The sequence below is a fragment of the Hymenobacter polaris genome (assembly GCF_012927305.1).
Lineage (GTDB): Bacteria > Bacteroidota > Bacteroidia > Cytophagales > Hymenobacteraceae > Hymenobacter > Hymenobacter polaris.
The window spans coordinates 1,932,543-2,047,885 of sequence record NZ_JABBGH010000001.1 but is presented as its reverse complement, the minus strand read 5'-3'; the positions used below and the strand labels follow the sequence as shown (position 1 = coordinate 2,047,885).

At 63.5% G+C, this 115,343-nt stretch carries 85 protein-coding genes, 1 tRNA gene and 1 riboswitch (1 of these 87 only partly in view); of the genes, 38 read left to right on the top strand and 48 right to left on the bottom strand.

The window, feature by feature from the left end:
* A protein-coding gene (locus tag HHL22_RS08765; protein ID WP_169530539.1) for a DUF3575 domain-containing protein crosses the window boundary here: on the bottom strand, nt 1–406 show its 5' portion. It extends 161 nt beyond the left edge of the window; only the first 406 of its 567 coding nucleotides appear in the window; it begins with the start codon at nt 404–406; its stop codon lies off the left edge, out of view.
* 78 nt (nt 407–484) lie between these two features.
* Between HHL22_RS08765 and HHL22_RS08760 the strand changes: the two genes are divergently transcribed.
* Together HHL22_RS08760 and HHL22_RS08755 are read left to right on the top strand one after the other, a co-directional pair.
* Complete coding sequence (locus tag HHL22_RS08760) at nt 485–1,306, top strand: purine-nucleoside phosphorylase (RefSeq protein WP_169530538.1); 822 nt, start codon at nt 485–487, stop codon at nt 1,304–1,306.
* Nucleotides 1,307–1,458: 152 nt separating this feature from the next.
* Nucleotides 1,459–1,941: a hypothetical protein gene (locus HHL22_RS08755; protein WP_169530537.1), complete on the top strand. Its 483-nt coding sequence runs from the start codon at nt 1,459–1,461 to the stop codon at nt 1,939–1,941.
* A gap of 76 nt (nt 1,942–2,017) precedes the next feature.
* On the opposite strand, the gene HHL22_RS08750 is transcribed toward HHL22_RS08755, so the two are convergent.
* From HHL22_RS08750 to trxA, 8 genes are all read right to left on the bottom strand, one after another.
* Entirely contained in the window at nt 2,018–2,896 is an 879-nt protein-coding gene (locus HHL22_RS08750) for a DUF4249 domain-containing protein (RefSeq protein ID WP_169530536.1), read from the bottom strand.
* A gap of 134 nt (nt 2,897–3,030) precedes the next feature.
* Nucleotides 3,031–5,400, bottom strand: a complete 2,370-nt coding sequence (locus HHL22_RS08745; RefSeq protein ID WP_241737995.1) for a TonB-dependent receptor — start codon at nt 5,398–5,400, stop codon at nt 3,031–3,033.
* 204 nt (nt 5,401–5,604) lie between these two features.
* Nucleotides 5,605–6,381, bottom strand: coding sequence for an ethanolamine ammonia-lyase subunit EutC (gene eutC, locus HHL22_RS08740; RefSeq protein WP_169530535.1), 777 nt, complete (start codon nt 6,379–6,381; stop codon nt 5,605–5,607).
* Nucleotides 6,382–6,574: 193 nt separating this feature from the next.
* Nucleotides 6,575–8,911 carry a glucuronyl esterase domain-containing protein gene (locus tag HHL22_RS24370; RefSeq protein ID WP_195809234.1) on the bottom strand — a complete coding sequence of 779 codons (2,337 nt, stop codon included), beginning with the start codon at nt 8,909–8,911 and terminating at the stop codon, nt 6,575–6,577.
* Nucleotides 8,912–9,662: 751 nt separating this feature from the next.
* The gene (locus HHL22_RS08730; RefSeq protein WP_169531024.1) at nt 9,663–11,051 is read right to left on the bottom strand and encodes an ethanolamine ammonia-lyase subunit EutB; all 1,389 of its coding nucleotides are present in this window, start codon (nt 11,049–11,051) and stop codon (nt 9,663–9,665) included.
* A 110-nt stretch (nt 11,052–11,161) separates the two neighbouring features.
* Entirely contained in the window at nt 11,162–11,551 is a 390-nt protein-coding gene (locus HHL22_RS08725; RefSeq protein WP_169530533.1) for a hypothetical protein, read from the bottom strand.
* Between the two features lie 52 nt (nt 11,552–11,603).
* Nucleotides 11,604–12,905: an ethanolamine permease gene (gene eat, locus HHL22_RS08720; RefSeq protein ID WP_169530532.1), complete on the bottom strand. Its 1,302-nt coding sequence runs from the start codon at nt 12,903–12,905 to the stop codon at nt 11,604–11,606.
* Nucleotides 12,906–13,033: 128 nt separating this feature from the next.
* A complete protein-coding gene (gene trxA / locus HHL22_RS08715) occupies nt 13,034–13,342 on the bottom strand; it encodes a thioredoxin (RefSeq protein ID WP_169530531.1) in 309 nt (102 codons plus the stop codon).
* A 118-nt stretch (nt 13,343–13,460) separates the two neighbouring features.
* Between trxA and HHL22_RS08710 the strand changes: the two genes are divergently transcribed.
* The 6 genes from HHL22_RS08710 to HHL22_RS08685 all read left to right on the top strand — a co-directional run bounded on the left by HHL22_RS08710 (nt 13,461) and on the right by HHL22_RS08685 (nt 17,878).
* Nucleotides 13,461–14,150, top strand: coding sequence for a polysaccharide deacetylase family protein (locus tag HHL22_RS08710; protein ID WP_241737994.1), 690 nt, complete (start codon nt 13,461–13,463; stop codon nt 14,148–14,150).
* A 1-nt stretch (nt 14,151) separates the two neighbouring features.
* Complete coding sequence (locus HHL22_RS08705; protein ID WP_169530529.1) at nt 14,152–15,270, top strand: glycosyltransferase; 1,119 nt, start codon at nt 14,152–14,154, stop codon at nt 15,268–15,270.
* Complete coding sequence (locus tag HHL22_RS08700) at nt 15,263–15,703, top strand: GNAT family N-acetyltransferase (RefSeq protein ID WP_169530528.1); 441 nt, start codon at nt 15,263–15,265, stop codon at nt 15,701–15,703. Before HHL22_RS08705 ends, HHL22_RS08700 begins: the two co-directional genes overlap by 8 nt.
* 61 nt (nt 15,704–15,764) lie before the next feature.
* On the top strand, nt 15,765–16,532 hold the full coding sequence (locus HHL22_RS08695) for a TatD family hydrolase (RefSeq protein ID WP_169530527.1): 768 nt from the start codon (nt 15,765–15,767) through the stop codon (nt 16,530–16,532).
* Nucleotides 16,533–16,658: 126 nt separating this feature from the next.
* Nucleotides 16,659–17,738 carry an asparaginase gene (locus HHL22_RS08690; RefSeq protein ID WP_169530526.1) on the top strand — a complete coding sequence of 360 codons (1,080 nt, stop codon included), beginning with the start codon at nt 16,659–16,661 and terminating at the stop codon, nt 17,736–17,738.
* Nucleotides 17,739–17,790: 52 nt separating this feature from the next.
* A tRNA-Ser gene (locus HHL22_RS08685) sits at nt 17,791–17,878 on the top strand.
* A gap of 1,397 nt (nt 17,879–19,275) precedes the next feature.
* On the opposite strand, the gene HHL22_RS08680 is transcribed toward HHL22_RS08685, so the two are convergent.
* Together HHL22_RS08680 and HHL22_RS08675 are read right to left on the bottom strand one after the other, a co-directional pair.
* Nucleotides 19,276–21,243 carry a KUP/HAK/KT family potassium transporter gene (locus HHL22_RS08680; protein ID WP_169530525.1) on the bottom strand — a complete coding sequence of 656 codons (1,968 nt, stop codon included), beginning with the start codon at nt 21,241–21,243 and terminating at the stop codon, nt 19,276–19,278.
* Nucleotides 21,244–21,493: 250 nt separating this feature from the next.
* Nucleotides 21,494–24,520, bottom strand: coding sequence for a glycosyltransferase family 117 protein (locus HHL22_RS08675; RefSeq protein WP_169530524.1), 3,027 nt, complete (start codon nt 24,518–24,520; stop codon nt 21,494–21,496).
* Nucleotides 24,521–25,350: 830 nt separating this feature from the next.
* Between HHL22_RS08675 and HHL22_RS08670 the strand changes: the two genes are divergently transcribed.
* Entirely contained in the window at nt 25,351–25,725 is a 375-nt protein-coding gene (locus HHL22_RS08670) for a hypothetical protein (protein ID WP_169530523.1), read from the top strand.
* A gap of 89 nt (nt 25,726–25,814) precedes the next feature.
* On the opposite strand, the gene HHL22_RS08665 is transcribed toward HHL22_RS08670, so the two are convergent.
* The 4 genes from HHL22_RS08665 to HHL22_RS08650 all read right to left on the bottom strand — a co-directional run bounded on the left by HHL22_RS08665 (nt 25,815) and on the right by HHL22_RS08650 (nt 32,800).
* The gene (locus HHL22_RS08665; protein WP_169530522.1) at nt 25,815–26,333 is read right to left on the bottom strand and encodes a Pr6Pr family membrane protein; all 519 of its coding nucleotides are present in this window, start codon (nt 26,331–26,333) and stop codon (nt 25,815–25,817) included.
* Between the two features lie 666 nt (nt 26,334–26,999).
* A complete protein-coding gene (locus HHL22_RS08660; RefSeq protein ID WP_169530521.1) occupies nt 27,000–27,500 on the bottom strand; it encodes a hypothetical protein in 501 nt (166 codons plus the stop codon).
* Nucleotides 27,501–27,623: 123 nt separating this feature from the next.
* Nucleotides 27,624–28,724 (bottom strand): PA14 domain-containing protein, encoded by a 1,101-nt coding sequence (locus HHL22_RS08655; protein WP_169530520.1) that lies wholly within the window; start codon nt 28,722–28,724, stop codon nt 27,624–27,626.
* Between the two features lie 371 nt (nt 28,725–29,095).
* Entirely contained in the window at nt 29,096–32,800 is a 3,705-nt protein-coding gene (locus HHL22_RS08650; RefSeq protein ID WP_169530519.1) for a T9SS type A sorting domain-containing protein, read from the bottom strand.
* A gap of 613 nt (nt 32,801–33,413) precedes the next feature.
* On the opposite strand from HHL22_RS08650, the gene HHL22_RS08645 reads away from it, so the two are divergent.
* From HHL22_RS08645 to HHL22_RS08625, 5 genes are all read left to right on the top strand, one after another.
* Nucleotides 33,414–34,283 (top strand): class I SAM-dependent methyltransferase, encoded by an 870-nt coding sequence (locus HHL22_RS08645; protein WP_169530518.1) that lies wholly within the window; start codon nt 33,414–33,416, stop codon nt 34,281–34,283.
* Between the two features lie 116 nt (nt 34,284–34,399).
* Nucleotides 34,400–35,026 carry a WcaF family extracellular polysaccharide biosynthesis acetyltransferase gene (locus HHL22_RS08640; protein WP_317172641.1) on the top strand — a complete coding sequence of 209 codons (627 nt, stop codon included), beginning with the start codon at nt 34,400–34,402 and terminating at the stop codon, nt 35,024–35,026.
* A gap of 222 nt (nt 35,027–35,248) precedes the next feature.
* Complete coding sequence (locus HHL22_RS08635; protein ID WP_169530517.1) at nt 35,249–37,714, top strand: M1 family metallopeptidase; 2,466 nt, start codon at nt 35,249–35,251, stop codon at nt 37,712–37,714.
* Nucleotides 37,715–37,867: 153 nt separating this feature from the next.
* Complete coding sequence (locus HHL22_RS08630; protein ID WP_169530516.1) at nt 37,868–38,164, top strand: hypothetical protein; 297 nt, start codon at nt 37,868–37,870, stop codon at nt 38,162–38,164.
* A gap of 50 nt (nt 38,165–38,214) precedes the next feature.
* On the top strand, nt 38,215–38,880 hold the full coding sequence (locus HHL22_RS08625) for a response regulator (protein WP_169530515.1): 666 nt from the start codon (nt 38,215–38,217) through the stop codon (nt 38,878–38,880).
* On the opposite strand, the gene HHL22_RS08620 is transcribed toward HHL22_RS08625, so the two are convergent.
* Complete coding sequence (locus tag HHL22_RS08620; protein ID WP_169530514.1) at nt 38,877–39,914, bottom strand: chemotaxis protein CheB; 1,038 nt, start codon at nt 39,912–39,914, stop codon at nt 38,877–38,879. The two genes, HHL22_RS08625 and HHL22_RS08620, sit on opposite strands and share 4 nt — an antisense overlap.
* A 217-nt stretch (nt 39,915–40,131) precedes the next feature.
* On the opposite strand from HHL22_RS08620, the gene HHL22_RS08615 reads away from it, so the two are divergent.
* A complete protein-coding gene (locus tag HHL22_RS08615) occupies nt 40,132–43,197 on the top strand; it encodes a CheR family methyltransferase (protein WP_169530513.1) in 3,066 nt (1,021 codons plus the stop codon).
* Nucleotides 43,198–43,300: 103 nt separating this feature from the next.
* Complete coding sequence (locus HHL22_RS08610; RefSeq protein ID WP_169530512.1) at nt 43,301–45,622, top strand: sensor histidine kinase; 2,322 nt, start codon at nt 43,301–43,303, stop codon at nt 45,620–45,622.
* Nucleotides 45,623–45,638: 16 nt separating this feature from the next.
* Here HHL22_RS08610 and HHL22_RS08605 read toward each other — a convergent pair whose 3' ends face one another.
* A complete protein-coding gene (locus tag HHL22_RS08605) occupies nt 45,639–45,878 on the bottom strand; it encodes a hypothetical protein (protein ID WP_169530511.1) in 240 nt (79 codons plus the stop codon).
* A 353-nt stretch (nt 45,879–46,231) separates the two neighbouring features.
* Between HHL22_RS08605 and HHL22_RS08600 the strand changes: the two genes are divergently transcribed.
* From HHL22_RS08600 to HHL22_RS08585, 4 genes are read left to right on the top strand one after another with little or no spacing between them, the layout of a single operon-like run.
* Complete coding sequence (locus tag HHL22_RS08600; protein ID WP_169530510.1) at nt 46,232–46,981, top strand: hypothetical protein; 750 nt, start codon at nt 46,232–46,234, stop codon at nt 46,979–46,981.
* Between the two features lie 59 nt (nt 46,982–47,040).
* Nucleotides 47,041–47,697 carry a hypothetical protein gene (locus tag HHL22_RS08595; protein ID WP_169530509.1) on the top strand — a complete coding sequence of 219 codons (657 nt, stop codon included), beginning with the start codon at nt 47,041–47,043 and terminating at the stop codon, nt 47,695–47,697.
* Complete coding sequence (locus HHL22_RS08590; RefSeq protein ID WP_169530508.1) at nt 47,676–48,506, top strand: sensor histidine kinase; 831 nt, start codon at nt 47,676–47,678, stop codon at nt 48,504–48,506. Before HHL22_RS08595 ends, HHL22_RS08590 begins: the two co-directional genes overlap by 22 nt.
* 59 nt (nt 48,507–48,565) lie before the next feature.
* Nucleotides 48,566–49,252 carry a response regulator transcription factor gene (locus HHL22_RS08585; RefSeq protein WP_169530507.1) on the top strand — a complete coding sequence of 229 codons (687 nt, stop codon included), beginning with the start codon at nt 48,566–48,568 and terminating at the stop codon, nt 49,250–49,252.
* A gap of 310 nt (nt 49,253–49,562) precedes the next feature.
* Here the strand turns inward: HHL22_RS08585 and HHL22_RS08580 are convergent, their stop codons facing one another.
* From HHL22_RS08580 to HHL22_RS08555, 6 genes are all read right to left on the bottom strand, one after another.
* Nucleotides 49,563–50,159: a TetR/AcrR family transcriptional regulator gene (locus tag HHL22_RS08580; protein WP_169530506.1), complete on the bottom strand. Its 597-nt coding sequence runs from the start codon at nt 50,157–50,159 to the stop codon at nt 49,563–49,565.
* A 77-nt stretch (nt 50,160–50,236) separates the two neighbouring features.
* Nucleotides 50,237–50,911 (bottom strand): cytochrome b/b6 domain-containing protein, encoded by a 675-nt coding sequence (locus HHL22_RS08575; RefSeq protein WP_169530505.1) that lies wholly within the window; start codon nt 50,909–50,911, stop codon nt 50,237–50,239.
* A 141-nt stretch (nt 50,912–51,052) separates the two neighbouring features.
* A complete protein-coding gene (locus HHL22_RS08570; protein WP_169530504.1) occupies nt 51,053–52,294 on the bottom strand; it encodes a pyridoxal phosphate-dependent aminotransferase in 1,242 nt (413 codons plus the stop codon).
* Between the two features lie 227 nt (nt 52,295–52,521).
* Nucleotides 52,522–53,154, bottom strand: a complete 633-nt coding sequence (locus HHL22_RS08565; protein WP_169530503.1) for a bifunctional nuclease family protein — start codon at nt 53,152–53,154, stop codon at nt 52,522–52,524.
* A gap of 265 nt (nt 53,155–53,419) precedes the next feature.
* Entirely contained in the window at nt 53,420–54,397 is a 978-nt protein-coding gene (locus HHL22_RS08560) for an electron transfer flavoprotein subunit alpha/FixB family protein (protein ID WP_169530502.1), read from the bottom strand.
* Nucleotides 54,398–54,537: 140 nt separating this feature from the next.
* Nucleotides 54,538–55,278: an electron transfer flavoprotein subunit beta/FixA family protein gene (locus tag HHL22_RS08555; RefSeq protein ID WP_169530501.1), complete on the bottom strand. Its 741-nt coding sequence runs from the start codon at nt 55,276–55,278 to the stop codon at nt 54,538–54,540.
* 143 nt (nt 55,279–55,421) lie between these two features.
* On the opposite strand from HHL22_RS08555, the gene HHL22_RS08550 reads away from it, so the two are divergent.
* Nucleotides 55,422–55,757 (top strand): tetratricopeptide repeat protein, encoded by a 336-nt coding sequence (locus HHL22_RS08550; RefSeq protein WP_169530500.1) that lies wholly within the window; start codon nt 55,422–55,424, stop codon nt 55,755–55,757.
* A 163-nt stretch (nt 55,758–55,920) separates the two neighbouring features.
* On the opposite strand, the gene HHL22_RS08545 is transcribed toward HHL22_RS08550, so the two are convergent.
* Entirely contained in the window at nt 55,921–57,045 is a 1,125-nt protein-coding gene (locus HHL22_RS08545) for a TlpA disulfide reductase family protein (RefSeq protein WP_169530499.1), read from the bottom strand.
* Nucleotides 57,046–57,179: 134 nt separating this feature from the next.
* Between HHL22_RS08545 and HHL22_RS08540 the strand changes: the two genes are divergently transcribed.
* Complete coding sequence (locus HHL22_RS08540; RefSeq protein WP_169530498.1) at nt 57,180–57,626, top strand: endo-arabinase; 447 nt, start codon at nt 57,180–57,182, stop codon at nt 57,624–57,626.
* Between the two features lie 64 nt (nt 57,627–57,690).
* On the opposite strand, the gene HHL22_RS08535 is transcribed toward HHL22_RS08540, so the two are convergent.
* Together HHL22_RS08535 and HHL22_RS24365 are read right to left on the bottom strand one after the other, a co-directional pair.
* Nucleotides 57,691–58,671 carry a PorP/SprF family type IX secretion system membrane protein gene (locus tag HHL22_RS08535; RefSeq protein WP_169530497.1) on the bottom strand — a complete coding sequence of 327 codons (981 nt, stop codon included), beginning with the start codon at nt 58,669–58,671 and terminating at the stop codon, nt 57,691–57,693.
* 75 nt (nt 58,672–58,746) lie between these two features.
* Nucleotides 58,747–63,654, bottom strand: coding sequence for a T9SS type B sorting domain-containing protein (locus HHL22_RS24365; RefSeq protein ID WP_169530496.1), 4,908 nt, complete (start codon nt 63,652–63,654; stop codon nt 58,747–58,749).
* 257 nt (nt 63,655–63,911) lie between these two features.
* Between HHL22_RS24365 and HHL22_RS08525 the strand changes: the two genes are divergently transcribed.
* Entirely contained in the window at nt 63,912–66,038 is a 2,127-nt protein-coding gene (locus tag HHL22_RS08525) for a TonB-dependent receptor family protein (RefSeq protein ID WP_169530495.1), read from the top strand.
* Nucleotides 66,039–66,241: 203 nt separating this feature from the next.
* Complete coding sequence (locus tag HHL22_RS08520) at nt 66,242–66,547, top strand: hypothetical protein (RefSeq protein WP_169530494.1); 306 nt, start codon at nt 66,242–66,244, stop codon at nt 66,545–66,547.
* A gap of 355 nt (nt 66,548–66,902) precedes the next feature.
* On the opposite strand, the gene HHL22_RS08515 is transcribed toward HHL22_RS08520, so the two are convergent.
* From HHL22_RS08515 to HHL22_RS08480, 8 genes are all read right to left on the bottom strand, one after another.
* The gene (locus HHL22_RS08515; RefSeq protein WP_169530493.1) at nt 66,903–68,135 is read right to left on the bottom strand and encodes a hypothetical protein; all 1,233 of its coding nucleotides are present in this window, start codon (nt 68,133–68,135) and stop codon (nt 66,903–66,905) included.
* A gap of 74 nt (nt 68,136–68,209) precedes the next feature.
* Nucleotides 68,210–71,362, bottom strand: a complete 3,153-nt coding sequence (locus HHL22_RS08510; RefSeq protein WP_169530492.1) for an efflux RND transporter permease subunit — start codon at nt 71,360–71,362, stop codon at nt 68,210–68,212.
* 132 nt (nt 71,363–71,494) lie between these two features.
* Nucleotides 71,495–72,592 (bottom strand): efflux RND transporter periplasmic adaptor subunit, encoded by a 1,098-nt coding sequence (locus HHL22_RS08505; protein ID WP_169530491.1) that lies wholly within the window; start codon nt 72,590–72,592, stop codon nt 71,495–71,497.
* Nucleotides 72,593–72,688: 96 nt separating this feature from the next.
* On the bottom strand, nt 72,689–74,041 hold the full coding sequence (locus tag HHL22_RS08500) for a TolC family protein (RefSeq protein ID WP_169530490.1): 1,353 nt from the start codon (nt 74,039–74,041) through the stop codon (nt 72,689–72,691).
* A gap of 357 nt (nt 74,042–74,398) precedes the next feature.
* Entirely contained in the window at nt 74,399–77,506 is a 3,108-nt protein-coding gene (locus tag HHL22_RS08495) for an efflux RND transporter permease subunit (protein WP_169530489.1), read from the bottom strand.
* Nucleotides 77,507–77,669: 163 nt separating this feature from the next.
* A complete protein-coding gene (locus HHL22_RS08490) occupies nt 77,670–78,779 on the bottom strand; it encodes an efflux RND transporter periplasmic adaptor subunit (RefSeq protein ID WP_169530488.1) in 1,110 nt (369 codons plus the stop codon).
* Between the two features lie 64 nt (nt 78,780–78,843).
* Nucleotides 78,844–80,517, bottom strand: a complete 1,674-nt coding sequence (locus HHL22_RS08485; RefSeq protein WP_169530487.1) for a TolC family protein — start codon at nt 80,515–80,517, stop codon at nt 78,844–78,846.
* A 180-nt stretch (nt 80,518–80,697) separates the two neighbouring features.
* A complete protein-coding gene (locus HHL22_RS08480; protein WP_169530486.1) occupies nt 80,698–82,074 on the bottom strand; it encodes a sensor histidine kinase in 1,377 nt (458 codons plus the stop codon).
* A gap of 321 nt (nt 82,075–82,395) precedes the next feature.
* On the opposite strand from HHL22_RS08480, the gene HHL22_RS08475 reads away from it, so the two are divergent.
* Together HHL22_RS08475 and HHL22_RS08470 are read left to right on the top strand one after the other, a co-directional pair.
* Nucleotides 82,396–85,581 carry a SusC/RagA family TonB-linked outer membrane protein gene (locus HHL22_RS08475; protein WP_317172640.1) on the top strand — a complete coding sequence of 1,062 codons (3,186 nt, stop codon included), beginning with the start codon at nt 82,396–82,398 and terminating at the stop codon, nt 85,579–85,581.
* 14 nt (nt 85,582–85,595) lie between these two features.
* Complete coding sequence (locus HHL22_RS08470) at nt 85,596–87,077, top strand: RagB/SusD family nutrient uptake outer membrane protein (RefSeq protein ID WP_169530484.1); 1,482 nt, start codon at nt 85,596–85,598, stop codon at nt 87,075–87,077.
* 79 nt (nt 87,078–87,156) lie between these two features.
* Here HHL22_RS08470 and HHL22_RS08465 read toward each other — a convergent pair whose 3' ends face one another.
* A complete protein-coding gene (locus HHL22_RS08465; protein WP_241737993.1) occupies nt 87,157–87,840 on the bottom strand; it encodes a response regulator transcription factor in 684 nt (227 codons plus the stop codon).
* Between the two features lie 360 nt (nt 87,841–88,200).
* Here HHL22_RS08465 and HHL22_RS08460 point away from each other — a divergent pair, with 360 nt between their 5' ends.
* Both HHL22_RS08460 and HHL22_RS08455 read left to right on the top strand, forming a co-directional pair.
* Nucleotides 88,201–88,635: a nucleoside deaminase gene (locus HHL22_RS08460; protein ID WP_169530482.1), complete on the top strand. Its 435-nt coding sequence runs from the start codon at nt 88,201–88,203 to the stop codon at nt 88,633–88,635.
* 299 nt (nt 88,636–88,934) lie between these two features.
* On the top strand, nt 88,935–89,261 hold the full coding sequence (locus HHL22_RS08455) for a hypothetical protein (RefSeq protein WP_169530481.1): 327 nt from the start codon (nt 88,935–88,937) through the stop codon (nt 89,259–89,261).
* A 9-nt stretch (nt 89,262–89,270) separates the two neighbouring features.
* Here HHL22_RS08455 and HHL22_RS08450 read toward each other — a convergent pair whose 3' ends face one another.
* The 3 genes from HHL22_RS08450 to HHL22_RS08440 all read right to left on the bottom strand — a co-directional run bounded on the left by HHL22_RS08450 (nt 89,271) and on the right by HHL22_RS08440 (nt 92,141).
* Nucleotides 89,271–90,554: a chloride channel protein gene (locus HHL22_RS08450; protein ID WP_169530480.1), complete on the bottom strand. Its 1,284-nt coding sequence runs from the start codon at nt 90,552–90,554 to the stop codon at nt 89,271–89,273.
* Nucleotides 90,555–90,663: 109 nt separating this feature from the next.
* Nucleotides 90,664–90,978, bottom strand: coding sequence for a hypothetical protein (locus tag HHL22_RS08445; protein ID WP_169530479.1), 315 nt, complete (start codon nt 90,976–90,978; stop codon nt 90,664–90,666).
* A 38-nt stretch (nt 90,979–91,016) separates the two neighbouring features.
* On the bottom strand, nt 91,017–92,141 hold the full coding sequence (locus tag HHL22_RS08440; RefSeq protein ID WP_169530478.1) for an XdhC family protein: 1,125 nt from the start codon (nt 92,139–92,141) through the stop codon (nt 91,017–91,019).
* Between the two features lie 168 nt (nt 92,142–92,309).
* On the opposite strand from HHL22_RS08440, the gene HHL22_RS08435 reads away from it, so the two are divergent.
* The 3 genes from HHL22_RS08435 (at nt 92,310) to HHL22_RS08425 (ending at nt 94,617) form a co-directional block, all read left to right on the top strand.
* Nucleotides 92,310–93,179: an AraC family transcriptional regulator gene (locus tag HHL22_RS08435; RefSeq protein ID WP_169530477.1), complete on the top strand. Its 870-nt coding sequence runs from the start codon at nt 92,310–92,312 to the stop codon at nt 93,177–93,179.
* 219 nt (nt 93,180–93,398) lie between these two features.
* Complete coding sequence (locus tag HHL22_RS08430) at nt 93,399–94,280, top strand: NAD(P)H-binding protein (protein ID WP_169530476.1); 882 nt, start codon at nt 93,399–93,401, stop codon at nt 94,278–94,280.
* Between the two features lie 169 nt (nt 94,281–94,449).
* Complete coding sequence (locus tag HHL22_RS08425; protein WP_169530475.1) at nt 94,450–94,617, top strand: hypothetical protein; 168 nt, start codon at nt 94,450–94,452, stop codon at nt 94,615–94,617.
* Between the two features lie 421 nt (nt 94,618–95,038).
* On the opposite strand, the gene HHL22_RS08420 is transcribed toward HHL22_RS08425, so the two are convergent.
* From HHL22_RS08420 to HHL22_RS08395, 6 genes are all read right to left on the bottom strand, one after another.
* Nucleotides 95,039–95,605 carry a hypothetical protein gene (locus tag HHL22_RS08420; protein ID WP_169530474.1) on the bottom strand — a complete coding sequence of 189 codons (567 nt, stop codon included), beginning with the start codon at nt 95,603–95,605 and terminating at the stop codon, nt 95,039–95,041.
* Between the two features lie 212 nt (nt 95,606–95,817).
* Nucleotides 95,818–98,091: a xanthine dehydrogenase family protein molybdopterin-binding subunit gene (locus HHL22_RS08415; RefSeq protein WP_169530473.1), complete on the bottom strand. Its 2,274-nt coding sequence runs from the start codon at nt 98,089–98,091 to the stop codon at nt 95,818–95,820.
* A 37-nt stretch (nt 98,092–98,128) separates the two neighbouring features.
* Nucleotides 98,129–99,166, bottom strand: a complete 1,038-nt coding sequence (locus tag HHL22_RS08410) for an FAD binding domain-containing protein (protein ID WP_169530472.1) — start codon at nt 99,164–99,166, stop codon at nt 98,129–98,131.
* 99 nt (nt 99,167–99,265) lie between these two features.
* Nucleotides 99,266–99,853 (bottom strand): (2Fe-2S)-binding protein, encoded by a 588-nt coding sequence (locus HHL22_RS08405; RefSeq protein ID WP_169530471.1) that lies wholly within the window; start codon nt 99,851–99,853, stop codon nt 99,266–99,268.
* Nucleotides 99,854–100,412: 559 nt separating this feature from the next.
* Complete coding sequence (locus tag HHL22_RS08400; protein WP_169530470.1) at nt 100,413–101,423, bottom strand: EthD domain-containing protein; 1,011 nt, start codon at nt 101,421–101,423, stop codon at nt 100,413–100,415.
* Nucleotides 101,424–101,601: 178 nt separating this feature from the next.
* Entirely contained in the window at nt 101,602–102,669 is a 1,068-nt protein-coding gene (locus tag HHL22_RS08395; protein WP_169530469.1) for an SDR family oxidoreductase, read from the bottom strand.
* A 289-nt stretch (nt 102,670–102,958) separates the two neighbouring features.
* A riboswitch (SAM riboswitch) is annotated at nt 102,959–103,080 on the top strand.
* A 146-nt stretch (nt 103,081–103,226) separates the two neighbouring features.
* Between HHL22_RS08395 and HHL22_RS08390 the strand changes: the two genes are divergently transcribed.
* From HHL22_RS08390 to HHL22_RS08370, 5 genes are all read left to right on the top strand, one after another.
* Nucleotides 103,227–104,420 carry a trans-sulfuration enzyme family protein gene (locus tag HHL22_RS08390; protein WP_169530468.1) on the top strand — a complete coding sequence of 398 codons (1,194 nt, stop codon included), beginning with the start codon at nt 103,227–103,229 and terminating at the stop codon, nt 104,418–104,420.
* A gap of 98 nt (nt 104,421–104,518) precedes the next feature.
* Nucleotides 104,519–105,772, top strand: coding sequence for a homoserine dehydrogenase (locus tag HHL22_RS08385; RefSeq protein ID WP_169530467.1), 1,254 nt, complete (start codon nt 104,519–104,521; stop codon nt 105,770–105,772).
* Nucleotides 105,773–105,967: 195 nt separating this feature from the next.
* Entirely contained in the window at nt 105,968–106,552 is a 585-nt protein-coding gene (locus HHL22_RS08380) for a cupin domain-containing protein (RefSeq protein WP_169530466.1), read from the top strand.
* Between the two features lie 57 nt (nt 106,553–106,609).
* Entirely contained in the window at nt 106,610–107,644 is a 1,035-nt protein-coding gene (locus HHL22_RS08375; RefSeq protein ID WP_169530465.1) for a Gfo/Idh/MocA family oxidoreductase, read from the top strand.
* Between the two features lie 261 nt (nt 107,645–107,905).
* The gene (locus HHL22_RS08370; RefSeq protein ID WP_169530464.1) at nt 107,906–109,033 is read left to right on the top strand and encodes an MBL fold metallo-hydrolase; all 1,128 of its coding nucleotides are present in this window, start codon (nt 107,906–107,908) and stop codon (nt 109,031–109,033) included.
* 141 nt (nt 109,034–109,174) lie between these two features.
* Here HHL22_RS08370 and HHL22_RS08365 read toward each other — a convergent pair whose 3' ends face one another.
* Nucleotides 109,175–109,732, bottom strand: coding sequence for an isochorismatase family protein (locus HHL22_RS08365; protein ID WP_169530463.1), 558 nt, complete (start codon nt 109,730–109,732; stop codon nt 109,175–109,177).
* 164 nt (nt 109,733–109,896) lie between these two features.
* On the opposite strand from HHL22_RS08365, the gene HHL22_RS08360 reads away from it, so the two are divergent.
* Nucleotides 109,897–111,570 (top strand): Na+/H+ antiporter, encoded by a 1,674-nt coding sequence (locus tag HHL22_RS08360; protein WP_169530462.1) that lies wholly within the window; start codon nt 109,897–109,899, stop codon nt 111,568–111,570.
* A gap of 62 nt (nt 111,571–111,632) precedes the next feature.
* Here the strand turns inward: HHL22_RS08360 and HHL22_RS08355 are convergent, their stop codons facing one another.
* The 3 genes from HHL22_RS08355 to HHL22_RS08345 form a co-directional block, all read right to left on the bottom strand.
* Complete coding sequence (locus tag HHL22_RS08355; RefSeq protein ID WP_169530461.1) at nt 111,633–111,926, bottom strand: hypothetical protein; 294 nt, start codon at nt 111,924–111,926, stop codon at nt 111,633–111,635.
* A 373-nt stretch (nt 111,927–112,299) separates the two neighbouring features.
* Nucleotides 112,300–113,844, bottom strand: a complete 1,545-nt coding sequence (locus tag HHL22_RS08350; protein ID WP_169530460.1) for an aldehyde dehydrogenase family protein — start codon at nt 113,842–113,844, stop codon at nt 112,300–112,302.
* Nucleotides 113,845–113,927: 83 nt separating this feature from the next.
* Complete coding sequence (locus HHL22_RS08345) at nt 113,928–114,095, bottom strand: hypothetical protein (RefSeq protein WP_169530459.1); 168 nt, start codon at nt 114,093–114,095, stop codon at nt 113,928–113,930.
* Between the two features lie 324 nt (nt 114,096–114,419).
* Between HHL22_RS08345 and HHL22_RS08340 the strand changes: the two genes are divergently transcribed.
* Nucleotides 114,420–115,250, top strand: a complete 831-nt coding sequence (locus HHL22_RS08340; RefSeq protein WP_169530458.1) for a phosphatase PAP2 family protein — start codon at nt 114,420–114,422, stop codon at nt 115,248–115,250.
* Nucleotides 115,251–115,343: the final 93 nt, after the last annotated feature.

Genomic DNA, 115,343 nt, shown 5'->3' with positions numbered 1-115,343 from the left:
GCCACTGGTAGCCCAGGCCCAGGCCGCCACCCTTGCCGTTGTAGGAGGTAGGCTGCGGCTCGTGCGTGACACCCGGATAGTCGCCGACAACCTGCGCGGTGTGGCTGTAGGCGCCCGCCTGCGCCTGCAGATACAGGCCGGTAGGAGCAGTGGGCCGAAAGTAGAAACGCGCCGCTAACACGCCCTGATAGCCCGGATAATCGCTGCTGAAAAACCGGGACCCCGACAGGCTCAACGAGAAGTGCTGCCCTAGGCGCTGCTCAACCTGCACCCCAATGCTGGGGGCCAGGGTGAATATGCCTAGTGAAACGACGTGCCCGCGCACCGGAGGACGCACAGCCGGGGCTTGCGCAAATAAGCTAGGTGCAAGCAGTAGTAAGCCAATAGAAAGTACTAAGTGTTTCATGCGAGAAAAGCAGAGTGCAACGGCCGAAAGTAACTTGCCGCCGCCATTATAAGCATGACCCTTTAATCCCGCCACCCATTGCACCAGTTCCTGACCGAAGCCGCCGCCTACATCCAGGCCCACTCCGACAACTTCCAGCCCACCACGGGCATCATCCTGGGCACGGGCCTGGGGGCGCTGGCCCAGGAGGTGGAAGTGGCCTACAGCCTCAGCTACGCCGACATTCCGCACTTCCCCATCAGCACCGTCGAGAGCCACGCCGGCCGGCTGCTGCTGGGCACCCTAGGGGGCCATTCGGTGGCCGTGCTGCAGGGGCGCTTCCACTACTACGAGGGCTACACCATGCAGCAGGTGGCCATGCCGGTGCGCGTGCTCAAGCTGCTGGGCATCAGCCAGCTTTTCATCAGCAACGCGGCTGGTGGGCTCAACCCCGAGTTTGGCATCTCGGATTTGATGCTCATCGACGACCACCTGAACCTGCTGCCCGGCAACCCCCTCATCGGCCCCAACGACCCTGACCTGGGCCCGCGCTTCCCCGACATGTACGCGCCCTACGACGCCACCCTGCTGGCCCGCGCCCGCGCCGCCGCCGAGGCCCTAGGGCAAGGCGCCACCACCCAGCGCGGCGTGTACGCGGCCTGCCCCGGCCCCATGCTCGAAACGCCCGCCGAGTACCGCTACCTGCGCACCATCGGGGCCGACGCCGTGGGCATGAGCACCGTGCCCGAGGTCATTGCCGCGCGCCACCTGGGCCTGCCCGTGCTGGCCGTGTCCGTCATCACCGACCTCTGCTACCCCGGCCAGCTCAAGCCAGTGGTGCTGAGTGAAATACTAGCCGCCGCTGCCGTGGCCGAACCCCGCCTCACCGCGCTGATTAAGGCGCTGCTGACCGAAAGTTAGGTAGGCCGTCCTACTGCGGTAGGAGTGGCCTAGGGTGCACCGGCTAAAAAAGAATAATCTTGCTTAGTGTATTCACAGTGAGTTCATTAGATGGGGCGCTACTTGGGGGTAGTAAAGGGCCCGTTGCCCCTTGCTTAGCTGTCTTGCGTGCCATGAAACAGTACCTTTTATGCTGGCTGCTCCTCCTGCTTTTTCATTCGGGCTACGCGCAGTCTCAGGCACCGGCCGCAGCGGTTGCAAGCGACAGCACAATTAAGGTGACGGTCATGCAAAGCGGCCGGTATTCTCGCTCGCTATATACCATTAATAACGAGCCGATTACTAACACCACCTTGCTTGCCCTGCTGAAAAAGTACCCCGAATCGGCCGCCATACTCCGCAAAGACCGGGCCCACCGCCGCTGGGCGCTGCTACTGACGCCAGTGTTTCTGGCGGGCATAATAGTAGGTGGTGTTCAAGTAGATAATGCGGTAAAAAATAACCCCTACGAACCTGGCTCTAACTTTAGCAAGGCACCAGTGCCCTTCTCCATTGGACTGGCTGCCTTTGCAGGTAGCATCGCCTTTATAGCGACAGGTAGCCATTTGGGCCAGGCAATAGAGGTGTATAACAAGCACAGGCACACGGCTAATTGAAGCCGCCCTTACGCCATCTTGAGTGCTACTGGCGTTCGCCAGCGACTGTTATAAGCATCGCCCAATAGCCCTAGGGCTACTTCAGCACCACGCGCTTCTGGTCGTGCACCAGCACCGTGAACACGCCCACGCCGCCCTGCACCGTGCTGCGGATGGTGCTGGGCTGGGCAAAGGGGTTGCCGTTGGCGTTGCGGGCCTCGCGGGTGCTGCGGCGGAAGGAGTAATACAGCGAATCGACGTGGTAGAGCGTAGCTGTCACGGTGTCGTTGGGCCGGAAGCGGTAGGTAGTGACTTGCGCGTAGGGCTTGCCGTTGAATTGCAGGTCGTTGATGTCGTTGTCGGTTTCGGAGTTGTTGCTGGGCTTGCCCTTGTGCAGCATCAGGCGGTAGTAGTCGGTGGTGGCGCCGGGGTCGGTCCACTTCGTTTGGAAATATGCCTTCTTATTGTCGCCGGTGAGGTTGTTGAACTGGTACTTTACCGAGTCGATGGGAATAAAGGTGGGCACCGTGGCCGTGCCCGTCACGTGGCGGCTGCGGGTGTCCTGCACGTCGAGGGCGAAGGTTTGCCCGGCCTGCGCCGCCAGGGGCTGCGTACCGATGTGAGTGAAATACTTGCCGGTGGTGGGGTCAAGGCCGGGCAAAAACTGGAGCGGCACTACCCGGCCGCTGGGCAGCGTCAGCTTCACGGCCACGTCGGTGGGTAGTTGCACCACTTGCCCGTTGGACAGCGTGAGGGCCTGCGACTTAGCCGCTACGGCCTGCCCGTTGTCCAGGTACGGCACCGATTCCGTCACTGTGAGGCGCGGCACCACGCCCGGCTCCAGGTAGCACTCCACCACCAGCTGGTTGTCGTACTGCGGCAGGGGCACGTTCACATCCTTGCGCAGGCTGCCGCACCCCGCCGCGCCCAGCACCCCTAGCCCCCCCAGCGTCCCAATAATCACTAGCTTCCTCATAAAACCACTCACTAAACTTACCTGTAAAAAATAGTAAAAATCAGAGCCACTCAGTACGCGCCGCCCCCGACCCCAGCGTAGCCAGCTGCGCAGCAGCGTATCCCCGAAATCCGTTAAATCCGTTAAATCTGCGGTCAGAATTTAAAATTGTACGTTACCGAGGGAATGAGCGGGAACAGCGATACCTGCTGCGCCCGGTAGCCCGTCACCCGGTCGGTGGCCTTGTCGCGCGTCTGCTCGAAGTAAATGAAGTAAGCGTTGCGCCGGTTGTAGGCGTTGTAGATGCTGAAGGTGAGGTCGCGCTCAGTGCCGAAGCGCACGGGCTTCAGCTTCCACACCAAGCCTAGGTCGAGGCGGTGGTAGGGGATGAGGCGGTACTGGTTGCGGTCGGGGTAGAGGGGCACCGGCTGGATAGCGCCCTGGTAAATATCCTGCAGCGCGAAGCGCCCTTGCGGTAGCGTGGTGGGCGCCCCGCTGGTATACACAAAGCTGGCCGTGAGGTTGATGCGCTCGTTGAGCTGGTGAATCACCACCACGTTCAGGTTGTGGCGCCGGTCGTAGGTGGGGTGGAAGTCGCGGCCCCCGTTGATGCCGGGGTTGCCATTTTGGGGCGGGAAATTGCGCCAGGCCCAGGCCAGCGTATAGCCAATCCAGCCGGTGGTTTTGCCCTCTTTCTTTTCCAAATACAGCTCGTTGCCGTAGGCCCAGCCCCTGCCAAACAAGAACTCCTGGCTCAGGTTGGGGTTGGCAAAAATCTGGGCGCCGTCGCGGAAGTCAATCTGGTTAGCGGCCCATTTATAATATACCTCATCGGTGAGCAGAAACTTGCCGCCGCCCAGCAAAAAATTAACGCCCGTGCTCACCTGCTGCGAGCGCTGGGGATGCACGTTCTGGCGCGAGGGGTACCAGATGTCGGTGGGCAGCGAGGCGCCCGAGTTGCTCACCAGGTGCACGTACTGGTACATGAGGGCGTAGCTGCCCTTCAGGCTCACTTTAGGCCCTAGGGAGTAGCGCAGCGAGGCCCGCGGCTCCAGGCCGCCAAAGTGGTCGCTCTCACTGCGGAAGCCGGTGGCGCGCAGCCCCAGCTCGGCCTGCAGGTCGTCGCTCACCTTGATATTGTCGGAGCCATAAATACCCGCTTCCTGGCCCGGATAGGCCACGTCGGCGCCGAAGTTCACCGAGTTGTCCTGCGAGCTGCGCTGCAGGCGGCCCACCCCAAACTGGTGCTGCGTGAAGCTGGCCCCGAATCGGATGACGTGGCGCCCGCCCTCGGGCAGGTAGTCGAAATCGGTGCGGGCGTTGTAGTCCCGAATGGTGGAACCCAGCGAAAAGCTAAACTGGTCGATGGAGTTGCCCAGCTGGTACTTGTAGTCGGTGACGCCCACCTGGGTATTGGCCGTGAGGCGCGGCGAAAACACGTGCTGCCAGCGCAGGGCCCCTAGGGTATTGCCCCAAGTAAAAGCCGCCTGGAAGCCGTTGGGCGAAGTAAAGCCGAAGTTGTCGCGCCCCAGGTAGCCGGTCAAAAACAGCTGGTCGCGCTCGGTCAGCGTGTAGTTGGCCTTGAGGTTGAGGTCGTAGAAATAGTAGTCCGGAATGGGCGAGTAGTCCTCGACGTTCGCGTTGGCCCGGTTGAGGGCGCGGGTGAAAATGTCGAAGTAGGTGCGCCGCCCGCTCACGATAAACGAGCCCTTAGCCGGCTGGCCGTCCGAGTGGCGGCCCAGCGGCCCCTCGAAGCTGAGGCGCGAGGAAATGAGGCCAATGCCGGCCGTCGTCACGTATTTCTGGCGGTTGCCCTCGCGCAGCTTCACGTCAATCACCGACGAGAGCCGGCCCCCAAACTGCGCTGGAAACCCCGCCTTGTACAAGTCCACGCTCTGCACGGCGTCGGAGTTGAAGACCGAAAACAGCCCGAACAAGTGGTTGGGGTTATACACCACCGAGTTGTCGAGCAGCACCAGGTTTTGGTCGGCCGAGCCGCCGCGCACGAACAGGCCGCTGCTGCCCTCGCCGCCGCTTTGCACGCCGGGCTTGAGCTGCAGGGTCTTCAAAATATCAACTTCGCCAAAGAGCGCCGGCAGCAATTTGGCCTCGCGGATGCTGAGGTGCTCGACGCCCATTTGGGTCGATTCGAGCTTTTGCTGCAGCGTTTGCTGGCCCTGCACCACCACTTCGCCCAGCTCGCTGGCGTTGGGAGCTAGCAGTACGTTGTGCGTTTGGTTGCGGCGCAGGCTAAGGGTGAACGACTGGCTGGTGTAGCCCACGAACGACACCGTTATTTTCTGCGCCCCCTCGGGCAGGCTAAGCGCGTAGTGGCCATCGGCCTCGGTGGCCGTGCCCAGCCCGAGGGCCGGCACCGCCACGGTAGCGCCCGGCAGGGCCGTGCCATCGGTGCCGCGCACCAGGCCGCTGAGCACGTGCTGCGTTTGGGCCCAGCTCCAGCGCGGGGCAAGCAGTAGCCCCAGCCCTATCAATAAAAACCCAACCAGACGTAGCAAGCGCATCATACCTACAAAAATAACTCTCGCCAAGCGGCGCCCCGCCAACGCCGAAGCGGCGCAGTTAGTTTAATTGGCTTCACTGCTATTTTCATCAAATGTACATGTAGGGCGCAAGGACGCTGCTCGTCTCGGCTCGTTAGCCGCGCCAGGCGCCGCTGCTTACTTCCAGGCGGCACCAGCCTCGCGCCTACCCATTCCCAGGAAACCGCGCTAGGAGCCCAGCAAGTCGGTTTCGTCCTTGAGGGCCACGCCCGTGAGGCCGCGCCGCAGGGCTTCGGTTAGCAGCCAGGTGAGCTTGTCGGCCGCGGCCGGGTAGGGCAGCCCGGCCGGCCGAATGTTGGAAACGCAGTTACGCGCTTCGTCGGTGAGGCCCGGCCGGGGCCCTAGGGTGAGGTAGGCGCCCAGGCTGTCGGGGGCGCTCAGGCCGGGGCGCTCGCCCAGCAGCACCAGCACCAGGCGCGCGTCCAGCAAGTCGCCCACCGCGTCGCCCAGCGCCACGCGGGCCTGCTCGGCCAGCACCAGGGGCCCCAGGCGCAGGCCCGCGGCGCGCAGTTGGGGCAGCAGCAGGCGCAGCAGCGGCCCGCCGTGCTGGTTGGCCGCCGTGGCCGAGAGGCCGTCGGCCAGCACCACTACCACGTCGCAGGCAGAGCCAGCGGCCTCGGCCAGCGCTGCGCGCGAGGCGTCGCTGAGGCGGCGGCCCAGGTCGGGGCGGCGCAGGTAAGTGGGGCGGTCGGGCGCCTGGCTTTGCACCTGGCACAGGGGTAGGTCCAGCCCAGCTAGCTCCGGTAGCAGGTGGTCGAGGTCGAGGACCGAATACACCGCATCGCGGGCGTGGGCGTGGGCCAGGCGGAAGGCCAGCGCCTCGGCCAGGGGCACGCTGGTGCCGGTGCGCCCCAGCGCGATGCGCGCCGCCGTGAAGGCCCGCAGGCCCGCCCAGGGGTCGGGCTCGGGTGCGGGGGGCGGCAGGGCAGGCAGTTGGTCGGGCATAGCAGCCGGGAAGTTACTAAGCCGGCCGCACGGCTGGCTCCTGAAAAAAACCAGGCATGAAATAAACCGCGCAAAATAGGCGGTCATGCTGAGCCTGCCGAAGCATCTCTACCGCACGTTATCTGGACGATGCGGTAGAGATGCTTCGGCAGGCTCAGCATGACCGCCTATTTTGCGCGGTTTACCTGCTGCCTTACAGAATGGTTACGCGCTGGGTTTGCGTAGTATCGCCCTTGAAGCGCACCAAGTACACGCCGGGCGTTAGCTTATCGCTCGGGATGCTCAGCGTGGCTTGCTTGCCCACATTTACCCGCGACAGTACCCGGCCCATTACGTCTACTACTTCAATGCTTTTCACGTTCAGCTGGTTGGCGCCTAGCTCGACGCTAATATTATCGGTGGCTGGATTGGGGTAAACGGTTGGCCCGGCCACCGACGAGGCGCTGGTGGTAGCCGTCACCACGTTGCAATTGTTGGCCGTGCCCCCTAGGCCGCTAATGGAGGCCAGCGAGGTAGCCAGCACCAGCTTATCTAGCTTCGCGTTGCCGCCCGCGTTGTAGGCAATAGTCAGCGTGTGCGGCCCCACCGGCAGCACGGCATCCTTCAGCTTCAGCCAGCGCCAGCCATCCACGCCGACTTCCTTCACGCTCACGTCGTCGATGTAGTACGTATTAGCCACTTGGCCCATGTCGAACAGGAAGGTAGTGGAAGCCAGCGAAGCCGTAATGGTCCACGATACCTGCTGCCAGCTGGTGCCAATGGCCTGGTCGGCCTGGTACTGCGCGCTCGACGGCCCGGTAGAAAGCCGGATGGAGCCGCCGGCCGCCGCCGCACGTACCCAATATGAAATCACGTACTGGTTGCCAATGGTGGTCGGGAAAGCCGTGCTCGACACCTGCACTTTCCACTGGTTGCCGGTTTGGGCGGTGGGGTTCACCACCTTCATCGAGCCGGTGCCGGAGTGAGCATCAGTCGCCACGGTATTGGCCGAAATGGTGGCGCCGTTCGTGTTCAGGGTCGTCCAGCCCGTCAGCCCATTTTCGAAGCTCGGGTTGGTAGCCAACTGGGAGGTTACCGCCTGAAAGTCGGCGTTGTCAATTTTCAGCCAGTACCCGTAGTCCTCGGCGGCGGGTATGCTCATCCGGGCCACCAAGTTGTAGGTAGCGGCGCTGTCAATGGTAACCGGCATGGTCAGGTAGGCCGAGGTCGCGGAGGGCGCGGTGGTGGGACTGCTCAAGCCGCTTTTTGCCTGCACGTACTTCCCGCCAGAGGCGTTGGCGTCGGTGGCAACCATCCAGCCCGCGCCTACCGTGGCGCACTCGGCTTCCAGCCAGGTGCGCTTGCCCAGCGGCTCGGCGGGCAGCACGGGGTTGCCGCTGCCCCACCACTTATACCAGCGCTGGTAGTTCACGGCCGGGTAGGGGTTGACCGTGATATCCGTGCTAACGGTGGTGTTGCCCAGCAAAAACTTGTCTACGAAGGCCTGCATGGCCGGTATCTGGGTGGTGGGCACGGCGCAGTGGTTGTGGCCCGAGTCGATGTAGAAGCCAAACCGGTCGCCTAGCCCCAGCGTCTTGTATATCTCGTGCGCGGCGCGGGCCGATACGTAGGCCGAGGGGTTGGCCAGCCACTCAAAATCGGTGTTGCCCGTCACCAGTAGGGCCCGGGGCGCTATCATGGCCATCAGCTCGTGGTGGTCGTGCGGCAGCTTCGGCACGTTGGCGTCGGCAAACTGCTTCATGTCGTCCTTAAACCAGTTATAGTCGGTGGCCCCCAGCTTCTCCACGGCCCCTAGGGTTTCGGACACGCGCCAGGCCGGCGCCCCGCCGCCGCCCGACTCCTGGGCGATGGTCAGGGCAATGCGCTCGTCCAGCGCCCCCGCAAACAGGGCCATCTTGCCAGCGTAGGAGCAGCCCGTAACTCCCAGGTGCTTCAAGTCAATGGGCAAGCTGCTCTGCACCAACTCCAGCCCGTCGATGAGGCGGCTCACGCCCCACGACCAGGCCGCGTACTGCCCCGCGTTCGACAAGTTTTGGTCGGGGTAGAGCTGGTAGAAAGGGTCCGTCAGCTGCGGGTTGCCGTAGGTCGTGACGTTGTTGTGGTTGTACTGGATGGTAGCCACGCTACGGCCGGCAAACACCGCGGCCGGCACGCTGCCGGTGGGGCTGTTCATGCCAATAATGGCCGGAAATGGACCGGTGCCCGTGGGCACCGTTACCTGCGAGGTAAGCGTGGCCGTTTTGCCGTTCACCGTCACGTTCACGGTGAGCGTGCCGGTACCCGCGGTGGTGCCCGCGGCGTAGCTGGCCGTAATGGTTTGGGGGCGAGTAGGTTTCGTGCCTATCTCGTAGTTCTCAATCTGGGCCTTGATTTCGTTGCGTCGGCACTCCCAGTCGCTGAAGCTGGTGGTGCGCCCGTGGCCGTCGGCCCACAAGAAGGGGTCGGGCAGCGGCTGGATGACGGGCAGCTGGCTGAGCGTAGGCAGGGGCGGGGCCGCGCAGCTCGCCCCCGTATTCTCAACGGTATACACCAGGGGTGGCGTCTGGGCCAGTGCGCGTAGGCAAGTGCAGCTAAGTAGGAAGGCTAGTAAGGCAACCGGAGTTTTTCGCGTAAAAGTTTTACCAAACGCAGGGAAAAGGATTGAAGTCATGTTGGTAAGTACTGGGTGGGTAAAGTGAGTTAAGCAACGTGGGTATTTCTCATTGGCAAGGCGAGTATGGGGAAAAGTCAAGAAAAAGATTTGGTGGTAAAGTGATAAAGAGCTTGTTAATGATTTAAGGCAGTGAGTCGTTAGTGTTTGCCTGCTTAATATAAAAATCAGATTTCACTTATATGACTGATAAACAAAATGCTCATAGTGCATGACGCATGCCTGATGTGGCTGCGATTTTACTTAAGACGCAGTAATGATAAAAAGAAAACGCACGTAGTTTCTTAGATGAATACAAATGAAAATACCGCAATCGTTTTCGGAAACGATTGCGGTATTCATGCTGTCATAGCGCATGCATACTTGCACGCTGGCTGATGCAGCATACTCACGTATACTTGAGCTGCGGCAACCCAACAGTGGTAGCGTAACACGCTTACCAGAAGGCTGCCCGCTACGGTTACTGCATTACTACCAGTAAGCTATCTACTACTGGGCACCCGAAAGTATATGGTGTTGTGATAAAATAATTGCTTGATAATCTGATATTTGTATTTTATAAAAGTATAAATAATTCATTTATAAGTTTAAAACAAGTACACCGGATGCGAACGCTAGTATAAAATAAGGCTTACTGCCGCAGCGGTGGGGGCAGCTGGCGCCACAGCGCGGCGTCGCCGGCTGGGCGCAGCTGGCCCTGGGCCGAGAAAATGCCCTGTTGCTGCAGCCAGGCTTCAAACTCCGGCGCCGGGCGCAGGCCTAGGGTCTGGCGCAGGTACAAGGCATCGTGGAAGCTGGTGGACTGGTAGCCCAGCATAATATCATCGGCGCCAGGCACGCCCATAATATAGGTGCAGCCCGCTACGCCCAGCAGCGTGAGCAGGGTATCCATGTCGTCCTGGTCGGCCTCGGCGTGGTTGGTGTAGCACACGTCCATGCCCATGGGCAGGCCCAGTAGCTTGCCGCAGAAGTGGTCTTCGAGGGCCGCCCGAATGATTTGCTTGCCATCGTAGAGGTACTCGGGGCCGATGAAGCCGACCACCGAGTTGACCAGCAGCGGCCGAAAGCGGCGGGCCACGGCGTAGGCGCGGGCCTCGGCCGTTTGCTGGTCGAGGCCGTGGTGGGCGCCCGCCGAGAGGGCGCTGCCCTGCCCGGTTTCGAAGTACATGACGTGGCTGCCCAACGTGCCGCGCCCTAGGGCCAGGGTGGCCTCGTGGGCTTCTTGCAGCAGCGCCAGCGAGATGCCGAAGCTGCGGTTGGTGCCCTCGGTGCCGCCAATAGACTGGAAGGTAAGGTCAACCGGCGCGCCAGCCGCGATGAGCTGCAACGTGGTAGTGACGTGGCAGAGCACGCAGGTTTGGGTGGGGATGTCGTAGCGCTGGCGCACGCCGTCGAGCAGCTCCAGCAGCTGGCGCACCTGGCGGGGGCTGTCGGTGGCGGGGTTGAGGCCCAGCACCGCGTCGCCGCTGCCGTAGAGCAGGCCATCCACGAGGCTGGCGGCCACGCCGCGCGGGTCGTCGGTGGGGTGGTTGGGCTGCAGGCGGGTGGCCAGGTGCCCGCGCAGCCCTAGGGTATTGCGAAACTGCGTGACGACTTCCACCCGCCGGGCCACGGCTATCAGCTCCTGGTTGCGCAGCAGCTTGCTCACGGCCGCCACCATCTCGGGCGTAAGGCCGGGCGCCAGGGCCGCCAGGGCGGGCGCGTCGGCGGCCTCGCTCAGCAGCCAGTCGCGCAGCTGGCCCACCGTGTAGTGCGCCACCGGCGCGAAGGCCGCTGCGTCGTGCGTGTCGAGGATGAGGCGCGTCACCTCGTCGGCTTCGTAGGGCACCAGCGCCTCGTGCAGAAACTGGCGCAGTGGCACGTCGGCCAGGGCCAGCTGGGCGGCCACGCGCTCCTCGTAGGTGGCGGCCGCCACGCCCGCCAGCTCGTCGCCCGAGCGCCGGGGCGTGGCCCGCGCCAGCAGCGTCCGTAGGTCGTCGAACACGTAGGCGCGCTGCTGAATGACGTGGCGGTAGGGCATGGCGGCGAGCGGCAGGTAGCGGCCAGAATGCACGTAAGGTAGGAAGGGCGCGCTGAGCAGGCAAGGCTGGTTTCACCGCAGAAGCTGCCACCGGCCCAGGTAGAAGAAGCCTAGCGCGGTTTCGCCACGCGCTTTACTTCCATCAGGTCGGGCGTTTCGCGCACGATGCGCAGGGCCGTGCCGCGCAAGGCTACGCGCAGGGCCTGCCGCCGCGTCAGCCGGCCGCGCACCGGCTGCACGGGCACGTTCACCAGCGACTTATCGGTGTAGCGGATGAAGCAGCCCGTGGCGTGCGCGATGGCTATGGCGGTTTCGTCGAAGCGCTGGGCGGGCAGGTTGTAAATTACTTGCTGGTCGCAGCGGCCCAGCTTAATGCGGGCCGTAGCCGGCCGCGGCTGGGCCGGGTGCTGAGTAGTGGCGCGGCAGGCCGCCCCCGAAAGAGGGCCGGCAAGCACGTGGGCGAAGACTAGCAGGCAGGAAGCAACTCGGGTAGAAAGCATGCGTGAAAGTAATAAAGTGGCGCTACCCGTGGGTGGCGGCCAGGCTGGGGCGCTACCGAGCGCCGGGGCGGCCCCTGGCTACCCAGCGCCCCCCTAGGGCGCCCCCCAGCCCCAAGCCAAATACCACGCTTAGCCCCTGGTTGAACCATACCACCGCCCCCAGGCACCCCAGCGCCAGCCCCAGGGCCAGGGCCGGCACCCACGGGTAGCCCGGCGCCCGGAAGGGCCGCGCCAGCGCCGGCTCGCGGCGGCGCAGGGCAAACAGGCTGGCCATACTCACCACGTAGAGCACCAGCGCCCCCAGCACCGACAGCGTAATAACCTGCGCGGTAGTGCCCGTTAGCAAGGCCAGTGCCCCCACGGCCCCGCCCGCCAGCAGGGCCCCTAGGGGTGCCCCGCGCCCGTTGAGGCGGGCCAGCGGCGCGGGCAAATAGCCGGCCCGCGCCAGCGCAAACACCTGCCGCGAGTAGCCGATAATAATGCCGTGGAACGAGGCCACCAGCCCAAACAGCCCCAGGCTGGCCAGCACCCGCGCCCAGGCGCTGCCCGGCCCCAGCGCCAGGCGCAGCGCCTCGGGCAGCGGGTAGTCGAGGTGGGCCAGCCGGCGCCAGTCGGCGGCGCCGTTGGTGAGCACCAGTATCCCTAGGGCCAGCCCCACCAGCGTGGCGATGCCCAGCCCGTAGCCCAGCGGAATGGCCCGCCGCGGCGCCCGCACCTCCTCGGCCACCATGGCCACGCCCTCAATGGCCAGGTAGAGCCACAGCGCGAACGGCAGCGCCGCCAACACGCCCGCCGCCCGCAGCGGCACCGGGTGCGCCGCCAGCGTGGCCACCCGAAAATGCGGCGCCAGCAGCCCCATAAACAGCAGCAGCTCGGCCACCGCCAGCGCGGTGACAAGCAGCGAAAAATTGGCCGACTCGCGCACGCCCCGCAGGTTGAGGGCCGTGAACACCGCGTAGCACCCCAGCGCCGCGGGTAGCACCGGCACCCTAGGCCACAAAAAGTGCCCGTAGCTGCCCAGCGCCAGCGCAATGGCCGGGGCCGCCAGCACAAACTCAATGACCGTGGCGTAGCCCGCCACCACGCCGCCCACCCAGCCAAACGCCCGCAGCGCGTAGGCAAACGGCCCGCCCGCCTGGGGCAGCGCGTTAGTCAGCTCCGTGAAGCTGAAAATGAACGCCACGTAGAGCACCGTGACGAGGCCCGTGGCGACCAGCATGGCCGCCGGGCCGCCCGCCGCCCAGCCGTAGTTCCAGCCAAAGTACTCGCCCGAAATAACCAGCCCCACCGCCAGCGCCCACAAGTGGCGCGCCGTCAGGGCCTTGTGTAGGGTAGGGGCAAGGGCGTCGGGCACGGCAGCGGGGGCTAAGGTTGGCGACTAAGCGAGCCCTAAAGAACGTTATGCCGGAGCGTTGCTTAGCTGCTAAAAGTCAAAAAAGGCGGTCAGCATGACCGCCTTTTTTCAGCATAAGCTATCCTGGGCTACTTCAAATGCGCGCCCACGGCCTGGCCGATTTGGGCGGCGGGCACCACGCCGGCCTGGCGCCACACCGGCTGGCCCTGGCTGAAGAGGATGAGCGTGGGAATGCTTTGCACCCGGAACTGCTGGGCCACCGCCTGGTTTTTATCCACGTCGATTTTGATGACGCGCAGCTTGCCCTGGTGCTGGGCTGCCACCTGCTCCAGGATGGGCGCCATCGTTTTGCAGGGCCCGCACCAGTCGGCGTAGAAATCGACTAGTACCGGCATGCCGGGGCTGTTGATGAGTTCGGAAAAAGACTTGCGAGGCATGGCGGGAAGTAATTTTGTGAGGAAAGTGCCAATCGGTTGCTCCCTAGCCAGGAAAAACCAGTACCGGCTACTACCCCTAGGTACGCCCCGGCCTCGGTTTCGTTTTGCTGCTCGCCCCTTGACTAATCCGCTCACCCGTCCGCCCGCCTGGCTGCGGCCCCTGTTTCCGGGCAGCGAGTGGCGGGGCGCGCCCCTGGGGCCCACCGGCCGCCCGCGCCTCTACCTCACCTTCGACGACGGCCCCATTCCCGACGAGACGCCTTGGGTGCTGGAGCAGCTGGCGGCCCACCAAGCGCAGGCTACCTTCTTTTGCGTGGGCGACAACCTGGCGCGCTACCCCGACGTGGCCCGCGCCGCCCTGGCCGCCGGCCACCGCCTCGGCAACCACACCCAGCACCACCAAAGCGCCTGGGTTACCCCTAGGGCCCAGTACCTGGCCGGGGTAGCCGAAACCTCCCTGGCTATTCGCGCTCAGCTGCTGGCTGTTAGCTCACCGCCTGGCGATAAGAGACTGCAGCTAACAGCCAGCGAACAGCTTTTCCGCCCGCCCTACGGCCGCCTGACGTGGCCGGTGCTGCGGGCGCTGCGCCAGCAGCACTACCGCATCATCATGTGGACGCTGCTCACCCGCGACTACGACGCCAGCCTGGCGCCCGAGCGCGCCTTGCGCCTGACGCTGGCCGCCACCTGCCCCGGCGATATTATGGTGCTGCACGACTCGCGCAAGGCCAGCCGCTCGCTGCGTTACCTGCTGCCGCGCCTGCTCGAGCACTACGCCGCCCTCGACTACGAATTTGCTGCCCTCTGATATGCTGCTACTGAGTGGGTGCCTGGCATACTGCGCGCTGTGGCTGGCTTTTCTGGGCCGCATCACCTGGCGGCTGGCCCGGCGCACGGGCGCGGCCGTGCCCGGTGCGCTGCCCCAGCCGCTGCCCCGCGTCAGCATCCTGCTGGCCGCCCGCAACGAGGCCGCCGCCTTGCCGCGCTGCCTGGCCAGCCTGCGGGCCCTCGACTACCCGCCGCACCTGCTGGAAGTGCTGCTGGGCGACGATGCCAGCACCGACGGCACCGCCGCCGTAGCCGCGGCCGCTATGCAAGGCTTCGCGGGGCAGTTTGCGGTGGTGCCCATCGCCGATACCCTAGGGCTGGCGCGCGGCAAAGCCAACGTGCTGGCCCACTTGGCCCGCCGCGCCCAGGGCGAGGTGTTCTTCATCACCGACGCCGACATCGAGCTGCCGCCCACCTGGCTGCGCGCCATGCTCACCTACGCGGCGCCCGGCGTGGGCACCGTCACGGGCCTGACGGTGGTGCAGGGCCCTGGCCCCCTGGCGCGCCTGCAGGGCCTCGACTGGCTGGTGGCCCTCGCCCTAATGCAGGTAGCCAGCGACAGCGGCCAGCCCATGTCGGCGATGGGCAACAATATGCTCGTGACCCGCGCCGCCTACCAGGCCACCGGCGGCTACGAGGCGCTGCCCTTTTCCGTCACCGAAGATTTTGCCTTGTTCGAGGCCGTGAATGCGCGCGGCTACGGCTACCGCCAGGTGTTTGGACCGCTGGTGCGGGCGGCCAGCCTGCCGGCGGCGGGCTGGGGCGCCCTGCTGCGCCAGCGCCTGCGCTGGATGCGCGGCGTGGCCGCCTTGCCCGGCCGGGTGCAGGCGGCGCTGGTGTTCTTCAATTGCTACTGGCTGGCGGCGGCGGGCTTGCTGCTGGCCGGGCACTGGCCCTGGGCCCTAGGGGCGGCGGCGGCCAAAATAGCCGGGCAGGCTGGCACCGCGCTGGTGGCCGCCCGCCGCGCCGGCCTGCCCCGCCCGCCCGCCTGGGCGCTGGTGGGCTTCGAGCTGTACGCCCTGGCCCTCATCACCCACGTCACCCTGCTGCGTTTGCTGGGCCCTAGGCAGATAATTTGGAAAGACCGTGTATATGAGTGAGAGCTTCCCAGCCGCGCCACCGGCCGTTACCATCCGGCCCATAGCGGCGGCCGCTACCTACGCCTTGCGCCACGCCGTGCTGTGGCCCGACAAGCCCGCCGCCTACGTGCAGCTGCCCGACGACGCCACCGGCCAGCACTTCGGCGCCTTCGTGGGCGGCGCGCTGGTAAGCGTCATCTCGCTGTTTATAAACGAGCAAGAAGCCCGCTTCCGCAAATTTGCTACCGCGCCCGCCTGGCAGGGGCGCGGCATTGGCGGGCAGCTGCTGGCCCACACGCTGGCCGCCGCTGCAGCCGCCGGCGCCACCAGCATCTGGTGCGATGCCCGCGCCAGTGCCCTGCCTTTTTACCAGCGCTACGGCCTAGGGCCCGACGGCAAGCCGTTCGCCAAAGGCGATATTTCGTATCAGCGCCTGCGCCGCCCGCTACCGTAAGCGCTCTGCGCCCTCTGCGAAAACACTGCGCCCTCTGCGGGAAACCTGCCCGAACAATTCTATGCAGCTCATCGAAACCCACGCCCACCTCTACCACGAGCAGTTCAGTGAAGACCGCGCCGCTGCCCTGCACCGCGCCGTGGCCGCCGGCGTCGAAACCATCCTCATGCCCAACGTGGACCACGCCAGCATCGACGCCATGCTGGAGCTAGAGGCCGCCTACCCCGCCACCTGCCACGCTATGATGGGCCTGCACCCCTGCTCGGTAGGCCCCACCTTCGAAAAGGACTTGCAGGAAGTGGAAGCCTGGCTGGCGCGCCGCCCCTTCGCCGCCGTGGGCGAGTGCGGCCTCGACCTGTATTGGGATGCCACCTACTTCGAGCAGCAAAAAGAGGCGCTGAAAATCCAGCTCGCCTTGGCCAAGCAGTACCAGCTACCCATCGTGCTGCACACCCGCCAGGCCTTCGAGCCCGCCGCCGCCCTGGTAGCCGAGGCCCAGGACGGCACCCTGCGCGGCGTGTTCCACTGCTTTTCCGACGGGCTGGCCGAGGCCGAGCGCGCCATTGCCCTAGGGTTCAAGCTGGGCATTGGGGGCGTGGCCACCTTCAAAAACGGCGGCCTGGATAAAGTGCTGCCCCACGTGGCGCTGGAGCATCTGGTGCTCGAAACCGACTGCCCCTACCTGGCGCCTGTGCCCTACCGCGGCAAGCGCAACGAGCCCGCCTACCTGCCCCTGGTGCTGCACCGCGTGGCTGCCCTCACCGGCCACGCGCCCGAGGAAGTCGCCGCCGCCACCACCCGCAACGCCCAGGCGCTATTCGGGGTGTAACCCGTTGTGCAACGACCAAGGAACATCATGCTAAACGTAGTGAAGCATCTCTGCCGCGCCAACAGTGTTCGGTAGCGGTGCTTCGCGGGGTTCAGTATGACGTTCTTTAGGCCCTTGAACTTGCTTATGACGCTACCCGACCTGCCCCTGCTCACCTTGCCCACGGCCGCCCCGCCGGCCGCCCCGCGCGTGCTCATGCTCTACACCGGCGGCACCATCGGCATGGCCATCAACCGGCGGCAGGAGCTGGTGCCGCTGCGCTTCGAGAAGCTGGTCCGCAAAATGCCCGACCTGCGCCGCGTGCCCTACCGCCTCGAGCTGCTGGCCCTGCCCGAGCCCATCGACAGCAGCAACGTAACGCCCGCCGACTGGCGGCTGCTGGCCGGCCTCATCGGGCAGCACTACGCCGCGTTCGATGGCTTCGTGGTGCTGCACGGCACCGATACCATGGCGTATTCGGCGGCGGCGCTCAGCTATTTGCTTGAGCACCTGGCCAAGCCGGTGGTTTTTACCGGGGCGCAGGTGCCGGTGGGCCGGCCCCGCTCCGACGCGGCCCGCAACCTGCTCACGGCCTTCGATGCGGCCGCTGCCCGCCACCCGAGCGCCCTCACCATGCGGGTGCCCGAGGTTAGCATTTTCTTCAACGACATCCTCATCCGGGGCACCCGCGCCCGCAAGGTCGAGAGCCAGCAGTTTGCCGCCTTCAAAAGCGAAAATTACCCGCCCCTGGCCCGCGCCGGCATCAACCTGGAATTCGACGACAAGAATATTCGGCCGCTGCCCGCCGCGCCCCTGCGCGTGCACCAGCACCTGGAGGAGCGCGTGGCCGTGCTGCGCCTGTTTCCGGGCATCACCGAGGCCGTGGTGCGCGCCGTGCTGAGCCTGCCCGGCTTGCGCGGCTGCGTGCTCGAAACCTACGGCTCGGGCAACGCCCCCACCGCGCCCTGGTTTTTGCGCTGCCTCGAACAAGCTAGCCAGCAAGGCGTTGTGCTGCTCAACGTGAGCCAGTGCGAGGAGGGCCGCGTGGTGCAGGGCCACTACGAAACCAGCGCCCGCCTGGCCGAGCTGGGCGTGGTGGGCGGCGACGACATCACGCCCGAGGCGGCCATCACCAAGCTCATGTACGTGCTGGGCCTGGGGCTGCCCGAGGCCCCCACCCGCCGCCTGCTGGCCCAGGACCTGCGCGGCGAAATATCACCCCCCTAGGCCCCAAAGCTCGGCAAAGCCGCCCGCCGCGCGTATCTTTGCCCACCCATTCAGAGAGGTGTCCGAGTGGTCGAAGGAGCACGCCTGGAAAGTGTGTATGGGCCAAAAGCTCATCGTGGGTTCGAATCCCATCCTCTCTGCTGATAATAAAGAATACCCGATGTAAACACTTGATTTACAGCGGGTATTTTGGCTTTCGTCAGACAAGCGTCAAGTAATCCCCTTGCCGATGGCCACTGGTATGCGAAAGCCGCCTGCCGCCTCGATGATGGTTACTAGGATTACTACTACGAACATGAACTGCGTAGTGCGGGGCGGTGGAACTCGGAACAAGTATAAGTTGCCCGCGTGAAGCGTTCGCATAGATTACCACTTGTACTGGCTCTTATGGGCACAGTAGTCCTTTTCGGACTGTGGGGTGAAACCCTAACCCGCGACTATCCATACGCCTTGCCATCGGCTGTAGTCTTGCTCTTGGGTAATGAGCTGTTGGAGAAGTGGCTAGGTAGGAAAGCAGGTAATTAAAAAGCCCCGGCCTAGCCAGGTCTGGACCTTTTCGTCGAGTAGGCCACACTACGCTCGGCACTAAAAAGCCCTGCCCGACTCGGGCAGGGTTTTTCTTATTTAGGATGAAGAGAACCTCAGGAGGTTCTGAAGCAGGTTACTGGCCAACCATAGTAAACGTTACCAAACCCGACAGCTAGCCTACAGTTCGGGTAGCCGCACGTAGTGGCTATTGGGGTGGTCCAGCGGCTCGGCACTCACGAAGCTGCACGCCACCACGGGCTTCCCGTCCTCAGTACTTATCTCTATAAAGAAGCCGCGTCCCCTCCTTTTGACTTTTCCAACGCTGGGCTAGAAAGGTACCTACAGGCCAGCCCTAGGGCCAGCACCCAGACCGGAAAGCCGAGTACGGGGTAACGGGCGAGGACAAGCAGGGGCTGCAGCATGGGGAAAATAAAAACCCCGGCCGGTTGGTCGGGGCTTTGTGATAAGGGAGCGAGCGAAAGTTTGTTAACGGAGCGCAGAAAGTCTATAGCCAGGAAACATACGTAGCTACTATGCTCGAGGTAAAGCTAAATGGCCACTTCCTGGATAAGTGCCAGCCTGCGCGTGATGAAATGGACAAAACAGGCGACGAACCTTCCTGGCAACGTCTAAAAAAGCCCGCTGGAAACCAGCGGACCTTTCTGAGCTATGAAAACAAACTTAACTACTTATAATAAAATACAGTAGCACGTCAACTTACGGTAAGATTTTCGTAGCGTATTGCTTCAGATTACTTAAATCTGCGAATTGGCATTATTAGTAGCTAAAACTATATTTTATCTGGGTAGTTACTGCGCATAAGGGCTAGCCCTAAGGTAGCAGGCTAGTTAGCAAACCTACCCCCACCGCCCCTAGGGTCAGCCCCACGCGCAGCAGCCAGCCCACCAGGCGCACTATACTATATAGATAAAGCCTTTGCTGTTTGCGTGCCGCCGACCGAATGGTTTCTCGCTCTTTGCAGCACGCTTTAACTCAGGCCCGGTGTATACTACTCCCGCGCCAGCTGCAATTCTGGTCTTTCCGGAGTGAGTAGTGGGATGTTCTCAACCAAGAGGGAGGAGTTGTCGAGGCCGAAGCTCTGCTGCTGGCTCGCCCCCAGCCAGCGTAAAGCACCCGACACCCGCGCCACTAGCCGCTGCCAGCCGCTTAGGCTTTGGGCGTAGGGCAGGGTGCGATTAAGGATGACAAATTCGAAGTCGCCCACCTCACCGCGCAGCGAGGCGTAGCGCGAGCTGATGTCAAGCTGCCCAGCCGCCACCATGTCCGTGACTACTTGCCGGAACATGTAGTTAATGGCGTGGTCCACCCGGAAGCCCAGCCGGAAATCAATGCGCACTAAGTCGTCAGGTAAAATGACTTCGGCGTGGTAGGCGCGGGTGTAGGGCTCGTCCGTAGTCGTTACGTGCAGCAGGTAATACACGTCAGCGCGCTTAGGGCTTTTGCGGAAGATGCTGTGCATGATGGCGTTTTCCACCAGTTTAGGGTTCGTGGAGTCGGTGAAATACACCAGGTTAGTTGCCAGCTTGGGCACGGTCTCGTCCTGGCTCAAGGCTTGCAAGCGGGGCAGGTAATCGGCCAGCGGCACGTACTTATAGAAATCCTGAAACAGCTGCCGGCCCTGAATCCAGCTCACCATCACCAGCAGCAGCAGTACGCCCAACAGCACGCTCAGCCAGCCGCCCTGCGGAAACTTGCGCAGGTTAGCCACCAGAAAGCTGCCTTCCACTGTGAAATACGCGGCCAGCAGCAGGCCTATCCACACCCAGTTGGCCCGGCGCAGACGTAGGTAATACGCTAGCAGAATGGTCGTCATCAGCATCGTAATTGTGACGGCCAGCCCGAAGGCAGCCTCCATGCGGCTGCTCTCGCGGAAGTAGAGCACTACCCCCACACAGCCCGCCCCCAGCAGCCAGGTTAGGGAGGGCACGTAGGCCTGCCCGCGCAGCTCTGTGGGGTAGGAAATCTTGACTTTAGGCCAGAAGTTGAGCTGCAGGGCCTCAATGATGAGCGTGTAAGAGCCCGAGATAAGCGCCTGGGAAGCGATAATGGTAGCCAGCGTACAAAGGATAATGGCCGGCAGCAGTCCCCGGCGCGGTATCATCTCGAAAAACAAATTCTGCTCGCCCAGCGGCCGGCCCAGGTGCCGCAGCAGCCACGCCCCCTGGCCCAGGTAGTTGCATAGCAAACACCCTTTCACGAAGGCCCACGACACGTAGATGTTGCGCCGCCCCACGTGGCCCATGTCGGCGTAGAGTGCTTCCGCGCCCGTGCTACACAGAAAAATGCTGCCCAGCAGCCAGAACGCACCCGGTACTTGCGTAACCAGGTGGAAGGCATAGTAGGGGTTAAGCGCCCGCAGGATGCCCGGCTCGCGCAGCACGTAAGGCAGCCCTAGGGCGGCTATCATGCTGAAAAACAACAGCATTACCGGCCCAAATAGCTTGCCAATAATCGCCGTGCCAAACTGCTGAAACGCAAACAACCCCACAATGATAGCCAGCACGATGGGCACCGTGTTCAAGTCAGGCTTGAGCACCTGCAAGCCCTCAATGGCTGATGACACGGAGATGGGCGGCGTGATAATGCCGTCCGCTAGCAGCGCCGCCGCCCCTACGATGGCCGGGATGTAGAGGTACTTGAGGTGCAGCCGCCGCAGCAGGGCGTAGAGCGACAGGATGCCGCCCTCGCCGTGGTTATCAGCCCGCATGGCAATGAGCACGTACTTGACGGTGGTGAGCAGCGTCAGCGTCCAGATGATGGCCGAAATGGTGCCCAGCACGACCTCCTCCGTCACGGGCCGGTGCACGAACACGCCGCGCACGGTGTAGAGCGGCGAGGTGCCGATGTCGCCGTAAACGATGCCCAAGGCAATGAGCGTGCCCGCCGCCGTGATGCGTTGGTGTAGGCTGGCCGCCGAGTGGGCCGGCACGGTAGGCGTAGTAGTAGGGGGAGTCATGACTGCAAGTTGCTACCGAGCAAAGTAGCTTTTGCTGAAGAAAGCAAGAGGCTACCGAACTGCTAATAGTAGGGAAGCAGGGGCCGCTGCCCAGCCCTAGCCTTGCTGACTGCCGAAGATTAGCTGGCAGGCCCCTATAAGCAAGACCTATGCGGGGCCGACCAACTAGAGCGGTTTCGCAGCCAGTGGGCAGTAACGCAGACTGTTATTCCGCGCTACTGCCTACTGGCTGCGAAACCGCTTTAAGAGGCTACTCCTCCGCTGGCCGGGGGCCGCGTAGGTAGGGCTGCAAGACGGCCAAGGCCCGCTGAGCCCGGGTGGTATCGCCTAGCTGCGCGGCCGACCGGTATACATTCTGCACCTGCAGCAAGTTGAGATTACGGGGGTAGTCAAACAGGGCGCCATCCGGGCGAGCGGCGTAGTAGTTGATGGCCTGCGTAGCCTCGCGTAGCGTCGTGTCGAGCAGCACATTGGCCCGGGCGCGCTCGCCGCCCGCCGCCAGCGCCGGTGCCAGCAGGGGCGAGAACGAGTCGTAGGGTATTGTATCGGGCGGCATCACCTGCAGGCAGTAGTCAGCCACTTCGTGGGCCTTGGCGCGGTTGCCCTGGGCTAGGTACGTATTAGCCAGCCGGGCAAATTTGTCGCGGTAGTACGACGGGAAGCGCAGACTATTCTCGTCGTAGTAAATGGCGTGGTCGCGCAGCCCGCGGTAAGCAAACGTGCGCAGTAAGCGCTGGTAATTGAGGTTGGGCTCGACGTAGCCCTCTTCGCCGGTGCTGGCATAGCCGGGGTCTTGCAGGGGCAGCAAGCGGTAGGCCAAGCCTTCTAGTTGGAAGTAAGGCTGCAAATTCATGTAATCGGCCGGGTTGACGGTGGAGCTGAAATAGATGGGCCGGCGCCAGTTGTTCGTGGCGATGATGTCGAGGATGGCCAGATTCTTCTTCTCGATGGCGCGCTTGCCCATGCTCCAGCGCAGCTCGCTTACTAGCTGGTTTTGGCGGTCGGCCGGCACCAGGCCGAGGCGCTTGACGGCCGTCGTATCCACTTTGAGGTAGAAGTTGGGCGTGGGGAACGTGCTCGTCGAATACGTGCCATCCGTGTAGCGTAGCAGCGGGCTATTCTGCCCCACCAAGCCAATGAACTGCTTGAGGTCGAGGCTATCCACGGCCGCGTTCGGCATAAAGGGCAAGAGGTCGTTGTTGCCTTGGGCGTAGGCCTGCTCGCCCATGGAGAAGGGCAAGGGGGCCGACGCATACGAGGGCCGCTTCATCTGCTGGATATACCAATCAGTATTTAAATACGTGAGCACGATGACGCGCACGTCGGTGCGTCGGCCCTCCACTTCCTGCGCGTACCAGAGCGGGAACGTGTCATTGTCGCCGTTGGTGAACAGGATGGCGTTCGGAGCGCACGAGTTGAGCAAATTACGGGCGGCATCCACCGAAGCGTAGCGGCCCGAGCGGTCGTGGTCGTCCCAACCTTGCGCTACCAGAATGGCGGGCGACACCAGGCCTAGCAGGATGGCGGCGGCCGTGCGCAGCTGGTTGTTGCGCAGCACTTGCTGCAAAGCCTGCGCCAGCCCAATAACCCCTAGGCCAATCCAGATGGCAAAAGCAAACGTAGCCCCGGTGAAGGTATAGTCACGCTCACGGGGTTCCGAAGGGGGTTGGTTCAGGTAAATAATAATGGCCATCCCCGTCAGTAAAAACAGCAGCCCGACGGTCAGCGCATCGTGCCCGCGGCGGCGCAGCTGCCCAAACAAGCCAATGAGGCCTAGGATGAGCGGAATGGCGAAGAAGTTATTATGGGCAAAGCTGCCCCCAATGCGGGACGGGAGGCTACTGGCGCCGGGCCCGAAGGGCGTGAGCACCCCGGCTTGCTGAATGTCGGACTCGCGCCCGATGTAGTTCCAGCCGAAGTAGCGCCAGAACATGTGCCCTAGTTGGTAGCGCAAGAGGAAGCCCAGGTTTTGGGCCATGGTGGGCCTAGGGCTACTGCTCGGGTGGCGGCTGTCAACCTGCAGGTCGGGCACCCATTTAGCATACTCCTGAAGTTGAATAGGCTCCGAGCTGTAGATACGGGGCAGCAGCATCTTGTCGGCGTCGGCATAGCCGGGCTCCTGGGCGCGGGGCAGAATCTCGACGTACTTGCCGCCTTCGCGCCGGTAGCGCGGGGTGCCGTCCTCGTAGTGGTCGGGCTGGGCGTTGTACTGCGGGCCGTAGAGCAGGGGCCTAGAGCCGTACTGCTCGCGCTTGAGGTAGCTCACGAACGACAATACATTGGAAGGGTCATTCTGATTGATGGTAGGCTTGAATGCGGCCCGGATGGGTACAATCAGGTAGGTGGAGTAGCCAATCAGAATGAACACGAAGCACAGCATGCTGGTGTTTAGTAGCTGGCTGCGACGCTGAAACGACTGCCGGAAGCCCAGCCAAATCAAGCCCACGAACAGCCCCAGGAAAATAATCAAGCCCGCATCGAAGGGCAGGCCGAGGCTGTTGACGAAGAACACCTCGAAGCTGCCGGCCAGCGTGGGCAGGCCCGGAATGATGCCCACCAGCACCGAGCCTACAATCACCAGGCTTACCGCCAGCGTGATGACCCCGCCCAGGACGGTGGGCTGGGGATGGCGGCGGTAGTAGTAGATGAGAGCCAGGGCGGGCACGGCCAGCAAATTGAGCAAGTGCACCCCGATGCTCAAGCCAATGACGTAGGCAATCAGAATCAGCCACTTTTCGGCGTCGGGCTCGTCGGCGCGCTCCTCCCACTTGAGCATTATCCACACCACGGCCGCCGTGCACAAGCTCGACATGGCGTAGACCTCGCCCTCGACGGCGTTGAACCAGAACGAGTCGGAGAAGGCGAACGAGAGCGCGCCCACCGCCCCGGCCCCGAGGATGAGCCAGGTTTGCAGGCTAGTGGGCTCGGGCGTCTCGGTCTCGAACTCGGCGCGGGCCAGCAGCAGCTTGCGGGCCATGCGCGTGATTATCCAGAACAGAAACAGCACGGTAAACGCGCTGCTCAGCCCCGAGAGGGCGTTGATGAGCGGGGCCACGTGCGCGCGGTTGCCGAAGCTGAGCAGCGAGAGGAGGCGGCCCAGGATAAGGAAGGTGGGGGCGCCGGGGGGGTGGGGCACCAGCAGCTTGTAGGAGCAGGCGATGAACTCGCCGCAGTCCCAGAACGAGGCCGTGGGCTCGAGCGTGAGCAGGTACGTAGCCAGGGCCAGGGCAAAGACTACCCAGCCAGCCAAGGTATTGCGTGCAGTAAAGGTGGACATGGAAACGGGGAATAAGCAGAAGCAAGCGACGGAGTACTACTACTGCGGCTGAGCCCGTTTTGTCCGAAGGAGGTGGCAGTACCGTGCCCAGCTAGCAAGTGCGTTAACGACACCGTGAGGATAAGCGAGGTTGCGCCTGCTACCTGCGCGGCAGCTATTTTAGGCGTTACCCGCCGAGCAGCTAGTTGCCAGCCGAATGGACGGTTGGCACCACAGCTAGGGCTTCACAAAGCAATTCAAGCGGGTTCCCTACGGCATCCGACACATCGAGTTCTAAGCGAAAATTCCCCGCACAAAAACTAGTTGGAAGCCAGCCATCCTCTGGCACACCAAAGCGTATTACAGCGTATTACTACGGGTGAAGAAACCGCTGAAAGTTCAAGCATTCGTGCAAAGCTGTAAGCGCCTCTTTATAGCCCTAGGCCCCGACGGCAACGGTGGGGCTTTCTTGTGGTTTGAGGGCACACCAATTGCATGACAAAGCCCTCTTGAGCTGGGTGCAACCAATAAGGGTTGAGCTGCCATCTTATAGGTCATTCCTCCATCCCTGCTCCATCTTCCACATGCGTTCTATCGCGTTACTTACTCTCGGTTGCTTTGGCCTACCTCTTGCCGCGCTCGCCCAAACGGCACCTCACTTCTACCTAGGTGCTGGGGCATCCCTGCATACGGACCGCGTATTCCTGCCTTTTTCCACCAACAGCATAGGGCCAGCTATTACGCTAGGCTGGCAACTTAGCCCCCGCTGGGCTATTCAGACGGGCGCTAGCTTCGGCCGGGGCTCCGCCAGCGGTAGCTTCACTCGTGACTCGGCTAGCGTTACACTCGGCGTGTATAAATCTGCGCTGCGCCGGGACGTGCTGGTGGTGCCCTTACTGGCTCGCTTTACCATTACCGCCCCCACCTCGCGCCTGCACGTGGACGTATTAGCCGGCGCTAGTTGGGCGCATACGATAGATAAGCGCAGTGGGGAGTATACCGACGCCGTGCAGCCCACCCGCAACCAAGCCGGCGCCTATACCGCCGTAGAAAACACCGCAAACGTAGTGCTGGGGCCAGCACTACGCTACTCGGCTGGCACCCGATTGGACCTTACCGCCAACAGCCTACTTAATGTGGATTTCTTTAACCACTACAATTATAATTTCGGCAACCGTAGCTTCCTTAACACCCAGTTAGGGGTGCAGTATAGCTTTGGCCGGTAAGGTTAAGCACAAGCCACCCAGAAGCCCCCGCCTTGCCCAGGGCCGGGGACTTCTGGGTAGGGCGGGGGCATAAAAACTTTGCTGCTGGTCTATAGCTGCTTATTGAAGTAGCGAAGCGGTAAGGCGCGGTTAAGCGCTATCAAGCCGCTGCCAACAAGCAGAAAACAAGCGAGTACCACACCGCTATTGCGTAGCACCTGCGCGTAGCCTAGGGTTGACACGTTCAGGAACGGGTACGGATACCACTGCGCTACTGGGCCGCGCAGCAGGGAGTACCCCAAGTAAGCGGCTGGAAAGACTAGCCACGCCCCTAGCTGGGCCCAGCGCAGGGTTCGGCGCGGAGTAAACCATAGCCAGTAGCCAACATACAACACGGGCACCACTACGTGCAGCAGCGTATCGGCCAGCCAGGACCAGCCCGCTAGCAGCAGCAGGCCGCGCAGGACGGTGTTGTACACGAGCGCGACTACGACAATGTACAGCGCCACCGCGGTTTGGCTGGCTGGGCTGGCCGCGTAGCGCCCCAGCTTGGTGCTGGGCCAGCCCAGGGCCAGCGTTAGACTCAGCGCAACCGCTAGGTTGGAAATAATGGTGAAGTAGCTGAGCAAATTGAGCAGACTACCCGTCGTTAATACGGCCTGCAGTAGCAGGGCAAACCAAGCAGTAGCGGCAGTAAGGCTTCCTAACAGTTGGCCAGGCACCTTCCTGGGAAGCATAGTCATTGCCATAAGCGAACGATTAGTTAGGGCAACTAAAATCGCAGCTAGCGGCTAGCTGTTTTAATAGCGCATGACCCTAGGTATCAGTTAATTGTTTGCTAGGTAAAAATAAAAGTTTTGTGAGATTAGGTGATAAAAAGGAGTGCGCGCAAAGCATCAAGAAAGGGCAGGGCGCTGAATAGGGGAGCCTGGGGTGAGGAGCTTTTAAAAAAGCAGGGGCGGGCCCACGGGACGGGGCGCAATCGGGTGGGTGCGGGGGTTGGGGACCAGCTACTACTCCGCCCAACGCCTTGCTACCTGGTGCTGCTTACGTCGCCACCAGCGTTGAAACTAGGTAAGCGGGGGTGTAGGCTCGCCTACTTCTTGCGTCACTATACCCTAGGTGGCCGCAGTAGGTTATGTGAGATATATCATTAATTATGAGCTAATAACCTGCGCAGCTCACATAAGGATAAGCGTATGAGCGTGCTGATAAGCAACTGTTAAAAATTCCCGCCGCGGCGGATAGGATTCTTTGGGTTAGAGGGAAAAGACGCTGAGGATTTCGTTGGTATATTACTTGGCAGTCGCTTTTTGCTCGGCAGCCAGTTCGTTGCTCTTGAGCGTGACTATACAAATTTCATAGTCCCCGCTCCCGACCCTGGTAACGTACATCGTGACCTTGTTGCCCTCCCAAGTTTGGGCTGCCCCGTTGGCCGAGGTGCTTGGGCCGTACTGCTGCGTAAGGCTAGCTACCAACGCTTCGCTGTTGTCGGCGCCCCGCGTGCCGAAGACAATAGAAGCCAATCGCCCTTGGTAAGTAGTAAAGTACAAATTGGTAAGCTGGGTATTGCCTAGCAACAGGGGCTCTTTGCGGCTTTCGTAAATAACCCCTTCTTTGCGCTTCAACTGGGGATACTCCTTGATTGGCGCTCCTAGCACGTAAGTCCGAAACCCGTTTTGGGCGTCCAAGGCGCTTATGGGACCAGCTTGTACGGGTGGGGTTGGGGCAGTTTGGGCCTGCGCTGGCCCTAGGGCCAAGCAGAGTAGAGAGGCGGTGAGTAAGAAGTGTTTCATGCAGGGTAAGATATGGAAAAATTGCTATTTGGTAAGGGTGGGGTGTAGTGAGTGGCGGGTAGTCTTAATTACGTGTTACATGCTGCGTACCCGTGCCCAGGTAGTCGCTAAGAAGCTGCTAACCTAGGGCAGGGGCCGCAGTACCACCCGGCGATTGCGCGGCCGCTCGGCCGGAATCGTGTTGTCGGCTACCGGTTGGGTGCCGCCCAGGCCCAGCGCCTGCAGGCGGTAGGGGGCTATGCCGTGCGCCTGCAGGTAGCGGCAAACGGCTTCGGCGCGCCGCTGCGAGAGCTGCTGGTTGATGGCCGGGTCACCCTGATTATCGGTGTGGCCCTGCACTTGCAGGTGCAGGGTAGGCTGGCCGACCAAGGCCTGCGCCAGTGTGTCAAGGCTAGCCCGTGCGGCCGGTAGTAAGCCCGCTTGGCCCTGCTCGAAGTACAATGTGCGTAGCGTCACAGCCTGGCCCGCCGCCAAGCGAGCCGCCACCGTTGTAACTCTATTCGAACTCGTTGCGGCGGGCGGACTCGGGGTTAGGGGCTGGTTGGCCCCTAGGGCTAAATAGCTGCGTGGTCGAGGTTTGCTGGCGGCCTCAGTGCTCGGGTGCAGCACCAGCACACTCGTGGGGGCTGCGGGCGGCCTAGCCGGCGGGGGCAAAGGGATGGCCGGCGCTGCTTCCACTACTGCTGCTACAGGTGCTGGGGGCAGGGTGGGGGCGTCACTGAATAAGTAGCGCGTTGGCACGACAACTACTTCTGAAGAAGCCATGGCAAAGCTTCCCCGAGTGTGACGAGGGCGGGAAGTGGCTGGCGCAGCGGGCAGTTCCCAGGCGAGCCGGACCCGGGTGGCAGCCGTCGCCTGGCAATAGTCAAGGCGCAGGGCGTAGGCCTGGCCAGCGCGCAAGTCAACCGCCACCTGGTGATAGCTCAGGCCCTGGCCGCGCCAATCGTCGAGCAGCGGGCGCTCGTCTAGCCACAGGCGCAGGCCGTCATCAGCGCTCAGGTGTAGCACGTAGCGGCCCGTGGTGGGCGGCACCAGCCAGCCCGTCCAGCGCACCGAGAACTGCTCGGCCCCGACCCCGGCCACCGGGCGCCGCGCGTGCCAGTCGAAGTTGATAACGGCATCGCGGCGCGTGGTGACGAACTGGTCGAAATTGGCGCCTTGGTAATAAGCGCCCTGCAGGCCATTACCCACTGGCACCTGCGCCCCTACGCCGGTAGGTAACATCCCGGCCAACCATCCAAAAAGCCACCGATAGCGAAGCATGCTGGAAAGAGCGTAGTTGGTAGCAATTGGTTGCTAGCGCAAAGGCAGCGGTTATGGCCGTACGCCCTGGCGCCAGCTATTGCTAGTCCTTTTTGGGACACCAAATGCAACAGCGCAGGTGCGCAAAGCTGCCGCTAGCCACTAAGCAGGCTCCCGCGTCGGGTGCCAGTAAGGCGTCCTAATCGAGCTAGCGGCTCGCCCTAGGGTCCCCTAAGCAAGGTAGCGAGGCCAAGCTTGTCGATGGCAATGGCAATGAGCCACGGCCACGAAAAAGCCCCAGCTGGTTGGCTGGGGCTTTACTACTGTAACCGAAAAAGAAATGATGGCTTTCGCTATTGCACAACTACCCGCTTGGTCAGGGTGCTGCTGCCGGCTTGCAGGCGCAGCACGTACACCCCCGCGGCCAGGCCAGCGGTTTCGAGCGTAAGCGTAGTGCCCGTTGCCGACTGCGCGGCGCTCTGGCGACCTACGGTCTGGCCCAGCGAGTTGAGTAGCTCGGCTTGCACGCTGGAAGCGGCCGCTACGGCCGGCACCTGCACCGTAAAGCGCTCGTGCGCCGGGTTAGGATACACGCCCACCTCGGTGGCGCTCAGGCTGGCCACGGCGGCAAGCGGGCTGAAGCGCAGCGTGAAGCGGTCCGCGAGGGGAGCTGCCACCTGGCTAGCTGCTACGCTAAAGGTGTAGCGCGTGCCTGCCGCCAGCGGCACGGTTTGGCCCGTCTGGCCGTCGTGCAGATACGCGGTGAGGCCCGCGGGCAAGTTGCGGAGGGCCGCTGCGCTGAGCGAATAGGTGCCGGCCTTGGGCACGCTCACGGCCAGCGGAATGGTGGTGGCCGCCGTAAAGGCCGCGCGCCCGTCAATTGCCAGGCGCTGGCTGCCAGCCAGGCTGGCCAGGTTCAGGCCCTTAGGGTTGGGCAGCTTGGCGGCGTCGAAGGCGTCGTCGAAGGCCGGGGTAGCACCGGCTTCGGCATAGGCGTAGAACGTATCGGCCGCGCCGGCCGGGGTGCCAAGCTCGAGCTGCACCAAAGCGCGCGCGTCGGCCGCTGAGCGCTGGAAGGAAGTCGCATCGGGGCTGGTCAGGCGCTGGCTGTTCCGAAAAACAAAGGTGCTGCTCGTACCAGGCGTGGCCACGCGGGCAAAGAAGCCTTGCCCCACGGGAATAATGGGGTTGCCCCCCACGCCGTTGATGTAGGCGCGGTACTGGCCATCGTACTGGCTGGTGCTGCTGTACACGTAAATGGCCTCTTCCAGCCCGGCCCGGTCGGCCGGGGCTACGCGCGAGTAGTCGAGCGGGGCCGGGTAGGGGTTGCCCATGAGCTGCCAGCCAGCGTCGTCCGAGTTGGGCGTGTCGGCGGCGTTGCGGTCAAGCTTTACGCTGAGGTCGCCGTTGGTGAGGGTGCCCGTAAAATCCACCAGCTCGCTGGCGCTGATATTCACGTCGTAACCCCGGCCCGGCACCAGGGGAGCGCTGGTAGTAGCGGGCGAGAAAAAGCCTTTATCAAAGTTGTACAGCGAGTTGGAGAGTACCACCCGGGCCTGGTCGTAGCCAAACACCGTGGGGAAGGGCATTACCTGGTCCGGGGTGGGGCTGCTGTTGTAGGCGGCGTTGACTACCGGCTGGAAGCCCTTGGTGGCCAGGTCGGCCACGGTCGAGTTGCGTACCGGCGAGCTGTAGTGGCGGTAGCCCAGGCCGGGGTTCAGGCTCGGGTCGATGTAGCGCTGCACGGTGGCTGCGCCTACTACCTCGCCGCCGCTGTTTACCACTAGCGCGTCGCCCTGGCTGCTCGACTCCAGCGTGAAGGTGTTGCCCTGCGTGGCGAGCGAGCCCGTCAGCGTCAGCACGCGCCGCACCGAGGCGCCGGCGCTGGTGCCCAGCCGCACGCCCGCGGTGTTCACCGTGAGGTCCCAGAAGCGGGTAGTGCTGCTGCCAAAGATGTTCGGGCCGTCAGACGCGGCCGCGGTGCCTAGGGCCACCGCGCCGCCCGTAGGCGCGAAGGTGCCGTTGTTGGTCAGGTTGCCGCGCACGTCGAGCGTGCCGCCGCTTTGCGTCAGCGACGCCCCCGAATTAATAGTTAGGGCGCGGGTAGTGGGCATGCCCGCCGTCAGCACGGGGTAGCGGGGCGCCCCGCTCGGGATAGTGGCATCCAGCGAGGCGTTGGGTACTCCCGCGGTCCAGTTTTGGGCCGTAAACCAGTCGGTGCTAACGGCGCCCGTCCAAGTAGTCTGCGGGCTACCCGCCACCAGCACCGCCTTGTCGGCCTGCACGAAGCCGTAGCCGGTGCGGAAGTCAAACCCCGTATCAAATTCTGGGGTGAAGGGGTCGTCCATATCCTGCGCGGTGGCTGTCAATAGGTTCGTTACATCAACGGGAGTCAACCTATTGCGGGCCGCTTCTTGCATCAGCGCGGCTACGGCCGCTACGTGCGGCGCGGCGGCCGAGGTGCCAAAGAAGTTAGGATAAGCATCGGGGTCGAGCGACGTATCGGAGCCGAAGAAGGTATTGTTGCCCCCGTCGGGGCCCGTCACCACCGGCTTGCGGCGAATCTTGCTGTCATCGTAGCCCGTATTCACGCCTGCGGTGGTGATGAATACCGGCGTGCCCCCTTGTGACGAGAAGGACTCCACTACGGGCCGGGTGATATTGGTATTAAATACGGGGGTGTTGTACCAGGGGGAGGCGGCTACGGCCACCGCACTCGTGGCATTGGCATGGCCAAATACCGTGGAGCTGTTGGTAACGTACTCGGTCGGCACGGCGGTGGAGCTGCCGAAGTTAACGTACTTCATCAGCCCAGGGTCGGGGCCTGCATACTTGACAATGGCCAGCTCGACGGTAGTAGCCGTGCTGAAGCTTATGCTAATAAACTCGAACGGGTCGCCGCCAATGTTATCGCGCAGCGACGATAACGACGTGCGCACCACGCCATTAACTAATACCAGCAGGTCGAGGTCAGTTTGGGCGCCCGTGCCGCCGCTCACCGTGTAGAAGGGCTGTGCCCACTGAAAGGAGAGCCGCAGTGTGCCACCTGCCGGAATCCGAACGCTCTGCGTAATGTCGCCGCCCCCGAAGTCGTGCGCTACACCGTAGCTGGAGCCGTCGGCGGCGAGAATTTCTTTGCCCGAGTTCTTGAAGGTAGCCTGGTACGACTGCCGAGCTTGGTTGCCCGCAGCGCTGAAGTAGGGCACGTTGCGCGCCACCACCTGGTCCACGGCCTGGGCAATGATGCCGTCCTGGAACATCGGCTCGGCGAAGTAAATCACGTCGTCCACCACGATGTTGCAGCCCGCGTCGGCCAGCTTGCCGATGCCGCTGGCAAAGCCCGCCTGACCTAGGTTAGCCGTGTGGAAGGCAATTTGAGCCCCCGGCGCCACGTCGTGCACAATTTCGGCCATGGCTCGGCCTTCGTCAGTGCCGCCCGTAATGTCGGCCAGCACCTGCACGTCGGCGGGAAGGTCGCCGGAGGCAACCCCGGCCGCCGGGCCGCCGGCTATCGAGCCGTAGCTGTCCGAAATCACCCCCACCTTGGAGCCCGCGCCCGACACTCCGTAGGTTGCCCGCGCCTTATCGGCCATCAGCGAGGCGTCGCCCTGCGAGGTAACGAGGCCCACGTTGTGCATGGGCTGGTAGGCGGGCGTGGCAAAGCGTAGCGTTTCCACCCGCTCAAGCTGGCCGACCTTATCGATGGGAAACAAGCCCGAAACTACCCGGCCATACACCGAGCCTTGCTTCAACCCTAGCTGCTGGAGCTGCTGCAGTAGCTGGTGCCCGTCGGCGCTGGTAGCGGCCGCGTCGATAACGACGTAGCCATCCTGAATTTGCAGCAGGTCGATTTTCTCCGGCTCCGCCGACTTAGTGGTGCGGGTAGTCGTTTTGGGGCGGTTAGCGGCTTTGCTATCGGCTAGCTCGCGCAGCTCCGTAGCGGCCTTAAACTTGGCGCCGCTATACTTCGCATCTTGCGCAAAGCTGACAGTACTGGTACCAGCCACCAGGCCAGCCCAGGCCAGTAGGGTACCCACGCATAGTAGGGGTTTTCTCATAAAAAGTAGCGTGAAAGGGGGATGAACTTGAGGGGCGCAATATAGGATGCCGCCTATTGATTGGCACCAGAATAGTATCTTTTTGGTGATTTTTTGTGCATATAATTGCGAAAGACCACCGGATACTGTTGCTGACCAGCTTATACAAGGGCCTACGTCTTTTCCGCCGCTCCGCAATCCGGGTTAGCTGATGCGCGGGGCTACCACCCGCCGCTGCAAGCAGCCTGAGCAATTTCACAGGCTATTCATTGTGAAGGGGATAAGTTGAGCGATGTTTAGCTTTCCTCTCTTTATAGCCGCGCCCCGCGCCTTAGTACCGTGCTGACACTACTAGAGGTAACCAGGGGCGTAGCATTGACGGAGGGTATGCGCGCTGGGCGGGAGGGCAAGACCTACCCTAGGGCACCTTCGCGACAATTAAGCTACCGGGGTTTTCTATGGCCTCGCCGCCCATGAGCCCTTAATTCACCGCTAGGCTACTAAGGCAGTCTAGTTAGGCAATTAACAGTTAACCAGTACAATTAATCTAGTAATTGGTAGAGTTTAAAGCTTCGTCATTAAATTTAGCCCCTAGGTTGGCTAGTAGCATCACACCTCCCTTATAGTTCAGCTTATGCTTGCAACCCTTACCCCTTTTTTAGCGCCCAATACCGATGTGCTGGAACAAGAGCACTATTTGGAGATACCGCTGCAGTCGGTTTCGCCTGGGTTGAACGCCAATATCTATTACTTCAACCACCCCGAGTGGGCGGAAGAGTATTTGACTTATTGCCACCGTAGCGAATCCTTCCGCAGCCGCTGGCAGGCCGCGCTGGGCGACGTGACAAATAAAGTAGTAGTGGACATTGGCTGCGGACCGGGCAATATCTTCGCTACCCTGCCGCATAAACCCAAAGTGCTTATCGGCGTCGATGTGGCCCCCAAGTCGTTGGAGCTGGCTAAGCAGGCCGGCTATACGACGGTGCTGGCCGACGCTACCTCGCTGCCTTTCCAAACCGGCTTTGCGGATATTGTCGTGCTCAATGCCACGCTGCACCACTGCGAGGATATGGCCGCCATTCTGGCCGAAGCCGCGCGGCTGGTGAAGCCGGGGGGCCTGCTCGTGACCGACCACGACCCGCAGCTCAGCGCCTGGGACTACAAGGGCGTTGCCAAGCTGCTGTGGAACGCGCGTTTGGTTATTTATAAGCTCATGCGCCAGGGCATGCACAAAACCGATAGCCAGCAGCAGTGGGGCCTGGCTTGCGAAATTCATCATAAGCCGGGCCACGGCGTGACAAACGCTTTTTTCAAGCAAATCCTGCAGCCGCTAGGCTTTGAGGTAGCCGTTTACCCCCACAACCATGACTTGGGCGCGGAGGTGCTAAAAGGCGAGAAAGGCACGGCCGAGCGAAAGTATCGGCTAGGCAACCTGCTTTCGGGCCGTAATCCTGATGCCGACACAAGCGCCTTAACGCTCATGTGCGTGGCCCGCCGGCAGTGAGCTACTAGGTTGTCTAGCAAGCAAGTAGCCTGGCTAATAATAGCTGCTCCTTACCTTATCAGGCGGTATGCATGACCGGCTTTTTCACGGCCATGTCCGCCCCCTAGCCTTACTGCATGGTAGCACTCCCCAACGAAATGCCCCGCCAACCGACGCTGAGCGTGGCGAGCAACAGAAACCAAGGTGCGGACCACCCAGCGACGGACCTCTCCCGCTTCCGCGTGGGGGGCTACCGCGCTGGCCCCCTGTGGAAGGTAGTGTTGTGGTATCCCATTAATTATTACCTCTTTGACACGCCTATTCCTTGGCCGTCACGGCTAAAAGTCGGCATCCTGCGGCTGTTTGGGGCCGATATAGGGAAGGGAGTGGTGATTAAGCCCAACGTGCGCATCAAGAATCCCTGGCGGCTGCGCATGGGCAACCACAGCTGGATTGGCGAGTCCGTCTGGATTGACAACATGGAAGACGTGGTGATTGGCTGCCACGTCAACCTTTCCCAGGGGGTCATCTTGCTGACGGGCAACCACGATTATACGCAAAGCAACTTTGCATTTCGCCTGGCAAAGATTACGCTGGAGGATGGGGTCTGGATTGGGGCGCGCTCCGTTGTCTGCCCCGGCGTCACGTGCCGTTCCCACGCGGTCTTATCGGTCAACTCGGTAGCTAGCAAGCCGTTGGAACCTTGGACAGTATACGCGGGCAACCCCGCCGTGCCCGTCCGCCCACGGGTGATGAGTGCGTAGCGCCGGCGGGACTACCTAGGCCGCCTAGTTTCACCCAGCCAGTCTTGATTCCAGCTTACAGCTAAACCCCTTCCTGGCCATGTCAGCTAGGAAGGGGTTTTAGCGTCTAGGCCATTGCTTGGGAAGTTGATGCCGCAGCCCCCCTAGGGCCGGGTGGCCGGCCGGGCCCGTAGCGGCGGCGCGTGCGAACTTGCCGGCTCGCTCTTTTGCCCACGTTACTTTATGCGCTACTACCTAGGGCTGCTCGCGGCGCTGGCGGCGAGTGGGCCAGCGGCGGCCCAGTCGGCGCCCCCCGTGGCTACTGCCTACCATGCCGCCGCGCGCCGCGCCCACGACTTGGTACATACCAAGCTAGCCGTGCGCTTCGACTATGCCAAGCGCTACCTCTACGGCCAGGCGTGGTTGACGCTACGCCCCCACGCCTACGCCACCGATACGCTGCGCCTCGACGCCAAGGGTATGAACATCAAGGCAGTAGCCTTGGTGGCGGGCGGTGGCCAGCAGCCCCTGCAGTTTAGCTACAACCAGCGCCAGCTGCTGATACACCTGGGGCGCGCCTTTCAACCCGGCGAGGCCTACACTGTTTACCTCGACTACGTGGCCAAGCCCGACGAGCTGGTGGCCACTGCCGGCGCCGCCATTCGCGGGGCCAAGGGGCTGTACTTTATCAACCCCGACAGCGCGGTGGCCGGCAAGCCCCGCCAAATTTGGACGCAGGGCGAGCCGGATGCCAACTCTGCCTGGTTTCCGACCATTGACGAGCCCAACCAGAAAACCACCCAGGAAATCAGCCTGACGGTGCCCGCCTACTACACCACGCTCAGCAACGGCCTGCTGGTGAGCCAAGTGCCGGCCGGCCCCGGCCTGCGCACCGACACCTGGCGCCAGGACCTGCCCCACGCGCCCTACCTGGCGATGCTGGCCGTGGGCGACTTCCGCGCGACCAAAGACACCTGGCGCGGCAAGGAGGTGAGCTACTACCTGGAGCCCCAGTACGCGCCCCAGGCCCGCGCCATATTTGGCAAAACGCCCCGCATGCTGGAGTTCTTCAGCGAGCGCCTAGGGGTGGCGTTTCCGTGGAGCAAGTACAGCCAGGTGGTGTGCCGCGACTTTGTGGCCGGCGCCATGGAAAATACCACGGCCTCCTTGTTTGGCGAGCAGGCCCAGGGCTCGGCCCGCGCCCTGCTCGACTGGCAGTACGCGGGCGTGGAGCGCGAAATTGCCCACGAGCTGTTTCACCACTGGTTTGGCGACTACGTGACGGCCGAAAGCTGGGGCAACCTGACGGTCAACGAGTCGTTTGCCAACTTCAGCGAAGTGCTGTGGGCCGAGCACGAATATGGGCCCGACGCCGGCGCCCAGCAGGCCGACCTGAGCCGGCAAAAATACCTGCGCAGCCCGGCCAGCGCCACCAAGCCGCTGGCCCGCCCGGTGTACGCCGCCAAGGACGACCTCTTTGACGCCGTGACCTACGAAAAAGGCGGCGCCGTGCTCAACATGCTGCGCGCCTATCTGGGCGAGGAGGTATTCTTTCGGGGCTTGCAGCGCTACCTCACGCAGCAGGCCCTAGGCACCGGCGAGGTGCACCAACTGCGGCTAGCCCTGGAGGCGGCGTCGGGGCAGGATTTGAACTGGTTTTTCAACCAGTGGTACTTCCGCGCCGGCCACCCGGTCGTCACAATTGACTACCAGTGGCAGGCCGCTCGGCAGCGGCAGGCGGTGGTGGTCCGCCAAACGCAGCCGGGCTTGCCTTTCCAGCTGCCGCTGCTGGTGGAGGTGCACGCCCAGGGCCGCGCCCGCCGCTACCCCGCCACCCTGCGCCACGCCGTGGATACGCTTTACTTCCCGGCGCCCACCCGGCCCGACCTGGTGCTCGTCGATGCCCAGCAGGTGCTGCTGTGGCAGCAAGACGACCGCAAATCCTTAACCGAGCTGGCGTACCAGTACCGGCACGCTCCCCAGTACCTGGCCCGGCGCGAGGCCCTGCGCGCCGCCCAAAGCCAACCCGCCAACCCCCTAGCCCAACAGCTGCTGTTAGCGGGCCTGGCCGATACTTCGCCCGCCTTGCGCGAGCTGGCCATCGGGCTGCTCGACCTGCAACAAAAGCCGTTGCGCGCGCGGGCGGCGCCTGTACTGGCCCGGCTGGCCGCCACCGACCCGGCGGTGGCCGTGCGGGCGGCGGCCCTAGCGGCGCTGGGCGCGGTGCAAGACGCGCGCTACGCCGCGCTGTTTACCCAGGCCCTGGGCAGCCCGTCGTACCGGGTGCAGGCGGCGGCTTTGCTGGCGCTGCTGGCCATCCATCCTGCCCAGGCCCTGGCCCGCGCCACCGCCCTCGAGGCCGACCACCAGGGCGCGCTCACCGGGGCGCTGGTGGCGGTGTATGGCCGCGCGGGCGGCGCAGCGCAGTGGCCTTCGGTGCTGGCCAAATACGACGCGGCCGGCCCCAGCCAGCGCTTCGAGATGCTGCCGGCGCTGGGCGAAATGCTCGGCCGCCTCGACGACCCGACTGCCCTCGCCCAGGGCATCGGCCGCATACGCGCGCTGACGGTGGAGTACAAGCAGTTCATTGACTATAAGCGCATTATAGCTTTGCTGCAACAAGTGCGGCAGCAGCAGGCCACCCGGCCCGCCGCCCGCCAGGCGGCCGAGCTGGTAGCCCAGGCCGTAGCCGCTATCGAGGCCGCCTAGGGGCCAGTAGCCAGCGCGCCCGCCAGGCTGGTCATTCCGCCCTCAGCTAGCTCAAGCTGTTGCGCCACCTGCTACCCCCTAGGGCCCACCTATATTTGCCAGCGGCCCCTAGAGCCTGTCCTTCCTTTTCCTCGCACTTAGCCCTGCCCACTTATGAGCACCGACGACCATTTTCTGATTGGCGTATCGCTGGTAGACCCCGCCGCCGACCCCATCGTGCTGGAGTTTCAGCAGGAGCTGTACCAGGCGGACCGCGTGGCCGTGCGGGCGCCGCGCGGCCTGTACCAGCAGCTGGGCGCCGCCGCCTTTGCTGAGCACGTGGCCGACTACTACCTGGCCGAGCATCCCGCCGAGGCCGTGCGCGTGGGCCGCGCGGCCGTGGTGCAGGCCGTGCAAGACGCCATTGCCTGGGGCCCCGCCGATAGCCGGCATCCGCAGGGCTTACTTTGAGTGCTAGGGCCTAGGCGCCGCGTCTTGTTTTTCGTCGTAGATTACCGGCCATGACGCGAATATTTCTTGTCGACGACCACGCCGTGCTGCGCAGCGGGCTGCGCACGCTGCTGGGCCAGGAGGCCAACGTGCAGATTGTGGGCGAGGCTACTAATGGCCAGGAGCTGCTCGACCAGTTGCCTACCAAGCCCGCCGACGTGGTGCTGCTCGACATCAACATGCCCGTGCTCGACGGCGTGGCCACGGCCCGGCGCCTGCGCACCGAGTTTCCGCAGGTGCGGGTGCTCATGCTGTCCATGATTGACCAGCCCCTGCGCATTGGGCAGGCTTTTGCGGCCGGGGCCAACGGCTACATCCTCAAAAATGCCGAGCGGGCCGAAATCATGGTGGGCATCAGCATGGTGCTGGCCGGCAAGCGCTTTTTGTGCTCCGAAATTGGCCTGAGCTTGCTCGATACGGTGCTGACCGCCGAGCTGCGGCCCCCGGTGCCGAGCGCCGTGTCGCCGCTCTCGCGCCGCGAGCAAGAGGTGCTGCAGCTGGTGGCCGAGGGCCTCACCACCCACCAGATTGCCGAGTTGCTATTCACCAGCAAGCGCACCATCGAAACGCACCGCCAGAACATTCTGGAAAAAACGGGTGCCAAAAACACGGCCGCCCTCATTCGCTACGCCATTGCGCAGGGGTTTTTGCCGGCCGAGGGCAGTGGGGGAGCCTAGGGCTGGCGCGGGCCCCCGGCCTCGGCTCCCAGGCCCGTGCCCTCGCTGCCATTCAGCAAGAACTCGCGTAGCCGGTTGATGTGGCGTTTCAGCTCCTCGGCCCGCTCGGTCTGGTAAGTAACCTGGCGGTGGGTGCCGTGCCCGGCAATGCTGGAAAGCAGGTTTTTGCGCTCTTCCAGCATGCGCAGGGCCACCCATAGGCTTTCCTCCAGGGTTTTTTGCGACTGCTCGGCCAGGGCTTCGGCGGTAAAGGCGTGGCCCGTGTGGCAGCGGTAGCGCAGCACCTGGCCGGCATCGAGCTGCCAGAGCGAGCCGCCGCAGTCGGGGCAGGTGAGGGGCACCTGGTGCCCTAGGGCCTCTATTTGTTCGGTGCTTCCCACTACGCGCTCGGCAATGGCCGCTTCTAGTTTTAAATCGGCAGGAATATCGGTCATGGGCAAGGCAGGAGCATCCGCCCCAGGGCTAACTAAGCGGGTAAGCAGCGCGCCCATCTCGGCCAGGGGCACTACGTAGTCGATGGCCACGTTGCGCAGCGCGCTCTCGGGCATGCTCGAAAACTCGGCCTCGGCGGGGTCTTGCACCACGGCCACGCCCCCGGCGCGCTTCATAAATTCGAGCCCGGCGGTGCCGTCGTGCAGCATGCCGGTGAGCACCACGCCCACCGCGTGCGAGCCGAAGGCCACGGCCGCCGAGCGAAACAGGGCGTCGGCGGCGGGGCGGTAGCTGTTTTCGTGCGGGCCCTTGGTTACCAGCAAGTGGTCTTCTTTCAGCAGCAGGTGGCGGTCGGGCGGAGCCAGGTACAGGTGGCCGGCTTCGAGCGGGGCGTGGTGGCGGGCCAGGTGGCAGGCCAGGGCGGTGTGCCGGCCCAGGCGCTCGGCCAGCAGCTCGCCCTGCGAGTCGGGGGCCAGGTGCTGCACCACCAGCACGGCGGCAGGCAGCGTGGCCGGCAGCTGCGCCACCAGCTGGGTGAGGGCGGGCATGCCGCCGGCCGAGGTGCCAATCACAATAACGTAGGGCGGAGGAGAGCTAGGCATGGCGAGCGGAAGGCAGTAGACCGGGGGTGAAAATAAGTGGTACCAGTCGTTTTGAGCGGCGCCGGGCTGGCCCGCCGGGCCCGCGCGTGGGCCGGCCGTGGGCCTGGCGGTAGCCCCTAGGGCCCGCGGGTAAGTTGCCAGCGGCGTAATTTGAGGGAGCGTTTGCCTGCGCCGGACCTACTAGTGCGGGCCCAGCGCAGTTGCCTTGCCTTTTGCCATGATTCCCCCCGCCGAACCAACTGACCTAGCGCCCGACGACGAGGCTCCCATTGGGGCTACTACCGTGACGCTCGCGCCCCACCCGCGCCGGGCCGAGCGCGGGGCCGATAAGTACCCGGTGGTGGCGCTGTGTGGCTCGGCCGGTTCGCTCGATGCCCTCGAAAAGTTCTTTGCCCACCTGCCGCCCCAGCCCGGCGTGGCCTTTGTGGTGGTGGTGCACCGCCTGCCCAACCCCAGCGCCAACAGCCAGCTAACGGAGGTGGTGCAGAGCTTCACGGCCCTGCCCGTGGCGGAGGCCTACGACGGGTTGCGCGTGCTACCCAACCAGGTGTACGTCATTCCGCCCGATGCTGACCTGAGTTTGCTGCACGGCAGCCTGTTTTTGCTGAAGCCTACCCAGCCCAGTAGCCGCCGCCAGCCCATCGACTTTTTTCTGCAAACCCTGGCCAAGGATGTGGGCGAGCGGGCGGTGTGTATCATCCTCTCGGGGGTGGGCACCGATGGCAGCCTAGGGCTGAAGCTGGTGATGGAGAGCTTCGGCATGGTGATGGTGCAAACCCCCGAGTCGGCCGCCTTCGATGGCATGGCCCGCGCGGCGCTGGCCACCGAGTTTGTGGACTTTGTGCTGCCGCCCGAGCTGATGGCCGCCCAGCTGCTCGACTACCTGGCCCACCCGCTCACCAGCCGCCCCCTGCGCGAGCCCGGCGAGGGCGCGCTGCCCAGCCAGCCCCTGCACGCGCTGCAAAAGATATTCTTGCTCATTCGCACCCAAACCGGGCACGACTTCAGCTTTTACAAGCGCAACACGGTGTTTCGGCGCATTGAGCGGCGCATGAACTCGCACCAGATTCGTGAGTTCAGCCACTACGTGCGCTACCTGCAGGAAAACCCCGGCGAGGTAGACCAGCTGTTTCACGAGTTGCTGATTGGGGTAACCAAGTTTTTTCGCGACGCCGAAGCCTTCGAGAGCCTCAAAGGCTACCTGCGGCCCCTGCTGGCCGCCAAAACGCCCGACAGCACCGTGCGGGTGTGGGCCCCCGGCTGCTCGACCGGCGAGGAAGCCTACTCGCTGGCCATGGTCATCTTCGAGTGCCTCGACGAGCTGGCGCCCAACCACCACCTCAAGGTGCAGATTTTTGCCACCGACATCTCGCCCGTGGGCGTGGCGCTGGCCCGCGCCGGGCAGTACACCGAGAGCATTGTGGCCGACGTGAGCCCGGACCGGCTGGCGCGGTTTTTTCAGAAAATCGACGCCGGCTACCAGATTCGCAAGGAGGTGCGCGACGTGGTGGTGTTTGCCCTGCACAACCTCAACAAGGACGCGCCCTTCATCAGGCTCGACCTGCTGGTGTGCCGCAACCTGCTCATCTACCTGAGCGGCGAGCTGCAGCGCAGCCTGCTGCCCATCTTTCACTACGCGCTCAACCCCCTAGGGCTGCTGTTTCTGGGGCCGAGCGAAAACATGACCGGCTTCCACGACCTATTTCAGCCGCTCGACGTGAAGTGGAAGATTTCGCGGCGCACGGCTACCGCGGCTTTGCTGCCGCAGCTCATCAAATTTCCGTTTTCGCTGGGGCCGCAAGCGGCCGCCGCTTTGCCTGCCGCCGCCCTTATGTCGACTGCCGTTTCCACCCACCGCCAGGGCGGCCCGTTTGCGGCCCTGGTGCAGCGCGCCCTGCTCAGCGCCTATTCGCCCCCGGCCGTAGTTATCGACGGCAAGGGCGAGATTCTGTACATCAACGGGCGCACCGGCCGCTACCTCGAGCCCGCCCCCGGCCTCAGCGGCATGAACCTGTTTGAGATGGCCCGCGCCGACCTCAACTTCGAGATTAGCGGGGCGGTGCACCGGGCCCTGCAGAGCCGCGAAAACGTGGTGGTCGAAAACGTGCGCGTGAAGACCGACGCGGGCCAGCAGCAGCTGCGCCTCACGGTGCGCCACCTGGTAGAATATGAGCAGTTGGCGGGCCTGCTGCTGGTGGTGTTTGAAGACCAGCCCACCTCGCGCAAGGAGCGCCTGTCGAAGCGCACCCCTAGCCCCCCCGATGGCCGCCAGCAAGATGCCATGCTGGAAGCCCTGAGCCGGGAGCTGCACTACACCAAGCACCGCCTGCAAAGCACCGTGGAGGAGATGGAAAGCAGCCTGGAGGAGCTTAAAAGCACCAATGAAGAGCTGCAAAGCGCCAACGAGGAGCTGCAAAGCACCAACGAGGAGGCCATGACCAACAAGGAGGAGATGCAGAGCCTGAACGAGGAGCTGATGACCCTCAACATGCAGTACCTGGCCAAAACCGAGGAGCTGAGCCAGAGCGCCAACGACATGAAAAACCTGCTCGACGCCACCGAGATAGCCATCGTGTTTTTGGATAACGACTTGGTAATAAAGCGGTTTACTTCGCCCGTGGGCCATATTATCAGTCTGATGCCCAGCGACGTAGGCCGCCCGCTGGCGCACTTTGCCAGCAACCTGCGCTACGAGCACCTGCTGCGCGACGTGCAGCAGGTGCTCGACCGCCTCACGGGCCTCGAAACCAACATCCAAACCCTAAAGGGCGAGTGGTACACGATGCGCGTGCTGCCCTACCGCTCGCTCGATAACTACATCAATGGGGTGGTTATCACCTTCACCGACATCACGGCCCTGAAGGTGCTGGAGGCGCAGGTGCAGGAAGCCAACCGCTTCAGCGCCAGCCTGGCCGAAACCATGCGTGAGCCCCTGCTGGCCCTCGACGCCGACCTGCGGGTGCACAGCGCCAACCGGGCCTTCGCGGCCGCCTTCCAGGAAAACGCCGCCGACCTGGTGGGCCGCTCGCTGGGCGCACTCAGCGACGGGGCCTGGAACCAGCCGGCGCTGTTTCGGCAGCTGCTGCTGCTGCTCGACGCCAGCAGCCCCGTCACCGAGTTCGACGACCTGGTGCTCGACGCCACCTTCCCGCGCCTAGGGCCCTGCCGGGTGCGCCTCTACGGCCGGCGCATGCTGTACCAGGGTGAGCCCACCGGCCGCGTGCTGCTGGGCGTGCAGGCGCTGGAAGGGCTGGCTTCCAGCAAGCAGCCACCCGGCCAGTAGCCCACTGCCAAAACAAGGCTTGCGGGGGCGCCTTGCCAGGGGCGCGCCCACTATATTCGCCGCTGCGGCCAGAAGCAAGCCATAGGCCCCGCCCGCTGCTACCATGCCCCAAGCCGACCCCCACCTTGCCTTGCAGGCGCTTCGCCGCCGCGCCGAGCAGCAGCGCCCGCAAGGCAGCGGGCTGCCCCCTACTACCCTGCCGGACGCCCACCGGCTGGTAGAGGAGCTGCAAATTCACCAGGTAGAGCTGGAAATGCAGTACGAGGAACTGCTGCTGGCCCAAACCAGCGCCGAGCAGAGCCGGGCCCAGTACGCCGACCTCTACGACTCGGCGCCGGTGGGCTACTGCACCCTCGATTTGGGCGGCCACCTGCGCCAGCTCAACCAGCGCACCAGCCAGCTGCTGGGCCCGCCGCACTCGCAGCTGCTGGGCCGGCGGCTGGCGCTGTTTGTGGTGCCAAACCAGCGCAATCAGTTCGCCGATTTTTTAAGCCAGCTGTGGGCCGCGCCCGGCCAGCGCCGCTCGTGCGAGCTAACCCTGCGCCACCACGAGGGCGAGTTGCTGCATGCCCAGCTGGAGGGCGTGGCTACGCTAGGCAACGCCGAGGTAGAGCAGGCGCCCGGCTACCACCTGGCTTTGCTTGACGTGAGCGAGCGCCGCCGGGCCGCCGAGGCGCTGGCGGCCAGCGAAGAGCGCTTCCGGGCCACCTTCCAGCAAAGCCGCGACGCCATGCTGCTGCTGAACGAGCACCGCGTGATGGCCGCCAACGCCGCCGCCCTGCACCTGCTCGACCTGGCGGCGCTGCCGCAGCTGCAGGGCCACCAGCTGAGCGAGTTCTGGCCCGAAACCCAGCCCGGCGGCGCGCGCACCCTCGACGCGCTCAGCCACAGCATTGCCCAGGCCCAAGCCAGGGGCTGGAGCCGCCTCGAGCTGCTGCGCCAGCGCGCTACCGGCGAGGCAGTGTGGGACGAGCTGTCCTTCAACCCGGTGCTGATTGGGGGCCAGCACCTGCTGCACGCCGCCTGGCGCAACATCACCACCCGCAAGCACAGCGAGCAGCAGCTGCGCGACAGCGAGGCCCGCCTGAAGCTGGCGCTGGCCGCCGCCAGCACCGGCGTGTGGAGCTGGAACCTGGCGGCCGGCACGCTCGAGCAGGATGCGCGGGCCCAGCAGATTTTTGGCCTCGCCGACGGCGTGCCCTTCGCCCTGCTGCAAGCTCTGGTGCACCCCGCCGATGCCGCCCGCGTGGCGCAGGCCCTGCGCCAGGCCCAGGACCAGCGCACCAGCTTCGACCTGGAGCACCGCCTGCTGCACCCCAGCGGCGAGGTGCGCTACGTGGCCACTACCGGGCGCTTCAGCTTCGACGAGGCTACCGGCCAGGCCCAGTGCCTGAACGGGCTGGTGCGCGACGTGACCGACCGCTACCTGGCCGAGGAGGAGCTGGACTATAAAAACCGCCTGCTGCATACCCTGCTGCGCAACGTGCCCGTGGTGCTGGCCCGCCTAGGGGCCGATGGGCGCTTTCGCGAGCTGGTGGGGCCGCCCCTGCGCCGCCTGGGCCTGGCCGACAACGAGTTGGTGGGCCGCGAGGCCCAGGCGGAGTTTCCGGCCGAGGCCGACCGTATTCAGCAGGTGCTGGCCGGGCACCCCGTCAACTACACCGCCGTGCTGAACCGCGCCGGCGAGGCAGTGCAGCTGCAGGTAGCCGGTTTTTTCGATGCCGAGCGCCAGGAGGCAGTGCTGTTTGGCACCGACATCACTGAGGCCAGCCGCCTGCGCGAAGAAGCTACCCACCAAGAGCTGCGCCGCCAGCAGGAGCTGCACGCCATCATCCTCAGCACCCAGGAGGAAGAGCGCCGCCGCATTGCCGAGAGCCTGCACAACGGCGTGGGCCAGCTGCTATACGCCACCCGCCTGCACCTCGACGCGCTGCCGCCCTCCGAGGCCGTGCGCGCCAGCCAGGACTTGCTCAACGAGGCCATTCGGGCCACCCGCAGCATCTCGTTTGAGCTGACGCCGCCCGTGCTCGAAGGCTTTGGCCTACCCGCTGCCTTGCGCGAGCTAACCCGCCGCATTCCGGCCAGCCACCTGGCCGTGGACCTGCACCTGCAAAACCTGGACGAGCCGCTGCCCGCCCCGCTGGCTACGGCTGTGTACCGCATTGTGCAAGAGCTGCTTAACAACGTGATGAAGCACGCCCAGGCCCAGGAGGTATTCGTGAGCGTGGCTCGCGAGGCCAACCAGCTGCACCTGAGCGTGGAAGACGACGGCCGGGGCCTCGACCCCCAGGCCCAGGCCGCCAGCGCGGGCATCGGGCTGGCCGGCATTCGCACCCGCGTGGGGCTGCTAGGGGGGGCGCTCGAAGTGAAGTCGCGGCCGGGGCGCGGCACGGGCTTTTTCTTGCAGCTGCCGCTGCGCGGCTAGGCCCGCCCGCGCCGCTCTACCGCCTGGGCAGCGGGTAGGCGTCGAGCAGCGCCGGGTAGGCTGAGCTGCGCATCACTTCTAGCGAGTTGAGGCCGGGGGCGTAGCGCACCTCCACGTAGAAGCCCCGGCCCCGGCTCGGCAGGTGGTAGGGGCTGCAGCCGCCGCCGTTCCAGCGCCGGGCCAGGCGGGTGCCGCTGGCTGCGAGCACCCGGATTTTTTCGGTGTGGGTTAGCTGGCTGAATTGGCAGAGCGCCATGCCAAAATTAGGGAGTGGCGGGGCGGCTGGCGGGGCGGCGTAGCCCTAGGGTCCCCGCCGGCGCTAAGCGGAAATACCAGCTAGGAGTAAAAGTTTGCTCGACCGGAGTGCCACCATTAGCTTGGTTGCGAACGTCGGTACCTGCGGCTTAGCGGTATTTTAGCGCGCTATGACCTACGTAATGTCCGCGGCTTGGCCTAGGCCCGCGCCCGCGCCGAACCGGGTATTTTTACGGGGTGGTAAATACCGTATTCTTACCCTACGCCCCGCCCCAAACGTGCCCCAACTTTGTAGCTCTGCGGTGTAGCCTAGGGCCAGCTTCACCCTTCTTTTTTACGTGCTAGCTTGCTTTTATGCGCAACGATACTATTCCGGGTATTCTCGGCCAGGAGCTGTTTGTTCAATACGCCGCCCGCTGGCTCGAAGCCGTGGAAAGCGCCGACCCGGCGGTGCTGCAGCGCAGCTTCGAAACCGCGGGGCCAGACGGCCAGCCCCGGCGGCTGCGCGCCTGCCACTTCCGACTGCGGCACATCATTCAACTGGTTTCGGTGGTGGGGGCCGCGCACATCAAAGCCAGCTTTGTGCTGGTGCCGACGCCCGCGCCCGATGGGTTGCCGCGCTTCACGCTGGTGCTTTCGGCCAGCAATGCGCTCGGGGCCCGCGTGTCGTCGTACTACCTGGCCGAACCCTACGAGCTGCCCGCCGAGGAAGCTGAGCTAGCCCTTGGCCCCGACGAGGCCGCCACCCTGGCCCTAGGGGCCTTGCCGGCCGTGCTGGGGCGCGAGTGGGCGCGGCACTGGCGCCAGGCGCCCCGCATCGAGCCGGCCCTGTTTGCGAGTGCCTACGGCTACCTGCGCGGCTACAGCTTCGAGCTTAGCGACTTTGTGGCGGTCTTGGCCGGCGTGCAAAATCCGGAGGCGGGCGGCCTGGTGCTGCACTTCGGCCTGCACGAGTACTACCGCCCCGACCCCGTGGCCGGCGACAGCCTAGGGCGCCTGTTTGGGCTATTGCTGCAGCTGCGCGGCGCCGATAAGGGCCGCCCCGGCGGCGATGGCGACGACCCGGGCTACAACATGGGCCATCCCTGCCCCCCCGACTGCTAGGGCCGCCCGCTGCCGGCGGGGGCCCGCACGTTTTACTTAACGCGCTTACGTAGAAGGGCATGGAATTCTTTTTACAACTTCAGCAGGCCACTCCCTGGCTGCACCTGCTGCCGCTGCTAGTGGCGCTGGTGGGCGGGCTGCTGCGCTTCTACCGCTTGCCGCTGGCGCTGCGCTACCTGGTGGGCGCGGTGGCCTGGTCGCTCACCATCGAGCTGGCGGCGGCGGCGCTCCGGCTTCAGCACCTGCCCAATCTGCTGCTCATTCCGCTCGATGTGGTGGGCGAGCTGACCCTGCTGGCCCTGATGTACCAGGCGGCGCTGCGCTCGGCCGCGCTCAACCGCTGGCTGCCCATTGGCCTGGCCTTGTTTGCGTCCTATGCCCTGCTGAGTATGCTGGACGCGCCAGTGGCCGTCAAGTTTCGGGCCGACTTGCAGATAACCGAAAATTGCCTGCTGCTGGCGCTGGTGGTGCTTTACTTCCGCCAGCTGCTCAGCCAGCTTACGGTGCGCCGCCTCGAGCGCGAGCCCTTGTTCTGGGTGTCGGCGGGCCTCTTTATTTACTGCCTGGGCAAAATTCAGATTGTCCTGTTTAGCGATTACCTTTTGCTGCACTACTCGCGGCAGTTCAACCAAGCGGTGTGGGGCGTGCATAAGCTGCTGATTATGGTGCTCAACTCCAGCTACGCCGTGGCTTTATGGATGCGCCCTCGGAAGTAACCTTTGGCAAGCTACTGCTGACTGGCATCGCGTTTATGCTGCTGGCGGCGGGGCTGCTGGTGGCGTTCGTGGTGGTGTACCAGCGGCGGCTACTAGCCCAGCAGCAGCGCCAGCTGGCGGCCGAAGCCACCTACCAACGCCAGCTGCTAGCGGCCGTTATTGAGGCCCAGGAGCGCGAGCGCGAGCGCATCGGGCGCGACCTGCACGACGGCATCGGCTCGACCATCGCCACGGCCAAGCTGCTGCTAAACCGCCTAGGGGCCGGCGCGGCAGCCACCAATCCCGACGGGCTGCTAGCCCTGGTGCAGGAAATTATGGCCGGGGCCGTGCATGACGTGCGTAGCGTGTCGCACAACCTATACCCGGTGGTGCTGGCCCGCTTTGGCCTGGCCGAGGCCCTGCAGCACCTGGTGGACATGAGCAACGAAGCCGGCGGCGTGGCCGTGTCGCTCGCCCTGCATTACCCGCAGCCGCTGGCCCTGGCCCAGGAGCTGGCCCTCTACCGCATTTGCCAAGAGCTGCTGCACAATGCCCTAAAGCACGCCCAGGGCGCCACCCAGCTGCAAGTGGTGCTGGAGCAGCGCGGCGCCCAGTTAGCGCTGGTGGTAGAGGACGATGGCTGCGGCTTCGAGCCCACGCCGCCCGCCGCCGCGGGCACCCCCGACGTGGCTGCGGGCGCCGGCCTGCGCAGCATCGACGTGCGGGTGCAGCTGCTGCGGGCGCGCCTGCACCGCCGGACCGCCCCTGGCCAGGGCACCCACACCCGCATTGAGCTAGACCATCCGGCCACTGGCGAGCCCAAGGGTTGATAAAGCAGTCGGGTGTATTACTTTGCGCACACGCTTTCTTCATTCTCTCCTACCTAGCTATGATACCGCAAACCACCCTAGCCCCCCCGTCTACCATCCAAGTTGCCCTGCTCGACGACCACCAGCTGTTTCGGCAGGGTATGCGCTACATTCTGCAAGAGCTGCCCTACATCGAGAGTGTGGTGGAAGCCGGCGAGCTGCCCGAGCTGCTCGCCCACTTCCGGCAGCGCCAGCCCGATTTGCTGCTTCTCGACCTGCAGATGCCCGGCTCCGACGGCCCGGAGGTGGCCAAGCTGCTGCTAAGCGAATTTCCCGGCTTGAAAATCATTGTGCTGTCGATGTTTTCGGCCGATACGTTCATCACCCAAATGATGAGCTTAGGGGTGCGCAGCTACCTGCCCAAGGATGCCGACCAGCAGCAGCTGCGCCAGGCCATTGAAGACGTGCTGCTGACGGGCCACCACTTCACGCCGGCTATTTCGCGGGCTCTGGTGCGGGGCGTGCAGCAGCCGGCGCGCGCCAGCAGCCCGGCCCAGCAGCCCAGCATCGTGCAGCTCACGCCCCGCGAGCACGAAGTGCTGCGCCTCATTTGCGAGGGCCGCACGGCCGCCGAAATGGCCGACCTGCTCTTCATCAGCCGGCGCACCGTGGAAGGGCACCGCCAGAAGCTGCTCGAAAAAACCAGTGCTCCCAACTCGGCGGGCCTGGTCGTGTACGCCGTGCGCCACGGCCTACTCGACGCCTAAAGTAGGTAGAAATACCCGCGTAAAAATACTTGTTTTCTGAAAATCACGTGTTTTTCTACAACCAAAGCGAGTGCGGTGCTACGTACTTTGCGATGCTATTATCCTAGTTCTACTCCCTTCCCTGGGGCCTGGCCCCACCCGCTGCCTTTCTGTTGCTATGACTCAAACTCAGCTCTATCGCCTCGTTGGCCGGCCGCTGCTGAGGCCGATGAGCGCAATCTTTCCGCAGTAGTTCCCGCAGGGCTGCTCGACAACATAGAAAAGGCCTGCCACCCCAATCGGGTAGCAGGCCTTTTGCGTGGGGCAGGGCCTAGGGCTGCGGCATAGGCTGCTCCAGCCCGCCCAGTAGCACCGTGATGATGTTGCTTTCTAGCTCCTCGGCCGAGATGCCGCGCCCCGGCCGGTACCACAGCTCCACCCAGCGCACCGCCGAAAGCATCGTGAACAGCGCCACCGATACGTTGACGGGTCGCAGCTCGCCGGCCGCAATGCCCGCCTCGATGAGGGCCGCGAAGCCGCGCTCGTAGGCTTTGCGGGCTTGCTTAAACTCGCCCAGGCGCGGCTCGGGCAGGTACTTCCAGTCGTGGTTGGCCACCGACACGGCCGCACCGTCTTCCACCATCAGCCGGATGTGCAGGCGCACCAGGGCCCGCAGCTTGTCGGCGTAGCCACTGGGCGTGGCCTCAATCTCGGCGAGCTGCGAGATGTAGGTGTCCGAGATGCGGAAGCAGATGGTGTCCAGCAACTCGTCTTTCGACTTGATGTGGTTGTACATGCTGGCGGCTTCCATGCCCACCTGCCCGGCCAGGTCGCGCATGGACGTGCCGCTGTAGCCTCGGTCCTTGAAGAGCTTGGCAGCTTCGGCCAGGATAAGCTCGCGCTTACCCGATTTCTTGGGTTTGACCATGGGTGGGGAGGGGCAGGGCAGAAGCCACAAAAATATCCCCAACCGGCCGTGCTACCGCATTGCGGCGGCGGTATTTGCTATACTTCGTCGGGCTTGCGCGGGTCCTCGCCGCTTATCATGCGCGACACCAGCCCGTGGTCGTCGCGGTTGTCGGCCCACACTACGCCCACCACGTGCGCCACGATGTAGGCGATAATCAGGTACATGGTGAAATTGTGCACTTCCTTCACGGTGTGCTCAATGCCGTGCAGCCAGGGCACGTCGTCGGCCCAGGTGAGGCCTAGGCCCGTGACGACCATGATGGTGACAAATAAATAAAACGCCGCGTAGGTGAGCTTGGCCAGCAGTGCGTGGCGGGCGTCGGCGTGCTCGGCGGGCGGGGCCAGGCGGTAGCGCTGCAGCGCCGCCCGCAGCCGCGCCCCAAAGCGCCGCCCAGCCGGGTCGAGGGCCTGCATCACCGTCCAGAATAGCCAAAAGCCCGCCAGCGTCAGCCCGATGCCAATGTGCCAGCTCCAGATGCGCTCGCTGATGACGTGGCCCAGCGCCCGGCTCTGCGGCTGGCTCAGCACCACGCTCGGCCCTAGGGCCTTTTGAAACTCAGGTCCCGCCGACTTGGTGTCCACAATCACTTTCAGGAAGAGAATGGTGAGGAGCTGCCCGCTGATGAGCGCCGCGTTGGCCCAGTGCCAGATGCGCATGGCCAGCGAGTAGTCGTGGGTAGCTGCAACGGGCGGTAAGGTAGTGGTTTCCATAGGTTAAAAAAACGTCCGTCATGCAAAGCCGGGCTCTGCATGACGGACGTTGGACCCCTAGGGTTGCTGGCTTAAGCAAAGCTTAAGAAAAAATACGGGCCGCGCCTAGCGAGGCAAGGACTGGCTAGCGGCCCGCGCCGCTCAGGCCCCTGCCAGCTCGGCCGCTTCGGCGGCTACGGGCTCCTCGACGCGGCCGGGGTAGGCCAGCAGGGCTTGCTCGAGTACGGTCATAGCGGCATCCAGGTCCTTCAGGTTCAGCACGTAAGCCAGGCGCACTTGCTGGCGCCCGAGGCCCGGCGTTTGGTAAAAGCCGGCGGCCGGCGACAGCATCAGCGTCTGGTTGTCGTAGCTGAACTCGCGCAGCAGCCACTCGCCGAAGCGCTCGGCATCGTCCACGGGCAAGTGGGGCATCACGTAGAAGGCGCCGCCCGGCACCAGGCAGCGCACGCCGAGCATGGCCCGCAGGCGGCGCACGGTCAGGTCGCGGCGGGCCTGGTACTCGGCCCGGTTCTCGTCGAAGTAGCTTTCGGGCAGCTCCACGGCGGCCTCGCCCAGCAGCATGCCCAGGCCGGGCGGGCTGATGCGCATCTGCGCGAAGTGGAAGGCGGCCTGCCACACGGTTTTATTGCGCGTCACGAGCGAGCCCACGCGGGCCCCGCAGGCGCTGTAGCGCTTCGAAATCGTGTCCAGCACCACCACGTATTCGTCGCCGCCGGGCAGGTTGAGGGCGCTGGTGGCCTTGGCCCCGTCGTAGCAGTATTCGCGGTAGGCCTCGTCGGACAGCAAGTATAGCCCGTGGCGCTGGCAGATGCCCAGCAGCCCTTCCAGCTCGGCGCGGGTGTACACGTGGCCGGTGGGATTGCTGGGGTTGCAGAGCAGAATGGCGCGAGTGCGCGGCGTGATAACGGCCTCAAAATCAGCGAGCGGCGGCAGCGCAAAGCCGGTGTCGATGGTGGCCGTGACGGTTACGATGCTAACGCCGGCCGCAATGGCGAAAGCCGTGTAGGTGCCGTAGAATGGCTCGGGCACTAGCAACTCGTCGCCGGGATTGAGGCAGGTGAGTAGGGCAAACAGGATAGCCTCGCTGCCGGCCGTGGTTACCAGTATCTCCTCGGTGCTCACCTCGATGCCGGCCCGGTGGTAGTAGGCGGCCAGCTTCTGGCGGTAGCTATCGGTGCCCGCGCCGTGGCTATAGGCCAGCACCGGAATATCGGCCTGGCGCACGGCCTCAAACAAGCTGGGCGGGGTGGCAATGTCGGGCTGCCCAATATTGAGGTGATACACTTTTTTGCCCTGCCGCTTGGCTTGCTCGGCAAAGGGCGCCAACTTGCGAAACGGCGAAGCGGGCATCTGGCGCCCGCGCTCGGAGATAGGTAACGGCATATACTTTTATTCGCTAGAGGCGGTCATGCTGAGCTTGCCGAAGCATCTCTACCGCGTTACTAATCTTAGGCGTTGAGATTACTTACGTGGTAGAGATGCTTCGGCAAGCTCAGCATGACCGCCTTTCGGGATAAATCAACTTATTCAGGCAAAGGTAGAAAGCGCAACGTCCCGGTCGGGTAGAAAACCGGCCGGGACGTTGGGACTTGCTAAAGGGGGCTAGGGGCTTACCCGTTGCGCTTGTTTAGCTCGTCGCGAATTTTGGCGGCTTTCTCGTAGTCTTCTTTTTCGAGCGCTTGCGCCAGCATTTTGGTTAGCTCATCGAGCGACACCTGGCCGCTGGGCTCGCGGGTTTCGGCGGCCTTGGCCGCGGGCGCCGCCTGGTTTTCGTCCTCGTCTTCGTCGTCGCGGTCGTCCTCATCTTCTTCCTCCTCGCTGTTCTCGTCGAGGTCCGAGAGAATGATGCCGGCTTCGCTCAGCACGCTCTCGACAGTGAAGATGGGCACGCCGAAGCGCAGGCCAATGGCAATGGCGTCGGAGGGGCGGGCGTCGATTTCGAAGGTGGTGGCCCCGTCGGAGCACACGATGCGCGAGTAAAAGACGCCTTCTTTGAGGTCGGAGATAATGACTTCGAGAATGGCCACGTGCACGTGCTCGGCAAAGGCCTTGAACAGGTCGTGGGTGAGGGGCCGATTGGGACTGATTTTCTCAATCTGAATCGCAATGCTCTGAGCCTCAAACATACCGATGATAATCGGCAGACGACGGTTGCCGTGCTTCTCGCCCAGAATAAGGGCAAACGAGCCAGATTGCGACTGGGAAGACGACAAGCCCAGAATTTCGAGCGGTATTTTTTTCAAGGGTCGCGGGGACGCAGAAGTCCGGGGAAACGGTAGGAAACTTTCTTTACGACAAATTAAGCGACAAAGGCCGGAACAGGCAGGGAAAAATTCGCCTAGGGGCCGAAAAGCAAAAAAGATGAACGTAGGGTTGCCTGGAGTAAGGCCTTAAAATCCAGAACGTCATGCTGAGCTTGCCGGAGCATCTCTACCACGCCATTATGATTATGCAGTAGAGATACTTCGGCAAGCTCAGCATGACGTTCTGTTAGCCTAGGCCGTCAACCTAGCCCAGCTCCTTCACGGCGGCCGTCAGCTTGGGCAGCACATCCATTACGTCGCCCACGATGCCGTAGTCAGCGGCTTTGAAGAAGGGCGCTTCGGGGTCTTTGTTGATAACCACAATCACCTTCGACGAGTTGACGCCCGCCAGGTGCTGAATGGCGCCCGAGATGCCGCAGGCGATGTACAGGTTGGGCGACACGGTGATGCCGGTTTGGCCCACGTGCTCGTGGTGGGGGCGCCAGTCCACGTCGCTCACCGGCTTCGAGCAGGCAGTGGCGGCCCCTAGGGCCTTGGCTAGGTCCTCGATGAGGCCCCAGTTTTCGGGGCCCTTCATGCCGCGGCCGCCGCTCACCACGCGCTCGGCCTCGGGCAGCAGCACGCCGCCGGCCTGGTCTTGCATAATCACCTGCTTGGGCGCGTCGGCAAAGTCGGCGTCGGTAAGCTGGGCCGAGAAGGCTGCCACCTCGGCGGTTTTGCCGGCGGCGTGCTGGGCCTCTATGGAGTTCTTTTTCACGGCCACAATCTTCTTGTCGCCGCTCAGCACCACGTCGGCAAAGGCCTTGCCCGAGAAGGCGCCGCGCTTCACCACAAACTGGCCGCCGTCGGTGCGGGGCAGCTCCACCACGTTGGTAGCCAGCGAGGCCCCTAGGCGCACGGCCAGGCGCGAGCCCACGGCCGCGCCGATGTTGCTGTTGGCCAGCACGATTACCTTGGCGTCTTCCTGCTGGGCCGCCGTGGCAATGAGCTTGGTGTAGGCATTGTTCACGAAGTCCTTCAGGCGCGGCTCCTTGTCGTAGAGCACCTTCGTGATGCCCTGCTCGCCGAGCTTAGCCAGGTTGGCCTCGGTGGCTTCGCCCACGGCAATGGCCGTGGCGGTGGTACCCAGCTGGGCGGCCACTTGGGCGCCATAGGTGGCTACTTCAAGCGAGGATTTCTTCACCTCGCCCTTATCGCACTCAACTACTACTAAAACGGACATCTCTTTGAATTATGAATTATGAATTAAAAATTATGAATTGACTGATTATGAGTTACGAAAGGCTGGTTGCTACTCTGAGCGCCTAAAACGCGACGCTGACGGCCCCATTCATAACTCATAATTTTTAATTCATAACTCAATTAAATGACTTTGGCTTCGTTGCGGAGCAGCTTGATGAGGTCGCCGGCGGTTTCGGCGGGCACCAGCTTCACGCCTTGCTTCTTGGGGGGCAGGGCAAACTCCAGCACCTGGGTGCGGGCGTTGGCGCCGGTGGCGGGCACCACTTTCAGGGGCTTGGTGCGGGCCGTCATGATGCCGCGCATGTTGGGGATGCGGGGCTCGCACATGGGCTGCTGGCAGCTGGCTACGAAGGGCGTTTGCACCTGCACTACCTCCTTGCCACCCTCAATTTCGCGCTCCAGCGTGGCGCTGGTGCCGCTCAGGTCTAGCTTCATGGCCGGGGCCACCGTGGGGATGCCCAGCAGCTCACCCACCATGCCGTGCACCTGGAAGCCGTTGTAGTCGATGCTCTCCTTGCCCATCAAAATCACGTCGTAGCCGCCGTCTTTGGCCACGGCCGCAATCTGCTCGGCCACGAAAAAGGCGTCCTTAGGGGCCGCGTTCACCCGAATGGCGTCGTCGGCGCCAATGGCCAGGGCCTTGCGGATGTTGGACTCGGTGTCGGCCTCGCCCACGTTGAGCACCGTCACGGTGCTGCCGGCGTTGGCTTCCTTCAGCTCGATGGCGCGGGTCAGGGCGTATTCATCCCAGGGGTTAATCACGAACTGCACCCCGGCCTTGTTGAACTCCTTGTTGTCGGGGGTGAAGGTGATTTTGGTGGTCGTGTCGGGCACGTTGGCAATGCAAACCAGAAACTTCATTAGGCTAGGGTTGGGTGAGAAGACGTAGCAAAAGTAGTCGGCTTGCATAACAGTTGCCAAGCCGCAAAAGGTTGCGCGGACTGGTTTCCCGAAGAAAACCGGCCTTAGGGCGCAACTTTGCCCCAAAGATAGCCCCCGTGCCCATGCCTACCCCGAGCCGCCTCGACCAACTGCTGGTTTTCTACCAGCAAGACCCCACCGACCCCTTCACGATTTACGCCCTGGCCACCGAGTACCGCGCCGACGACCCCAAAAAGGCCTGGGAGTATTACGAAAAGCTCCTCACTGAGCACCCCGACTACGTGGGCACCTACTACCACGCCGGCAAGCTGCTCGAAGGCTTCGGCAAGAAGGACGAGGCCGAGCAGGTATACCGCAAGGGCCTAGTAGTGGCCCGCAAAGCCGGCCAGCTGCACGCCGCTGCCGAAATTCAGCAGGCGCTTACTAGCTGCCTGGGGCTCGACTACGAAGACGAGTAGGAGCGGAGCCCTAGGGTCTGTAGGCAATAAAACAGGCGGTCATGCTGAGCTTGTCGAAGCATCTCTACCGCGTAGGTAATTCCTGACATTAGGTTTACTCACGTAGTAGAGATGCTTCGACAAGCTCAGCATGACCGCCTGTTTTATCAGTTACTATAAGGGCTTACTTGATAAACTTAGCCAGCGTAGCCTCCAGGTCCTCGCCGCGCAGGTTGCTGGCCACGATTTTGCCGCTGGGGTCTACCAGGAAGTTTTGGGGGATGGACTTCACGCCGTACTGCTGGGCCGCGGCGCTATCGAAGCCGTGCAGGTCCGATACTTGCGTCCACGGCATGTGGTCGTCGGCAATGGCTTTCACCCAGGCGGCGCGCGTTTTTTCCTCGTCCAGCGACACGCCTAGTACCTCAAAGTTGCGGTCCTTGAAGGCGTTGTAGGCTTTGAGCACGGCCGGGTTTTCGGCGCGGCAGGGTGTGCACCAGCTGGCCCAGAAATCAACCAGCACGTACTTGCCCCGGTAGTCGGCCAGCGACACCGGCTTGCCCTCGGGCGTTTGCTGCGTAAAGGCGGGCGCCTCGGCCCCTAGGGCTGAGTTCTTGAGGCCCGCTAGCATCTCGCCGTAGTATTTGCCGGGTGGGCTGGCTTGCTGGGCCGGGGTGAGGGAGGCGTAGAGCGGCGCCACCTCGGCGTATTCGGGCTTATGCCACGTGTGTGCCTGCTCCAGGGCCTCCAAACTTACCCAAGAGGTAGGATGAGTTTTTATGAATGAATAGTAAGCCTGCGCAAGCTCCTTGCTGAAACCGTTGAATTGCGCCTGCGATTTGGCGGTGCTGAGTTTGGCATCTGCAGGCTTGATGGCCTTATGCAGTTGCTGATAGTTGGCCGTGAGCGCGCTGCCAGTTATGCGGGCCGTGCGCATTGAATCGATGCTTGTAACGATTACCGGGCGGGGCTCCAGAAACAGGCGAATACGGTCGGGCGACTCGAAATAATACTTGCGCATTTTACCACCCATCATCATCTCGCGCATGCCCGATTGCAGACGGCCCTGGCGCTCGAGCACCAGCGTGGCCGAATGCGGATACCCGGTAATGCCTTTCAACTCAAACCGCCCCTGCTTTACTGAGGCCGAGTCGATGGCTTTTATACCATCGATTAAGTATACCTTAGCTGGCACGCTAAGCTGTCCGATTTTGCCCTTTACTGCGTAGGGGTAGGTGGTGGGCGCAGGCGCTTGCGCAGCAGCTAGGCCGGGGGCTAGCAGCAGCAAACTGACTACTCGGTTTTTCATAACGGGGCGGGAAAAGAGGTGGCAAACCCTTGAATAAGGGCCTGGCACTAAAGGTAATGAGTAGCCGATGAATTCATTAATTCGCGCCGCTGGCGTACCTTGCCCGCCCACTCTCCCTCCCCGCATTGCGCCGCATGAAGCTACTCTCCGTAACGGGGCTGCTCCTGGGTTCCGCCCTGGCCAGCTACGGCCAAACCCTGCCCGACTCTACGGCCATTAAGCAAGTGCTCGAAAGGGAATCGGCCACGTGGCGGGCGGGCGACGTGGCGGGCCACACGCAGTGCTGGCAGGTGCGGCCCTACAGCCGCATTCTCATCTCGACGGGCGACGGCAAGGTGCTTGACGTGCCGCCCGCGTTCATGGTGAGCCCGCCGCCCAATACCATGGGCAAGGGCGGCGCGGCCGTAAACTCGCACTACCAGATGAGCATTCAGGGCAACGCGGCCTGGGTGAGCCACGACGAGGTATCGACGGCCAAGGACGGCACCAAGAGCTACTCGTCAGAGGTTCGGATGCTGGAAAAAATCGGCGGCCAGTGGAAGCTGGTGGGCCAGTCCATTCACGTGGCCGGCAAAAAGTAGCCTAGGGGCAGCGCCGCTCAGGCAGCTGCGGGCTGCGCGCGCCGGGGCCCTAGGGGCGCGGCGCCTACCAAAAGCGGTTGGTACACACCACCTGGGCCTTTTTCTTGAGGCGCAAGCCCAGCAGTATCTCGTGGCTACCGCTGTTGTAGCCGTTCAGCCCCGAGATGCCCGTGTCGTAGGAGTAGCCAATCAGGAACTGCTCGTAGGTGACGCCCACCATAGCCACTAGCGCGTCCTTCACGCGCCAGGAGGCGCCAAACCACAGCAAGTCCTGGTACTTGAGCTTGGCGTTGATATCGACTGAGAGCGGGGCCGGGTTCACTGCCTTCACCAGCACCGACGGCACCAGCGACCAGTCGTCGCTGAGCGGCACCCGCACCCCGGCCGTGGCGAAGTAGTGCCGCGCCAGCCGGTTGCCGGGGGCGCCCGCGTCGAGCTGGTTGGGCCCGTACGAGAAGTTGAGCTTGTTGCCCAGCAGCTGCGCCCCCGACAGCCCCACGTAGAAGTTGGAGCTGTAGAGCCACAAACCCACCGTGGCATCGGGTACCCGCGAGGCGGCGCTGGCCGCCACGGTAGTAGGGTCGTAGAAGTGCAGCTGCGCCCCATCGACGGCAAACTGCTGCATGCCCACCGAGGCGCCCAGCGCCAGCCGCAGGTCGGGCGCCAGTACCGCGTTGAAGGCGTAGGAGGCGTAGATGCCCGTGCGGCTGGTGGGGCCCGTCACGTCGCGATACACCAGGCCCCCCACCGCGTGAAACGGCCGGCGCCGGTCGCGGATGGTGCGCTTGGGCGTGCTGCGCCACTTGCCCAGCGACGAGCTGATGCTGGTGTAAAACGTTTTGGGGGCGCCCTCAAGCCCCACCCACTGGGTGCGGTAGCTGCTCTTGATGTCGATGTAGTCCTCCACCCCCGTGGCACCGGGGTTCAGCAGGTAGTTGTTGTTCATGTACTGGCTGTACTGGGCCTGCTGCTGGGCCAGGGCCGGCGCGGCGGCCAGCAGCAGCCAGAGCAGCGGTAGCAGCCCTAGGGGTAGAAATCGCTTCATAGCGGGGAGTAGCTGTTAAGTAGCCAGGCGGGAAAAGGAGGCCCCGCCGCGACCGGCGCCGCGGGGCTTTGGGGGTTAGTAGAGTACCGTGAGCGAGCCGCTGTAGGAGCGGCCTAGGGGACCTTTCGTGACGACGACGTAGTAGTAGGTGCCCACCGGGGCGGGCTGGCCGTTGATGTCGCCGCGCCACTCGTTGGCCCGGCTGTAGTTTTCGGCCGAGAAAATGCGGTTGCCCCAGCGGTTGAACACGCTCACCGTGTTTTCGGGATACTGCTCGATGAACTCAATCTGCCAGGTGTCGTCGCGCCCGTCGCCGTTGGGCGTGAAGGCGTTGGGGATGCGGATGCCCGGCCGCACGGTGATGGTTACCTGGTCGGAGCTGGCGCAGCCCCCGCTGCCCCCGGTAATGGTGTAGGTGGTGGTCACGGTGGGCGTCACCACGGGCCGCAGGGGGTTGTTGGTCGGGAACGTCAGCCCGAGGGCCGGCGTCCAGGTCACGGGGTAGGTGCCATCGGCGGTGCCTTCCAGCACCACCGAGCTGCCCAGCAAAATCTCCTTATCGGGGCCGGCGCTCACCACCACCGGCGGCAGCTGGCGCACCACTATGCCGCCCGACACGCCGGCCGTGGGCTGGCCGCAGGCATCGGTGGTGCGCAGGCGCAGCGTCACGGTTTGGCCGTCGCGCAGGGTGGTGCTGGTAAACACCGGGCCCGTCGCCCCGGCCACGTCGGCGCCGTTTACCTGCCACTGGTAGGTGGGGGCCGGGCCGGCATCGGTCACCGTGCCCACGCTAAAGGTGAGCGGCTCGCCGGGGCACACCGGCGCGGCCGGCTGCAGGGTAATGGCGAGCGTGGGCGAGCGCTGGGGCGTGCGCGTCACCGTCACGGTGGCCGTTACCGCGGCCGAGGTCGTCACGCAGAAGCCCACTGTGGGCGTCACTTCCACCCGCACCTGGTCGCCGGTAGCTACCGTGCTGCTGGTGAAGGTGGGCCCGCTGGCTACGGCCGTGTTATTGACAAACCACTGGAACGTGGGCGCCGGGCCTACGTTGGTCACGACGGGCGTGAAGATGAGGGGCGTGCCAGCGCACTGCTGGGGCGGCGTGGCCAGGCTAACCGTGGGCGTAACCGGGGCCGTCACCGTCACCGTCACCACGTTGGAAATCGCGGCTGAGCAGCTGCCGGTGCCCGAGTCTACCCGTCGCCGGAAGGCCGTGGTGACCGTGAGCGGGCCCGGCGCGTAGCTGGCGCCCGTGGCGCCGGCGATGGCCGTAAAGGGGCCGCCGCTCACGGCCGACTCCCACTGGTAGCGGTAGCTGCCGGTGCCGCCCCCGGCCCCCGATGTGCTATTGAGGGGGCTAGGGGTAGCCCCCACGCAAATGGCCTGGTCGGCCGCGATGCTGCCCCCGGTCAGCGCGGGCAGCACCGTCAGCGTCACGGTGTTGGAATAAGCCACGCCGCAGGGGCCCGAAGTGACGCGCCGCCGGAAGTAGGTGGTAGTGGTAACCGGGCCGGGCGCGTAGGTGTTGCCCGTGGCGCCGGCAATGGCCGTCCAGGTCGCGTTATCCGGCGACGCTTCCCACTGGTAGCTGTAGGTGCCGGTGCCGCTGCCTGGCCCCTGGGTTTCGATGAGCTGGGCCGGGGTGGCGCCAGGGCACAGGGTCTGGTCGGGGCCAACTGTGCCGGCCGTTACGCCTGGCGGCACGCTGATGGTGATGACGTTGGAATAGGCTGGGGCGCAGGCGTTGCTCGTGCTGGCCCGGCGCCGGAAGTAGGTAGTGGCGGCCAGTGCGCCCGGCGCGTAGCCGACGTCCGTAGCACCGCCAATGGCGCCCCAGGCGTTATTGTCCGGCGAGAATTCCCACTGGTAGGCAATGGCGCCGGTGCCGCCCGTGGCCGGCGTCACGCTGGTAAGGGGGCTAGGGGCACTGTTCGCGCAAATGGTTTGAGTGGCGGCGATGGTGCCGGCCGCCAGCGCGGGCAGCACGGTCAGCGTCACGGTATTGGTGGGCGCGGTGGTGCAGCCGCCGGAAGCCACCTGGCGCCGGAAATACGTGGTGGCCGTGAGCGGGCCCGGCGCATACGTAGCACCCGTGGCGCCGGCAATGGCCGTAAAGGTGATGTTATCCGGCGACGCTTCCCACTGGTAGCTGTAGGTGCCGGTGCCGCCGCTGGCCCCTGACGTGCTAGTGAGTGGCGCCGGGGTGGCGCCGGCGCACACGTTTTGGTCAGTACCGATGCTGCCGGGCCCTAGGGCCGGCAGCACCGTGAGCGTGACCACCGGCGAATACGCCGGATTGCACGACCCCGACGTGACGCGGCGGCGGTAGTAGGTGGTAGCCGTGAGCGGGCCCGGCGCGTACCCAAAGTTGGTGGCGCCGGCAATGGCCGTCCAGGTCGCGTTGTCCGGCGACGATTCCCACTGGTACGCCAGCAGGCCCTGGCCGCCGCTGGCGCCTTGCGTTTCGGTGAGGGGGCTAGGGGTGGCACCGGGGCACAGGGTCTGGTCGGCGCCAACCGTGCCGGCCACCAGCGCCGGCGACACGCTGATGGTGATGACGTTGGCGTACACCGGGGCGCAGGTGCTGCTGGAGCTGGCCCGGCGCCGGAAGTAGGTGGTGGCCGAGAGCGCGCCCGGCGCATAGTCGGCGCCCGTGGCCCCGCCGATGGCGGCCCAGGTGGCATTGTCCGTCGACGACTCCCACTGGTAGGCAATGGCGCCAGTGCCGCCCGTGGCCGGCGCTACGCTGGTGAGGGGGCTAGGGGTGCCGCTGCCGCACAGGCTTTGGCTGGCGGCCACGGTGCCGGCCGCCAGGGCGGGCAGCACGGTCAGCGCCACGCTGTTCGACACCGCGCTGCAGGGCCCCGAGCTGGCCCGGCGCCGGAAATAGGTGGTGGCCGAGAGCGCGCCCGGCGCGTAGGTGTCGCTGGTGGCGCCGGTGACGGCCGTCCAGGTGGTGTTGTCCACCGACGACTCCCACTGGTAGGCAAACGTGCCGCTGCCGCCCGTGGCTGCCGCAGTGCTGGTGAGCGGCGCGGGCGTAGCGCCGGCGCACACGTTTTGGTCGGTGCCAATGCTGCCGGGCCCTAGGGTCGGCAGCACCGTAATGGCCACGGCCGCGGTAAAGCTGGGCGTGCAGTAAGGGCCCGATTGGTTGGGCAGCAGCAGCTGGGCGCGCCGCCGGAAGTAGGTGGTGCCAACGGGCAGGGAGCTTGGGGGCGTGTAGCTGGCACTAGTAGCGCCGCCAATATCCGTGAACGTGGTATTGTCCGTGGAGGTCTGCCACTGGTAAACGAGCGGCAGGCCGGCATTGCCCGACGCGCTGACGGTGCTGGTAAGAGCCGCCGGCGGGGTGCCGCTGCACAGGGTTTGGGTGCTGCCGATGCTGCCCGGCTGGGGCAGGTCTGGCACCAGAATAGAGCCCGAACTTTCGCGGCAGAAACAATCGGTTGAGATGCGCAGGGTTACCGTGTAGATGCCGGGCGTCGCATAAACGTGCACGGGGTTCTGCTCCGAGGAGGTAGCTCCGTCGCCAAATTTCCAGGAGTAGATTTTGTTGTCAAAATCAATGGGCGGGGCCTTAAAAGAGATTTGTCGGCAGCCCGTTATTTCCGCGCTGGGCCCCACGCGCAGCAGCGAGCTTTGGTTGAAGTTGACCAGCCCCAGGCCGCTGCGGCGGCCGCTCAGCTGCAAGGTCAGGCTGTCGTCGGCGTAGCGGGCCTTGGCACCCACCGAGTCGGGGTAGGTGATGAATCCCAGGGCCGGCTGGTTTTCGCGGGCCACGTAAATCTTGCCATCGGGCGCCGTTTGTAGCGAGCCCAGGTTCACCGGGGTCGTTTGCTTGAGCGGCAGGCTCTGCTTGTTCACCGGCCCCTGGCCGCTGATGTCAAATTGCAGCAGCTTGGGCGGGTTCATCACCGTGGCGTAGAGCTTGCTACCGGCCGAAAAATCGACCCCGTAGTACTTGCCCTCGCCGTGGTCCACTATGTAGGGCACCTGCGGATTGGCACTGACTTGGCCCGTGCTGGTATCGAAATTGAATAGCTCGACGGTGCTGCTGCTGTCGCCCAGCACCTCGCTGTAGCGGGCCACGGCCAGGCGCTGGCCGTCGGGCGTCACCTTCATCTGCCCGCGGTAGCCCATCGGCGACACGCTGGCCGCGTGCAGCGAGCCCACGGCCGAGATAACTGGCGCGTCGATGAGCACCGGGCCTAGGCCCGCCCCGGACACCAGCCGCACGCGGTAAGCCAGGAAGGCGTCGCCGCGGTTAGCGGTGCCCGACTTGGCCGTGCCCCAGCCGTGCACGATAACCCAGATGTCGCAGCCGTTTTTGTGGAATACGGCCGTCATTTTCTCGGTGGTGCCCTGGGTGAGCACCGTGTTTTTGGTGGCCGCTACCACCGTGCCATTGTTGTTGGCCCCGCCGGCCGGAATATCAATTTCCGACCAGCTCAGGCCCTTGGGGCCGCCGGCCGCGTCCTGCGTAAAAATGAGGTAGCGCGTGGCCGCCCCTGGCGTGGTGGGCGGCGGGCTGCCGGGCAGCCGGATGGGCAGGGGGCCGTCGGTGACTAGCCGGCTGCCGCCCATGCCCGTGCCGTTGGTCATCACGGTGTGGTTGCCGTTCCAGATGGTGTCGCCGTTGCTGTAGAACAGAATCTTGCCGTTGCCGTCCGACATCACGCCCGAGCCGAAGGGCGCCGTCATCTGGCCATCGGTCAGCACCTTGGGCGGAATGGAGTCGGTGGCCTGGTTGAAGTCGAGCCCCGCCTTGTAGCCGAAATACCAGGTATTGGCAAATTTCTCGTCCTGGCTGCACTCGGGCGGCGCGGTTTGCCCCAGGGCCGTGGTGGCCGCGCCGCTGAGTAGCAACAGCAGCAGCGCCAGCAGCCAGCCGGCCGCCGGCCGTCGGCCAGTCCGAGCCGGGCGGGGGCAAGGCCTAGGGGTAGAGGGGGTGGGAGAAGGATACAGTAGCGCTGCGGGCATAGAAAGGGCGAGAAAAGGGGCAGGTAGCTAGCGGAACTCAGCGAGAAAAGTGCCACTGGCTACTCTTCTAAAACAGCGCTCGCTCATCAATTATTGCTAAAAAAAAGCACTACCAGACAGTTTCAGTAAAGCTACGCACAGCCAGCCGCGTTTAAGCCACCGGCGCGCCCCAAATAGCCCAGCCAACTGCCTGGCCCACGTTGCCGAAAACTATCCGCCCGGCCCCGCCGTTTGCCAGGCTCACCCAACGCTCCTGCATGCAGCTTCGCTACTTGCTGCCTGGGCTGCTGCTGCTGCCCCTAGGGGCCGGGGCGCAGGCCCTTGCCCCCTCTTCCGCCGCCGATACCACCAACGCCCACGCGCTGCCGGCGGCCACCGTCGTTGGCTACGGGCTGAAGCTGCCGCTGCGGCGCACAGCGGCCGGCGTGGGCGTGGTGGACAATACCATCATCCGGCGCTTTAATGAGAACTCGCTGGCCGCGGCCGTGAACACGCTGCCCGGCGTGCGGCTCGAGGAGCGCGCCACGGCCAGCTACCGCCTCAGCATCCGGGGCAGCGCGCTGCGCTCGCCCTTTGGGGTGCGCAACGTGAAAACCTACTACTTCGACCTACCCTTCAGCGAGCCCAACGGCATTACTGCCCTCAACATCCTGGATGCCGCGCAGCTCGGGCGCATCGAGGTGCTGAAGGGACCGGCGGGCAGCGCCTACGGCGCCGGCACGGGCGGCGTGGTGCGGCTCGAAAACCGCCGCCCGGCCCCCGGCACGGCGCGGGCGCAGGTGGGCTACTCCTTAGGGTCGTTTGGGCTGCGGCGCTTCACCGCCTCGGCCGAGGCGGCGCAGGCCAACGGCGACTACTGGCGCGCCCAGTACGCGCACCAGCAACTGCACGGCTACCGCGCGCAGAGCGCCCTGCGCCGCGACGTATTCGCGGTGGATGGGCAGCTAAGCCCCTCGGCGCGGCAAACCCTGCAAGTACACGCCCTCTATACCGACCTCTACTACCAGCTGCCGGGCGGCCTCACGCGAGCGCAGGTCGAGGCCGACCCGCGCCAGGCCCGCCCCGGCACGGCGGCGGCGCCCGGCACCGTGGCCCAGCAGGCCAGCTACGCCTCGCAAACCGGCCTGCTGGGGCTCACCCACGAGTACCGCTTCGGGGAGGGCGAGCACTGGGCTACCACGGCCACGGTGTACGGGCGCAGCACCCGCGTAGCTACGCCGTATCTGGTTGACTGGGAGCGCGATGCCATCCTGGGCGGCGGGGGGCGGGTGGCCCTCAGCTACCGCGGCACCCTAGGGGGGCGGGTGCTGCGGGCGCAAGGCGGCGGCGAGTTCCAGGCGTCGTTCACCGACTCGCGCAGCTACCTCAGCCGGGGTGGCGCGCCCACCACCCTGCGCTACGACGACGAAATAACTACTCGCACCGGCTTCGCCTTCGCCCAGGCCGACTACGAGCTGCCCCTGGGCCTGCTGCTCACGGTGGGGCTCAGCTACAACCGCCTGCGCTACGACCTGGCCCGCGTGAGCAATGCCGCCACCAACCCCAGCGGCTACCAGGTGCAGCAGGACTTCAGGCCCCAGGTGCTGCCTAGGGTGGCGCTGCTCAAGGAAATCACCCGCCAGGTGTCGGCCTACGCCAGCGTGAGCACCGGTTTCTCGCCGCCCACCGAGGCCGAGCTGCGCCCCTCCGACGGCAGCATCAACCTGGCCCTGCAAGCCGAGCGCGGCCTCAGCTACGAGCTGGGCGGCCGGGGCACGCTGCTGGGCGGCCGCCTCACGTTCGACGTGGCGCTGTTTGACTTCGAGCTGCGCCATACCATCGTGTCGCGCACCGATGCGCAAGGGTTTCAGCTCTTTGCCAACTCGGGCGATACCCACCAGCGCGGGGCCGAAGTAGCGGCCAGCGGCTGGCTGTGGCAGCCCGCCGCGCCCGCTACCAGCCCGAGTCCCCCGGCCGGCCTGCGCCTGTGGGGCAGCTACGCCTACAACCACTTCCGCTTCGGCAGCTACCAGTCGGCCGCCGGCGATAGCTACGACGGCAACCGCCTCACTGGCACGGCGCCCCACACCCTGAGCGCGGGCCTGGACTTCAGCGAGGCCCTAGGGTTCTACCTGAGCCCCACCCTGAGCCACCAGGCCGCCCTGCCGCTCAACGACGCCAACACCGACTACGCGGCCGGCTACTGGGTGTTTGGGGCGCGCGGCGGCTGGCGGCGCACCCTAGGGGCCCGGCTCGAAGCCGAGTTGTACGCCGGCGTGGAGAACCTCGGCGACCGGCGCTACAGCTTGGGCAACGACCTTAATGCCTTCGGGGGCCGCTACTTCCAGCCCGCGGCGGGTCGCAACTACTACGGCGGCGCCACCCTGGGGTGGCGCTGGCGGTGAGCGCAACGCTTGGGCCGGTAGGCGGGGTGCTTACTAAATTAAGTAAGCTGGCTGCAACTGCTTAGAGCGCAGCTGCCTAGTACGCTACGCGCCGGGGGGGTGGGCGCCTGGGCCGGTGCCTCAAACGCATAAGACCAGCTCGCCGTAAGCAAAGGCTAAATCCCCTTCTGCGGTCCTGGCGGCCATCCATTTATTCCGTTTCCATGAAAATTTTCCTTCTCCTGCTAGCCCTAGCAGCCGCTACGCTCGGCACCGCCCGCGCCCAAAGCGCCGGCTCGCCAACAGGCAGCGCGCCCAACTACAAGCCGGCGCCGGGCACCAAATCGCCCGCCAAAACGGGCGGCAAACCCGCCGACGGCGCGGCCGGCAAAGTGGTCGTCAGCTCGGGTGGGCAAGGCCACAACAGCGGCCCCGACCCCAAGGGCAAAATCCTGGTGGCGCCCTCCACTACCTCTGGCCAACCCGGTAAGCCCTCGGCCGCCAAAAAGGCCGCAGCGCGTAAGCAGTAAAGCCTGCTACTCGCTGGCCGAAAAAAGTGAGAAAATAAGGGATTCGTACCCGAACTGCGAGTGGGCACGGCGGTAATTGACGGCCAGGTAATGGTGCGCCTGCGCGACAACGGCAAGGGTATTCCGGCCCGCGAATTGCCCAAGCTCTTCACACTTTTTTCACTACCAAGCCCACCGCCAAGGGCACGGGCCTAGACCTGCTCATGGCCAAAAATATGGTGGAGCCGCACCAGGACCAGCTCAGCCTCGACGCTCGCGAGGGCGACTTCACCGCAGTGACTCTAATGCTGCCGCTGGTCGAGCAAGGCGAACCCGCGCTATAGGATAGCCGCCCTAGGGTAGGTGGGGCGCCGGGCTACATGGCGTGGCTGGCGGTAGTTTCGGGAATGACCACCAAGTAGTCGTAGCCCATAATCGTGCGCTGCAAGGACTGGTTGGGCACCAGCAGCTTGCCCTCAGTAAGCGCGTCGCGCAGCGGGCGCAGGTCGAACATCGACCAAGCGGGGCCGCATGCCTGGTTGGCAAATGCTTTGATAGGTAATTCGTCGTCGTAGTCGGCCTCCGTGTAGGGCACGCTAAGCTTTTCGGTATTGGTTGGATTGAGGGTGGCCAGCTTGTAGCCTTGCCTGCCCAGCACTAGCACATGCAGCGACTTTTTATGCTGCACATCGGCCAGATTCTGCACCAGATTGCCCACGTCATAAAACTCGCCGAAGCGGATGGGACTGACGCCGCGGCCTAGGTGCACGCCACCAAATTTGAGCAGCATGGGAGGTGTCTGCAGCCCGGTGGCTGTTTGGTAGGGTTGCAGTTCGCCCAGCAGGTTGCGTTTCATCAGGTCGAGGCGGTGCTGGTGGTTGCCGCCCCGGCCGGTATAAATGTGGTAGCTGGTGGCGTAGGCCTGCGCGAGCTGCTGGGCGGCCGGGCTTTCAGCTTTAGTCAGGGTCAGCAGGCTATCAATGCTGCCGGGTGTCTGCTTCGTGAGGGCGTAATACTGGTTATGCTGCTGCTGGTTTAGCTGGTCCTGAGCTTGGTAGCGAGCGGCCTGGTGCTGCAAGTAAGTGCGGGCCGCCCGGCGCTTCACCAGCCGGGCCAGCTGCGCATAAAGCGGGCCGGCTGAGGCAGCAAACACCTGGTCGATACCGATAAGGCGCGTGCCCTGCGCCCGTAGCTGGCGTAGCAGCCCGTATTCTTCGGCCATGCTAGCGAAGCACAGCGCCGACGGGTACTGCCGCAGATAAGCGGTCGGCTCACCCGGCTGGGCAGCTAGCTCCGTCACTTTTTGCGCTACGTAAGGGTCCAGCTCGCCCACATACACCGCCGGCTTGAACTCGCGCGCCACGGCCGCTACAAAAACGGGTATTTGCGCAAGGCCGTGATACTCGCCCACCAGCACGAACTGGCTCTGACGCACGTCGGTCAGCAGCCGGTCCCAGCCGGGGCCGCTAAAGCTGCTGCCGCTCGCTTGCAGCGGGTACAGGTGCTGGCGGGCCAAGCGGGTGAGGGTGCTGTCTTGGGCGGCGGCTGGCTGGGCAATCAGTCCGGTCAGGGCAAGCGCAGCAGTGAGGATTCGTAAAAAGGAGGGCATGCTCGTAGAGAAGGAAAAAGGGCTCCGCAAGATAAGCGGAGCCCTTTGCCTTGCTGAGTGGCCCTAGGGCCCTGCTAATGTACCAGCACGGCCTCGGGCGGGGTGGCGCGGTCGTCGGTGTAGTGGGTGTGCTCGGCGCGGTAGGTGCGCTCGAAGATGAGCGGGAAGATGAACAGCGTGAGCACCGTGCCGGTGAGCAGCCCGCCAATCACGACGATGGCCAGCGGCTTGCTGGTTTCGGAGCCGATGCCGGTGCTGAGGGCCGCCGGCATGAGGCCGATAATAGCCATGAGGGCCGTCATCACCACCGGGCGCACGCGGCTGGCCACGCCTTCCGAGAGGCTGCGGTCGAGGCTCATCTTGCGTACCATGTTCTGCTTGAACACGCTGATGAGAATTACCCCGTTCTGAATGCAGATGCCGAACAGCGCGATGAAGCCGATGCCGGCCGAAATAGAGAAGTTGGTGTGCGTGAGCAGCAGCATGGCAATGCCGCCGATGAGGGCAAACGGCACGTTGAGCAGCACCAGGCCGGCGTCCTTGAGGTTGCCGAACAAGATGAAGAGAATGAAGAAGATAAGCGCCAGCGAAATGGGCACCACTTGGGCCAGGCGCTGCGAGGCGCGGCGCTGGTTTTCGAAGTCGCCGGTCCACTTCATGCTGTAGCCTTTAGGCAAGCTCACCACCTTGTCCACCTTGCGCTGCGCCTCGGCAATGGCCGACCCTAGGTCGCGCCCGCGCACCGAGAATTTCACGGCCGAAAAGCGCGTGTTATCGTCGCGATAAATCAGGCTCGGGCCGGTGACGGGCGCCACGGTCGCAATTTCAGTGAGGGGCACGGTTTTGCCGTTTTGGGTGGGCACCATCAGGGCCGCAATCTGGGCTGGGGTTTGCCGGAATTGCGGCTCGTAGCGCACCCGAATGGGAAATTTGCGCTCGCCCTCGTACATCTGGCTGGCTTGCTTGCCGCCCACCGCCATTTCGAGCACCGCGTTGGCGTCGCTCTTGCTCACGCCGTAGCTGGCCATGCGGCGCTCGTCGAGGTCGGCGTGCAACTCGGGCTGGCCAATGTTGCGCAGCAGGCCTAGGTCGTCGATGCCATCCACGGTTTGCAGCACCTCAAATACCTGGCGCGCCTTGCCCTCCATAATGCGCAGGTCGGTGCCGTAAATCTTGACCGCAATGCTGCCCTTCACGCCCGAAGCGGCTTCCTCCACGTTGTCGGTAATGGGCTGCGAGAAGTTGAAATCCACGCCCGGAAAGCGGTTGAGCTTTTCCTGCATGTGCTCAATCAGCTCCTCGCGGTAGACCTTGGATTTCATCTTTTTCTGCACCTCGTCCGTGTGCTTGATTTGCACCAGGAACTCGTTGTTGTAGAAGCCCGTGGGGTCGGTGCCGTCGTTGGGGCGGCCGGTCTGGCTCACCACGTCGCTCACCTCCGGAAAGCTCAGAAACACCCGGCGCATCTCGTTGCACAGCTTGTTGCTGGCATCGAGCCCGATGCTGAGCGGCAACTGTGCCCGCACGTAAATCGAGCCCTCGTTCAGCTCGGGCAAAAACTCGGTGCCCAGGAAGCCATACAGCCCAATGCCACCCGCCACGAGCAGCGCCGCAAAAATCAAGCTGGCCGTTTTGCGGGCGTAGGTGAAGTTGAACACCCGGCGCGCCCCGTTGCTGATGCCGCGCACAATGAAATTGTCCTTCTCGCGCACGTCTTTGCGCAGCAGAATAGAAGCCAGCACCGGCACCAGCGTAAGCGTGAAAATCAGCGCGCCCAGCAGGGCAAACCCTAGGGTCCAGGCCAGGGGCGAAAACACCTTTCCCTCCACTTTCTCGAACGAGAAAATGGGCAGCAGCGCGGTGATAATAATGGCCTTGGCGAAGAAGATGGACTTGCCCATATCGCGGCCCGTCTTCTTAATCAAGCCCAGCTTGGCCAGCTTGTTAAAGCGCTCCATGCCTACTTCGTGCGCCTTGTGGTCGAGGGCCACGAACAAGCCCTCCACCATCACCACCGCGCCGTCGATGATGATGCCGAAGTCGATGGCGCCCATGCTCAGCAGGTTGGCACTCATGCCGCGCAGCCGCAGGCAGATAAACGCGAACAGCAGCGCCAGCGGAATGATGATGCTCACGATGAGCGTGGTGCGCCAATCGGCCATGAACAAAAACACGATGACCGTTACGAAGAGCATGCCTTCGAGCAGGTTGTGAATCACGGTTTCAGTCGAGAAGTCAATCAGGTTCTGCCGGTTGTAAAAGGTGCTAATCTTCACGTCGGGCGGCAGAATCTTCTCATTCAGCAGCGTTACCTTATCCTGCAGGCGCTTAATTACTTCCGACGGGTTTTCGCCCTTGCGCATTACCACGATGCCCTCTACCATGTCGTCGTTCAGCCCGCGGCCCACCTTGCCCAGGCGCGGCAAATTCGACTCCTGCACCTGCGCCACGTCCTTCACCAAAATCGGCGCGCCGTTCACGGTTTTAATAACCGTGTTGTTGATGTCGGAGATATTATTGAGCAGACCGATGCCGCGCACCACGTAGTTCTGCTGGCCCTCGTTGATGACGTCGCCGCCCACGTTGATATTGGAGCGCTGCACGGCCGTGTACAAGTCCAGCGGCGTAAGGCCAAAATCCTGCAGCTTGCTAGGGTCCACCGATATCTCGTAGTCCTTCACCTCGCCACCAAACGAGTTCACATCGGCCACGCCGGGAACCGCCTTGATGTTGCGCTCAATCACCCAATCCTGGATGGTTTTCAACTCGCGCGTCGTCTTATTTTTGCTGACCAGCGTGTAGCGAAAAATCTCGCCGGTGGGGCCGTAGGGCGGCTGCACCTCGGGCTCGGCCCCGTCGGGCAGGTCGGCGCCGGCCAGCAGGTTGTTCACCTGCACGCGGGCAAAGGCATCGTCCACGCCGTCGTCAAAAATTATCTTCACCACCGATAGCCCAAACAAGGTGGTCGAGCGCACGCTGGTTTTTTTCTGCACCGGGTTGAGGGCAATCTCAATCGGGGCGGTCACGAATTTCTCAATCTCCTCGGCCGAGCGGCCGGGCCACTGCGTGATGATGGTAATCTCGGTGTTCGTAACGTCGGGAAACGCCTCGATGGGCGTGTTGCGGTAGCTCACCCAGCCAGCCACCACGGCCGCTAGGGTCAGCAGAAATATAAAGCCCCGGTTCTTGAGCGAAAAGGCAATAATGCCCTGGATAAACTTATTCATTAGTGATAGCCTATAAAAAGGCGGTCATGCTGAGCCTGCCGAAGCATCTCTGTCGCGCCGCTTAGATTTCGTTCAACGATGCGGTAGAGATGCTTCGCGGGGCTCAGCATGACCGCCTTTTTCTCCCTTTACTTAATCATTTAGCTCGTCGTACACGAGCAGCTGGTTTCTGGTAATAATTACCTCGCCGGGCTTCAAGTCGCCGGTCACGTAGCTGATGTCACCCACGGTTTTGGTCACCGTTACGGCGCGGGTATCTACTTTCTGGGCATTTTTGTATACTAGCACGAAGTAGCGGTTATCGTTGAAGACCACGGCGGCGGCCGGCACGGCTATTTCCTTGGCTTTCTCAGTATTGAGGATGCGCACTTGGGCAAACATCTCGGGCTTGAGCAGGTAGCCGGGGTTAGCTAGCTTCACGCGCACCTTCAGGGCTTTGCTATCGGGGTCGAGCACATTGAACACCTTGTCTACTACGCCCTTGAAGTGCTTGTCGGGGTAGGAGAGCGTAGTGATGTCGGCCTGGTAGCCCACGCGCACCTTATCAATATCGGCCTCAAACACGTTGGCCAGTACCCACACCTGGTCGAGGTCGGCGATGGTAAAGAAGCCATCGGGGTCGCTGTTGGCCGTGGTGTACTGCATGCCCTGGGTCACGTTCTTGTCGGTGATGAAGCCCGAGATGGGGGCCTTAATCGTGTAGTGCCCGTCCTTCGTCACGTCGTAGATGCCCAACTGCTTCGTCGTCTTGCCCAAGTTGCTTTGAGCTTTACGCAACTCCTGGCGGGCCAGCACCACGTCGCGCTCGGCGGCCAGGCCGGCTTTAAACTGGTCTTCGGCCACGGCCAGGTTTTTGTTGGCGATGGCCACGTCGGTGCCAGCGGTGCTATTTTGGTTTTGCACGTCGGCAATCTCGCCCGAGCGCACCACCGCCAGCACCTGGCCCTTGTTCACGTGGTCGCCCAGCTCCACATTTAGCTTCTCGACCACGCCTCCCACCAGCGGAAACACCTTGGTCGTTTTGTCGCCATTGGTCACTATCTGGCCCGTGTACACCTGCTCGCTGCGCACGGGCTCCAGGCGCACCGTGTCGAAGGCTAGCTCCTTCAAGGTTTGGCCCGAAAGATTGAACGGTTTGGCTACGGGCGGCTTGTTCTCGTCGTCGGGCGCGGCCTTGGAGCACGCGCCGAGGCCTAGGGTCAGTAGCAGAAAATAAGGAAAGCGGGACATCAGTTCAAGTATCAATTAGCAATTAGCAGGTATCAATTACCAGTCGCCAGCTTATGCCTTATCGGTTGAATGATAAGTAACAGCTGCTGACTGACGCTATTCGGCCCGGTAGAAAACGCGGCCGGTAGTCAGGTTCAGGTTCTCGAAGGCACGCATCCGATTGGCGCGCAAAGCATTCAGCTGCAGTACGTTGTTCTTATAGGCCTCGTAAAAGTCAAGGTACTCCACAATGCTGATAAGGCGCTTGGTGTAGCTCTTCTCGATGTTGTCGATGAGGGTCGAAAAGGGCGTGGTGTCGCGGTTGGTGTTCTGGTACAGCTCATCCTGGCGCAGGGCCACCTGGTAGGCTTCGTGTACCTCGCGGCGCACCGTAAGCTGGCGCTGGGCCAGCTGGGCCTGGGCCACGCTTATCTGGGCTCTGGCCGCCTGAATATTGCCCTGGTTGCGGTTGAAGATGGGAACGGCAATGCCCACGGTCAGCGAGTTGTAATTATCGAAGTACGAGCCGAAGCGGTCGTAGCTGTAGCCTAGGGCCAGGTCGGGGGTGGCAATAGCGCGCTGCAGGCGCAGGTTCAGGTTTTGGTGCTGCACCTCGGCGCGGCGGGCCAGCAGGTCGGCGCGGCGCACCAGGGCCGAGTCGGTTAGCTGGGCCTCGGGGTAGGCAGCGGGCGAGAGGTCGCGCAGGCGGCGCGTATCTACCACCGGCTTGTACACGGTGCTGGCCGAGTCGCGCAGCAAAATGTGCAAGTCGGCCTGCGAGTTAGCCTGGTCCGTCACGAGGCCCACGCGCTCGGTTTCGAGCGTGAATAGAAAGGCCTTCAAGCGAATAACCTCCTTGAGCGCGATGTTGCCCTTCTCATATTGGCCCTGGTAGAGGTCCACCGTGTGGCGCAGCTGCGGAATTTCGGTGTCGTAGACGCGCAGCGTCTGCTGGCGAAAGTAAATGTCGTAGAATGTGGTGCGCAGCTGGTAGCGCAGGTTGCGCACCAGGTCTTCCAGGTTGAACGACTCGACCACGGCGGCTTGCTCCTGGGCGCGGCCCGCGGCGCGGCGGCGGCCTGCCAGCGAAAAGAGCTGCTGCACCTGCACCGCCACCTGCGTCTTGCCCAGGTCGGCGTTGGTGCCCACCGCATCTTGGCGGTGAATGGTTTGCTGCAGCGCATTCTGGTCTACAAACAGCGTGGGGTTGTCGATGAGCCGCGCCTGAATGGCCAGGGCCTGCTGGGCCGAGATGTTGTAGCGCTGGGCCAGCAGCTCCAGGTTGTTTTGCACGAAGCGCTGCTCAGCTTCGGGCAGCGTCAGGCGCACCGTGTCGATGGGCGCGGTGGGGGTCTGGGCCTGGGCCGCGGGTGCCAGCCCTAGGGCCAGCAGCGCCGCCAAAGCGTAGGTGCCCAGCCCCTGTAGGGTGCGGGCCGCGGCCGCCAGCCAAGCGCGGAAAACGGAAACCACTAAAACTAGAAAAACCACTTTTTATAAAAATTCGCAGGGTATGTAGTCCAGCAAATCTAACATGAAGAAATCGGACTTGATTCATCAGAATTATACATTCATTACCCGCTCATTGAAAACGGGTTAGATAGACGTTAGGAACAGATTAGAATTGTATTAAAATTGTATTATTATGTTATAGCACGCAAAAATAAATCCCCCAGCACCGGGTGCTGAGGGATTCTCATTGTCTTATAGTTAGCCAACTGGTTTTCGCCTGCTGCTGCTAATTTGCTCGCCAAGCTGCTGCTTTATGAAAAAAAATATAAGTAGTAGCTGCCGTTGCACCCCTAGGGGTGCCGGCTGGCGCCAAACTAGCTAGCGATGGCGCTCGCGTTCCTGCCGGCTGCTATATACCCATTCGTACACGGTAGGCAGAATGAGCAGTGACAGGATGGTGGCCGTGATGAGGCCGCCGATTACCACGATGGCCAGCGGCTTCTGGGTTTCGGAGCCGATGCCGTGGCTGATGGCGGCCGGCAGCAGGCCTAGGGACGCCATGAGCGCCGTCATCACCACCGGGCGCAGCCGCGACTTGGCGCCGTCCTTGATGGCCTGCACCAGCGGCATGCCGTCGCGCATGTTGTGGCGGAACTTGTTGACCAGAATCACGCCGTCCTGCGTAGCCACCCCAAACAGCGCGATGAAGCCCACCCCGGCCGAGATGCTGAAGTTGACGCCCGTGAGCAGCAGCGCCGCGATGCCACCGATGAGGGCAAATGGCACGTTGAGCAGCACCAGCACCGAGTCGAGGGCGTTGCCGAAGCTCACGAACAGGATAAAGAAGATGGCCAGGATGCTGATAGGCACCACGATGGCTAGCTGCCGCTGGGCGCGCTCCTGGTTTTCAAACTCGCCGTTCCACTGCGTGGCGTAGCCTTTGGGCAGGGCTACGTTTTTGGCCACCAGCGCCTGCGCTTCCTTGATGGTAGACCCTAGGTCGCGGCCGCGCACCGAGAACTTGACGGCGATGAAGCGCGAGTTGTTTTCGCGGTAGATGAAGGCCGGACCGCTGATATTCTGGATGTTGGCGATTTCGAGCAGCTTCACCTTGCCGCCGGCCAGGGTGGGCACGGTGAGGTTGCCAATCTGGTCGGGCGTGCTGCGGTAGGGCACATCGTAGCGCAGGCGCAGGTCGAACTTGCGCTCGCCCTCAAACACCTGGCTCACGGCCTTGCCGCCGATGGCCATCTCAATCACGGCGTTGGCGTCGGCGGCGTCTACGCCGTACTGGGCCATCTTGTCGGGGTCGAGGGTGATGTGCAGTTCGGGCTGCCCCAGGTTGCGGAAGATGCCCAGGTCTTCGATGCCCTTTACCTTCTTTAGTTGGGCGTACACCTCGTCGGCTTTCTTATCCAAGAAGTTGAGGTCGTCGCCGGTAATCTTCACGGCCATCGAGCCTTTCACGCCCGACACGGCTTCCTCCACGTTGTCGCTGATGGGCTGCGAGAAGTTGAAGTCCACCCCGCGGTAGTGGTCGAGCTTCTGCTGCATCTCGGCAATCAGCTCGTCCTTGGTAATCTTGCGCTTCCACTGGTCGGCGGGGTACAGGTCCACGAAAAACTCCTGGTTGAAGAAGCCCGTGGCGTCGGTGCCGTCGTTGGGGCGGCCAGTTTGGGAGATGACGCCGCGCACTTCGGGAAACTGCTCGAAATCCTGCCGGAACTGTTTGGTGAAGTGGTACGAATCCTCCAGGCTGATGCTCAAGGGCATGGAAGCCCGCACGTAGATGGAGCCCTCGTTGAGGTGGGGCAAAAACTCGGTGCCCACGAAGTGAAATGAGCCAATACCGATGAACAGCGCCGCCACGGCTACCAGCATCGAGCGGCGCGGGTTGTTCATTACCGCGTCGAGCATGGGCGCGTAGCTGCGGTTCAGAAACTCGATGAGCGGGTTGTGGCGCTCGCGCACGTTCTTATTCAGCAAGATGCTGGAGAGCACCGGCACCAGCGTGAGGGCCAGCAGTAGGGCCCCTAGGAGGGCAAACCCGATGGTGTAGGCCAGCGGCGAAAACAGCTTGCCCTCGACTTTCTGGAAGGAGAAAATCGGGATGAGCGCGGTGATAATGATGAGTTTAGAGGTGAAGATGGACTTGCCCATCTCGGTGCCCGTCTTCAAAATCTTGCTCAGCTTGGCGCGCTTGTTGAAGTTCTCCATGCCCTCGTGCTCGGCCCAGTGGGCCAGCATCACAAACAGGCCCTCCACCATCACCACCGCGCCATCGATGATGATGCCGAAATCGATGGCGCCGATGCTGAGCAGGTTAGCCGTCATGCCCTTCCAGCGCATCAGGATGAAGGCGAACAGCAGGGCTAGGGGGATGACCATCGCCACCGTCACGGTCGTGCGCCAGTCCGCCAGAAAGATGAGCAGGATGATGGTTACCAGCGTGATACCGAGAAACACGTTCTCGCTCACCGTGTGCAAGGTATGCTCGTTCAGCTCGGTGCGGTCGTAAAAGACTTTAATGCGCACGTCGCCGGGCAGTACGGTGGTGTTCAGGTAGTTGACCTTGGCTTCGAGCAGGGGCAGCACGGCGCCGGGGTTTTCGCCCTTGCGCATCAGCACGATGCCCTCTACCACGTCGTCGTGGTCGTCGCGGCCCACGATGCCGAGCTGCGGCAGGTTGCTGGTGTGCACGTCGGCCACGTTGCGCACCAGCACCGGCACGCCGTTCACGTTCTTAATAATAATCTTCTCGATGTCGCTGGTATTCTTCACAATACCGATGCCGCGCACCACAAACGCCTGCTGGCCTTCGCGCACCACGTCGCCGCCCACGTTCACGTTGGCGTGTTGCAGGGCCTGGAACACGTCGAGCGCCGTGAGGCCGTACTTCACCAGCAGAGGGGGCGTCACGGCCACCTCATAGGTCTTCACCTTACCGCCGAAGCTCACCACGTCGCCCACGCCGGGCACGGCCTTCAGGTTCTTCTCAATCACCCAGTCCTCTAGGGTCTTGAGCTCGGTCGAAGACTTGGTTTTGGACGTGAGCGTGTAGCGGTAAATTTCACCGGTGGGGCCGGTGGGCGGCTGCACCTCGGGGTCCACGCCGTCGGGCAGGTTCACGTTGGCCAGCTTCTGAGCGGCCTCCATGCGGGCGTTGAAGTTGTCGGTGCCGTCCTCGAATACAATCTTGATGAACGAGAGCCCGAACAGGTTAATCGAGCGAATCACCGTCTTGTGCGAGATGGAGTTCATCTCAGTCTCAATTGGAATGGAGATGAAGCGCTCCACCTCCTCGGCCGAGCGGCCGGGCCACTGCGTGATAATCACCACCTCGGTGTTGGTCACGTCCGGGTAGGCTTCCACTGGAGTGTAGTAGAAGCTTACCGCGCCCGCTACCACCACCAGGGCCGAGACGAAGAACACGATAAACGGGTGCCGCAGCGAAAAGCCAATCAGCCCCTTAATGAAATTATTCATTGCTAGTTAAGTGTCAGTTGCTGGTTGTCAGTTGTCAGTTATTGGGCAAGGGCCAGCCTAGGCTCCACGAGCCGAGGCGTTGGGTTTGCCGTGCTGGGTAGCCGCGCCAGCGGCTGCCCCTAGGGCCTGCCAACTGACAACCAGCCACTGACAACTAAAAAATCTAATCCGTCAGGTCGTTGAAGAGCAGCAGGCTGCCTTCGGTCACTACCTGGTCGCCGGGGTTGAGCTTGCCGCTCACGTAGGTGTACTGCGAGGTAGTGCGCACCTCTTGCACCGGCACCACGCTGTATTTGCCGGGACTGTCCTGCTTCACCACGTAGTACTTGTCCTGGCTGAAAATCACCGCCTTGGGGTTCACGGCCAGGTTTTGGGCGCCGCCCGTCAGGTGCAGGTACACGGTGCAGAACATATCGGGCTTGAGCAGGCCGTCAGGGTTGGCCAGCTCCACGCGGGCCTGCACGATGCGCGTGTCGGGGTCTACCACGTTGGAGATGTTGGTGATGGTGCCGCTGAACTTCTTGTCGGGGTAGGCCAGGGCCTGAATGTCCACCTGCTCGCCCACTTTCACGCTCTCCACGTCGGTCTCGTACACGTTCAGCAAAATCCACACCTTGCTCAGGTCCGAGATGGTGAAGATGGGTGACGAGTTATCGGGCCGCAGCTGCATGTTCTGGTTCACGTTGCGGGCCACCACGTAGCCGCTCACCGGCGCCTTCACCTGGTAGATGGGCTGGGCCGTGCTGCCGGTGCTGGCCCCGTAGAGCTTGAGTATCTGCTGGCTACGGTTGAGGGCCGACTGCGCCTTGGCCAGCCCTTCGCGGGCTGCAATGAGGTCCTGCTGCGAGGCGAAGTTGGTTTTGTAGAGCTGCTCGGTATTGTCGGCCGTGCGCTTGGCCAGGGCGTAGTCGCTCTTGGCGCCGTTGTAGTCGTTGAGGTAGCCGCTCACGTCGGCGCTTTGCACGGTAGCCAGCGCCTGGCCCTGCTGCACGTACTGGCCCAGGCTGGCGCTCACGTTCAGCACCGTGCCGCTTACCACCGGAAACACCTGGTCCACCCGGCGCTGGTCGTAGCTCACCTTGCCCGTGAAGCGCAGGTCCTGGGCCAGGTTGCGCAGCTGCACGGTATCGGTGCGGTAGGTGGTTTCGGTATCCTTCGAGTTTACGGGCAGCTCTTCTTGCTTGCCGCCGCAGCCCGGCAGGCTCAGCAGGGCCGGCATGGCCAGCCCTAGGGCCACCAGCAGGCGAAAAGGTGTTTTAAGTAAGGAGTTCATTGGTTGAAAAGCGGTAGCAAAACGGGGGTAGCTGGGCCAAGCGCACTAGTCGCTTAGGGCGTGCTTAAAAAACCTTGGCGTTGGTGGCGAAATTGACTTGCTGCTCGGCCTGTAAGAGGCGGTTGCCGATGTCGATGAGGTTGAGCTGGGCGTCTTTGTAGGCGCGGAACTTGTCGATGAAGCTCACCAAATCAATCAGGCGGCGGTTGTAGTCGGTCACGGCGTCGCGGCTCACGTTGGCGGTGCGGGCCAGGTAGTCGGGCGTGATAGTTTGGCGCAGCTGAATGGCGCGCTGCAGCTGTTCGTAGGCCGTGTTCACGTCCTGCTCTACTTGCAGCTTGGTACCCCCTAGGGCAATGCCCGTTTGCTGCACCCCAATCTTGGCGGCCTGCACGTTGCCCTGGTTGCGGTTGAATACCGGCAGGTCGATGGCCGACTGCACCCCGAAGTAGTGCGGATACGTGTTGCCCTGGCTGGCGTAGTCCACGCCCACCAGCAGCTTCGGAATGGCCAGCGAGTGCTGCACGCGCAGGTTCTGGTCGGCGTAGGTGGTTTGCTCGGTGGCGGCGCGCAAGTCGGGCCGCAGGCTGTAGGCTTGGGTGGTGAGGTCGGCCAGGGCGGGCACCGCGGCGGGCGGCTCGGGCAAAAACTCGACGCCCTGCGGCGCCACGAACACCGTGCCCGGCGCGGCCAGCAGCACCCGCAGCGTAGCCTCGTCCTGGGTTAGCTGATTGAGCTGGTCAGCGCGGTCGCGCTCCAGGCTCTGCTGCTCCAGCTCCAGGCGGGTCACCTCGTAGCTGGCCACCACCCCCAGGCGCAGGCGTTCGCGGTAGGCGGCCAGCAGCCGGCCCAGCTGCGCGCGCTCCTGGTCGGTGAAGCTGAGCTTGCGCCGCTCGGCCGCCACGTTGTAAAACGACTGCACCAGCTGGTAGCGCGCCTGCCGCAATACGTCCTCGAACGTGGCCTGCTGCACCGCCAGCCCCGTGCGCGAAAGCTGCGTGAGCTTCGAGCGCCGCCCCGAGATATCGATGAGCTGCTGCAGCTGCACCACCACCGTGCCGCCCGTGGGCGAGATGGGGTCGGTTTGCTTTTGCAGCGGGAAGAACGTGCCCGTATTGGGGTTATAGGCGTTGATTTCGGCCTGCAGGTTGGGGTTGTCGCGCAGCAGCGCCTGCCGAATAGCCGCGTTGGCCACATCTATATTATAGTGCTGAGCCAGCAGTTGGAAGTTGGCCTGCATAAAGCGCAGCATGGCCTGGTCGAGCGTGAAGCGCAGCGTATCGGTAGCCAGGGGGGCTAGGGTAGCGCCCTGGGCCAGGCCCACGTTCACGTCGTATTTGCCCGGGGCCGCGCCGCTGGTGCCCGCCGTGTGGGGCGCGGCCGGCACGCCCGGGGTGGTAGGCACCGCATTAGCACCGGGCGTGGTGGCGTTGCCCCCGGTAAGGGGCGTGGGGCTGTCGGGGCTGGTGAGGGCCGGGCCGGGCTGGCCAAACTGGGTGGGGCTGGTAGGCTGGCCCGGCAACTGGGCCGGCACTACGCCGCCGCGGGTGGTGGTTTGCTGGCCGGTAGTGGTAGCGGGGGTAGCGGCTGGCGCCTGGCTGGGCGGCAGCACGGTGCTGGAGGCGGGCCGGGCCGAGCTGGGTGGCAGCGCCTGTCCCCACGCGGGGGCGGCTACCGCCAGGCTAAGCGCCCCCCCGGCTGCCGCCAGGGTGCGCAAAAAGAAGGTCGAGAGATTCATGGCGAAGAAGTGCTGCAAAGCTCCCCTGGCCACATTAACCCCAAATTAGAAGTCCATTAGAAACGGATTAAAACAAGGAATTTTCTGAAAAAACTGCTCTCAGTTACCCGCAAGCCCGAAAATAGCCCCTAGGGCCAGTCAGGCGGCAGCGCCGCTAAGCGCCACCCTAGGGCACCTAACTTAATCGAAGGCCAGTTCGGCTACCGTGCCCCGGCCCACTTCCGAGCGCAGCGTGAGCGTGCCGCCGTGCAGCGCCGCAATGCGCTGGGCCAGGGGCAGGCCCACGCCGTGCCCCACCACCCCGCGTACGCTGGCCGCCCGAAAAAACGGCTGAAATACCTGCGCCAAATCGTCGGCCGCAATGCCCACCCCGGCGTCGGCCACCCGCACCAGGCAGCCCCCGCCGGGGCGGCAGCGCAGGCTTAGCCGCACGCGCTGGCCGGCGGGCGAGTACTTCAGGGCATTATCAACGAGGTTGCCCAGGGCGCGGGTTAGCAGCGCCCGGTGCCCGCGCACCTCGTAGGCGGCCGGGTCGGCGGGCATCTCGCTCAGGTCGCCCAGGTCTACCTGCACGCGGCTGCGCTGGGCGGGCGCCACGGCTTCGCGCACTTCCCACAGCAGCTCATCCAGGCGCACTTCCTCGGTCAGGGGCACGTTGCCCTCGGCCTGGGCCATATCCAGGAGGTTGTTAATCAGTTCCTTTAGCTGCTGCAGCTCGCCTAGCACCGAGGCGGCCCCTTCACGGTAGGCTTCGGCGGGGCGCTCGCGGGCCAGCAGCACCTGCAGCTCGCCAATGCTGGAGGTTAGCGGCGTGCGCAGCTCGTGCGAGGCGTTGCGCACAAACGTGCGCTGGCCGTCGAAGCTGGCCTCCAGCCGCGCCAGCAGCCGGTTGAAGGTGCGGGCCAGGCGCGTAAGGTCGTCGCGCTCGCTGGTGCGCAGCGTGCCCTCGTCCACGCGCTGGTGCAGGTCCTGGGCCGTGATGCGGTCCACCTGGTCGTTGAGGGCCGCAATGGGGGCCAGGGCCTTGCCGGCAAACGCGCGCCCTAGGGCATAAATACCCACCAGGCTGGCCACAAACGTGAGGCTCATGATGGCAGCCAGGCTCTTGAGCCGGCGCTGGCCGTACACGTTCTCGGCCGCCGCCACGATGATAAAGTCGCCCTGGTTGTCGTGGTAAAAGATACCGATGGCCTGCCGCCCGCTCAGGGTGAAGTACACTTCCTTGTTGAGCACGATGCGGGCCAGCAGCGCGTCGGAGAGGCGCACGCGCTCGTCTTCGGCCACGAAGCGCACGCGCCCCCCGGCGTCGTACACCTGTAAAATCTCGTTGGGCAGCGCCTGCAGATACTTTTTCTCGAAGTCGCGGAAGGCGCTGGCCCGCATCTCGTCCTTCTCTAAGTAGATGTAGCTCGTTACCTGGGCGCGCTCGCGCAGGCGCTGCCGAAACTCGCGCTTGGTGTAGGTGCTTTGCAAAATGAACACGCCCGCCAGCACCGCCAGCAGCAGTACGGCCACGATGCTCACGAAAAGCCAGGTCAAGCGGTTGCGAATAGTCATAAGTAAAGAAAGGCGCGTCCGGCGCAGCTTCGCCAACGCAAATATCCGGGCAATTGTACTGCCTGCTACCCCCACTCCTAGGTGGGATGAGTACTGTTGCGCGCTCCACTAGTAAAGGTTGCGGGAGGGAGGCTAACTCTTACAGACGGTTCTATTAATTGGCTGATGTGCCCTTTAAAAATGGGCCATTTAGCAAGAAAAAGGGGTGAAAAGGCGATTATGCCCTAGGATAATTATAGTTGGCCAGTATATTCGCCGCAGTGTTTTTTATGTACCCTTTAACATTTTAGGATGAAAAAACTTGTACTGTTACTCCCACTTGTGGGAGGCGCGCTTGCCGCGCACGACTTGCGAGCCCAGGCGCCGACCGTTGCCCAACGCGCCGACGAGCGCACTATCACCGGCCAGGTAATCGGTACTGATGGCAAAGGCCTGCCGGGCGTGACCGTGATAATAAAAGGAGGTGCCCGCGGTACTACCACCGATATTGACGGCCGGTTTTCGCTGGCCGTGCCCGCCGCCACCACGCGGCTCGTGTTCTCCTTCGTGGGCTACGTGAGCCAGGAAATTCCCCTGAACGACCGCACCAAGCTGACCGTGACGCTGGAAAGCTCCACGGGCCTCGACGAGGTAGTAGTAGTGGGCTACGGCATCACGCAGGCCCGCCGCGAAAACACCGGTACGATTGCCGTGGTGGAGGGCAAGGCCATTGCCAACACGCCGGTGCAAAGCTTCGACCAGCAGCTGCAGGGCCGCGCCGCCGGCGTAAACGTAACCACGCCCAACGGCCTGCTCAACAACCCGCCGGTTATTCGCATTCGGGGCATCAACTCCATCAACCTCAGCTCGCAGCCGCTGATTGTGATTGACGGGGTGCCTACCTCTACCGGCAACAACTCGCAGCTGAACGCGGTGCCCAACAACCCGCTGGCCAACATCAATCCGCAGGATATTGAGAACGTGGAAGTGCTGAAGGATGCCGCCTCGACGGCCATCTACGGCTCGCGCGCTACCAACGGCGTCATCCTGGTAACCACCAAGCACGGCCGCCAGGGCCAGAGCCACGTGGGCTACAACGCCTGGCTGGGCCTGACCACGCCGGTGCGCCTCTACAACGTGCTAGGGGCCCAGGACTACATGAACATCAAGAACGAGGCGGTAAACAACCTGTTTGCCAACCGGGGCTTGGCCGCGCCTACCACGCCCTACTTCCGCCCCTCTTACGACAGCAATAACAACCTGATTGATACGCGCTGGTACGACTACATCTACCAGACGGGGGTATCGTCGAATCAGTCGCTGAACTTTTCGGGGGGTAACGAGAAGACGACCTACTACGCGTCCGTCGACTATACCAACCAGAAGGGGATGCTGAAAAAGAACGAGTTTGAGCGCTACAGCGGCCGCTTCAACGTCGACCATAAGGTGTTCAGCCGCCTCACGGTGGGCGCCGTCTTCAGCTACAGCCACCTCTACAACCGCGCCCCCAACTCGGGCTCCGTATCGGGCGGGGCGTTCAGCACGTCGGGCCTAGGGCGCATTCCGCTGGTACTGCCCCCCAACATCGCGCCCTTCAACGCCGATGGCTCTTACAACACAAACGGGGCCGGCATCGGGGCGGGGGCCAACCTGAACCCGCTGAGCACGACCAACCCGCCCGCAGCCCTGCTGCCGGGCTACTACAACCCGGTGGTTGACCTCGACAACAACTACTTTATCTCGAATTCCAACCAGATTCAGGGCAACGTATATGCCGACCTGGAGCCGCTGAAGGGCCTGCACCTGCGCTCGAAGTTTGGTATTAGCAACAACTATTACGAAGACAAGGCTTTCTACACGCCCATCGCGGGCGACGGCTACTCGCCGGGCGGCGAGGCCGACAACTACTACCACGACTTCCGGCTGTGGGACTGGCAGAACACTGGCACGTACAGCCACAGCTTTGGGAACCACAACTTCGACCTGCTGGTAGGCAACGAGCAGCAAACCACTAACTCCCAGTACTGGGGGGCCTCGCGCACGCAGGTGGCCGACTTGTTCTTCACCAACTATCAGGGCAACTTCACCAATATCTCGGCCTCGGGCAACGGCATCGGCTACAATTACCTGGTGTCGTTCTTCGGGCGCTTCGCCTACAACTACGACCACAAGTACCTGCTCTCGTTCAACGCCCGCCGCGACGGCTACTCGGCCTTTGCCGATAAGTGGGGCAACTTCTACGGCGGCTCGCTGGGCTACATCATCTCGGAGGAAGGGTTTTACAAGAACGCGGGCATTGCCAACGTGCTTAACTTCCTGAAGGTGCAGGGCAGCTACGGCTCGGTAGGTAACAACCAGGGCGTGAACGATTTTGCTTCGCTGCAGCTCTACGGCTCGGGCCTGTACGGCGCCAATGCCAACCTCTACTACAACCAGGCCGGCAACCCGGCGCTGAAGTGGGAAACCAGCCGCAAGACGGATATTACCATCAGCACGGGCTGGCTTAAAGACCGCCTGACGGTGGAAGGTACTTACTACCGCAACCTGGTGGATGGGCTGATTCTGCCCGTGCCGACGGCGCCCTCGCTGGGTATTCCGGCCGGCCCCGGCGGGTACGCCACCAGCATTCCGGCCAACGTGGGTTCCATGCTCAACCGCGGCTTCGAGGTAACGGCCCGCTTCCAGGCCATTCAGCACAAGGCGTTTAGCTGGACGGTGAGCGGCAACTACACTTCGCTGCACAACGAAGTGCTGACGCTGGTTACGGGCCAGCCCTACATCGCCAGCGCTACCTCGGGCCTCGAAACGGTGAACTACACCACCGTTGGCCGCTCGATTGGCTCGATACTGGTGGTGCAGTCGCTGGGCGTAAACCCCGACAACGGCCGCCGCATGATTCAGAAAGCCGACGGCTCGGTGGCCCAGTACCAGTACCAGGGCTCGGGCTGGACGGATGTGGCTACCGGCAAAACCACTACCGCCCCCAACCAGATTACCGACGGCGTGTACTACGGTCCGGTGCTGCCCACCTGGTACGGCGGCTTGGATAACAACTTCACCCTAGGGAACTTCGACCTCGGCATCTTCCTGCAGTACTCGGGCGGCAACTACATCTACAACGGCACCAAGGCCGGCCTGCACGACCAGCGCTTCTGGAACAACGCGGCCGACATCAAGAACCACTGGACGAGCGACAACCGCAACGCCCTGTACCCGGCCGTGGTGTACGGCGACAACGTATCGAACGGCTCGGCCCTGCCCATGTCGTCGAACGTGGAGAAGGGCGACTTCCTGCGCGTGCGCAACATCGCGCTGGGCTACACGCTGCGCTCGTCGCTGCTGAGCCGGGCCAGCCTGAGCAGCGCCCGCCTCTACGTGCAGGTGCAAAACGCGCTGCTCATCACGAAGTACTCGGGCATTGACCCCGAGATTTCTACCAACGGCGCCAGCAACACCGCCGCCGGGGTCGACCGCAACTCGGTGGGCCAGGCCCGCACCTTCACAGCCGGCCTCAACGTGAACTTTTAATCTGCCTTATCGCTATGCATTTTTTTGCTAGAAATACTTTTTTCACGGCGGCCACGGCGGCTGCGCTGGCGCTCGGCACCACTGCCTGCAACAAGGATAAGCTCTATCCCGCGCCCTCCAACCAGTTTTCCGACCAGGTGGTGTTTAGCACCCCGGCCCGCATTGCCTTGCAGGTGAACGCGCTGTACAGCTACGTGAAGACGGGCGGCTTCCTAGGGGGGCGCTACCAGATTTACGGCGACATTCAGCTCAACGATTTTCTGAACCGGCAAACCAACGCCGTGACGGGCCTGACCGTGTGGAACCACACCGAAACGGAAACTTCGCAGAACGACGTTATCAACTGCTGGAGCTACGGCTACGAGGCCATCAACCAGATTAACGTGTTCCTGGCCGGCCTCGACGCCAACCAGGCTAGCTTCGCCACCTCGTTCGGCACCACCGCCGACCAGTACCGGGGCGAGGCGCGCCTGCTGCGAGCCCTTAGCTACTACTCGCTGCTGCAACTCTACGCCCGGCCCTACGCCGACGGCGCCGGCAGCAAGCCTGGCCTGCCCCTGCGCCTGCTAGCCGAGAAAAGCCCGGCCAACAACGCCCTGGCCCGCTCGTCGGTAGGCGACATCTACACCCAGATTCTGGCCGACCTCGACTTTGCGGAGAAGGTATTGCCCCTGACCTACAACGACGCGACGCTGAACATTACGCGGGCGCACCGCAACACGGCCATCGCCCTGAAATCGCGCGTGTACCTGAGCATGGGCAACTACGCTTCGGTGATAACGGAAGCCAATAAGCTGGTGCCCGGCGCGGCTCCCTACGCCGCCACCACCGGCGTGGCCAACGCCCTCAACTCGTCGGTAACGGCCGTATTTGCGCCGCCCCAAACGACCACCGAGAGCATCCTGTCGTTTCCGTTCACCTCGCAGGACCAGCCCGGCACGCAGAACCAGCTGTCGTACTACTACCTGCCATCTAACTTAGGAGGCAACGGCGAGTATAGCTTAAACACGGCCGACGGCAGCATCTACGCCAACGCCAACTGGGGGGCTACTGATGCTCGCCGCACCAACTTTGTGGTGAAGGGTAGTACCGGCGAGTTCTTCCTCAAGAAGTACCCCACCGGCACGCCCTACACCGACAACGCGCCCGTCATCCGCTACGCCGAGGTGATGCTGAGCCTGGCCGAAGCCCGCGTGCGTACCAACGGGGCGGCCGATGCCCAGGCCCTGGCCCTGCTCAACGCCGTGCGCACGCGCTCGAACGGCACGGCCTACACGGGCTTTACCTCGGCCACCGACTTTATCAACGCCATCTTGCTAGAGCGGCGCATTGAGTTCCTGGGCGAAGGCATCCGCTACTTCGACATTATGCGCACGCTCTCGCCCATGCCGGCCAAGGGCGTGGCCATTGCCGTGCAGCCCACCGATGCTATCTACATCTGGCCCATTCCGATTACCGAAATCACGAGCAATCCGCTGATGACGCGCAACCAGTAAGGGTAGCGTAAGGCAGCAGTAAAAAGGCTTTCCCCGGTAAGGAGAAAGCCTTTTTTGTGGTTTGTGCCCCTAGGCCCGCTTATTCCTCGCGCAGCACGTAGCCCATGCCCACTACGGTGTGAATCAGCTTCTTGGTAAATCCTTTGTCTACCTTATTGCGCAGGTAGTTCACGTACACGTCAATGACGTTCGAGCCGGTGTCGAAGGCTTCTTCCCAGGTGTGCTCGGCTATTTCGGCGCGGCTGAGCACGCGGCCCTGGTGGCGCAGCAGCAGCTCGAGCAGATTGAACTCGCGGGCGGTGAGCTTGATGGGTTGGCCGGCGCGCACCACGGTTTTGGCGGCGGTGTCCACCATCAGGTCGGCCAGGGTGAGCTGGGTGCCCTTGGTGGTGCGCGGGCCGCGGCGGCGCGTGAGGGCGCGTACCCGCGCCAGCAGCTCCACAAAGTCGAAGGGCTTGACTAGGTAGTCGTCGGCCCCGCCGTCGAAGCCCAGCAGCTTGTCCTGGGTGGTGCCTAGGGCCGTAAGCATCAGCACGGGCAGCTCCTGGTCATGGGCGCGCACGGCCTTCAACACCTCAATGCCGCTGCTGCCAGGCAGTATCACGTCCAGAATCAGCAAGTCGAACGCCTGCCCTAGGGCTAGGCGCAAGCCAAAAGGGCCGTCGTAGGCCACCTGCACCTCGTAACCTTCCTCCTCCAGCCCGCGCCGAATGAAGGCCGAAACCTTGGGCTCATCTTCTACCAGCAGAATTTTCGTGGCCATAGGGAGCGCCGGCGGCATGGGGCCAGGCGGCTGCAAAGATGCAGCCCGGCCCGCGCTTCCAAAAAAGCCCTGGCCAAAGTTGGCCAGGGCTTTCTAACTGTGCGAAAGAATAGAATGAATTACCAGGCTCCGTTGCCAATAACCTTGCCAGAAAAACAAGGCTTTAGGCTGCTGCGGGCCCTAGGGGTGGCCCCGTCGCCCAAGCCAGCCGGGGCCGCAGCTTTGAAGGGAGCTGGTGCTTCGTATCGCGGCGCTCACCGACCTTTGCCAGCGAGCAGCCACCACCTCTTAAGGGCTACTTTGAAGGGCGCTGCCTACCTTCCCCAGCAACCAATTGGCGTTGCTTCTAGCTATTTTCTTATGGATAAATTCATGCAAGCCGCTATCGACGAAGCCCGCCTGGGCCGGTCGCAGGGCGGTATCCCCATTGGCTCGGTGCTGGTGCGCGCCGGCAAGCTCGTAGCCCGCGGCCACAACAAGCGCGTGCAGGAAAACTCGGCCATCAAGCATGGCGAGATGGATTGCCTCACCAACGCCGGACGCCAGGCTACCTACCGCGATACCGTGATTTATAGCACTTTGATGCCCTGCTACATGTGCGCCGGCACCATCGTGCAGTTTAAAATTCCGAAAGTCGTGGTGGGCGAGTCGCGCACTTTCGACGGCGCCCGCGAATTTATGGAAAGCCACGGCGTAGAAGTGGTAGACCTGGACTTGCAGGAATGCGTGGACATGATGAATGAGTTCATCAACGCCGAGCCCGCCCTCTGGAACGAGGATATAATGGAAGAATAGGCCATAGGGGTATTCAGAAATAGGTAGCGCCGCAAGTTTATTTAGAATATTTCTAAATAAACTTGCGGCGCTTGTGCGTGCGGTATACATTTGCTCATGTTTAGAACGTTTCTAAACAGATATTCGAGGCAAGCCCGGTGCGGGCGAGCAGCGCGGGAGTACAGCTATCGTGGTGAGGCTGCTAAGCGTGGTTCGTTCGTGCCGGCACTAGGCCCCTAGGGGCCGGGCCGCCGCCGGCGGTGGCGGTGGCGGCAGTAGGGCTTGCTCGGTATCTACTAGTAACTTAATCAAGCGGATATATGTCGCGTTGCCTCCATCATAACACGCTGGGCTACATTGCCCAATGCCCCGGCCGGTGCTGCCTGCACCTCTACTTTGGCAATGTGGGCCTGCGCCTGCTGCCGCACGAGCTGCAGCAGTGGCGCGGCACGGTGGCCGAGCTGTGCAGCCACCACGCCCTAGCCACCCTCGATGCCACTGAGCGCAGCATCAGCCTGCCCGGGCCGGTGGCCAGCCAAGTGTTTTTGTTTTCGCTCGAAGAATTGTTTTTGCTGCACGACCTGCTGGCGAGCGCCGCGCTGCTGCTAGAGGTCGAAACCATTCTGGAGCGAACCGTCCGGCGCTAGCCAGCGCGCCTAGTCTTCCTCGGCACCCAACACGGCAAGCTGGGCGTTGATAAGCGGATTTTTGGGCGCCAGAAAAAAGCCCGTGAGGCTAGCAAAGAGTATTGGCACCGGCTGCTGAAAACCCGTGAGGGTAGCCAGCAGGATGGCCGTGCTGATGGGCGTGCGCGTGGCGCAGGCGTTGAGGGCGGCCATGCAGCAAATCATAGCCAGCGGCAGGTTTTGCGAGGGAAAAAGCGTGTGAATGAGCAGCCCTAGGGTAGCCCCCACGAAAAACAGCGGAATGATGAAGCCCCCGCGCCAGCCCGAGGTAACGGTGAGGGCGATGGCCACCAGCTTGGCCACTAGCAATCCTACCAGAAACGCGACAGTGAAGTGTTTTTCCAACAACTCGGTTAGCTCCTCATGGCCAAAGTAGCGGGCCAGCGGTACGTAGTAGGCCAGCACGCCCAGCAGCAGGCCCGCGCTACCCATCTTGGCGTAGATAGGTACGGGCAGCCGGCCAAACCCCCCCCGCAGCTGCCGTACCAGGGCAATAAAGCCCCAGCCCACGGCCGCGCCCACCGCGCCGTAGCCCACGGCATAAAAGGCATCGTTGAGCTGCGGCGTGCCGCCCACCGGGAAGTGCCAGGTTGGCCCAATACCGATGTGGGTTATCAGAATGAAAATGATAAAGCTGGCGCAGCTGCTCACGAAGGCCGGAATGAGCGCCTGGAAGTATTCGCTCAGGTGCTTGTGGTGCAATATTTCGAGGGCAAAGAGCCCACCGCCTAGCGGGGCGCCAAATAGCGCCGTGAAGCCCGCCGCCATGCCTGCGATGCTGAGCGTGCGCAAGCCCTCGCCGCGCACCCGCAGCTTCTGGGCCAGCCACGAGGCCGTGGAGCCCGTCACCTGCACCAGCGGGGCCTCGGGGCCGGCGCTGCCGCCGCTGGCAATGCAGAGCAGCGACGACAGCACCATGGCCACGCTGTGGCGCGGGTCGAGCCGCCCTCCCCGAAAGCGAATGTTGTTGACCAGCAGGCTCATCTCGCCGGGGTCGCCGAGGCGATGAATGATACCGCCCGCTAGCAGCCCCGCCCCGCCCATCAGGGGTACCACCCACCAGCCGCTCACCAGGCCCAGCAGCTTAAGGAGCTGCGCTAGCACCAGCCAGTAGGCCCCCGCAATAATGCCGCCTACCAGGCCCACTAGCACCCACAAAAAGAACGTGCGACTAAAAACGAACGGATTGAATTGGAGCGGCGCTGCCGCCTGCTGTCTCAGCCGAATGGCCCGCCGGCCGGTTTGAAAGCGCATGAAATTAAGTGAAGAGTATTCTATACAACCCTAGCCTACTCGTAGGGTTGCGGCTGGCTAGAGAGAAGGCTGACAGTCAAGCCAAAATGCTGGGTATGGTGGGGCCGGGCTAGTAGCGGCGGGCGGTCCAGTGCAGGAGCTGGCCGCGGAAGGGGAGGGGCTTGTCGGCAAAAAACGCGAACAGCGCTGCTACCGTCGGAAAGCCATCGGCCTGGGCCAGTGTTAATAGCTCGGCCGGGGGTAATAATCGGCCATCCACGCGCAGCTCGCCGGCTGTGAGTGCTATATCCTGAATGGAAACGATGGCTTGCGGCTCCCAAAATTCGTGCTGCGCCGGCTGCTCGGCGTGCACGCAAAACCGGGCCACCTCGCCCGCCTGCCACCGCTGCCCCGCCCGGATGGTATGCACTTTAGTACCCGCCATGATGGCGGGAATAAAGTCCTCGTTGAACCCAAGCACCCTCACGCCTCGGCCGGGATGTGCACCGTGCCCGCCCGCTCGCGCAAGGGCCGGCCCTGCCGCCCGCTGTGCTGCGCCTGAATCTCGGCCACGATGGCCAGGGCGATTTCTTCGGGTGTTTCGCTGCCCAGGTCGAGGCCGATGGGGCTGTGCAGGCGCTCGCGCAGCTGCTGCACCTGCACAGCCGGAAAAGCGTCGAGCTCATCGAGCAGGCGCTGCGCTTTCAGCCTAGGGCCCAGCAGGCCGATGTAGGGCGCGGGCGAGGCCAGCAGGGTTTGCAGCGCGGCCAGGTCGTAGGCGTAGTTGTGGCTGAGCAGCACGTGGTAGGCCAGCGGGTCGGGCGTGGCGGTTTCCAGCTCGCGCACGGGCACCAGGCGCACTTCGGCGGCTTCGGGGAAGCGGGCGGCGGTGGCTAGGTTGGGCCGGCCATCGATTACCGTGATGTGCCACCCTAGGGAGGCGGCCAGGTGCACCAGCGGCTGGGCGTCGTTGCCGGCGCCGTACACCACCAGGCGCAGCGGCGGGCGCAGCACTTCGAGCGAGGCGCGCACCGGGCCGGCCTCGGTGGCGAGGGTCAAAATCTGGGGTTGGCCCTGGGCCAGGGTGGCGCGGGCGGCCTCGGCCAGCGGCGCGGCCAGCAGCGCGGTGCCGCGCACCAGGCCGGTTTCGGCGAGTAGCACGCGCTGGCCCACGGCGGCTTTCAGACCGCTGGCGTCGGTTTCGAACACGGTGGCCAGCACGGCCGGCGCGGGGTGCTGGGCGAAGCCGCGCAGCAGCTCCAGCGGGTTGTCGGGGTTGGCGAAGTCGAGCGGCTCCAGCAAGATGCGCACCACGCCCTGGCAGCCGGGCCCTAGGCCGTGGCGCGGGTCGTCCTCGTCGCGGGTGTCGTAGGTGACGAGCGCCGGCTCGCCCTGGAAGATGGCCCGCCGCGCCCGCTGCCGGGCATCGCCCTCCAGGCAGCCGCCGCTGATGGCGCCGGTCAGCTCGCCGTCTTCGGTCACGAGCATGCGGGCGCCGGGGCGGCGGTAGGCCGAGCCGATTACTTCCACCACCGTGGCCAGGGCGCAGGGGCGGCGCGCGGTACGGTGCTGGTCGTAGGCCAGGAACAGGCGTTGGAGTTCAGTCATTGCGGGAAAAGGCTAGCCCAGGCATACGCCGGGCGGCGGGCCGTGGTTATCTAAACCACCGGCGGCGCGGCGGGGTTTCTGCATGTACCGTGGACGCTGCGAGTCCGCGCGTAAGTACACCGGCCAATTCAACGCGCGGACTCACGGAGTCCACGGTACACCTTCCCCATGCCGCCCACCATTCCCGTTTTCCCGCTCGCCGCCCTCACGAAAACGGAGGAGAAGCCGGCCGCCGTGCTTTTCCTGGGGCCCGACTCGGCGGTGCCGCACCTGCCCATCGACCGGCCCTACCGCAGCGGGTACTATAAAATTGGGATTGTGCTCAGCGGCAGCGCCCGCCTGCAAGTCAACCTCGACACCTACGACCTAGGGCCCGGCTCGCTGATGGCGCTCTCGCCCTACGTCATCAAGCAGTGGCCTTTTATGAGTGAGGACTGCGACTCGCTCAGCATCTTCTTTACCAAGGAGTTTGTGGCGGCGGGCGGCGGGCCCAACCCCGATGCGTTTGCCTTCTTCGCCCGCGATGCCCGCCCCGTGCTGCCGCTGCCGCCCGCCGAAGCCGCCAGCCTCGCGGCGCTGCTGCGCACCATTGGGCAGCGCTACGCGGCACCGCACGCCTACCGCGAGGAGATTTTGCGCAGCCTGCTCCACATTCTGTTGCACGAAACGGCCCCCATCTACAGCGCGCAGCACGTGGCTACCCAGGCGGTGCAAACGCGCAGCCAGCTCATCGCCGCCGACTTCAAGCAGCTGGTCAACCGCCACTACGCCACCCAGCGCGGCCTAGGGTTCTACGCCGACCAGCTCTGCATCACGCCCAAGCACCTGGCCGAAACCGTGAAGGAAGCCACCGGCCGCCGCGCCGCCGAGTGGCTCGCCGAGGCCGTGCTGCTGGAGGCCCGCGTGCTGCTCCAAAACCCCGCCCTCACCATCGCCCAGGTTGCCGATACCCTGCACTTCGCCGACCAGTCCACCTTCGGCCGCTTCTTCCGGAACAACACCGGCGTGTCGCCGGCCGGCTACCGGCAAGGAAGTTAACTACGAAGCAACTGAAGTGCCTCACCCCCGGCCCCTCTCCGAAAAGGAGAGGGGAGCCTGACGTCACCTTGCGTCCACATATGGTCGGCTCCCCCTCTCCTTTTCGGAGAGGGGGCCGGGGGGTGAGGCGCCACGTCTAGGTACGTAATCCGCCCTTTTGCCCAATCTTCCCGCCGTTTGGCCCTTCCTGCCCGGCCCCACCGCCCGGAGCTTTGCCCTATGAAAATCATCGTCACCGGTTCCCTCGGGAACATCAGCAAGCCGCTGGCTACCACGCTCGTGCAGCAGGGCCACGCCGTCACCGTCATCAGCAGCCAGCCCGAGCGGCGGGCCGCCATCGAGGCCCTAGGGGCCACCGCCGCCATCGGCTCGTTTGAAGACGCCGATTTCCTGGCCGCCACCTTCGCTGGGGCCGACGCCCTGTACGCCATGGTGGCGTCGGGCCACCGCGAGGCCGATTCGCGGGCGTTTTTCCAGCGCATCGGCCGGCACTACGCGCAGGCCATCGAGCAGGCGGGGGTGCGGCGGGTGGTGCAGCTCAGCAGCTGGGGCGCCCACCGCGACCACGGCACCGGCGGCATCCTGGGCTCGCACGACGTGGAGGAAATCCTGGCGGCCGTGCCGGGCCTGGCGCTCACGCACCTGCGCCCTACCTCGTTCTATACCAACTACTACGGCTTCGTGGGCATGATAAAAGGCGCCGGCTTTATGGGGGCCAACTGCGCCGGCAGCTACCGGGTGGCGCTGGTGCACCCTAGGGACATTGCTGCCGCCGCCGCCGAGGAACTGACCCGCCCCGCCGCCGCGCCCGGCCGCACCGTCCGCTACGTGGCCAGCGACGAGCGCACCCAGGACGAAGTAGCCCAGGCCCTAGGGGCCGCCATCGGCCGCCCCGACTTGCGCTGGGTCACCTTCACCGACGAGCAGATGCGCGATAACCTGCTCCAAAACGGCCTGCCCGCCAGCACCGCCACCGACATCGTGGACATCTACGCCAGCATGAACAACGGCGCCCTGGCCGAGGACTACGCCCAGCACAAACCCGCCCTAGGTACCGTGAAGCTGGAAGAGTTCGCAAAGGAGTTTGCGGCGAGTTTCTAGGAAGTGTTCACAGTTACTCACTGAAGGGCTGTCATTGCGAGCACCGCGAAGCAATTGCAACCCTTCGGTGAGTAACTGTGAACAGCTCCTAATACTATATAAGCTGTCGTTGGTATCTTAGGCGTAGTAAAATCAACGTAGCTACTTGCAGTAAATCCGCTCCTAGTCGATGAATAAACTCACCAGATACAGCAGCTTCGAGGAGATGAAGCGGGATATAGAGCCAACTAATTTGCCCGTTGCCGAAAAGCAGCGGCTTGATGCGGAAGCGCGGCAGATGGCCGAAATGCTACAGGCTCTATGTGCGAAAAGGGTGACTAGTAATACTCGCAAATAACCAACTGCTCGCTAGTATCTTACGCACTTAGCAATTGATTGATTAACTTGGTGTTAAATGATTTTTAGGTGGGCGCGAGTGAAATGATACAATAAAAACCATGTGATATTTTGTTCGTACATTTGCATTAAGAAAGGCCGCCCTGCGCTAACAGAACGGCCTTTCAATTGTAATTACCTAGCGTGTTTTAGGTAATCTAGTGGTTAAATCACGGCACACGCTGCCGCGTTTGTGACCAACCCGTTTACCTCCCTTATGAGGTCGGACGGGGTACTTCTGATTCTTGCGCATTATATAGTGCGTAAGAGTTGCCTCACAAGCAATATGGTGGTGAGGTCGCCACCAATGTTATTCTAAGTCTTCACCTTAGAACAACACTTTCAGTAAAGCGCAACTGTTTGAAGCAGTTGCGCTTTTTTTATTAGAACCCTAGGTCAAGGTCATCTTCTTGCTTTTGCTGTTCGTTTTCTTCTGTGTTAGCTTCAGTTGAAATCCAAGATGAGATGCTATAGTAGTAAGCTTGGTTTGATTTAGAATACTGCTTGATAACTTTTCCGGATTTTACAAACTCACCTAATGCATTTTTCACGGACTTTGGGCTTATTGGCTCCGAATATGCATTTGCGACTAAAGCGACTAATTCGTCCGAAGTGCGGGCTTCTCCAGCTTCTTCAAGTTGCTGTAATGTTGCTGCATCAATACCTCCAAGGCGTCGCTTCTTAGAAGGAAGATGAGTTTGTTCCTCATCTGACTCTTCAGTAGGTGCGCTTTCGTCTTGGTCAGCCACCTCCGGTGTGGCATCAACTCCTGCTAAAAGGGATTTAAAGGCATTTACTAGATTAGAGGCATCCTCTAACTTCTGTTTTGCGGTTGTGTACTCATTTTGAGCTACTCTAACGCTATTTTCTGCTGCTGCTAAGGAAGCTTTGAATGATGCTATCGCCGCTGCCTTGATGTACTCGTCATCTATTGCTACCGTGAGTGACATTGAAGACGGGATTTAGGATTGGACGTTTAGATAAAACAAAGGTACATAAGGGGATTTGATATGATACATCAAATCCTAAAAAAATTATTAAAATTATTGTTCGCCCATTTTCTGTTGCTTATGGCTTAAATCCCCTTGCTGTAATCCCCAAAGCAAAAGCGCCCCGCAGCCAATCGGCTACGGGGCGCTTTTCTATGCAACTTAATTAAACCTTACAGCAGCTTATCAATCGTCAGCGGCAATTCGCGGACGCGCTTGCCGGTGGCGTGGTACACGGCGTTGGCTACGGCGGCGGCTACGCCCAGCATCCCGATTTCGCCGACGCCTTTGACGCCGATGGGGCTGGCGATGTCGTCTTCCTCCTCCACAAAAATCACGTCGATTTTCTTGATGTCGGCGTTCACCGGGATGTGGTACTCGGCGTAGTTGTGGTTAACGTAGCGGCCTAGGTCGTTGTTGAGGTAGGCCTCCTCCATCAGGGCCATGCCGATGCCCCACACCACCCCGCCCAGCACCTGGCTGCGGGCGGTTTTGGGGTTCATGATGCGGCCGGCGGCCACGGCATCCACCACGCGCGTGACGTGGATGGTGCCTAGGTCCTCGTCCACTTTCACTTCCACAAACACCGCGTTGTGCGAGTGCATCGAATACTTCAGCATGTTAATCGGGTTGGGGCCCGCTTTGCCCTCCGCCTCAATCTTGGCCTCGCCGCTGGCGGCCAGGATGTCGGCAATGGCCACCGAGCGGCTGATGTCCTCGTTGGCGCGGATGTGGCCGTCGGCGAACTGCACGTCCTCGAAGTCCACGCCGGCCAGGGGCGAGTCGTCCATCTTCTGGGCCAGCTTGAGCAGCTTCTTGCCCACGGCCTGGCAGGCGTCCTTCACGGCCGCGCCTACCGAGTTGGCGGTCCAGGAGCCGCCTTGCACGGGGGCCTCGGGCATCTCGGTGTCGCCCAGCTCGAAGGTGACTTGCGCCAGGGGCAGCCCTAGGGTCTGGGCGGCCATCTGGGTCATAATCACGTAGGTACCCGCGCCCTGGTCGTTGGTGGCGCTGCTCACCGTGAGGTGGCCATCGGCCGCGAGCACGGCCTTGGCGGCGGCTTTCTGCATGGAGGCATCCCAGCAGCCGGCAGCCACGCCCCAGCCCACGAGCAAGCCGTTTTCGTCGCGCATCGAGCGGGGCTCGGGGTTGCGCTGGTCCCAGCCGAAGCGCTTGGCGCCTTCGTGGTAGCAATCGTCGAGGCGCTTGCTGCTGAAAGGCTTATTTTCGGTGGGGTCGGTGTAGGTGTAGTTGAGCAGGCGGAAATCGAGCGGGTCGCGGCCGGCCTTGTACGACAGCTCGTCGATGGCGCTTTCGATGGCGAAGCTGCCGGTGGCCGCGCCCGGCGCGCGCATGTCGGCCGGCGTGTTCACGTCAATCTTGGTCAGCTTGTAGTCAAACTGGCTGTTGGGCACCTTGTAGAGGATGCCCGACCAGTTCACCACCGTCTCGGTTTCATCCTCAAACTGCGAGGTTTCGGCCAGCGCGTTGTGCTCCATGGCCTGCAGGTAGCCCTGGTCGTCGCTGGCCAGGCGAATGTCCTGCACGGTGTGGGGGCGGTGGCCCATGCTGAACATCTGCGAGCGGTCCATCACCACCCGCACCGAGTGCTCTAGCTCCAGGGCCGCCAGCACGGCCATAAATACCTGGTACTGTGGTCGCAGGCCCGAGCCGAAGCCGCCGCCCGTAAACTTCGAGATGATGCGCGCTTCCTCCTTACTCAGCCCGAAAATCTTGGCGATGTACTGCTGCACGTTGGGCGCGCCCTGCGTCTTGTCGTAGATTTTCATCTTCTTGCCGTCGCCCAGCCAGTCCACGGTCGTCCCGAACATCTCCATCGGGTTGTGGTGCTGCGCGTGGTGCACGTACTCGCCGGCCACCTTGTGCGGCGCGTCGGCGTAGGCCTGCTCCACGTCGCCCTTGGGCTTGGGCGGGGGCACGAAGCCGGTTTTGCCCTTGGGCGCGTCAAACGCCTTAGGGGCCGCCACTTCCAGGTTGGTGTTGAACTCGGCCACGTCGTAGTCGATGCGCAGCACCGAGGCGGCGTAGCGGGCCAGCTCAAACGTGTCGGCCACCACCAGCGCCACCGGCTGCTGGCTGAACATGATTTCGGGCTCGTGCAGCGGCCGGAAGGGCGAGCCGCCGGGGGCCACATCGTCCTTATACGCCCGGTCGAACCAGGCCAGCGAAGGCACGTTTTCGTGCGAGAAGACCTGCTGCACGCCCGGAATAGCCAGCACCTCGTCGGCGTAGATTTTGGTGATTTTGCCTTTGGCAATGGGGCTGCTCACGACGTAGCCGTACCACAGCGGGCCGGTCACGCTGAACTCGGCCGCGTACTTGGCCGCGCCGCTCACCTTGGCCGGCCCCTCGGGGCGGCTGATGGGCTTGCCCACAACGTCGCTGTCGAGGCGCACGGTAGGCGGGGTTGCGATGGTTTGGGACATTATATGTAGTTAATTTATACTGAGTGGGGTCTCACGGCTACGGATTCGAATTCAAAAACACATTCGGGTTCACCTCATACTTCATCTCGGTGGCCTGCTTGAGGGCCCGCACGATGGCGCGCTTGCCCAGCTCAATCTTAAACGAGTTATGCAGCGAGCCCTCGCCGTAGCCCTTGGCCTCGGCAAACACCTTGGCGGCCACCTTCCGGAATAAGTCGGGCGAGGCCGTTTGGCCTTCCAGCATCTTTTCGGCTTCCTGGTCGCGCCAGGGTTTGTGGGCTACGCCGCCCAGGGCAAAGCGAGCCTTTTCGATAGTGTTGCCGTTCATTTTCAGGCCCACTGCCACGCTCACCAAGGCAAAGGCGTAGCTGCTGCGGTCGCGCAGCTTGAGGTAGGTGAAGTGGTCGGCGTAGCCCTCGGCGGGCAGGTCAATGGCCGTTACCAGCTCACCCGGCTCTAGGGTGTTATCCTTCTCGGGGTGGTCGCCGGGCAGACGGTGGTAGTCGTCGAATTTGATGGTGCGCTCGCCGTTGGGGCCTTGCACGCGCACGGTGGCCTCTAGGGCGGCCAGAGCCACGCACATGTCGCTAGGGTTGGTGGCGATGCAGCTCTCGCTGGTGCCGAGCACGCCGCACACGCGGTTGGGACCGGTGAGGGCCGAGCAGCCAGTGCCCGGCTCGCGCTTGTTGCAGGGCGCGGCAAGGTCATAGAAATAGTAGCAGCGGGTGCGCTGATTGAGGTTGCCGCCGTTGGTGGCGGCGTTGCGCAGTTGCGGTGTGGCGCCGGCCAAAATGGTCTGGCTCAGCAGCGGGTAGCGCTTTTCTACCTCGGGGTGCCAGGCCGTGTCGGCATTAGTAGCCAGCGCGCCCAGGCGCAGGCCGCCGTCGGGCAGGCTGGTGATGTCGGTAAGTGGCAGCAGGCCTAGGCTGGTGAGGTGGCTGGGGCGCTCGAGGTTGTACTTCATCAGGTCCACGAGGTTGGTGCCGCCGCCCAGGTAGGCCGCGTGCTCGTGCCCGGCGTAGTCGCGCACGGCTTCGTCGGCGGCCGTGGCTTGCGTGAGGGTGAAACTGTTCATATAGTTTAATGTGGTAGATGTGGGGAATGTAGAGAATGTGGAAATTGATAGTCAGCTTCTTTGCGCAGCTACATCTTCCTCATTTTCACATCTGCCACATTAGTTGACGGAGCTAGACTGGGTGGGCTGGGCCGGAATAGTTACCAACGTGCCGTTATCGACCACCACCTGGCCGTCGTGTAGCACTTCCATTACGGCCGACAATATGTTAGTGTAGGCGCCGCAGCGGCAGAGGTTGCCGCTCATGTGCTCGCGCACCTCGTCTTCGGTTTTGCAGCGGCCTTCATTGATGAGGCCCTGCGCCGAGCAAATCTGGCCCGGCGTGCAGTAGCCGCACTGGAAAGCGTCGTGGTCCACGAAGGCCTGTTGCAGCGGCGAGAGATTGTCCTCGGCGCCTAGGCCCTCGATGGTCTCGATTTTCTTGCCCTGGTACACTGTGGCCAGCGCCAGGCACGAGTTAATGCGCTTGCCGTCAACCAGGACGGTGCAGGCGCCGCATTGCCCATGGTCGCAGCCTTTCTTGGTGCCGGTTAGGTCCAGGTACTCGCGCAGGGCGTCGAGCAGGCTGGTCCAGGGCGCAATCTGGATGGTGTGGTCTTCGCCGTTGACGTTGAGCGTCACGGCCTGGGTGGGCACTACGTGCGGCGCCGCTTTGTCGAGGGGCTCTTGGATGAAGTGTAGACTCATGGAGCGATAGGGTAGAAGATGTGAGGCAAGCAGCCCTAGGGGCTATTTACTGGACGACTCTTTTACGCTACGGCTTAGCGCGGGCCTTTGATGTTTTAAAACAATCTAAATAAGCGCGTTACTTCGACTATTAGCCAGCGGGCAGCCTGACATTCAAGCCACTTGAAAACGAAGCAGCCAAGCAGCAGGCCTGAATCTTTTGTGAAATACACCTGTGAAAGCTCGCATTCAGCGTTATATTTTACTGTATATAACGAAGTAAATCAATTAGTTGCCTGCGCAAAAAAGTTCTAGGGCAGTTATTTGCCCAACTCCAATCGCCACGGTGTTAGGGCATGACGACAAGTGGATTTTCCGTGCTATTCAGTAAAAAAAGGCGGTCATGCAGAGCGCAGCGAAGCATCTCGCTCGCGCCGTTAGGATTAGTACCGCTAGCGTCAGCACGCGAGATGCTTCGCTGCGCTCTGCATGACCGCCTTTTTCATTAAGTACCCTCACGCCCTGGCACCGTGGCTTTGGGCGACCAACTACCCTAGGGCACCCGGAACGCGCAAAGGCGCTAGTAGCGCGTGGCCAGCTCGGGCAACAAGTGGTTGATAACGCTGTAGTTGAGGCCGGTCCAGTACTCCGAGCGGGCGCCGTCGATAAATTCTGCCTCGTCGGCCGCGATGGTGCGGTAATCGTCACTCACCAGGAAGTCCTCCACGTCGTTGACGGAGGCGAAGGCCAGCACCGAGATGGCGTCAATCAGCTCGCCCTCGGGGTCGGGCTGTTGGCTCGAGCCGATGTTGTGCAGCTGGGCGTAGCGGCGCACGTACTGGTGGGTGGCGGGCTGGGCCAGCACCAGCGGCGCGTGCTGCCGCAGCAGCCGCTCCTGCAGCTGTTCGCGGCTCAGCTCGGGCCGGCGGTAGTGCAGGCGTACCAGGCTGATGGGGTCGCGGTGGCGCGGGCTGGGCAGCAGAATGTACTCGCGGGCAATTTCGCGCGTCACCAGCCGGAAGGCCGTTTGCTCGTCGGCAATAATGCGCTCGGCGTACTGCGGCTGCTTCAGCACCCGGTCAATATCGGCCTCGGCCGCGTAGGCGATGTAGGCGAAGCCGTCGAAGCGCGGGCGCTGGTAGGGCGGCACGCGGGCCCAGGGGTCGGCCACGAGCTTGCCATCGGGCTGGGTCATGGCCAGGTAGGGCGGGTGAAAGAACGACGACGGCCCGCCCGGAATGCGGTGCACCTGGTCGTAGCGCAGCACCGGCTCGTTGTCGGTGCCGGGCTCCTCATAGGCGAATTTGGGCCCGTGCACCTTGCGCCAATACTCATCCCAGCGCTCAAAAGCCAGGTTGGGGTTGCCCTCCAGCGCAACTTCAGCGGGCTCGGCATCTGGGTTTTCCAGTCCTTGCCCGTGGCGGCCCTTGTTCGCGCTGTCGTCAATAATCCGCTCAGTGGCGGGCGTGTTGTCGGCCCGCGTCAGGAAGGTGGGCGTGACGATAAGCGGCGCCGTGGTGGTATAGTAGGCGTCGCGCCCCGGCGGGCGCTGGCGGTTGTCAGCCCTAGGGTCGAAATCGGTTTCAGGCATGGGAAGAGGGAAGCAGGAAGAGAAGTGAAAATGGTTTGTCACATTAACCCAACCGTTTGTCATGCTGAGCTTGCCGAAGCATCTCTCCCGCGTAAGTAAACCTAACGTTAGGAGTTAGTTACGCGGGAGAGATGCTTCGGCAAGCTCAGCATGACAAACGGCTGGTCTTGGTCGTTGCCTATGGAATCAGTTGCTCGGCTCGCAGCTTCGCAAACAAGTCGAAAAACGACTGGTCGCTGCGCTGGTACACGTTGAAGCCCAACTCGCGGCTGCGCGACATATCGGTCATCACCTCGATGGGGCGGCCTAGGTCGAGGTCGGTGTGCCAGGGCGAGGCCAGGCGGCTCAGGTCGGGCTCGGCCAAGTGGTGCTGGGCGGCTAGCTGGCGCCAGGCGTCGGCGTCGCCGGCCATCTGCTCCTCCAGCGGCTGCACCGTGCCCTCGAAACCCACGGCCTCCACGCCAAACCACTCAGCCAGGCGCGGCCACAGCCAGCTCCAGCGGAAATAGTCGCCGTTGGTGATGTTGAAGGCCTGGTTTTTAGCGGCTTCCGTAGTGGCGGCCCATTCGAGCTGCTTGGCCAGCACCTGGGCATCGGTGACGTCGGAGAGGCCCTGCCACTGCGCCTGCGAGCCGGGCCAGCGGAAAGGGCGACCTAGGGCCTTGCATAGGCTGGCGTACACGGCCAGCGTGGTGCCCATGTTCATGAGGTTGCCCACGGCCTGCCCGATGATGGTGTGCGGGCGGTGGATGCTCCAGCTAAAGCCGTCGCGCTCGGCCGCCGCAAATACCTCATCCTCTTGCGCGTAGTAAAAGTTAGGCGCCTCCAGGCGGGGCATCTCCTCGCGCACGGGGGTGGGGGGCAGCGCCCCGGCGCGGGCATACGAGTCGAACGGCCCGAGGTAGTGCTTGAGACCCGTGACGAGGGCCACGTGTTGCACCGAGTGCTTGGGCCCTAGGGCCGCCAGCAGGTTGCGCACCATCGCGCCGTTCACCCGGATGTTTTCGGCCTCCGTGTCCTGCCGCATCCAGCTGGTCAAAAACACGTGGGTGGGGGCCACGTCGGCCAGGGCGGTGGCCAGGGCGGCGGGGTCGAGCAGGTCGGCGGCTACGGGGCGCAGGCCGGCTAAGTCAGATTGGGGGCGGCGGGCCAGGCCATACACGGTCCAGTCGTGGCCCAGTAGCTCGCGGGCCAAGTTGCTGCCCACGATGCCGCTGGCCCCCACAATCAATGCAATTTTATCCATGTAACAAGCGAAAAGAAGGCCGGCGCAACGGCGGAATAGCCCCTGCCGGCCCAGCTAGTAAACCGGCCAGTACGGCCAAATGGCCCGCGCCGCCCTAGGAAAATCACACTGCTTACCCATTCGCAGTCCTACTGGTTGCCCTACGATGGACGCCTAAATAGCTTTAATTTAAGTTGGTACCCTAGGCGCGGCAGCTTGGCGAAGTGGGCAGTAAAATTTTTTTTGCAAGAGAAGGCTTGCAAATTCAAAATTTCCGCTTCTACCTTTGCGCCATGCTCCTTTACCGGGGCACTTATCAAGAAAGGCGGAGGGACAGGCCCTGCGATGCCTTAGCAACCAGCAGCAATGCGAAGGTGCTAATTCCTGTTCTGAGACCCTAGGCTTCGGCCGAGGCTCGGAAGAAGATAAGTCTACAAGATGCCTTGCCGTGGCTACGGTGTATGCTCTTCTGACTTGTCGGGAGGGCTTTTTTTACGCCCTCCCGGTGAGAGATTCTTGACTAGGTGCTTGGGAAATAGGGGTTTACTGTTTTAATCCAACACTAAACTTCTCTTGCCATGTCTGTTGCAACCCGCCTCCTCCACGCCATCCCCGTCGACGAGCAAACCGGCGCCATCGCCGTGCCCATTTACCAGACTTCCACCTACGTGCAGGAAGCGCCAGGCGTCAACAAGGGCTTCGACTACGCCCGCACCGGCAACCCCACCCGCCTGGCCCTCGAAAACCTGGTAGCCGAGCTGGAAGGCGGCCACTCGGCCTATGCCTTCGCCAGCGGCCTAGCCGCCATCGACGCCGTGGTGAAGCTGTTGTCGGCTGGCGACCAGATAGTTGCCATCGACGACATCTACGGCGGCGCCTTCCGCCTGTTCGAGCACGTGTACCGCCGCCTGGGCATCGACATCGTGTACTGCGACACGACCAATGCCGCGAACGTCGCCAACACCATCACCGCCAAAACCAAGCTCATCTGGCTGGAATCGCCTTCCAACCCCACGCTGAAGGTGTCGGACATCGCCGCTATCTCGGCCATCGCCAAGGCGCACAACTGTTTACTCTGCGTCGATAACACCTTTGCCTCGCCCATCCTGCAGCGCCCCCTCGAGCTGGGCGCCGACCTGGTGGTGCACAGCGGCACCAAGTACCTAGGAGGCCACTCCGACCTCATCGCCGGCATCGCCGTGGCCAAGACCGAGGAGCTGGGTAAAGAGCTGAAATTCATTCAGAACGCCTCGGGTGGCATCCTCGGGCCGTTCGATTGCTTCCTTACGATTCGCGGTATTGAGACGCTGCCGCTTCGCATCGAGCGCACCAGTCAGTCGGCTCTGGCAGTGGCCAAGTTCCTGGAAACGCGCCCCGAAGTGGCCCGCGTGTATTACCCCGGCCTCGAAAGTCACCCCAACCACGAGGTAGCCAAAAAGCAGCAATCGGGCGGCTTTGGCGGCATCGTGGCCCTGGCCCTCACCGAGGATACCATCGAAGCCGCTACCAAGCTGGTGACTTCTACCAAGTACTTCAAGCTGGCCGAGAGCCTAGGGGGCGCCAAGAGCCTGCTCTGCCACCCCGCCACCATGACCCATAAGTCGATTCCGGCCGCCACGCGCCAAGCCAGCGGCGTGGCCGACGGGCTGGTGCGCCTGAGCGTGGGCCTGGAAGACGCCGAAGACCTGATTGCCGACTTGGCGCAGGCGCTGGATGCGTTGGCCGCTGAGAAGCACGTGGTGACGACGGAAGGGGAATTGGTAGTAGCTTAATTACTAAGAACTAAGACGTTAGACTTGAGATAGTAGACTTATGGCTTGAGCGAAGTCTACTATCTCAAGTCTAACGTCTTAAGTTTAAACTCAAGACCATGACCCGGACTAATATTACCATCGGCCTCTTCGGCTTCGGCGTGGTGGGCCAGGGCCTGCACGCGGTACTGGAGCGCACGCCCGGTCTACGCGCCCGCATCGGCCGCATTGCGGTGAAGGACCGCACCAAGGCCCGCCCCCTGCCCGCCGAGCTGTTCACCTTTGACAAGCAAGACCTGCTCGACGACCCCGGCCTCGACGTGATTGTGGAGCTGATTGACAATGCTGACGAAGCGTATGCCATCGTCAAGCAAGCCTTGCTGAACGGCAAGGCGGTGGTGACGGCCAACAAGAAAATGCTGGCCGAGCACCTGCCCGAACTCATTGAGTTGCAGCGCAGCACGGGCACACCGCTGCTCTACGAGGCTGCCGCCTGCGCCAGCCTGCCCGTCATCCGCAACCTGGAAGAATACTACGACACCGACTTGCTGGCCTCGGTGGAAGGCATCATCAACGGCTCGACCAACTACATCCTCACGGCCATGAACCGCGACGGGCAGCCCTACGCCGAGGCCCTGGCCAAGGCGCAGGCCCTAGGGTTTGCCGAGAGCAACCCGGCCCTCGACGTGGAAGGCCTCGACGCCCGCAACAAGTTGGTGCTGCTGCTGGCCCACGCCTTCGGGCTGGTGACCGGGCCCGAGGAGCTGCTGGCCGTGGGCATCACGGGCATCAGCCCGCTGGCGGCGGCCTACGCCCGCGAGCAGGGCCTGAGCATCAAGCTAATTGCCGAGGCCCGGCGCCTGCCCGAGGGCGGCATTGCGGCGGCCGTGCTGCCCACGCTGGTGGCGCCCGGCCACGAGCTGAGCAACGTGCACGACGAGTTCAACGGCCTCGTGACGCAGAGCGGCTTTGCCGACCGGCAGTTCTTTTTGGGGCGCGGGGCGGGGGCCTTTCCCACGGCTTCGGCAGTGCTCTCCGACTTATCGGCCCTCACCTACGGCTACCGCTACGAGTACAAGAAAATTCAGCAAAATGCCCACCTAGCCCTGGCCCCCGAGGCCGCCGAGGTGGACGTGCTGGTGACCTTCGACGACGCGAGCAACGCGCCCGACCTGGCCGACTTCACGGCCGTGCACGAGCAGTTTCGCTCGGCCCAGCGGGGCAGCTACCTCACCGGCACCATCGGCCTGGGGCAGCTGGCGCAGGCCGGCTGGCTGCGGACGCCGGGCGTGTGCGTGGTGCGGCTGGCTGCGCCGCTGCGCGCCGCCGTGGCGGTGGCCCAAGCCGCCGAAGAAGCTGCGGTGGCAGCGTAGTAAAATTGGAGTAAAGACAAAAAGAATGTCCTGCTCAGCTGGCGTCCGCTTGTCGAAGCATCCCTACCGAACAACCCCTAGGCGGCGTGGTAGGGATGCTTCGACAAGCAGACGCCAGCTGAGCAGGACGTTTTTAGTGTTGCTCACCCACTATAACTAAGCACCCAACCTGACCCTAGGCTCGTACCACTGGCTATGAAACGCCAACGCTTTTTGCGCCTGGGGGCGGCCTCGGCCCTAGGGCTGCTGGCGGCGCAAAGCCGCGCCGCCGCGCCCGGCCCGGCGCCCGAAACCTACCAATTTGCCGACGACGGCCACATCCCCAACAGCCGCTACCCGCTGCTGGTGTATCGGCGGGCCTTTGCCGAGCGCGGGCCGGCCGGGGCGGCGTGGTTGGAGCAGCACTTTGCCGCTAATAACTGGACTAACTCGTGGCGCAACGGCGTGTATCCGTTTCACCACTACCACAGCACTTCGCACGAGGTGCTGGGCGTGTACGCGGGCTCGGCGCAGCTGCAACTGGGCGGCGAGCAGGGCCGGGCGGTGGCGGTGCAGGCCGGCGATATCCTGGTGATTCCGGCCGGCGTCGGCCACAAGAAGCTGAGCGCCTCGCCCGATTTTGGGGTGGTGGGCGCCTACCCCGATGGCCGCACCTGGGACCTGCTGCGCGGCGCGCCCGGCGAGCGCCCGCAGGCCGACCGCACCATTGCCGCCCTGCCCCGGCCCGCCGCCGACCCGCTGCGGGGTCCGGGCGCCGGACTGGTGCAGCGCTGGGCGTAGCTTGCACCACCGGCCGGCCGCTTCCGGTTGCCACCCGGCCCTAGCCCTCTTTTCACCATGAACCTCACCGCCGATTCTCGGCCCATCGTCGCCGGCCTGCTGGCCTACGGCATGTCGGGCAAGCTCTTTCACGCGCCGTTTCTGGCCCAGCACCCCGGCTTCGCGCTGCGGGCGGTGGTCGAGCGCAGCCAAAAGCGCATGGCCGCCGACTACCCCGCTATCATTAGCTACGGCAGCGCCGACGAGCTGCTGGCCGACCCGGCCATTGAGCTGGTGGTGGTGAACACGCCCAACGACACCCACTTCGACCTGGCGCGGCAGGCATTGCTGGCTGGCAAGCACGTGCTCATCGAGAAGCCCGTGGCTACCTCGGCCGAGGAGGTGCGGGCGCTGTTTGCCCTGGGGCGCCAGCAGGGCCGGCAGGTGCTGGCCTACCAAAACCGCCGCTGGGACACCGACTTCGGGGCCGTGCGCTGGGTGGTGGAAAGCGGCCAGCTGGGCGCCCTCAACGAGGTGCACTTCCGCTTCGACCGCTACCGGCCGGTGCTCAGCCCCAAGGTGTTTAAGGAGGACGCCGCCCGGCCCGGCGCGGGCCTGCACTTCGACCTGGGCGCCCACGTGCTCGACCAGGCGCTGAGCTTGTTCGGGCGGCCCGAAGCCGTGGAAAAATCCTTCGCCACGCACCGCCCCGGCTCACAGGTGACAGATTTCTTTACCTTCCACCTGCGCTACCCCCACGGCCTGCACGTGTGGGTGGCCGGCAATATGCTGGTAGCCGACCCCGGCCCGGCCTATGTGCTCAACGGGTCTCTAGGCAGCTACCGCAAGGACCGCACCGACCCTCAGGAAGCCCAGCTGCTGGCCGGCACCAAGCCCCTCGACGCCGCCTACGGCCACGAGCCGTCCGGCCAGGCAGGCCACCTCACCCTGGCCGGCCCCGACGGCGCGCTGGCCACCACCCCCGATGCCGCCGCGCCGGGCAACTACCTAGAGCTGTTCGAGGCCGCGTACCAAGCCATTCGCCACGGCCAGCCGTACCCCATCAGCGAAGAGCAGCTGGTGTGGCAGCTGGAGATATTGGCGGGTAGCTAGGCACTGCTAGTGGTAAAGCTGCTGCTACTAAATGACCGTGAAGGACGACCTACAGCGCTTTCAGAGTAGCGACACATCCTTGCGTCTCGTCGTTGTTCAATAGGCCCGACGGTTAGACGCAAGGATGGGTCGCTACACCCAGCCGTACGCTGACTCTGAAAGCGCTGTAAATAAAGTAAACAATGCCTAGGGTGGAAAGCCACCATTGGTAACCGGCCGCAGGCTTACGCGCCACCGGTACCTAACTCAAGCTCATTCATTATGCGCACGTTTTTCCGCACGGCGGGCAAGGTGCTGGCCGGCCTGGTGGTATTGCTGCTGCTGGCGGGCACGGCCTTTTCGCAGCTGAGCCCGCAGCTGGGGGGCACGCCCACCCGGGCTGAGCAGCGCGAATACGCCCGCTCGGGCCACTACCGGGCGGGCAAATTTTTCAACCCGCAGCCAACGCAGGTGATGACCGGGGGCAGCCAGCTGGGGGCCCTAAGGCATATGCTCTTCGACAAAAGCCCCCAGGCCAACCCGCCCGGCCCGCTGCCCATGCGCTACCTCGACTCGCTGAGCCTCACCCGCCCGGTGCCGGGGCTGGTGCGCGTCACCTGGTTTGGGCACTCGGCCAGCTTGGTAGAGCTGGCGGGCCGCCGCGTGCTGCTCGACCCCATGCTCAGCATCAAGATGGGGCCGGTGCCGGGCGTGGCGCCGGTGCGCTACAACCCCCGGGTGCCCATCGCCGCCGCCCAGCTGCCCTACATCGACGCGGTGCTCATCTCGCACGACCACTACGACCACCTGGACTACCAAACCATCCGCACGCTCAAGGACAAAGTGGGGGTGTTTTGCGTGCCGCTGGGCGTGGGGGCGCACCTGCGGCGCTGGGGCGTGGCCCCGGCCCACATCCGCGAGCTGAACTGGGGCGACTCGGTGCAGCTGGCGGGTCTCACGCTCATCAGCCAGCCCACGCGGCACTTCTCGGGCCGGGGGCTCACCAACCGCGACGCCACCAGCTGGTCGTCATGGGTGCTGAAAACGGCCGATAAGCGCTTGTTTTACAGCGGCGACGGCGGCTACGGACCGCACTTTCAGGCCATTGGCGCGCGCTACGGGCCCTTCGACCTGGCCTTGATGGAGTGCGGGCAGTACAACGAGCAGTGGGCCGAAATACACATGCAGCCCGAGCAGAGCGTGCAGGCCGCGCTCGATGTGCGGGCCCGCGCCATGCTGCCCGTGCACTGGGGCGCCTTCACCGAGTCGCTGCACGCCTGGAACGAGCCCGTGAAGCGTGCCGCCGCCGAAGCTGCCCGCCGCCACCTGCCCCTCACCACGCCCGAGCTAGGCCAGCCCGTGCGGCTGGATGCGGGCGAGCCCCTGCCGCAAGCCAGGTGGTGGGAGTGAGAAGGCCGAAAATAAAGGCAGTCATGCTAAGCACAGCCTGAGTATTTCTCCCGGTTAAGTAACTTAATACGTTAGGGCTACTTGCCCGGGAGAGATGCTTCGGCTGCGCTCAGCATAACCGCCCTTTTCTTTCGTTCAACCTTACACCTCAGCCAGTAGCTCGTCGGTGGTGCCCAGCTGCCCTAGGCGCGGAAAAATGTACTGCAAGCTATTGGCGTGGGCGGCGGCCACGCGGTCGGTCATGGCGTCGGTGGCGAAGGCAATGTTGTAGCCCCGCTCGGCGGCGGCGCGGGCCGTGCCCTCTACCCCGATGCTGGTGCTGACGCCGGCCAGCACGATGCCCGTCACACCCAAGCGCTCTAGCTCGTCGTGCAGCGGGGTGCGGTAAAAGGCGTTCCAGGTTTGCTTGTGAATGCGCACGTCGCCAAACTCCACGCGGATTTCGGGTAGCAGCTCGTCGAAGCCGGCGGGCAGCTGCGCGGGCGGGCCGGGCGCCTGCGTGCGAATGCGCGACTGGTCGGAGCCGGCCGGGTTGACCGTGACGATAACTACTGGCCGGCCCTTGGCGCGGAAGGCCGCGAGCAGCTGGGCGGCGCGCGTCACTACATCGGCAAGGGGGTGGGCCAGCTCAGCGCTGGTGGTGCCGTGCTGCAAGTCGATGAGCACGAGGGCGGTGTTCTTATCCAGGGTAAGGGGCATAGCGAAATAAGGCAAGTGGCGGCCTCGCATCGGGGCGGCCAGCTTTTTACGTAGTTAGCCGCGCCTTGGCTTCGCTTATCAAAAGGCACACTGGCTGGTTAACTACTAGGAGCTGAACCTTAAACCCGTATCTGGCCGGCGAGTCAGCGTTTTATTTACGATTTATGGAGCATTTGTCGCTCATTATTCTCATGCTGGCCGTGCTGGTGGCGCTGTCGGCAGCGGCGCCCAAGCTCAAGGTGCCCTACCCGGTGCTGCTGGTGGTGGCGGGCGGGGCGCTGGCGCTGGTGCCGGGCCTGCCCAACTTCAAGCTGGAGCCGGATATCATCTTCCTGATTTTTCTGCCGCCCCTGCTTTACACCGAAAGCTACCAAATGTCGTGGCACGAGTTTAAGGCCAACCTGCGGCCCATCTCGCTGCTGGCCGTGGGGCTGGTGCTCACCACCATGCTGGGCGTGGCGGCGCTGGCGCACTACGTCATTCCGGGGTTTGGCTGGGCGCTGGGCTTCGTGCTGGGCGCCATCGTGAGCCCGCCCGATGCCCTGGCCGCCACCGCCGCCACCAAGGGCCTAGGGCTGCCGCGGCGGGTGCTGGTCATCCTCGACGGCGAGGGCCTGGTAAACGACGCCTCAGCCCTGATTGCCTACCGCTACGCCGTGGCGGCCGCCGTGAGCGGCGTTTTTAGCTTCTGGGACGCCGGCTGGCACTTTGTGCTGGTGGCGGGCGGCGGCGCGGCCCTAGGGGGGGCCGTGGGCTACGTAGCGGTGCGCCTGCAAAACTGGCTGCACGACGCCACCCTCATCACCGCCCTCACGGTACTGCTGCCGTTTGGGGTGTACCTGGCCGCTGAGCGCCTGGCAATATCAGGCGTGCTGGCCGTGGTGGCGATGGGGCTGATGCTGAGCCGCCGCTCGCACGACATCTACGACAACCAGACGCGCCTGCTCAAGCACAGCTTCTGGGGCGTGGTAAGCTTTCTGCTCAACGGCTTAGTATTCATTATCATCGGGCTGGAGCTGCGCGACGTGCTGGCCGGGCTGGGGCCGGGCGCGTTCTGGCCCGTGCTGCGCTACGGGCTGCTGGTGAGCGCGGCGGCCATCGTCATTCGCATTGCCTGGGTGTTTCCGTCGGCCTACCTGGCGCGGGTGCTGGCCCGCTGGCGCGGCCAGGACGGGGCCGAGGAGCCGCTCGACTGGCGGCCGTTGCTCGTGACGTCGTGGGCGGGGGTGCGGGGCGTTATTTCGCTGGCTACGGCCCTGGCCCTGCCGCTGGTGGTGCGGGGCGGGGCGCCGTTTCCGCAGCGCAACGTCATCCTATTCATCACCTTCACGGTCATCTTCGTCACGCTCATCTTGCAGGGCCTGACGCTGCCCTGGCTGGTACGCCGCCTGGGGGTGCAGGCCGCCCCCAGCACCCGCGCCGCCGAAGAGCAGGAGCTGCGCCTGGCCCTGGCCAACGACTCGCTGGCTTACCTTGAAGCCAAGCTGGCCGCCGAGCCTCCCGGCCACCCCGACCCCTGCCTGCTCACGCTGCGCGAGGTGGTGCGCCGCCAGGCCCGCCGCCTGCACGGTACCCTGGCCGCCAACGAAGCCACGCCCCTAGGCCCCCCTGACCCCGCCGAAACCCAGGACGCCGAGCGCTTCGAAAACCTGCTGCGCTGCCGCCTCGACCTCACCGAGCACCAGCGCCGCCTGCTGGTGCACCTGCACCGCCGCGATGCCTACAGCGAAGAAGCCATTCGGCAGGTAGAGCTGGAGCTGGACCGCTTCGAGATTGCCCTCGATACCCAGCTGGCTACCGTGCAGCAGCCCGAAGGCGAGGAGGTTGGCGAGGCCTAAAGAGGGGGCCGCCGGCCAAGCCGGTAGCCCCCTCTGGAGTAAAGTAGAGTAAGCAAAAGCGGCTAGTGCTGCGCGGCCAGGTGGTGCAGCAGCGCGTAGCTAGCGGCGTCGCCCTGCAGCTGGCTGTAGCGCTCGAACTGGGTGGCGCTCAGCACCGGGCGCAGGCGCTCGGCCACCTGCTCGGGGGTACGCAGTGCCAGCGGCGCCCGCCGCACGGCCAGCTGCACCTGGCGGGTTTGGCCAGGGCGTAAGTGCAGGGTGGCGGCCAGGTAGCGCACCAGGGGCCTAGGGGCGGCAGCGGCCGAAGCCGGACCCAACGAACTAGCTAGCAGACTAAGAACGAGTAGAAATTTCACAGAATAGTAAAGCGGTAAAAGGGCGAATAATGGTTGAGGTTAACGGCGGCAAAGATGCGCCGCTCGCTACCCTAGGGGCTGCCCAACGCGACAAAACCGCCTCGCTGCTGGCCGAACTGGCGCGCTTTGTGGGCGGGCGGCGGGGGCCTAAAGCTGGGCGGCACCCTAGGGGCTGGGGCAACAAAAAGCCGCCTCCCGGTGGGAGGCGGCTCAACTTAAATTCTTCGCTTGAAAGGCGGCCATGCTGAGCCCCGCGAAGTATCTCTACCGAACGATACGATACCCTAGGCGGCGTGGTAGAGATGCTTCGCGGGGCTCAGCATGACCGCCTTTTAAGTGTATTCCGGCAAAATCTCACTTCGGTTTCTTGCCTCTAGGCTTTCTCGGGCAGCAGCACGGCGTCGGGGTAGTTGCCGAGTACGGGCTGGGCGTGGTCGGCCTGCGTCACGGCTTCTACCAGCAGCTTGCCGCCCACAAAGGCGCCCTTCCAGCTCTCGCCCAGGCCGCCAAATACTTCCTCGCGGTCGCCGCGGCTGCGCAGCTTGTTGATGCCCACCTTAAAGGCGCGCAGTTCGCGGGCGGTTTTGGTAGCCCAGGCCACGTCGTCGGAGCCCAGGGCCGTGACGAGCGCGCCGTTCGAGATATTCATTTCGCCCACCAGCTCTTCCACGCGGTCTACCAGCACCACCGTGTCGATGGGGCCGAAGGGCTCCTTGAAGTACAGCTCGGCCTGGCGCGGCAAGCCCACCAGGGCCCTAGGGGCGCGGTAGGCCGAGCGGTCCTGACCGGGCAAAAAGAGGTTGTCGTCGAGCTTGCCTTCGTAGAAGGGAATGGCGCCGTGCTTGCTGGCGTCCGTGAACAGCTCGTCGAGGTCCTGGGCCTGCCGGGCGTTGATGACGGGCCCGAACGCCAGGTCGGGCAGCTCGTCGTCGGGGTTGTCTACCAGCGTGGGGTTGCCCACCTTAAGGCTGCCGATGGCCCGCTGGTAGGTTTCCAAGAATTGCGGAAACAGCTCGCGCTGCACCACCCAGCGCACGTAGGCCGTGCAGCGCTGCTTGCCGTAGTCGTAGCCCTTGGTTAGCTGCTCGGCCAGCAGGTCCCACTGCGAGAAGTTCCAGAGGCCGTAGGTGTTCACGCCCTCCATTTCCAGCATGTAGCGCTTGTGCTCCGAGCGCAGCGCATCGGCAATGTTGCGCCCGTTGTAGCGCCCGCCCACGAAGCTGAGGCAATCCACGGATTCGTCCTGCACCAGCACGTCGCTCAGCTCGCCGCCGGGGCCGCTCACCAGCGCCACCGGCAGGCCCGCGCGCCGCGCAATGGCAAAGGTGAAGCTCAGCGAGATAAAGCCGCCGTCGGTGGGCGTCTTGGCAATTACGGTGTTGCCGCACAGCAGCTGCACCAGCACCGCGTGCATAAGCACCGACATGGGGTAGTTCCAGGAGGCAATGTTGCTGACTAGCCCCAGGGGCCGGCGGTCGCCAATCAGGCCCTCAATATTGTCGAGGTACCACTGCACGCCTTCCACGCAGCGGTCGATGTCGTTGAAGCCCAGTTTATAAGTTTTGCCAATCTCCCACATCAGCAGCTTGCTAATCAGGTCGATGTGCGGGCGCAGCTGGTTGATGCACTCCTGCACCTTGGCCTTGCGCTCGGCCAGCGGGGTGTGGGCCCAGGCCTTGGCCTCGTCCTTGGCAAAGCGCACGGCGCGCAGGGCCGCGTCGTGCTTGAGCATGGGCAGCGAGCCCAGGTCGGAGCCGTCGATGGGCGAGTGGAAGGGGCGCGGGGTGCCGGGCTCCTGCCAGTGGCCTTCCAGCAAATTAAGAAAGCGGCCATCGGCATCGAAAATTTCGGGCACGGCCTGCTTTACGTCGTTCAGCAGCTTGCTAAACTCCACTTGGGGCGAAACAATTTTGGTCATAAGGTGCGCGCCACCTGCGCGGCGCGAGTCGGTGAGAAGAACAGTAGTAGAACCGATGGTGAGCTTTCTGGTTTGAAGTAACCCTAGGAGTTCCGCACCTGCGCCAGCTGAATGGGCCCTATGCGGGGCACCGGCGTAAACATGAGCACCCAGGCCAGCAGGTAGGCCCCGCCGCAAATGAGAAGCAGGATGAAGCAGGCGTGGCCGAGTTGCCCTAGGGCCTCGTAGTGCACGAATAGGCGCTTCCGCACTAACTGATAACTGGTAATCTGTTGCTACAGCGGGCTCGCGCAGCTGCCCAAACGGGCCGGTAAGTTAAGCAGCTAACCGCCGTTATTCGGCGCTGGCAGCCGCCCCAAAACTGCGTAAACGTTTGCGGCAGGCGCGGCCCGCGCTGGCGTGCCCCTAGGTCCCCAGCGCTGGCCAAAGGCTGCGGCCACAACTGGCAACTGGGGGCTGGTGGCCGGCGCGCTCATGCAGGCCTAGCCGGGCGTCCCGCGCAACTTGGCCCGGCTAATGCTCGGCCCTAAGCGACTGGTTTGCGTATGGGCGCGTTACGCTATTGTTATGTGCTTATGCTAACCTTTTCTACTCACGCCCGCCGAATCACGCTGGGGCTGCTGCTGGCCCTGGGCACCGTGGCGCCCGCCCTGGCCCAGGTGCCGCTCAACCCCGCCGCCCCCGCGGCCCCCGCCGATACTACCCACAAGTTTGAGAATCCCCTAGGGGTGTCGGCGCCGGTGCGGCGGCCTTTCTTCCAAAAAAAGCTGGTGAAGGCGCTCATCGTGCCTACCATCCTTATCGGCTACGGCGCCTACACCTTCAACGGCGGCGGCTTCTATACCAACCAGGACGCGCAGCGCGATGTGCACCGGCTCTTTCCCTCGTCGCAAACGCGGGTGGCCGACTACCTCATCTTCGCGCCCTACCTCGAGCTGGGCGCAGTAGCGCTGGCCGGCGTGCAGTCGCGCAACGACCGTATCAACGTGCTGCTGGTAATTGCTAAAAGTGAGGCCATTATGCTGGCCAGCACCTTCGCCGTCAAGGCCTTCAGCCACGAGGAGCGGCCCGATGGCTCCGACAACCTCTCGTTTCCGTCGGGCCACACGGCGCAGGCGTTTCTGGCGGCCAGCATCGTGCACACCGAGCTGCGCGACAAAAGCCAGGGGTACGGCATTGGGGCTTACACTATCGCCACCAGCGTGGGCGTGCTGCGCATGGTGGTGAACAAGCACTGGCAGAGCGACGTAGTGGCCGGCGCGGGCTTCGGCATCCTCTCGGCCCACCTGGCCTACCTTACCCACCGCAACCGCTGGGGCCGCAAGCCCATTGGCCGCGATATTAGCTTGGCGCCCACTTACTTTGGCAACGCGCCGGGCCTGGTGCTCACCTGGCGGCCGCGCTAGGGCCTAGGGCAGGCCGCAGCTAGCCCCTGCTGATTTGTGAAGGTTAGGTGAAGAACAAATAAGGCTGGCCTTCGTTACTCTACTCCATTCCAT

Coding starts and splice junctions, on each gene's coding strand:
- HHL22_RS08755 (WP_169530537.1), top strand. CDS start 1,459: ATGAAACAGTACCTTTTATGCTGGCTGCTCCTCCTGCTTTTTCATTCG.
- HHL22_RS08750 (WP_169530536.1), bottom strand. CDS start 2,896: ATGAGGAAGCTAGTGATTATTGGGACGCTGGGGGGGCTAGGGGTGCTG.
- HHL22_RS08745 (WP_241737995.1), bottom strand. CDS start 5,400: ATGATGCGCTTGCTACGTCTGGTTGGGTTTTTATTGATAGGGCTGGGG.
- eutC (WP_169530535.1), bottom strand. CDS start 6,381: ATGCCCGACCAACTGCCTGCCCTGCCGCCCCCCGCACCCGAGCCCGAC.
- HHL22_RS08730 (WP_169531024.1), bottom strand. CDS start 11,051: ATGCCCTACCGCCACGTCATTCAGCAGCGCGCCTACGTGTTCGACGAC.
- HHL22_RS08725 (WP_169530533.1), bottom strand. CDS start 11,551: ATGCTTTCTACCCGAGTTGCTTCCTGCCTGCTAGTCTTCGCCCACGTG.
- trxA (WP_169530531.1), bottom strand. CDS start 13,342: ATGCCTCGCAAGTCTTTTTCCGAACTCATCAACAGCCCCGGCATGCCG.
- HHL22_RS08705 (WP_169530529.1), top strand. CDS start 14,152: ATGCTGCTACTGAGTGGGTGCCTGGCATACTGCGCGCTGTGGCTGGCT.
- HHL22_RS08700 (WP_169530528.1), top strand. CDS start 15,263: ATGAGTGAGAGCTTCCCAGCCGCGCCACCGGCCGTTACCATCCGGCCC.
- HHL22_RS08695 (WP_169530527.1), top strand. CDS start 15,765: ATGCAGCTCATCGAAACCCACGCCCACCTCTACCACGAGCAGTTCAGT.
- HHL22_RS08690 (WP_169530526.1), top strand. CDS start 16,659: ATGACGCTACCCGACCTGCCCCTGCTCACCTTGCCCACGGCCGCCCCG.
- HHL22_RS08680 (WP_169530525.1), bottom strand. CDS start 21,243: ATGACTCCCCCTACTACTACGCCTACCGTGCCGGCCCACTCGGCGGCC.
- HHL22_RS08675 (WP_169530524.1), bottom strand. CDS start 24,520: ATGTCCACCTTTACTGCACGCAATACCTTGGCTGGCTGGGTAGTCTTT.
- HHL22_RS08660 (WP_169530521.1), bottom strand. CDS start 27,500: ATGAAACACTTCTTACTCACCGCCTCTCTACTCTGCTTGGCCCTAGGG.
- HHL22_RS08655 (WP_169530520.1), bottom strand. CDS start 28,724: ATGTTACCTACCGGCGTAGGGGCGCAGGTGCCAGTGGGTAATGGCCTG.
- HHL22_RS08650 (WP_169530519.1), bottom strand. CDS start 32,800: ATGAGAAAACCCCTACTATGCGTGGGTACCCTACTGGCCTGGGCTGGC.
- HHL22_RS08645 (WP_169530518.1), top strand. CDS start 33,414: ATGCTTGCAACCCTTACCCCTTTTTTAGCGCCCAATACCGATGTGCTG.
- HHL22_RS08640 (WP_317172641.1), top strand. CDS start 34,400: ATGGTAGCACTCCCCAACGAAATGCCCCGCCAACCGACGCTGAGCGTG.
- HHL22_RS08635 (WP_169530517.1), top strand. CDS start 35,249: ATGCGCTACTACCTAGGGCTGCTCGCGGCGCTGGCGGCGAGTGGGCCA.
- HHL22_RS08630 (WP_169530516.1), top strand. CDS start 37,868: ATGAGCACCGACGACCATTTTCTGATTGGCGTATCGCTGGTAGACCCC.
- HHL22_RS08625 (WP_169530515.1), top strand. CDS start 38,215: ATGACGCGAATATTTCTTGTCGACGACCACGCCGTGCTGCGCAGCGGG.
- HHL22_RS08620 (WP_169530514.1), bottom strand. CDS start 39,914: ATGCCTAGCTCTCCTCCGCCCTACGTTATTGTGATTGGCACCTCGGCC.
- HHL22_RS08615 (WP_169530513.1), top strand. CDS start 40,132: ATGATTCCCCCCGCCGAACCAACTGACCTAGCGCCCGACGACGAGGCT.
- HHL22_RS08610 (WP_169530512.1), top strand. CDS start 43,301: ATGCCCCAAGCCGACCCCCACCTTGCCTTGCAGGCGCTTCGCCGCCGC.
- HHL22_RS08605 (WP_169530511.1), bottom strand. CDS start 45,878: ATGGCGCTCTGCCAATTCAGCCAGCTAACCCACACCGAAAAAATCCGG.
- HHL22_RS08600 (WP_169530510.1), top strand. CDS start 46,232: ATGCGCAACGATACTATTCCGGGTATTCTCGGCCAGGAGCTGTTTGTT.
- HHL22_RS08595 (WP_169530509.1), top strand. CDS start 47,041: ATGGAATTCTTTTTACAACTTCAGCAGGCCACTCCCTGGCTGCACCTG.
- HHL22_RS08590 (WP_169530508.1), top strand. CDS start 47,676: ATGGATGCGCCCTCGGAAGTAACCTTTGGCAAGCTACTGCTGACTGGC.
- HHL22_RS08585 (WP_169530507.1), top strand. CDS start 48,566: ATGATACCGCAAACCACCCTAGCCCCCCCGTCTACCATCCAAGTTGCC.
- HHL22_RS08580 (WP_169530506.1), bottom strand. CDS start 50,159: ATGGTCAAACCCAAGAAATCGGGTAAGCGCGAGCTTATCCTGGCCGAA.
- HHL22_RS08575 (WP_169530505.1), bottom strand. CDS start 50,911: ATGGAAACCACTACCTTACCGCCCGTTGCAGCTACCCACGACTACTCG.
- HHL22_RS08570 (WP_169530504.1), bottom strand. CDS start 52,294: ATGCCGTTACCTATCTCCGAGCGCGGGCGCCAGATGCCCGCTTCGCCG.
- HHL22_RS08560 (WP_169530502.1), bottom strand. CDS start 54,397: ATGTCCGTTTTAGTAGTAGTTGAGTGCGATAAGGGCGAGGTGAAGAAA.
- HHL22_RS08555 (WP_169530501.1), bottom strand. CDS start 55,278: ATGAAGTTTCTGGTTTGCATTGCCAACGTGCCCGACACGACCACCAAA.
- HHL22_RS08550 (WP_169530500.1), top strand. CDS start 55,422: ATGCCTACCCCGAGCCGCCTCGACCAACTGCTGGTTTTCTACCAGCAA.
- HHL22_RS08545 (WP_169530499.1), bottom strand. CDS start 57,045: ATGAAAAACCGAGTAGTCAGTTTGCTGCTGCTAGCCCCCGGCCTAGCT.
- HHL22_RS08540 (WP_169530498.1), top strand. CDS start 57,180: ATGAAGCTACTCTCCGTAACGGGGCTGCTCCTGGGTTCCGCCCTGGCC.
- HHL22_RS08535 (WP_169530497.1), bottom strand. CDS start 58,671: ATGAAGCGATTTCTACCCCTAGGGCTGCTACCGCTGCTCTGGCTGCTG.
- HHL22_RS24365 (WP_169530496.1), bottom strand. CDS start 63,654: ATGCCCGCAGCGCTACTGTATCCTTCTCCCACCCCCTCTACCCCTAGG.
- HHL22_RS08525 (WP_169530495.1), top strand. CDS start 63,912: ATGCAGCTTCGCTACTTGCTGCCTGGGCTGCTGCTGCTGCCCCTAGGG.
- HHL22_RS08520 (WP_169530494.1), top strand. CDS start 66,242: ATGAAAATTTTCCTTCTCCTGCTAGCCCTAGCAGCCGCTACGCTCGGC.
- HHL22_RS08515 (WP_169530493.1), bottom strand. CDS start 68,135: ATGCCCTCCTTTTTACGAATCCTCACTGCTGCGCTTGCCCTGACCGGA.
- HHL22_RS08510 (WP_169530492.1), bottom strand. CDS start 71,362: ATGAATAAGTTTATCCAGGGCATTATTGCCTTTTCGCTCAAGAACCGG.
- HHL22_RS08505 (WP_169530491.1), bottom strand. CDS start 72,592: ATGTCCCGCTTTCCTTATTTTCTGCTACTGACCCTAGGCCTCGGCGCG.
- HHL22_RS08495 (WP_169530489.1), bottom strand. CDS start 77,506: ATGAATAATTTCATTAAGGGGCTGATTGGCTTTTCGCTGCGGCACCCG.
- HHL22_RS08490 (WP_169530488.1), bottom strand. CDS start 78,779: ATGAACTCCTTACTTAAAACACCTTTTCGCCTGCTGGTGGCCCTAGGG.
- HHL22_RS08485 (WP_169530487.1), bottom strand. CDS start 80,517: ATGAATCTCTCGACCTTCTTTTTGCGCACCCTGGCGGCAGCCGGGGGG.
- HHL22_RS08480 (WP_169530486.1), bottom strand. CDS start 82,074: ATGACTATTCGCAACCGCTTGACCTGGCTTTTCGTGAGCATCGTGGCC.
- HHL22_RS08470 (WP_169530484.1), top strand. CDS start 85,596: ATGCATTTTTTTGCTAGAAATACTTTTTTCACGGCGGCCACGGCGGCT.
- HHL22_RS08465 (WP_241737993.1), bottom strand. CDS start 87,840: ATGGCCACGAAAATTCTGCTGGTAGAAGATGAGCCCAAGGTTTCGGCC.
- HHL22_RS08460 (WP_169530482.1), top strand. CDS start 88,201: ATGGATAAATTCATGCAAGCCGCTATCGACGAAGCCCGCCTGGGCCGG.
- HHL22_RS08455 (WP_169530481.1), top strand. CDS start 88,935: ATGTCGCGTTGCCTCCATCATAACACGCTGGGCTACATTGCCCAATGC.
- HHL22_RS08450 (WP_169530480.1), bottom strand. CDS start 90,554: ATGCGCTTTCAAACCGGCCGGCGGGCCATTCGGCTGAGACAGCAGGCG.
- HHL22_RS08445 (WP_169530479.1), bottom strand. CDS start 90,978: ATGGCGGGTACTAAAGTGCATACCATCCGGGCGGGGCAGCGGTGGCAG.
- HHL22_RS08440 (WP_169530478.1), bottom strand. CDS start 92,141: ATGACTGAACTCCAACGCCTGTTCCTGGCCTACGACCAGCACCGTACC.
- HHL22_RS08435 (WP_169530477.1), top strand. CDS start 92,310: ATGCCGCCCACCATTCCCGTTTTCCCGCTCGCCGCCCTCACGAAAACG.
- HHL22_RS08430 (WP_169530476.1), top strand. CDS start 93,399: ATGAAAATCATCGTCACCGGTTCCCTCGGGAACATCAGCAAGCCGCTG.
- HHL22_RS08425 (WP_169530475.1), top strand. CDS start 94,450: ATGAATAAACTCACCAGATACAGCAGCTTCGAGGAGATGAAGCGGGAT.
- HHL22_RS08420 (WP_169530474.1), bottom strand. CDS start 95,605: ATGTCACTCACGGTAGCAATAGATGACGAGTACATCAAGGCAGCGGCG.
- HHL22_RS08415 (WP_169530473.1), bottom strand. CDS start 98,091: ATGTCCCAAACCATCGCAACCCCGCCTACCGTGCGCCTCGACAGCGAC.
- HHL22_RS08410 (WP_169530472.1), bottom strand. CDS start 99,166: ATGAACAGTTTCACCCTCACGCAAGCCACGGCCGCCGACGAAGCCGTG.
- HHL22_RS08405 (WP_169530471.1), bottom strand. CDS start 99,853: ATGAGTCTACACTTCATCCAAGAGCCCCTCGACAAAGCGGCGCCGCAC.
- HHL22_RS08400 (WP_169530470.1), bottom strand. CDS start 101,423: ATGCCTGAAACCGATTTCGACCCTAGGGCTGACAACCGCCAGCGCCCG.
- HHL22_RS08395 (WP_169530469.1), bottom strand. CDS start 102,669: ATGGATAAAATTGCATTGATTGTGGGGGCCAGCGGCATCGTGGGCAGC.
- HHL22_RS08390 (WP_169530468.1), top strand. CDS start 103,227: ATGTCTGTTGCAACCCGCCTCCTCCACGCCATCCCCGTCGACGAGCAA.
- HHL22_RS08385 (WP_169530467.1), top strand. CDS start 104,519: ATGACCCGGACTAATATTACCATCGGCCTCTTCGGCTTCGGCGTGGTG.
- HHL22_RS08380 (WP_169530466.1), top strand. CDS start 105,968: ATGAAACGCCAACGCTTTTTGCGCCTGGGGGCGGCCTCGGCCCTAGGG.
- HHL22_RS08375 (WP_169530465.1), top strand. CDS start 106,610: ATGAACCTCACCGCCGATTCTCGGCCCATCGTCGCCGGCCTGCTGGCC.
- HHL22_RS08370 (WP_169530464.1), top strand. CDS start 107,906: ATGCGCACGTTTTTCCGCACGGCGGGCAAGGTGCTGGCCGGCCTGGTG.
- HHL22_RS08365 (WP_169530463.1), bottom strand. CDS start 109,732: ATGCCCCTTACCCTGGATAAGAACACCGCCCTCGTGCTCATCGACTTG.
- HHL22_RS08360 (WP_169530462.1), top strand. CDS start 109,897: ATGGAGCATTTGTCGCTCATTATTCTCATGCTGGCCGTGCTGGTGGCG.
- HHL22_RS08350 (WP_169530460.1), bottom strand. CDS start 113,844: ATGACCAAAATTGTTTCGCCCCAAGTGGAGTTTAGCAAGCTGCTGAAC.
- HHL22_RS08340 (WP_169530458.1), top strand. CDS start 114,420: ATGCTAACCTTTTCTACTCACGCCCGCCGAATCACGCTGGGGCTGCTG.